This window comes from Rhodococcus sp. MT28, from assembly GCF_058792695.1.
Genome location: NZ_JBXAFD010000005.1, coordinates 337,942 through 449,784 on the forward strand (window position 1 = coordinate 337,942; position 111,843 = coordinate 449,784).

The window sequence follows — 111,843 nt, forward strand, 5'->3', positions numbered from 1 at the left end:
GGCGCCGGTGTCGGCGACCAGCGACGTGACCTGAGAGCAACCGCGATCGTCCTGATAGACGCTGACGACGCGATCCCACGAACCGATCGCGCCGCACAGCGGAATGTTGCGCGCGTATCGCCACACTTCTTCGCCCGTTGCCGGATCGCGGCCGATCACCTCGGAGCCGTCGGCGGTGACGACGGCATTTCCGACGGTGATCGGTGCCGTCGAGTCGGCACTGGGAGATTCCCACGTCTGCTTCAGGATGTCGGGTAACAACACCGACGTCGACAGAGGTGGGAGTGGAGATTCGGCGGTGACCGAGGTGGTTCCGCGCGCATCACTGCGCAACCACACAACGGTCACCGCCACGATTACGGCCAGCGCGATTGCCAGCGCACCGATCACATCTGAGCGAGTACGCCTTTCGGGAGCCAGCACATCGGCAGCTTACTCTGCGGCGCCTGCCGTCGCGGAAGCCGCGGGGCGACGACGCCGACGGCGACGCGGCTTGGCCGCTCCGTCTTCGTCCGAGTTCTCGGCAGCGGTTGCCGCGGGTGCCGAAGGGGGAGCTGTGGTGGCGCCGGCGGTGGTGGACGTCGCAGCGTCGGTCGAAGCGCCGGCGCGGGTGCGGCGACGGGTCCGGTTGCGGCGGGGAGCGGCCTTCTCTTCGTTGCCGTCCGAGTCGGTCGACTTCGGCGCGTCTGCTTTGTCCGTTGCTGCCTTCTCAGGGGCGGCCTTGGCCTTGCGAACAGTGCCCTTGGCATCGGCCGGAATGGACAACTCTTCGTAGAGGTGCGGCGAGCTGGAGTAGGTCTCGACCGGGTCGGGGATTCCGAGGCTCAGTGCCTTGTCGATGAGCTGCCAGCGAGGGATGTCGTCCCAGTCGACCAGCGTGACGGCGATGCCGGTGCGTCCGGCGCGGCCGGTACGACCGATGCGGTGGACGTAGGTCTTCTCGTCCTCGGGGCACTGGTAGTTGATGACGTGGGTGACGTCGTCGATGTCGATACCGCGGGCAGCGACGTCGGTGGCGACCAGAACGTCGACCTTGCCGTTACGGAAGCCCTTCAGCGCCTTTTCACGGGCGATCTGGCCGAGGTCACCGTGGACGGCACCGACGGAGAAGCCGCGTTCCGCGAGATCGTCGGCCACCTTCTGGGCTGTGCGCTTGGTGCGGGTGAAGATCATCGTCGCGCCGCGGCCTTCGGCCTGCAGGACGCGGGCGACCATCTCGGCCTTGTCGAGCGCGTGTGCACGGTAGATGTGCTGGCTGGTGCGATCGTGCACCGCGGAGGATTCGGCCTCTTCGGCGCGGATGTGCGTCGGCTGCGTCAGGAAGGTGCGAGCCAGGGTGATGATCGGGCCGGGCATCGTCGCGGAGAAGAGCATCGTCTGACGCTTGTCGGGGACCATGCCCATGAGGCGTTCGATGTCGGGGAGGAATCCCAGGTCGAGCATTTCGTCGGCCTCGTCGAGGACGAGAACGCCCACCTTGCCCAGGATCAGGTGCGACTGGTTGGCGAGGTCGAGCAGGCGACCCGGGGTGCCGACGACAACGTCGACGCCCTTCTGGAGTGCCGAGATCTGCGCCTCGTACGGACGGCCGCCGTAGATGGGCAGAACCTGGAGACCGCGGTCGCCGACCCGGAGGTACTTGCTGGCGTTCTCGAGGTCGCGGGCGACCTGGATGCACAGCTCGCGGGTGGGAACGATGATCAGAGCGCGGGGCGTGCCGTCGAGAACAGCTGTGCCGTTCTCGGCGGTGACGATGCGATGCAGGAGCGGGACGCCGAAACCGAAGGTCTTGCCCATTCCGGTGCGGGCCTGACCGATGAGGTCGTCACCGGCGAGAGCCAACGGAAGGGTGAGTTCCTGGATGGCGAAGGTGCGCTCGATGCCGATCTCGTTCAGTGCGCGGACGATTTCGTCGCGGACACCGAGTTCGGCGAAGCTCGGGGGTACATGGGTGTCGTCGAGCTGGACGGAAACGGTGTTCTCGGTTGCTTCGTCTTCGTGGTCGACAGTGATCTTGCTCAGGGGACTAGCCTTTCCTCGTGGCGGTACGCACGCACAAGGTAAGGGGCCAGGCCGTAAGTCGGCCGATGTCGATGCCCTCTTTTTCTTCGGTCATGCCTACGCCTCAGCACTGAATTCCACTCGGACGAATTCGAACCGTCCGGAGATCTCGGCGAAGCGGGCGACAACCGTCGATGCAGGTGCGCGCACATTATCGGTGGGGTTCGTGTGAATACAGCCGTCCCGGCTAACCAATTGGCCCGGGGGAACTGGCGAACTCCCAAGACCATTGTAGCTGCACGTTGTCCGTCCCTCGCGATGACATGTCGAAGATCACCGAATCGGACATGCGGTCCTTGCCGGTCGCGTCGGCCGTCGAAGCACTACAGTTCGTAGTCATGGGCGCACACGATCTTGATGCTTCGACGGACGCTGGAACCGGAGGCCGAGTCGCTTCCGATCACCCTGGCGTGATCGATTTGTTTGCCGTTCTCGCGTATGGCGAGATTTCGGCGTTCTACCGCTTGGCGGAGGACGCACAAATGGCACCGGACCTGCGAGGCAAGGTGGCGTTCGCCAGCATGGCCGCCGCCGAGATGGACCACTTCGAGACTCTGGAAACGGCGTTGACGGAACGTGGCCACGAGATCTTCGCCGTCATGGACCCGTTCGTTCGAGCTCTCGACAACTACCACGCGTCGACGACACCGTCGACGTGGCTGGAATCGCTCGTGAAGGCGTACGTCGGCGACGGAATCGCTGCCGACTTCTATCGCGAGATCGGGCACTCCCTCCCGGCGGATGTCGCGGAAATCGTCGAGGACGTGCTGTCCCAGACGGGCCACTCGGAGTTCGTGGTGCTCGAGGTGAAGGCAGCAGTGGAGGCCAGTACTCGCGCAAAGGACCGGTTGATGCTGTGGGGACGCCGTCTTCTGGGCGAAGCAATCACGCAGGCACAGTTCGTGCTGGCGCAGCGTGAAGATCTCACCGATCTGGTGATCTCCGCCTCCGGCGACCTCAACGGAGTTGTCGCGTTGTTCGACGGCATGCAGGCGAAGCATGCCGAGCGGATGGCGATTCTCGGACTCGTCTAGGTGCCTGTTCGCTCTGGGCACAGCGTGCAGAGGAGCGTGGGCGGTCGTTGCTGCATTAGCCTTGCGTCGACAACGGATGTAATTCACGAACAGTTCGGAGGTTGACCGTGGAGGTCAAGATCGGTGTAATCGACAGCCCGCGTGAGCTCATCGTCAACAGCGAACAGACCCCTGACGAGGTCGAGACACTGGTCGCGGCTGTCCTCGGTGGCCGCGAGCCGGTTCTGGCTCTCGTCGACGACAAGGGCCGCAAGTTCCTGGTGCAGGCTTCTCGTGTGGCGTACGTGGAGATCGGTCCGTCCGATATCCGCAAGGTCGGATTCGCGCCTACCGTCTGACGCGTAGCTGTAACAGCAGAATGGGCGGGCAGTCGTGAGACTGCCCGCCCATTCTCGTTCGGGTTCCGGTTACTTCGTTTCGGCTTGCAGCGGCACGTGTGAGAGACCGCCCCACGCGAGGGTCACGGTGATTTCCACGGCTTCTTCCTTCGGGATCGGCCGCGCGGCTTCGAGCCAGTACCGCGCAGTGAACTGGCTGGCACCGACAAGACCGACCGCAAGGATGCGCGCGCGGTACGGATCGAGTCCGGAATCCTGACTCACCAGGTCGAACACGGCGTCGACGCAGGCTTCGGTGGCTTGTTCGACGCGTGTCTGGACCTGAGGTTCGCCCATGATGTCGGACTCGAACACCAGGCGGAAGCCCTGGGAGTCGTTGTCGACGAAGTCGAAGAACGCCTGGACCGCGGCGCGGACACGCTGTTTGTTGTCCGTCGTCGATCGCAGGGCCTGGCGTACACCCGAGATGAGGCTGTCGACGTAACTCTGCAGGACTGCGACGTACAGTTCGAGTTTGCCTGGGAAATGTTGGTACAGAACTGGCTTGCTGACACCGGCACATTCGGCGATCTCGTCCATGCCGGCCGAGTGGTACCCATTCGCAACGAATACCTCACTTGCAGCTGCGAGGAGCTGGAGGCGGCGCGCATCGCGGGGGAGGCGGGTGCTGCGACGTGTTCCGGCAGGCTTGCCAGCCGTTGTACCGCGATCGGAGTCAGTCCGATCCGCGAGTTCTGTCATGTCGCTTCCAATCTGAGCAAAAGTAATTCGGTCGGCGCGCGGATCCGCGAGTCGCGTGTGCGTACCCGCCAGTATCCTCCGTCACACCGGTCGTAGCCGAATGAACGATACCGTGTGTCGCCCGGGCGAGTCGCGCGTGCCTCGGTGAGCGAGACCAGCGGTCTTTCTCGTTACAGGACGGGCTGCCATGACACGCCAGGACCAGCAAGTTTCGGTCAGCCCGGGCGAGCGACTTGCCGTGTGTGAGATTCTGGACGACGTGACTGACCCAGGGGGACCGCGCATGCGTGGACGAACTACGCAGAACCCTGAACGTGAGGAACGTCGAATGCGTAGCGGAACTGGAGCGCCTCGCGACGAACGTCGGCCGGAGGTGCCGGATGATCGTGCCTACGGCGAACGCGACTATCGCGGCATTTCCTCCCATCAGCCTTTGCGCGCCCAATGGGATCCGACCAAACGAGAAGTGGGCCGAACCCCGCGTAATCCGCGACCGGACCGGGCAGCGCGAAAGCAGAGCAAGCTCGGGCGCTTCGTCTCGACCTACGGTTGGCGGGCCTACGCGATTCCGGTTCTCGTGGTGCTCACCATTCTTGTGATCGTCGATGCGGTGCGGCCGGACGCCACAGACTCCGCGAGCGCGACGTCGGCCACCGCCGACCTCGCGCACAGCACTGACGGAACCGACGTCATCGGTGCCCCACCGGCCGGAGACGGAACTTTTGCTTCGTCGATACCGTCCGGTGCCCTTCCCGACGGTGGTCCGTTCACCGTCGCGGGGGGTGGAACGTGGCACGTCGTACCAGGTACGACGGGCAAGGTCGGACAGGGAACCGAACGCGAGTTCACGTACACGGTCGAGATCGAGGACGGCGTCGACACGACCGGCTTCGGCGGAGACGAATCGTACGGACGCATGGTCGACCAGACACTGGCCAATCCGAAGAGTTGGACCAACGATCCCAAGGTCGCGTTCCGGCGCGTCGACGCCGGCGAGCCGGACTTCCGGATCTCCTTGACCTCACAGATGACGATCCGCGAAGGCTGTGGATACGAAATCGAACTCGAAGGATCCTGCTACAACCCGAGCATGGACCGAGTCCTGCTCAACGAACCGCGATGGGTGCGAGGCGCCATTTCGTTCCAGGGCGACATCGGCTCGTATCGGCAGTATCAGATCAATCACGAGGTCGGCCATGCCATCGGATACGCCGCTCATCAGCCGTGCGAGACCGAAGGCGGACTCGCACCGATCATGATGCAGCAGACCTTCGGAACCGCGAACAACGACATCGCTAGGCTTGATCCCGAGGGCGTCGTTCCGATGAACGGACTCACGTGCCGCTTCAATCCGTGGCCGTACCCCCGAGCGTGACCGGATCGAGAATCCCTGATCTCGTCTTGAACTAGGAGTGTTTCGCGGTGTCTGCAACACCCGTCGTATTGCCACCACTGGTGGAGCCGGCAGCCGAGTTGAGCCGGGAGGAAGTTGCCCGATACAGCCGGCACCTGATCATCCCGAACGTAGGCATGACCGGTCAGAAGCGGCTCAAGAATGCACGAGTCCTGTTCATCGGCGCCGGTGGATTGGGTTCACCGGCACTGCTCTACCTCGCGGCCGCAGGAGTGGGCACCATCGGGATCGTCGAGTTCGACGAGGTCGACATGTCGAACCTGCAGCGTCAGGTGATTCACGGACGCTCCGACGTCGGACGCCCGAAGGCGCTCAGCGCGAAGGAGTCGATTCTCGAAATCAACGAGCACGTCGACGTCCGGTTGCACGAGTTCCGCCTGGACAACTCCAACGCGGTCGAACTGTTCTCCGAGTACGACCTGATCCTGGACGGTACGGACAACTTCGCGACGCGGTACCTCGTCAACGATGCTGCCGTCATCGCGGGAAAGCCGTACGTGTGGGGCTCGATCTACCGCTTCGAAGGGCAGGTCTCGGTCTTCTGGGAAGACGCCCCGGACGGCGCGGGACTGAACTATCGCGATCTTTACCCGGAGGCGCCGCCGCCAGGCATGGTCCCCTCGTGCGCCGAGGGTGGTGTGCTCGGAGTCCTGCCTGCGACCGTCGGTTCGATCATGGCGACCGAGGCGGTCAAGCTCATCACGGGGATCGGCGAACCGCTTCTCGGACGCCTGATGATCTACGACGCACTTGCGATGACGTTCCGGACGATCCGCCTTCAGCGTGATCCGACCCGCGTGCCGGTCACCGCCTTGATCGACTACGACGCGTTCTGCGGTGTCGTGTCCGAAGAGGCGAGTGCCGCTGCTGTCGGTTCGACGATCACGGCGCCCGAACTGGAGGCCATGATCGGCGAGGGACGGTCGATCGAGCTGGTCGACGTACGAGAACCGGTTGAATGGGACATCATGCATCTGCCGGGGGCCGTGCTGATCCCGAAGGACCGCATCCTGTCCGGTGAAGCTCTGGCGACGTTGCCGCAGAACAAGCAGATAGTGCTGTACTGCAAAACCGGCATTCGTTCCGCCGAGGCATTGGCATTTCTCAAGAACGCCGGTTTCTCCGACGCGGTCCACGTTCAAGGCGGCGCGATCGCCTGGGCGAACCAGGTGGATGCGAGTCTGCCGGTCTACTAGGCGCGCCTCGCGGGAGGCGGCGCCGCGCACCGGTAGCGTTGGGGTGTGAGCACAGGCCAACCTCCCCAGCACGTGTGCTCCACCTTCGGCCTCCGTGAAGTCGATCCCATCCCACTCGGTGCGGATTGGGACGGCGGGTGGCTGTGTGGAGACGTCGTCCTTTCAGCAGTCGCGGATCATGCCCGCGCAGCGTGGTCGGCGAAGGTGCGAGAGAACCTCGAAGTCGACGGCGTTCGGCTGGCTCGACCGGTGCGTTCGACCGACGGTCGTTACGTCGTCTCGGGCTGGCGTGCCGACACCTTCATCGTCGGATCGCCGGAACCACGTCACGACGAAGTGGTCTCGATGTCCTGCCGACTGCATGCGGCGACGGCCTCGCTCGAGCGCCCGCGCTTCCTTGCGCAACCGCCCGTGCCGCCGTGGGCCGAGGTCGACGTATTCGTCGCCGCTGATCGCGCGGCATGGGAAACGGTTCCGCTGAGGATCGCGAAGGGCGTCGAGCAACTCGAGACGCCCACTCCTGACGGTCGCAAGAGTCTGGAACTGATCGCCGGGCTCGCTACTTTGCGTAAGCCGGTGCAGAGCCCGGACCAGCTCGTGCACGGCGATCTGTTCGGGACAGTGCTGTTCTCGGGCAGTATGGCGCCCGGAATCACCGACATCACGCCGTATTGGCGGCCGGCTGCGTGGGCCGCCGCCGTCGCTGTGGTCGACGCGATCTCGTGGGGCGGTGCCGACGAGGCACTGGTCGGCCGGTGGGAAGATCTCCCCGAGTGGCCGCAGATGCTTCTACGTGCGGTGATGTTCCGCTTGGCGGTTCATGTTCTGCATCCTCGCTCGACGGCGGACGCGTTCCCGGGGTTGGCCCGTACGTCCGACATCGTGCGCTTGCTGCTCTAGATCGGGGCGCCGGTACCGAAGTCCGAGACCAGGCCCTCGAACAGCTCGCGTGCGGCGTTCGAGGCGGCCACGGTGTTCCCGTCGACGACAGCGTTGACGAGGTTCGCGTGCTGCGAGTGGAATCCTTCGCCGGTTGCATCGATGTGCTGTTGGATCGTGGTCTCGATGACCGGGAGCAGGGAGTCGTAGAACTCCAGGTAGACCTCGTTGTGGCTGGCCGCGACGATTGCTCGGTGCAGGGCGACGTCCGCGGTGGTGGCAGCGTCGACGTCCTGACCCTCCCATGACGCGGTGCGAAGCTCGAGTAGCCGCGTCAGTTCGGCGATGTCGTCTTCGGTTCGCCGTGCGGCGGCGAGGGTGGCTGCAGTGATGTCGAGTGCGCGCCGAAGTTCGAGTACATCCCGCTGGTGGGCACCGGCAAAGTAGTTGCCGAGAGTGCCACCGAGGTCGGAGACAGCAACGACGTAGGTGCCCGATCCCTGACGACGTTCCAGCATTCCGGCGTGTACGAGCGCCTGGACCGCCTCGCGCACGGTATTGCGACCGGTCCCGGTCAGCTCCGACAGTTCCGGTTCGGTGGGGATTTTGGAACCGATCGGCCAGGTTCCGCTCCGGATCTCGTTGCGGAGTTGTTCGGTGACCTGCGAGATGAGACTTGCGCGTCGAACGGGTTGCACGTGGTTGTTTCCTCGGGTCCGGGTAAGTGGTGTGAATGTGACGTTAGATTACCGCGCTTGTGCGAGTTCATCCGGTCATCCTATGATTTGCCGGTGACTGCTCAACTGGAGAGAACCGAAACCCGCTCGTTGATACAAGGCCGTGTGCTCGTCTTCGCTGCGATTGCGATGTCTGCGCTCGTACTTCGACTTGCGGTGACCTCGTTCTCGCCTTTGGCGGCCGAGATTCGCGACGAGATCGGCTTCTCCGCCTCGATCGTCGGTGTCTTCGGCATGGTTCCGACCGCAATGTTCGCCATCTTCGGTCTCATCACTCCCGCCATCGCGAAACGTATCGGGCTCGAGCGAACGGCCCTCGTCGCGATGCTCATGGCCGGCGTCGGAATGTTGTTGCGCGCCATGATGTCTCAGACATGGTCGTTGCTGGCCCTCTCGGCTCTGGCACTGGCAGGCATGGGAATCGGCAATGTCGTGATCCCGCCGTTGGTCAAGCGGTACTTCTCGGATCGCCTCGCCACCATGAGTTCGGTCTACATCGTGGCCGTGCAGATCGGCACCATCGTTCCGGCGTTCGTCGCAGTCCCGGTCGCCGACGCCTTCGGGTGGCGGTTCTCGATCGGCTGGTGGTCCGCCTTCGGCTTCGCCGCAGCAGTGCCGTGGTTGATCACCCTCGCTCGCTCGCGCAAGGCTCGCGCGAACGAAGCCGGGTCCGTCGAGAATGCATCGGATTCGGTTGCGGCAGTGGCAGAACAGCCACGCGGTCAGGTCTGGCGTTCTCCCGTGGCCTGGGGGATGGCCGGCATGTTCGGCATGACCTCACTGATCACGTATTCGATGTTCACGTGGATTCCCTCGATCCTTCGTGACGCCGGAGCCAGTGACGCCTTCGGCGGAACGATGGTCGGAATGTTCTCGGTGATCGGGCTCGTCGCAGCTTTCGGTGCACCGACGCTGTGCGCCCGCATGGCCAATCCCTTCCCTGTCGTGATCGCGTGTGCCGTCTGCTACCTGGTCGGCATGGGCGGGCTGTACTTTGCCCCGATGGCGGCGCCGGTCGTGTGGGTTGTCGTCCTGGGCCTCGGTCCGAGCACGTTCCCGATGTCGCTCACACTGATCAACCTGCGTACTCGTTCGCACATCGGTTCCTCGGCACTGTCCGGCTTCACCCAGGGCATCGGCTACTCCGTTGCCTGCCTCGGTCCGCTCCTGTTCGGCGTTTTCCACGACGTGTCCGGTGGATACGCTGCGCCGTTCGGCCTGCTCGTCGTCGCTGTGATCGTGGTGCTCCTGGGCGCCTACCAGGCATGCAAGCCTCGGATGCTCGAGGATTCCTGGCACGCACCTGCGAAAAACTAGCTCACACCCGGTCTTGTTACCGGGTGAGGATCAATTGACTTCGCGGTCATCGCACGCAGCACCGGCGCAATAACCATTTTCTACCTTTGGGTCTCCAACATATTCAGGAGGCCCTGGTGAGTCATTACATCGAGCATTGGGATGCAGAGGACGTCGACGCCTGGGAATCCGGCGGCAAGGACATCGCGAAGCGGAACCTGATCTGGTCAGTGGTAGCCGAACACGTCGGCTTCTCGATCTGGTCGATCTGGTCCGTGATGGTGTTGTTCATGCCGACGGATATCTACGGCATCGACGCGGCCGGAAAGTTCTTCCTCGTCGCAGTGCCCACACTTGTCGGGTCGGTCCTCCGCATTCCCTACACGGTTGCCACCGCACGGTTCGGCGGTCGTAACTGGACCGTCATGAGTGCGCTGTTCCTCTTCGTGCCAACACTTCTCACGCTCTACCTGATGATGAACCCGGGTGCGTCGTACACCACGTTCATGTTGGTAGCGGCCACTGCAGGTATCGGCGGCGGCAACTTCGCGTCGTCGATGACCAACATCAATGCCTTCTACCCGCAACGCCTCAAGGGGTGGGCGCTCGGTCTCAATGCCGGCGGCGGCAACATCGGTGTGCCGATGATTCAGCTGATCGGTCTGCTGGTGATCGCCACCGTCGGTAACCGCGCTCCGTGGATCGTCTGCGCCGTCTATCTCGTGTTCATTGCGGCCGCCGCCGTCGGTGCCGCGCTGTTCATGGACAACCTGGGCAACCAGAAGTCGGACCTGCGCTCCATGGCCAAGGCACTCAAGTTCTCCGAGTCGTGGGTGATCAGCTTCCTGTACATCGGTACGTTCGGTTCCTTCATCGGATTCAGCTTCGCCTTCGGTCAGGTTCTGCAGATCAACTTCCTCGCCGGCGGTGCCACTCCGGCCGCGGCGGCGCTGCATGCAGCACAGATCGCCTTCATCGGACCACTCCTCGGTTCGATCGCCCGGCCGCTCGGTGGCAAACTGGCCGACCGCATCGGCGGCGGCAAGATCACCATGTGGACGTTTGTCGCCATGGCATTCGCGGCATCGATACTCGTGACGGCCGGAACGATGGACGACAACACCGCGGGCGTCGCCAGCGCCGGAATCATGGTGACATTCGTTCTCGGCTTCATCGCCCTGTTCCTGCTCTCGGGCATCGGAAACGGATCCGTCTACAAGATGATCCCGGCGATCTTCGAGGCGAAGGCCCAGAGCTTCGACCACATGGATCGAAGCGAGAAGGCAACGTGGTCGCGCAGTATCTCCGGCGCTCTCATCGGATTTGCCGGTGCGGTAGGCGGTTTGGGCGGCGTCGGCATCAACCTGGTGCTGCGCGCGTCGTACAGCAGCCCCGCGAAGTCGGCGACCATGGCCTTCTGGGTGTTCCTGGCCTTCTACATCGCCTGCATCGCAGTCACCTGGTTCGTCTTCCTGCGCAAGCCGTCGACGCTGACCACAGACGTCGACGAGGCGAAGGTCGCAGTCACGGCGTGAGCGGTCCGCAGAATCTCAGAACTATCTCGTACCTCAGGAAGTAGGCGTCATGAGCAAGTCGGTTGTTGTCATCGGACACGGAATGGTCGGACACCGATTCGTCGAGGCACTGCGTTCGCGCGACGAAGCGAACAACTGGTCGGTGACCGTACTCTGCGACGAGCAGTACGCAGCGTACGACCGAGTCGGGCTGTCCTCGTACGTCGGAGCGTGGGACCCCAAGGAATTGGCACTGGCCGGCAACGATTACGACGGCGACAGCCTGGTCGACCTCCGTGTGGGGGAAGGCGCGCTCTCGATCGACAAAGATGCACGCACGGTCACGACGACAACCGGCGAGACGATCTCCTACGACGCTCTGGTGATGGCGACCGGTTCGTATCCGTTCGTGCCACCCGTGCCGGGGCACGAGGGCGACGGATGTTTTGTCTACCGCACCCTCGACGACCTCGACGGTATCCGGGCCGCCGCCGAGAAGGCTGGTCCTGGCGCTGTCGGCGTCGTGGTGGGCGGTGGTTTGCTTGGACTCGAGGCCGCAAATGCTCTCTCGCTCATGGGAATGACGGCACACGTCGTCGAACACAATGCGCGATTGATGCCGATGCAGGTCGACGAGGGTGGTGGCGCACTGCTCGCTCGCCTCGTCACCGAACTCGGGCTCACTGTCCACACCGGTGTCGGGACGGCGGGAATTTCGCAGGCCGACAATGGAATCGTGGTCGAACTCTCCGACGGCTCCACCATCGACGCGTCGCTGCTCGTCTTCTCCGCCGGAGTACGTCCGCGTGATCAGCTGGCCCGCGACGCCGGCATCGCAGTGGGGGAGCGCGGTGGCATTCTGACCGACCTCGGCTGCGTGACGTCGGACGAGAACATCTATGCCGTCGGCGAATGTGCTGCGGTGGAAGGCCGTTGCTACGGTCTGGTCGCTCCCGGTTACACGACGGCCGAGATCGTGGCCGATCGTCTGCTCGGCGGCGCCGCGGATTTCCCGGGCGCGGACATGTCCACCAAGCTCAAGCTCATGGGCGTCGACGTCGCCAGTTTCGGTGACGCGATGGCGACCTCACCGGGCGCCCTCGAAGTCGTCCTCAGCGACGCGTCCAAGGGGACGTACGCAAAGCTCGTGGTCTCCGACGACGCGAAGATCCTGCTCGGCGGCATTCTTGTCGGTGACGCATCGGCCTACGCGTCGCTGCGCCCGCTGGTCGGTCGCGAACTACCCGGTGACCCGGCGACATTGATCTCGCCTGCGGGGGAGAAGCCGGGTGCAGGCTCGCTGCCCGACGACGCCGAGGTGTGCTCGTGCAACGCCGTGACGAAGGGAGCCATCTGCGGTGCAATCGCAGCCGGCGCATGCGACATCGCTTCGGTGAAGGCGTGCACCAGCGCCGGAACCACTTGTGGCGGTTGCCTTCCCACCGTGAAGCAGCTGCTGGCCGATTCCGGCGTCGTGATGTCGAAGGCACTGTGCGAACATTTCGCGCAGTCGCGGGCCGAGTTGTTCCAGATCGTCCAGTCGACGCAGACCAGAACCTTCTCGGCGCTGATCGCCAAGTACGGCAAGGGCGCCGGTTGCGACATCTGCAAGCCCGTAGTCGCTTCGATTCTGGCATCGACGGACTCCGATCACATCCTGCACCGCCAGCAGGCGTCGTTGCAGGACACCAACGATCACTTCCTCGCGAACATCCAGAAGAACGGTACGTACTCCGTGGTACCTCGGATGCCTGGCGGCGAGGTCACGGGTGAGCAACTCATCGTCATCGGAGAAGTGGCGCGAGACTTCGGCTTGTACACGAAGGTGACCGGCGGTCAGCGCATCGACTTGTTCGGTGCCCGCGTCGAACAGTTGCCCGCGATCTGGAAGCGCCTCGTCGACGCCGGGATGGAATCGGGTCAGGCGTACGGCAAGTCCCTCCGGACGGTCAAGAGTTGCGTCGGTTCGAGTTGGTGCCGCTACGGTGTCCAGGATTCGGTGGGTATGGCCGTCGACCTCGAGAATCGCTACCGCGGTCTGCGTTCGCCGCACAAGATCAAGTTCGGCGTCTCGGGTTGCGCCCGTGAATGTGCCGAAGCGCGAGGCAAGGACGTCGGCGTCATCGCGACGGAGAACGGTTGGAATCTGTATGTGGGCGGTAACGGCGGACAGTCGCCCAAACACGCTCAGTTGCTTGCCGGAGGCCTCGACGACGCGACCTTGGTCAAGTACATCGACCGCTACCTCATGTTCTACATCCGTACTGCCGATCGCCTCCAGCGCACGGCGCCGTGGGTCGAATCACTCGAAGGCGGACTCGATCACCTCAAGGCCGTGATTTGTGAAGACAGCCTGGGTATCGGCGAGGAACTCGAGGCACTGATGGCCAAGCACGTCGAGGGTTACCAGGACGAATGGGCCGGTGTGCTGGGTGATCCGGAGAAATTGTCGAGGTTCGTCTCGTTCGTCAACGCACCGGAAGAAGCCGACCCGACGGTTGTGTTCGACGAGACCGGAGTGCGCAAGGTTCCGGTCCTGATGGGCATGCCGAGCATCCCCACGCGCCGGTAATAGTCGCGTAACCCGTGGGAAACACGGGATCCGTAGAAACGTAGACAAGAACCCGCGCGACGTTGTCGCCGGATCGACAGGAGGACTTCGATGAGTGTCATCGATGCGCAGATCGCCAAGCTGGATTCGGATCGACTCGAATGGACGTCGGCCTGCCCGCTGAGCCATCTGATCCCTGGACGCGGAGTTGCCGTGCTTCTTCGCGGCGGCGAGCAGGTGGCACTGTTCCTACTCGAGGACGGCACACTCCGGGCTGTCAGCAACTTCGATCCGTACGGCCGCGCCGCGGTGATGTCTCGCGGACTCGTCGGCGACCGGGACGGTGAACCGATCGTGGTCTCGCCACTGCTCAAGCAGGCGTTCTCGCTGGTCGACGGCCGGGCGCTGGACGACTTGTCGGTTGCGCTGCCGGTGTACGGCGTTCGCGTGTGGGCTGGAGTCGTTCAGGTACACAGCTTGCAGATGCAGGGCGTTCGCTCGACTGTCTCCGATGCAGTCTCGTGAGTGACGACATGCCGTTGGCTGGATTCACGGTAGGTATCACTGCTTCGCGCCGCGCCGAGGAGTTCGCGACCTTGCTGACTCGTCGGGGAGCGGATGTCGTTCACGCTCCGGCGATTCGAATCATTCCGTTGGCCGACGACCGTGAGCTCGAAAGGGTGACACAGCAGATCATCTCGGATCCTCCCGAGGTGGTTGTCGCCACCACCGGGATCGGATTCCGGGGTTGGCTGGAAGCCGCCGACGGATGGGGCGAAGCCGAAAGTCTCGGTTCTGCGCTCGGTTCGGCTCGTCTACTCGCGCGAGGACCGAAGGCCAAGGGAGCAATCCGCGCGGCCGACCTTCGTGAGGAATGGTCACCGGCATCCGAGTCTTCCGCCGAGGTGCTCGAACATCTTCTGGCAGAAGGTGTCTCGGGAAAGCGGATCGCTGTACAACTGCATGGTGCGACCACCGAGTGGGAGCCGATTCCCGACTTCTGTCAGGTGTTGCGCGAGGCCGGCGCCGAGGTCATCGCGGTGCCCGTCTATCGATGGGAACCGCCGGAGGATCCGACGCTGCTCGACCGGATGATCGACGCCATAGTGTCAGCCGGAATCGACGCCGTCAGTTTCACCAGTGCACCGGCCGTAGCCTCGATGTTGATGCGAGCCGACAAGACCGGGGATCTCGGCGACATTCTCGACGCGATGCGGGGTCCGGTGGCGGCAATGTGCGTCGGCCCGGTCACCTCGGCGCCGCTCGAAGCCTTGAATGTACCGACCACAGCCCCGGCGCGGGCACGTCTGGGCGCGCTCGCGAGACACATCGTCGACGAACTCCCGCAGCGAGCCAACAAGATTCAAGCCGGCGAACACGAAATCAGCATTCGCGGCGGTTGCGTAGTCGTGGACGGTGAAGTGAAGCAATTGCCGCCGGCTGCGATGTCGTTGATCCGCACTCTCGGTGCGAGTCCCGGTCGAGTCGTCTCCCGCGACGAACTTCTGGCTTCTCTTCCCGGCGGCGGCGGGGACACCCACGCCGTCGAGACCGCCGTCGCCCGATTGCGCGCGTGCCTCGGCGCGCCCAAAGCCGTTCAGACGGTGGTCAAGCGGGGCTATCGACTTGCCCTCGACCCCGGCGACTACGTACAGAATCCCGGTGACTATGCAACGCGATGACGATGTCCTCGTCCTGGTAGCTCATGGCACGCGTAGTGCACGTGGCGTGGAAATGGTTGCCGCACTGGCCGACGCCGTCGGCACGCGCGTCGGACGCACGCGCGTTGCCTTTGTCGATGTGCTCGGTCCGTCACCTTCGGAAGTCCTCCGGGACACTCCGGGGCGAGCGATTCTCGTACCGGCGTTCCTGGCGTCCGGCTACCACGTTCACACCGATGTTCGACGCGAAGTGACGCTCAGTGAGCACTCGGCTGTGAGTGTGACGCCCGCACTCGGACCCGATCCGGCGCTTGCACGCGTGTTGCTTCGGCGCTTGACCGAAGCGGGGTGGAATCCGGGTGACGCGACAGTGCTTGCTGCCGCCGGGTCGTCCGATGCGCGGGCGCTGCGAGACGTCGAGCGTGCTGCGCTGATGCTTGCCGAGGCGGCGGGGACTCGTGTCGACATCGGGTACATCGCGACCGGGGAGCCGAAGGTAGCCGATGTTGTTGCAGCAGCACGCGTTCGCGGCGCGAAGCGAGTTTTTGTCGCCTCGTACCTCCTCGCGCACGGGCTGTTCCACGAAAGGTTGCACGCTGCAGGAGCCGATGGTGTGACCGAACCGCTCGGCGTCGATCCGGGAGTGGTGGACCTTGTCGTGAATCGGTATGAGAGTGCGCGAAGGGAACTAGTATCGCTGCATGACGTCTCACTCCGTAACGCCGACGTATGCCGACCTGGTCGCAGCAGTTCGTGAATCCGACGTCAAGGCACAGGCTCTCATCGGTGCACTGACCGAAGAGCAGGCGCGGGAGCCCTCCGGGCTCCTCGGGTGGAGTCGGGGACACGTCGTGACGCACATGTCGCGCAACGCCGACGCGCTGGGCAGATTTGTTGCCGGCGTGCAGGGCGGCGAATCGGGGGAGATGTATCCAGGGGGGCCGGATGCGCGCAATGCTGCAATCGAAGAGGGCGCAGATCGCCCGGCTGAATTGTTGGCCCTCGACTACCGCTTCTCGGGAACGAGGCTGGTCGACGCGTTGTGCGAGATCCCGACAGATCGACTGGACACACCGGTGCCGTGGCGCAAACCTGTGACGGCATTCGATCTACCGATCCTGCGCTGGAACGAGATCGAGATTCACCTGATGGACCTCGACATCGGTTACACCTGCCACGACTGGCCTGCCGAGTTCGTGGAATTCACTCTCGCCAGCCAGTTGGGCGCACTCGAGACGGCGGTCCCGGGTGTACGAGTGCCGTCGCTGTCCGACGCGGAGACCTTGGCCTGGTTGGTCGGGAGGCCGACGAGGGTGGGGCTGCCGACTCTCCCTGCCTGGCCGTTCTGAGATGCAGCCGTTCTGAGATGCAGCCGTTCTGAGAGTTAGAACAGGGTGGGGGCGCTCACGTCGTTGCGTGCTTGGGCCAATCGCGCACTCCACCTTTTCACCAACCACATCTCGACGATCTCGGGTTGGGTGCCGGCGGCATAGGCCCAGCTGTCGAGAAGTTCGCAGTACCGGCGGTAGCGACGCGTCGTGAAGCCGGTGACGGAAGGATCCTCGAGCCAGCCCTCGTGGATGAGCGTCGAGACTCCGTACTGGTCGATCATCTGAGCGCGTCGGCCTTCGTCCTGTACGCCCACTGCCCACATGAAAGCGGCCATCAGCGATACCCCGACACCGGGGGTGAGTGGCCACCCGGACCAGGTGTCGCGCCGGACGACGGGCATCGACTTGTTTTTCGAGCAGTGATCGAGAATGGCTGTGATCTGGGTCAGCGGATCCTCGTCCTCGCGGTGATGGGGATTGAAGACGTTGGGGAACCGCCGTGTGAACCGTCGGCTCTCGTGCGAGCCCTGCCAGGCCGCGCAGAGAAACAGTAGTCCGAGGCCGTCGTGCTGGGCGACAACGAGATCGCTCGACGGGCGAAGGTCGTTGCGTTGAACGATGGCTCGACCTTCGGTGATCACTTTGCCGTCGAGATCACGCCCGCGCAGGCTGATGGTGTGGCCGGCGTCCTTCAGGTGTGCGTTCCACCAATCCAGGTCGACGGTGGCTTCGTCGTCGAGGACGTGCAGTGGAAAGGTGCGGGAGCGGCACCACTCGACCAATGCGTCCGGCGGTTCGAATCCTTCGTCGACACGATTCATGGCGCGATGATCCCACGAGTCGCCGACAGTAATTCGTGCGACGCGCAGTCCACCGGGATGGAACCGGACACTCGCGGTACGCTCCGCTCATGAAATTCGCGTCCTCGCAGGTGCGGTCGGCGCTGTGGACGGTAGCCATCGCTTTGGCGGCCACGAGTCTGAGCGGATGTATCGGTGCCGTTGATCGGATGGATTTCGACAATCAGATGCGCGAACGTGGCGGTGGGATGACGTCGGAGTTGGTGCGAGGCGGGTTCGACAGCCTCGCACATAGATACGGCGTCGACGCGGTATCGGTGACCAGCATCGACATCAGCCCGATCGAGACGCTCGGAGTCACCGTTCGAGACCCCGGGAAGCCGACCCAGCTCGACAGATTCTCTTTCGACGGAGTCATTCTCGGCGAGCCGAGCCCCGTGCAAGTCAGTGTCACCGACGATCTCGATGCACGATCGTTCACGCTGGATCAAGTGCCGGCATTGACGAACCTCGAGAAGTTGGTCGACGACGCGCTGGAGAACAGCGGTGTCGACGACGGCGAAGTCACCGGGATCTCGGTCAGTCGCACCGAGTCGATTCGCGCATCCGTGATGGTGGAATCTCCACGCTCGCGGGCGCTGGTGGTCTTCGAGCCTGACGGAACTCCCTTCCTGGTGCACCCGCTGTGAGCCGCCGTATCGCTCCGTTGCTGATCTCCGTAGTGGTGATCGTGGTCGTGGGAATCTTTGCTGCACTACTGTCTTCGGTGATCTGGCCAGGACAGGTCGCTCATTTGGCGCCGATTTTCTGTGAAGCTCCCACATCGAGCGCGATGGTCGTCTCGGATACCTTTTCCGACGGCGACGGTACGTCCACCAATTTCACGCTGTATTGCGTCGGACCGCGCGGTCAGACCGTTGATGCCGGGTGGCTGCTGCCGTTCTTGGTGCTGTGGGGCGTGTATTCGCTGGTGCTTGCGATAGTGGTCGGCGTGGTCGGGGTCAACCGGCGTAGGCGCCCAAACGACTGACCCGATCAGCGTGGGAGGACAACCACTTCGGCGACGGCATCGTCTTCCGCGTGTGGCGGAACGAGTGCAAACGCGGAGCGCCCGATCAACCCCGCCAGGTGTGCGGTACGTACAGACGGTTCGGCGCGCCAGCGACCGTCGGCGGATTGTGTGACCGGCAGTAGGCGTACCGCATCGGAAGTCACCGCTGCGGCGTTCTCGATGATGCCGAGCAGTCGCGGTGGTGTGTCGCTTCCCGTCAAGGCGGCCACGACGGTGGGCAGCATCGTCAACAGGGTGGTCACTGCGGCGTACGGGTTGCCGGGGAGGCCGAGAACCACCCGACCACTGGGCAGGACAGCCGTTATCTGAGATCCGCCCGGGCGCGAGGCGACTCGCCCGACAATCGTGCGAGCGCCGAGTCGATCGAGCGCACTGCGCATTTCGTCGGCAGCGCCGCCGCCCGTGGCACCAATGACAACAAGCAGGTCCTGTTCAGTCGCATCCGCCAGTACACGCTCGAAACTGTCGGCCGTGTCCCTCAGGTGCGAATCCGCCACGCACCGTACGCCGTTGCTTTCCAGTAGGTAGGGGAGAATCCCACCGACGGAGTCGCGGGTCTGACCTTCACGCAGTGGACCGGTCCGCCGGATCTCGTCGCCGGTGACTGTCACGCGTGCCCGTACCGGACCACGGACGAGGGCGTCGAACACTTCACCGCTGGCAGCTGCGGAGACCACCGCCGGAGTCACCGCGGTACCAGTCGGGGCGATCGTGAATCCGGTGGTCCAATCTTCCCCTCGTGGTCGAGCGTCGTTGCGGTGCGGCGCATCCGGCAGTCTCCGTACCATCCGAGATGGCTCGTCGACGGACAGATACTCGTCACGAATCACCGAGGTGGCGCCGAGGGGCAGGTGTGCTCCCGTGGCAATGCGAATCGCTTCGCCTTCACCGAGTTCGAGTTGCCCGTCGGCGCCCGCGATACGGATCTCGGTGCGGATTCGCCAGGGACCCTCGCCGGAGACGGCGTACCCGTCCATCGCCGAGACATCGGATCGAGGAAGATCACCCAGGGCGACGAGAGGCTGCGCGAGCGTTGCTCCGAGACTGTCGGCGAGGGCGGCCCGGTGTGGTGACAATGCTGTCAGTGAGTTCCTGACGGCGGCGCGGGCTTGCTCGATCGTCAGGCGCGGATGGTTTCGCGCGCGGTCGATGTCCGCCGGTGTGTCGCAGTCAGTGGTGCCAGTGACACGCAGCGTCGAGAACGGTTCGGTGACAATCGCTTTCATAGGTTGATTCTCCAACCCCGAACTCTCCCGCAATGTGGACAGGCGTTGCCGGAGCTCGCGAAATGTCCACGCGGAGAGCAGGAATTGGGTTCGGTTGTTCTCGTCCACGGCACACGTCACCGGACTGTCCGTCGACGTGGCAGCTATCAAAGCGTCGACTGATACGGCCTCGATGTGCGGCAGATCGGACGCCAGGACCACCACCACGGCGTCGTCGGGTAACCGGGTCGCAGACAATCCGGCCCAGATCGCCTCGACAGGGCCGGCTCCGGCCGGAGTTTCCTGAGTTTGAGTGATGCCAGGATCAAGTTCAGGGCGATGTGGACCGACCACGACGACGGCGTCCAGATGCGCCGTCGCTGAAAGCGCGATGTCGAGGAGCCTGCGGCCGTGAACGAGCAGGCCGGGTTTGTCGACACCACCCATTCGGGTCCCGCGACCACCCGCCAGAATGAGGGCGGCGGTCGGCGGCGTGACGGTCATACCTCCATGCTGCCCCATCGCCCGCGTCACGACGACCGGTGACACGTGAATCAGAAGTGATACCGAGCCTTCTTCAGGTCGATCCGACCGTCCTTGATCGGCACGCCTTCGAGTTCGAGCTTGGCGATCTGACGATGAGCCAGGTGCGCCGACGGTTTGCCGGAGGCGCCGAGAACCCGATGCCACGGCAGGTCGGCAGAGTCCGTTCGCATGATCCAACCGACCGTGCGAGCACTGGAAAGTCCTGCAGCATCAGCGATATCGCCGTACGTCGCCACGAAACCGGCCGGAATCGACGCGATGAGGCGCCGTACCTCTTCGATCTGCTCTTCGGTGGTGGCTGCCATGTCGGTTCCTTCAGAGCATGCTGCGAACGAGGGCGGCGACTTCGTCGGCCCGCACGTGCGGGACCATGTGGTCACAGTCGAATTCGACACCGGTCAGATTTTCACCGAGGTGCTCGGTGAGCGCTGCCCGGAACTCGTCGGTGACGTACGGCGGTTGGACCTTCATCGCCTGAACCAGCACGGTGGGCATCGACGACGGGGGCAGCACGATCGGGCGAGCGAGTTCGCCCCACCCGGTCACGATCGCGGGCGTGGACAGGCGCCAGTTGACGCGTCCGTTGTCCAGTTCGATCAGGTGTTCCGCCATCTCGACGTCGAGGTCCTGTGTGGGAACCTCACCCCACGAGCCGTGAATCTTCTCGGAGTAGGCCTCTGCCGCATCGGTGTAATCCGGTGAGCCGATTGTGAGTTCGGCCACTTCCTGCATGAAAGTCGGATCCAACCCGATCGCCGGGTCGAGCAGGACGAGCCCACGAATGCGTTCCGGTGCGGTGGCCGCGAGGTGCAGCGCCAGCATTCCGCCGAAAGAATGCGCGACGATCACCACCGGTCCGGTGGCATGTTCGTCGAGCGTCTCCAGCAGGCTCGCCACGTGGGATTCGATGTTCCACGGAGGAGCCCAGGTGGAACGCCCGTGACCGCGTAGATCCGGCGAGATCCAGCGCGCTTCGGGCAGTTGGTTCTCGGCCATCGACTGCCAACGTCGGCCGTGACCGGTCAGACCGTGCAGCGAAAGGATCTCCGGTGCCCCGACGGGTCCGTAGAGATACGTATGGAGTGCAGACACGAGGTCAATCATGCCGGATGCAGGCGATGTGTGAGTTGTCGGTGCGCTCTGGTGGAATGCCTGGGTGAGTGAGACGGCAACACGCAGCAAGGTCACCATTCCGCGGGCGCGGTTGGTGCACCGAACTGCGCCGTCTCCGATACCCCGAACGTGGGACGAAGGGACGGCCCGGCTGTTCGCGCCGCCGTCCGAGGATCCGTTCCAACTCGCGTTCGGCCCTGTTTCATTCGGCTCGGGGGCCGCCTGGAGTCCCTGGCAGGTACTCGGCAGCCCCGGAACCGGCAAGACGTCCCTTCTGGTGGATCTGGCAGTGCAGAAGATCTCCGGTGGCGAAGATCCTGAATCGGTCCTGGTGCTCACCCAGTCGCGCCGGGCAGCGACGCAGGTCCGCGAGCAGATCACGGCCGGGTTGCTCGGGTACGAACAAGAACGCGGACCGCAGGCAACTCGTGAGCCGTTGGTCCGCACCGTTCACTCGTACGCCTTTGCCGTACTCCGGCTTCAAGCCGCAGCGCACGGCAACGCGCCGCCACGCCTGATCACCGGCGCCGAGCAGGACTCGGTGCTCCGAGAGATGTTGCGCGGCGACATAGAAGACGGTGCGCTCCGGTGGCCGGAGCGCCTGCGACCCGCATTGGGTTTGAACGGCTTTGCCGTCGAACTTCGAGATCTGATGTTGCGAGCGAACGAGCGCGGACTCGGCCCCGAAGATCTGGTCAAGCTCGGCAAGAAGCGTGGACGTCCGGAGTGGGTGGCGGCCGGGCGGTTCGCCGAGGCCTACGAGCAAGGCGTGCTGCTGCGCGGCAGTGTCGGTGTCGAGGCTCCGGAGGCGACGGCGCCGGCGCTCGACGCGGCCGAGTTGATCGGTGCGGCATTGACCGCGTTCGCCACCGATCCCGAATTGCTTCGCTCCGAGCGCGCTCGGATCCGGCACCTACTCGTCGACGACGCACAACATCTGGATCCGCAGGCGGCGCAACTGGTTCGGCTGATCGGAACCGCAACTGCGGGCACGGTCATCGCCGGTGATCCCGATCAGTCGGTCTTCGGGTTCCGCGGTGCGGATTCGGCGTTCCTACTCGGACTCGCCGAGCGCGGAGACGAGCGCCAGATCGTCCTGCCCACCACGTTTCGCAACAACGCCGACGTCGCGTCGATCGCGGCGAAGATCGCTGCGCGGCTGCCCGGCAACCTCGCTCATCGCATCGCGGTTCCATCCGATCTCACCGATGAGGACCCGGGGCGGGCGTCGGTGCGGGTTCTCGGTACGACGGCCAAAGAAGCGGCAGTCGTCGCAGATACCTTGCGCCGGGCCCATCTGCTGGACGGGATTGCTTGGTCCGACATGGCCGTCATCGTTCGGTCGGTCCCGCGCACTCTCGCCCCTCTCCGGCGAGCCCTGCTCGCGGCCGGGGTACCCGTCACGACCGCTGCCACCGAATTGCCGCTGGCCAGGCAACACGGAGTGTCCGGCCTGCTGCTGGTCCTTCGGGCGCTCGGCGGCGATCAGTTCACCGGCGACGACGCGCTTGCCCTGATGGCCGGTCCCATCGGCGGCGCCGAGCCGGTCACCCTGCGCCGGTTGCGTCGTGGCCTGCGCCGGGTCGAGTTGGCATCGGGAAGTGATCGGGACTCCTCGGAGTTGTTGCGGCTCATTCTGATCGACGAGGATCGTGCGCAGTCCAAGCGCCTCATGGGCAAGTTGACAGACGTCGAAGCTGCGGCACTCAATCGCGTGCTGTCGGTCCTTCGCAAGGCCCGAGTGCCTCTCGAGCGAGGTCTCGGGGTCGAAGAAGTTCTGTGGGCAGCATGGCAGGCGACGGGGCTGGAACGACGCTGGGCGGCTGCGTCGGCGCGCGGCGGACCTATCGGCTCACAGGCCGATCGAGACCTCGACGCAGTCGTCGCACTTTTCGACGCGGCCGCCAACTACGTCGACCGGTTGCCGCGTTCGCAACTCGCCGGTTTCGTCGACTACTTGACCAGCCAGGAGATACCGACCGACTCGCGGAGCCGGTCGGTCATCACTCCCGACGCCGTCACCGTGGTCAGCGCTCACGCCGCGGCGGGTCGCGAATGGGCGGTCGTGGCGGTGGCGGGTGTGCAGGAGGGGCTCTGGCCGAGTTTGCGGGCACGCGGATCGCTACTGCGTACCGAAGCGCTGATCGACCTGGTCAACGGAGTCTCCGACGGCAGTGACTCGGCTGCCGAACGACTCTCGCGAACCGCACCGCTTCTGGCCGAAGAACGCAGGTTGTTCCTGGTTGCCTGTAGCCGTGCTCGTCGCCGTCTGCTGATCACCGCAGTCGAATCGGCTTCGGGGGACACCGACTTGGTGCCTTCGCGGTTCGTGGACGAATTGATCCGTGGTGACGCGTACTCGGACGATCCGTCCTCCGATCTCGACGTCGTTGCACCCGAGACCGGGGATACCCGGGTTCTGTCGCTGCCTGCACTGGTCGCACAGCTTCGCAGCGTCGTGTGTGATCCCGACATCGCGCATTTCGACCCCGAGAAGCATTCCCGGGCCGCTCGCCAGTTGGCACGTCTGGCTGCTGCCGGGGTACGGGGCGCGCACCCGGATCAGTGGTACGGCACAGCCGAGCCGAGTACCGCTGCTCCCATGTGGCAGCCCGAGGACGGACCGGTTTCACTATCGCCGTCCACCATCGAGCTTCTCGAAACATGCCCTCTCCGATGGGTGTTCGAGCGTCATGGCGGCAGCGACGGAGACAACACTCATGCGATCGCCGGTACGCTGGTCCATACCTTGGTGCAGGCATTGGCCGGCCGGATTCCACCGGATCAGGTCGAGAAGGCACTCGAAAATGCCTGGGAATCCATCGATCTGGGATCGCAGTGGTACTCGCGCCGCGAACTCAATCGAACTCGGGAGATGCTGGCGACGTTCACCGCCTGGATGAACGCAACTCGCGGTGAACTGACCGAAGTCGGCGTCGAGGTCGCGGTCGAGGGGGTCCTCGAACCACGTGAGGAGGGAGCGCCTGCGGTCAAGCTTCGTGGCCGGATCGACCGGCTCGAGCGCGACACCGAAGGCCGTCCGGTGGTTGTCGACGTCAAGACTGCGCGAAACCCTGTCAGCAACGAGGCCGCGCAATCTCACGCGCAGTTGGCGGCGTACCAGGTCGCAGCGGCCGAAGGTGCGATTGCCGGCGAACCGGCCACACAACCCGGCGGTGCACGCCTGGTATTCGTGGCCAAGTCCAACAAGAAAGACGGTGCGGCGCAGCGAGTTCAGCCGCCGCTGACGGCCGAAGCCGTCGAGATGTGGCGAGACGTCATCCACAACGCAGCGGCAGCGACCCAAGGGCCGCAGTATCTGGCCAGGGTCAACGACGGATGTAGACATTGCCCGGTGCGCTCGAGTTGCCCGGCACACGACGAGGGACGACAGGTGAGTAACTAAGTGGCTGCCGCGACGCAGAAGGCACGCCGACCGAAGATCGATCCTGTCGACCTGGCGGTCGCGCTCGGTCAACACCCGCCGACGCCGGAACAGGCGGCTGTCATCGCCGCACCGCTCGGTCCGACATTGGTCGTCGCCGGTGCCGGTGCCGGTAAGACCGAGACGATGGCTGCTCGCGTCGTGTGGCTGGTGGCCAACGGCTTCGTCGATCCCGAGGCCGTTCTCGGATTGACCTTCACGCGCAAAGCGGCACAACAGCTCACGTCGCGAATCCGCAAGCGCTTGGCGCGACTGGCGGGTTCGGACGTTCTGCGGGCACTCGACCCGACCGGCGGAGTGCGTTCCCGGATTCTGGCCGGGGAACCCGAAGTCAGTACCTACCATGCTTACGCGGGACGGTTGCTGTCCGAGCACGGACTGCTGTTGCCGATCGAACCCTCGGCGACGCTGTTGTCCGAGACCGAACTGTGGCAGGTTGCGCACCGCGTCGTGAGCGGCTGGGACAGTGATCTGGACACCGACAAGAATCCGGGGTCCATCACCGAAACCGTTCTGGCCCTTGCCGGTCAGTTGGCGGAGCACCTGGTCGACCCCGAGCAGTTGCTCGAGGCTCACACCGAGTTGGACAAGCTGATTCACACTCTGCCCGCCGGTCCGAAACAGCGGGGTGGGCCGAGCAAAGAGCTGTTGAATTACCTTGATGTGCAACACAAACGCATCGAGCTACTGCCCCTCGTTGCCCGGCTGGGTGAGACGCTGCGGCGTGAAGGCGCATTGGATTTCGGCAGCCAGATGTCGCTGTCGGCCCGTGTCGCCTCCGAACATCCCGAGGTCGGGCAAACCGAGCGTGAGCGCTTTCGGGTAGTTCTTCTCGACGAGTACCAGGACACCGGTCACGCTCAGCGAGTGTTGTTGTCCTCGTTGTTCGGTGGGGGAGCCGACGGCCGGTTGGCGCTGACAGCCGTCGGCGATCCGATGCAGTCGATCTACGGTTGGCGAGGCGCGTCGGCGGCCAACCTGCCACGGTTTGCAACCGACTTCCCGCTTGCCAACGGAAAGCCGGCTCCGACACTCGAACTGCTCACCAGTTGGCGTAACCCGCCGGAGGCTCTCGAATTGGCAAACCTGTCGTCGGCACCGTTGCGCCGACGCGGTGTGGCCGTCAGCACACTTCGTGCGCGGCCGGGAGCCGTCGCCGGAGACGTTCGACTGGCGCTGCTGGGAGACGTCGAACAGGAACGTCAGTGGGTTGCGGAGAAGATCGCCGAAGAGTACGAGGCGGCACGTGCCGAAGACCGCCCGACGCCCACGGCAGCGGTGTTGATCCGCCGCAACGCCGATGCTGCCCCGCTGGCCGAGGCTTTGCGGTCCAAAGGTCTGCCGGTCGAAGTGGTCGGACTCGGTGGGCTCTTGCACACACCCGAGGTGGCGGACGTGATCGCCATGCTCCGAGTGGTCGCCGATCCGCTGGCGGGTAGCGCCGCCGTTCGGCTGCTCACCGGAGCGAGATGGCAGATCGGCGCGAAGGACCTCGCCGCACTCTCGCAACGCTCTCGCGAACTTGCCATCTCCGCCGGATACGGAACAGCGGGTGCGGTCACCGACGCCGAGGCGCTCACCTCGGCAGTTCAGGACGCGCTGCCGGGGGAGAACGCCGAGCAAGCAGGATTGGTCGATTCGATCTCCGATCCAGGCCCGGCAGAACGTTATTCAGCTCTCGGGTACACACGCATCAACGCGATAGCGGCAGAGTTGGCGTCGTTGCGCGAACGTATCGGCCAGCCGCTCACCGAACTGGTGGCGGAGGTCGAGCGGGTGCTCGGTATCGGAATCGAGGCAGGCGCGCGAACCCGAGTCGGTGTCGTCGGGACCGCGGGCCGCGAGCATCTCGACGCATTTGCCGACGTCGTCGCCAATTACGCGACGCGTCCAACAGCCAATCTGCCCGGGATGCTCGCATTCTTCGCGGCCGCCGAACAGATCGAAAAGGGCCTCACTCCGGGCGAAGTGGAGGTGGCGCCGGATCGCGTGCAGATCTTGACCGTGCACTCGGCGAAGGGGCTCGAATGGGAAGTAGTGGCGATCCCGCATGTCAGCGACGGGGTGTTCCCCTCGTCCACCGCGTCCGGATCGTGGCTCGGGGCGCTCGCCGAACTGCCACCGTCGTTGCGTGGTGACCGGGCGGTCGACGCGGATTCGGCCGACGGAGTTCCGGTGCTCGACCTCGAGGAGCTCTACAACCGCAAGGACCTCGAGAACGCGATCACGGCGCACAAGAAGGCCTTGTCCAACCGTCGACTGGACGAGGACCGGCGACTGTTCTACGTCGCGCTGACCAGAACCGAACGGGCGCTGTTCATCTCGGCGCATCACTGGGCGGAATCCGGTTCGGAACCGAAGGGGCCTTCGGAGTTCCTGGACGAGCTGCATCAGATGGTCACGGCCGAAAACGATGCCGGTGAAGAAGACTCACGCGGTGCGATCGGCGTCGTGGAGGAATGGGCGCCTGCACCGGAACCCGACACCGAGAACCCGTTGGCCTCCACACCCCGTACGGCGCAGTGGCCGCCCGACCCGCTGGGTGCGCGTCGCGGCGCGGTCGAGGCCGGAGCCGCGAGCGTCCTGTCCGCACTTGCATCGCTGCCGCAAGACAGCAAAGAGACGGAAGAACCGGAGGACGATCCGGAGAACTGGGCCTCGGACGTCGACGTTCTCCTGGCCGAGCGCGAAGCCCGGGCAAACGCGCGTGCCGAAGTGATTCTCCCGGCGCAGCTTTCGGTGACTCAGCTCGTCGACCTCAAGGCAGATCCGGATGAACTCGCGGCACGGCTGCGTAGACCACTGCCGTACCCACCGAACCCGCTCGCTCGGCGCGGCACGGCTTTTCACGCCTGGATCGAGCGAAGGTTCGGTGCGACCCGACTGTTGGATCTCGACGAACTACCCGGCGCCGCGGATACCGGCGCGGGTCCCGAGACCGATCTGGTGAAACTTCAGGATGCGTTCCTGCGGTCCCCGTGGGCCAATCGCAGCCCGATCGAAGTGGAAGTTCCTTTCGAAACATCCATTGCCGGAACGGTTTTACGGGGTCGCATCGACGCTGTGTTCGCCGATCCCGACGGCGGATGGACGGTGATCGACTGGAAGACCGGTGCCGAACCGTCGGCCGCCAACGAGGACGCTGTTGTGATGCAGTTGGCCGCGTATCGGGTGGCCTGGGCCGAATTGATGTCAGCCAGAGCCCGTTCGGCGGGGCGCAACGAACAGTTTCCGGCCGACAAGGTCCGGGCGGCGTTTCACTACGTTCGATCGGGTCGCACCATCGCACCCGAGAACCTGCCGGACGGTGAGGCTCTCGCTCGCCTCATCCGAACGGCAGGCGCGCAAGATTAGCTTGCGTTTCGACGAGCCTTGAGTGCTTCGGTCACCAGCGGAACCTGCAGGGGAAGACGTGCGATCGAACCGATCTTCTGCGGTGTGGACGTCTTCGGGCTTCGGCACCAGTCGATCGCCATCTGGATGTTGGCGGGGAACACGGCAACAAAGAGCGCGGCGGCAAAGCCCGCGCCGAGCTTGCGGGTCTTCGGCACGGCCAAGGCAGCGCCGATCGCCAGTTCCGCGACGCCGGACACCTGGGTGTAGGTGCGGGCCTGTCCGGGAAGTTGGCGGGGAACGGTGCTGTCGAAGAAGGAAGGCGCCACGAAATGCATGGTGCCGGCGCCGAGAAGGAGGGCCGACAAACGAAGAGCGGCCGCTTGGCTGGGAGTGGACGTCGAACCGGTGAAAGGCATTTGCCCAGCCTGCCTCACGGTGGACCTTCTTGCCACTACCGGCGCCACGACCCGCGCGCTATTCGGCGCCCGAGTTCCGAAGTCGATCTTCGAGGGTTACGCTGCCTGCCGATGTCCGTGTAGGTATTTCGTAAGTTCGAGTGAGAGAGTCGATGTATGGCCGGTAAGCTCCGGGCGCGTTTGACCAGGTCGGAAGCATTGACCGATCAGCCTGACTTCGCCCTTGTCGGGGTGCTGCGCATTCCCCAGCTACAGACAAGTCCGGCGCGGGCCATCTACAAGCGAGTTCTCATCGCGTTGGGTGCTCTCGGCGCCGCCGTGTTGATCGTGTACATCGATCGCGCGGGATACCGGGACGCACAGGACAACGAGCTGTCGCTGCTCGACTGCATTTACTATGCGACGGTTTCGCTCTCGACCACCGGCTACGGCGATATCACTCCGTTCACGCCGTCGGCGCGCCTGGTCAACGTCCTGTTGATCACGCCACTTCGGATCTTCTTCTTGATCGTGTTGGTCGGAACCACACTTTCAGCTCTGACCGAGAGTTCGCGTCAGGCGTTCAAAATTCAGCGTTGGAGGCAGCACGTGCGTAATCACACCGTCGTCGTCGGATACGGGACCAAGGGGCGGACGGCAATCGAAGCAATGCTCGGTGACGGTGTACCGGCGTCGGAGATCGTGGTCGTGGACACCGATCAGACCGTCCTCGATTCGGCGGCGAGCAAAGGCCTGGTGACGGTATTCGGTTCGGCGACGAAATCGGACGTACTTCGGTTGGCAGGTGCGCAGAATGCGTCGTCGATCATCGTGGCAACCAACCGTGACGACACCGCAGTGCTCGTGACGCTGACAGCCCGCGAAATCGCGCCGAAAGCCAAGATCGCCGCAGCCATCCGTGAAGCCGACAACGCGCATCTTCTGCGTCAGTCCGGCGCAGACTCCGTCGTCGTGTCCTCGGAGACGGCGGGTCGACTCCTCGGCATCGCGACCACGACGCCGACCGTCGTGGAGATGATCGAAGACCTGCTGACTCCGGAGGCCGGATTCGCGATTGCCGAGCGTGCCGTCGAGCGCGACGAGGTCGGCGGCTCTCCGCGTCATCTCTCCGACATCGTGCTCGGGGTCGTTCGTGACGGCCGTCTGGTTCGCGTCGGTTCACCCGAGGTGGACGCCGTCGAAGAGAACGATCGACTGCTCTACATTCGCCGCGTCACGAACTGAGTGTTACCGAGCTTCGTGCGCGCAGTAATGTCGTGAGCGTGAACGACTTCCAGCTGACCGAAACACCTCTGCTCTCACGCTCGAGCGTCGGCCGCGCCGAGGAATTGCGGTCGGACGCCGCTGCACTGACGACGGGTTGGGCGGACGCACTGCTCCTCCGTGTGAATTCACGGGGTCAGGTCAAGGTGTCGCCGGAAGGTCAATTGGTCTTCGCCGAGGCAACCGAGTTGGGGCCCGAACCGGTGCGCGGCGCGGTCTTCCTGGGAATTCGGGAGAATCGCCACGTCTGGGCGGTGCGGGTGTCGCTGCTGGCGGGCACTTTGTCTGAATTGCGGATGCTCGGCGGAACACTCGACGACGCGGACGCCGGTTTGTTGACCGGTGCCGTCGCGATTCTCAACTGGCACGACAGTGCCGGATTCAGCGCTATCGACGGCGCACCGAGTGAACCCACGATGTCCGGCTGGTCACGCATTTCCACGTCCACCGGCCACGAGGAGTTTCCCCGAACGGATCCGGCGGTCATCTGCCTGGTGCACGACGGCGGCGATCGAGTTCTACTCGCGCGTCAGCCGACCTGGCCGCAGCGCCGTTTCTCGATTCTCGCGGGATTCGTCGAGGCCGGGGAGTCACTCGAAACGTGTGTTGTCCGCGAGATCAAGGAAGAAGTCGGTATCGACGTGCACAGCGTTCGATACCTCGGGAGCCAGCCCTGGCCGTTCCCTCGCTCGGTGATGTTGGGCTTCGCCGCAATCGGCGACCCCGCCGCTCCGCTGCTGTTCGCGGACGGCGAGATCGCCGAGGGCACCTGGTTCACGAAGGACGAGGTGCGCGCCGCTCTCGAACTCGGCGACTGGGGTTCGGAAGCGGACGCGCCACTGCTGCTGCCCGGGTCGATCTCCATCGCTCGCGGAATGCTCGAGAGCTGGGTCAAGTAGCAGCCGGAGAAGGTCTACAGACCCAGAGCCTGCTTGACCTGGTTGAGCGACGGGTTGGTCGCAACGCTGCCGTCGCCGTACTTCACGGTCGGAACGACGTGATTGCCACCGTTGACGCTGCCGACGAAATCGGCTGCTGCCGGATCGTTCTCGATGTCGATCTCGGTGTACTCGATCCCCGACGCGTTGAGCTGCGTCTTGAGGCGACGGCAGTAGCCGCACCACGTGGTCGAGTAGATGGTCAGGGCAGGCGCATTTTCGGTAGAAGTCACGGCCGATATAACACCACGACCGAGAGCGTTGTTCCGTATCGGCCCGTGTTCTCTTGCCCACATACCGTCGGGCGCGGCGAATGGAGTGTCGGAACGTCCTGCCATGATGGTCCCCATGCCTGCGGACACCGGACTGGATCCAGAACAATCGGCCGCCGTGCTCGCGCCACGCGGCCCGGTATGTGTCCTCGCGGGCGCTGGAACAGGCAAAACCCGCACCATCACGCGCCGGATCGCTCATCTGGTTGCCGACGGTCACGTGTCGGCCGGTCAGGTGCTTGCCGTGACGTTCACCGCTCGTGCGGCCGGGGAAATGCGTGGACGTCTCCGTGAGCTGGGCGTCGGCGGGAGTGGGCCGCAGGTGCAGGCTCGAACTTTTCACGCTGCTGCTCTCCGTCAACTGAAGTACTTCTGGCCGCAGGTTGTCGGCGACACGCCGTGGCGTCTGCTGGACCGAAAGTTCGCGGTTGTCAGCAGTGCCGCAGCCCGGGTGGGATTGTCCACCAGCACGGAAAGCGTCCGCGACCTCGCCAGTGAAATCGAGTGGTCGAAGGCGTCGCTGATCGCGCCGGAGGATTACCCACGCGCGATCGCCAAGATTCGCCGTGAGGCACCGGTCGATGCCACCAAGGTGGCCCAGGTGTATGCCGCATACGAAGAGCTGAAAGCACGCGGCCAGGACGGCATGCTGCTTGATTTCGACGATCTCCTACTGCACACGGCGGCAGCTCTCGAAGAGCATTCGACAGTCGCCGACGAGTTCCGCGAGCGGTATCGCTGCTTCGTCGTGGACGAGTATCAGGACGTCACCCCACTGCAGCAGCGTGTGCTCGACGCCTGGCTGGGCGACCGAGACGATCTGACCGTGGTGGGCGATGCGAATCAGACCATCTACTCCTTCACCGGAGCCACCCCCAACTATCTGTTGGACTTCTCCCGGAAATTCCCCGAAGCGACCGTCGTTCGGCTCGAACGGGATTACCGCTCCACCCCTGAGGTCGTGTCGTTGGCGAACCGCGTGATCGGTGCCGCGCGCGGGCGGATCGCCGGGACGCGTCTGCAGCTGATCGGGCAGCGCGCTCCGGGGCCTGAGCCGGAGTTCATGGAGTTCGACGACGAGCCGGCCGAAGCACTCGGCGTTGCGCGGGCGATCAAACGGCTGATCGCGGCAGGCACCCCTGCGGCCGAGATCGCTGTTCTGTACCGGATCAATGCTCAGTCGGAGGCGCACGAGCAGGCCCTGACGAAGCTGGGCATTCCGTTCCAGGTGCGCGGTGGAGAGGGCTTCTTCACTCGCACCGAGGTACGTCAGGCGGTGGCAGCGCTGCGTCAGGCAGCTGGACGCGACGACCTCCCCGAAGGTGCAGACAACGGCGAAGCGCTGGTCTCACTCGTCCGCGCTGTGCTCGCGCCGCTCGGCCTGACCAACGAAGAGCCTTCGGGTACTCAGGCACGCGAGCGCTGGGCGTCGCTCTCGGCTCTCGTGGCGCTCACCGAAGAACAACTTGTCCACGAACCTGAACTGACGCTCACCGGGCTTCTACAGGAGCTCACGGCCCGAGCCGAGGCGCGGCACCCACCGACCGTGCAAGGTGTGACGCTGGCCTCCCTCCACGCGGCCAAGGGACTCGAATGGGATGCGGTGTTCCTGGTCGGCCTCAACGACGGCACCCTGCCTATCCAACACGTTCTCGGCGACGCCAATTCGGGCGCCGACGACGTCGCGGTGGAGGAGGAGCGTCGGCTTCTCTACGTGGGGGTTACTCGCGCTCGCGAGCATCTGCAGCTGTCGTGGGCATTGGCCCGCAATGAGGGTGGACGCAAGTCCCGTCGCCGGTCGAGATTTCTCAACGGACTCATCCCGGAGGACTCGCCGGCCTCGCGCGTCGCCGCGCCGTCGTCGGGAAACAAGAAGCGTCCGCGCTGCCGCGTTTGCGGCAAACCGTTGATCGGGACGTCGGCGACCATGCTCGGGCGCTGCGAAAAATGCCCGTCCAATGTCGACCTGGAATTGCTCGAGCACCTCAAGGCCTGGCGTCTGGACAAGTCCAGAGAACTCAAAGTTCCGGCCTATGTCGTCTTCAGTGACAACACACTGATGGCTATTGCCGAACAACGACCACAAGATAATCGTGGACTGGTTTCGATCCCTGGAATCGGGCCGAAGAAACTCGACAACTTCGGGGAAGACGTACTAGCTGTCATTCGCGGTGAACTGCGAGCGGCAACACTCGATATCTGACAACACATCCGAATCGACAACGGTGAGTTACATAACCGCAGGTCAAAAATAGGTTGTGCAGATTCGGCAGATTCTCTACTCTGGTTTTCAGTGTTACGGGGCAACCTGTGCGCAGAAACTATCCGGACCGACACGAAATGGAGGTGGCAAAAAAATGACGAACTTGATCTCTTACGAAGCGTGCGCAAGCGCAAAGTTCGCTGTTGCCGCCCCCATGCTGCCGCGTGCAGCGGGATGGGCGCAGCATGCGCTCCGCCTGCGCCCTCAAGCAGCAGCAAAGAAAGCAGCTGTCGAGTCCGTGTTCTTAAGCCATCGAGGTATTTCTCGGTAGGACACATCCGTTCACTTACGGCCACGGACCCGCAGCCCCTGCGGACCGTGGCCTTTGTGTTGGATAGCCCTCTTCATCTGGTTTCCGACTCGGCTCAGGTTCGCACCCATCGAACCCATATCGTGCGACACAGTTTCGCATCCGAGCACTAGGAGACCGAGTTGTCTGCCCAGACAATCCGCGTGGAATCCGAAAACTCCACCACTGCAGTAACTTCCACCGACGTCACTTCGGCTGCAGTCACGTTCATCGAGGTCGCGTCCACCCGCCGCGACCTGCCGTGCCGGGCATCCAACCCCGATCTCTGGTTCGCCGAAGCTCCGGCCGAACTCGAGCAGGCCAAGGCACTGTGCGCGCAGTGCCCCATCCGTTCCCGTTGTCTCAGTGCGGCTCTCGACCGCGCCGAGCCATGGGGGGTGTGGGGAGGCGAGATCCTCGATCAGGGGGCCGTCATAGCGCGCAAGAGACCGAGAGGGCGCCCACGCAAGCAACTCGTGTGCGCGTGAGAGCCCTATTCGGCGGAGCCGGTGTCTTAGTCGGCGGAGCCGGTGTCTTAGTCGGCGGAGCCGGTGTCATCCAGAACCGGCTCCGCGAACCCTGGCAACCAACGAGTCAGGATTTCCATGTACGGGGCATATGCGTCCAACTGGGCGCATATGCCGACCGAACCGAGAAGAACACGGAAGATCATCAAATACTCGGCCGGAAGGTTGAGTGCACGGGCCGTTCGGAACTGCGCACTGTTGAAGTCAGTGGCGGTTCCGGCGGCCTTTTGCAGCCATGCCCGAGTGAAGTGAAATGACTCGGTCTGGATCGGGTCGGTGAAGGGTCGCAGGTAATCCGCGATCTCCTTGTCGGTCACCGTGCGTCCGGGGATCACGAAACCGTTGGCGCGCAACAACTCCGTCAACTCGTCGAATTGTTCCTCGACAGCCAAGCGCACCATAGTGCCGAGAACCCGTGGCAGTCCGTTCGGGAACGGCGCAGCAGCACCGAAGTCGATGACGCCGAGTCGGCCGTCCTCGAGAAGCATGAAATTGCCGGGGTGCGGGTCACAGTGGAGCAATCCGACACGGGCCGGAGACGCGAAGTGGAATTCGGCGAGTAGTGCACCGGCCGCGTTGCGCTGCTCCGGCGTTCCACTCTCGATGATTCTGGTCAACGGGGTTGCCGTCATCCATTCGGTCACGACCACTTTCGGCGCGCTCGCCACGACGTGCGGGATCACGAATTGGGGATCTCCGTCGAACTCTTTGGCAAAAGCTCGCTGATTGTTCGCCTCGATCCGATAGTCGAGTTCTTCCTCCGTGCGCGCGGTGAACTCCTCGATCACGGGCCGTACGTCGACACCGGGCATGACCGAACCGAAGAGACCGGCAAATCTGCCCAGGGTCTTGAGATCGGCGCGTAGAGCTTCGTCGGCGCCGGGGTACTGAACTTTCACGGCTACGTCGCGGCCGTCCGCCCAGACGGCTCGGTGAACCTGCCCGATGCTTGCCGACGCGGTCGGTTCATCGTCGAACGACTGGAATCGGTCGCGCCACTTGGTTCCGAGTTGCTGGTCGAGCATCTTGTGTACTTGCTTGGTCGGCAGCGGCGGGGCGGCGGCCTGGAGCTTGTTCAGCGACTCGCGGTACGGCTCGGCGAATTCCTCCGGAATTGCCGCCTCCATGACGCTGAGCGCTTGGCCCAGCTTCATCGCGCCGCCCTTGAGTTCGCCCAGCACCGCGAACAGTTGCTCGGCGGCCTTCGCGCTCAACTGCGCGTCGATCTCGCCTTTGTCGCCGCCGGCGAGCTTGCGTCCGAAGCCCATGGCGGCGCGACCGGCCATCCCCAGGGGGATGCTCGCGAGTTTGGCAGTACGGGCAGAACTCTTGCGTGGGATCTCGGACACCACACCATCATGTCTGACTGGGGCGTCCTTTGCCCGAAACAGGTGCCAGGTATTGGCAACTGCAGGATATTTGCCGAGGCCAGCGCCTGGTTGTGATCCGATACGGACGGAGCGCGATCTCGAGCGTCGACGACAGACTGGCCGCATGCGTCGCCGCTGTCTCGGATAATGCGGAGTCGATCTCGGCCAGGGCCAGCGCGACACTTGCATGGATCATCGCCGATTCCGCGTGGCCGGCGCTGCCGAGTAGCTGCGCGGACAGATGAAGCCAATGAGGGTCGAGTTCGGATCGGAGGATGTCGGCGCACCGCAGGCAACTCGACTGACCAGGCAGGACAAGAGGACCGACCACACCGTTGCCGTCGCGGATGCGGACGGAAAGGTGGGGGAGTCCACAGCGAACGAGATCGCTGACCAGACGAGGATCAGTCACGACGTCGTCGGCCAGGACCACCAGTTGTTCGTTCCACGTGCGCACGACGTCGGTGTTGCGATACCCGCGCGAGCGACGCGTGCTGACCCCGCCGGTGACCAGTGCGCGCTCGATGGCATCAGAGAGCGGACCGACACCGTGAATCCGGACCGTCGCGGTGCTTCTGCGGGCAGTGTGGGCGAAACCGGAATCGGCGAGTTGCTCGAGCAACTCCTCCGTCACGGATGTGGGAATCCCGAGCCTCGACGCTTCCCAGAGGATGTTTGCGCGGGATCTCGAGCCGTCCATTTTGCGCAGGATCGACTTCACCGCGCGATCGTCGACCCCGACAGGCAGAGTCAGTAGGACGGCACGTCCGGGGGTCCATCCCAGCTGCAGTCGACCGTCCGGGCGCGACAGAACAGCGATCCGCGGGTCCCATCGAGGTCCCGCGGATCGCTGTGAAGTGCTGTCTTGTCTGGTGTCGTCGTGTGTGTGACCGGTCATCATTCGATGCTGGCACGACGGGCCCTCGGCGAGTCCCCGTCAGCGGCAGTTATCCACAGGCGGTCATCGCGGCTGATATGCGAAAATCGGTCGAGAAGGGATTACTTCTCTTCGTCGTCCTCGCGGGTCTTGTCCATCGCTTCCTCGGCCGCACGCTCTTTTGCCACGACGGCTTCGAGCTGGGCTATCGGGTCGTCGAAATTACCGGCTTCGCCGGCGCCGAGGACACGGGCGACAAATCCGTCCGGTGCGTCGAGATCGCTCGAATCGGGCATCAGGTCGGGATGCGACCAGACGCCGTCGCGAACGTCCATACCGGCTTCCGCAGTGAGCTTCTGCCACAAACCAGCCGCTTCACGGACCTTGCGAGGACGAAGTTCGAGTCCGACCAGCGTCGCAAAGGTCTGCTCGGCGGGGCCGCCGGTAGCGCGGCGACGCCGCAACGTCTCACTCATCGCGGCAACACCAGGCAGTCGCTCGCCGAGTGCGGCGGTGACGACCGTCTCCACCCAGCCCTCGACCAGCGCAAGCAGAGTCTCGAGACGTTCGAGAGCGGCTTTCTGCTCCGGTGTGTTCTGCGGCTCGAACGTGCCCTGCTGCATCAGCGCTTCGAGCTTGCTCGGATCGGTGAGAGCGGATGGATCGAGGTCCTTGGCGAATTCTTCCATCGCCGAGAAGTCCATGGTGATTCCGCGGGCGTATTCCTCCACTGTCGCGAGAACACGCTGGCGCAGCCACGGAACGTGACTGTAAAGGCGCTGATGAGCGGCTTCCCGCGCGGCGAGGAAGACCAGAACTTCCTGATGCGGCTGTTCGAGACCCTCACTGAAAGCCTGAACCGCAGCCGGGAGAAGGGCCGCGGTGCCTTCGGGGCCGAGGGGCAGGCCGATGTCAGTGGAGGAGAGCACCTCGGTGGACAGTTGGCCGAGTGCCTGGCCCAATTGCGAGCCGAACGCGAGTCCGCCCATCTGGCCGAGCATGCCCAGCATCGGGCCAGCCATCTGCTGTGCTTCGGCCGGAAGACCCTGGACCCACATGCCCGCTACCTTCTCGGCCACCGGATCACAGAGTCGCTTCCAGGTGTCGATCGTGTTGTCGAGCCAGTCGTTCGGAGTCCACGCAAGAGTGCGGCTCGCTCCGGCAGGGAGCGTTGTCGCGGCGTCCAGCCACATCTCGGCCAGGTGCGCGGCGTCGGCGATCGCCTTGACGTTGCCCTCGGTGATCGGTGTGACCGATCCGATCTGTTGGCGTGCCAGCTTCTTGGCGATGTCGTAGTTGACCGGGCCGGACGTACCGCCCTGGCCCATCGACGAGCCCATTCCGCTCAGCATCTGCCCGAACTGGGTGAGCATCTGGCCGAGCTGAGCCGGATCGAATCCCTCACCGCCCGCGCCGAACCCGAACGGCATGTCACCACCCCCGAACGGATTGCCACCCGCCGCGTTCTTGTCGCGATCGGGATCGTCGTCGGAGTTGGAGAAGCCGAACGGCATATTGCTCATACCTCAACGGTACAAGGCTCGAGCGGTCGGAGTCGCCCTCCGAGTCACGCTGACGGCGAACACGCACGGCGCTCAGGCGGTGCGATCGGTGCTCCGGAGCCTTCGCGCTTTACTCTGGATCAGGTGAATCGACGGATAGTGACGCTCTTGGCCGCACTCGCACCCATCGTCGTGTTGGGAGTCGTCGGAACAATGGTCACTGTTCCTTATGTCGCACTCGGTCCGGGCCCCACCTTCAACACGCTCGGCGACGTCGACGGTAAGCCCGTCGTGGACATCCAGGGGACCGAGGTCGATCCCACCGACGGCAACCTCAACATGACAACGGTGTCGGTTCGCGACGGCCTCAACATCTTCGAAGCGTTCGGACTGTGGGCGAGTGGCAGCAACGGACTCGTCCCTCGCTCGGAGATCTATCCGCCCGAGAAGTCGAAGGAAGAGATTCAGCAGGCCAACACCGCCGACTTCCAGCAGTCCGAGGACAGTGCCGAGTTGGCGGCACTGCACTTTCTCGGCAAGCCGGTGGCACTGACTGTTTCGAAGGTGACTCCGGACGGTCCCGCTGCGGGTGCCCTGCAAGAAGGCGACGTCCTGGTCAAGATCGGCGACACTCCGGTAACCACCATCACCGGCGTTCAGGACACGGTCGGTGCGATCGCGCCCGGCACCGCGATCGACGTCACCGTCCTACGTGAGGGTGTGGAGACCGTGGTGCCGGTCACCGTCGGGGCGCGGCCCAACAAGCCCGAATCGGGTTACCTCGGCGTCACACCCAACGAGGTCCCGGACGTTCCCTTCACCGTGCAGTTCAATCTCGCCGACATCGGCGGTCCTTCTGCCGGACTGATGTTCACACTGGCCTTGGTCGACAAGCTGACTCCGGGGGAGCTCAACGGTGGAAAGTTCGTGGCCGGAACGGGCACCATCGACTCCGACGGCGAGGTCGGTCCGATCGGCGGCATCAGGTACAAGTTGATCGCCGCGTCCGAAGCCGGTGCTGAGACCTTCCTCGTGCCGGCCCAGAACTGTGACGAGGCGAAACAGAATGCGCCGGACGGGCTTCGACTCGTCAAGGTCGACAACCTGCCCGGCGCAGTGGACTCACTCGAGAGCCTCAACACGGGCGGCGACGCACCCCGCTGCTGAAAGCTGCCTGGCCGCCGACGACTCTGTCAGTCTTCTTCGACCTCGTCGAGCGTCGCGTACAGGGCGTGCACGAGGTGAGGTGCAAGACCGTCGTAGGTGAGCAGTTCCAAGTCACCGTACGGATCCGCATCCTCGTCGGGACGCATCTGTAGGAGCGACAGCGAGGGACCGTCACGGAGCACGCCGACGAACAGTCGAGCCTCGCGTCGATCGGGATGCGCGTCGGCCGTCAGTCGAGCGACTTCGTCCGCCGCGTGCTGATCGGTCAACACCGGCGCCGTGGCGTGGTCGAGATCCGATTCCGCCTCGGGCGGCAGGACGACGATCTCCTGCACCAGGATGCAACCCTGCACGGACTCGGGCCAATGCGTCGTCGCCAGGAACTCGTCGAGTGCCCGTGAACCGCCGATGATGTCCTCGGGAAGCGATTCCTGTTCGATCGGTGTGTATTCGGCGCCCTCGGCGAGTTGGTCGAGCAGTCCGGGTTCGGCCGCGGCGAGCATCTCGGTGGGTACCAACGCGTACAGCTTCGGCGGCTGATCCCAGCCTTCGGCGTCGATGTGGTCGACAACTTCATGAACGCACCGGGCGAGGGCACTCGGTGATCTGCTCATATTCTCTTCACTCACACGTTCATCCTCCCACCTTCTGTCCGGCTCCCCGCTCTCCGTGTTGTCAACCCGTGACCGTTGTTACGTAGAGTGGTCGGAAACGGCCAAGTCCACTCGGGCGTGGCCGCAGTGATCGATGCAATCGGTTGCGACGCCACGGCGTCGCCAAATCTTGGAGCGTGGCACGTGGGCATGCGGCCCCCCGCAGGTTTACCCTCTCTGTCCAGACGCAGTCGAATCTTGTTGGTGGTGGCTGTCGTAGTGGCGGCCTTGCTGCTCGTGGGGCCGCGACTGATCGGCATGTACACGGACTGGTTGTGGTTCGGCGAAGTCGGCTTCCGCGGTGTCTTCACCAAGGTTCTGCTGACGCGATTCGTGCTCTTCCTGGTCGTCGGAATTGTCGTCGGCGCCATCGTGTGGCTCGCGATGCTTCTCGCGTACCGCGCACGCCCGGTGTTCGTCCCGGTCTCCGGACCCAATGATCCGATCGCGCGCTACCGCACCACCGTCATGTCGCGTCTTCGTCTTTTCGGCGTGATCATTCCGGTAGCGATCGGCATCCTGTCCGGTCTCATCGCACAGGCCAACTGGGTCACTATCCAGTTGTTCCTCAACGGCCAGGCTTTCGGGATCACCGATCCTCAGTTCAACTTGGACGTCGGCTTCTACACGTTCGATCTGCCGTTCTACCGTTTCGTTCTGAACTGGTTGTTCGTCTCGATCCTGCTGGCTTTCGTGGCAAACCTGGTCACCCACTACGTTTTCGGTGGAATCAAGTTGGCCGGGCGAAATGGGACGTTCACCACGGCCGCTCGTATTCAGCTGGCTGTCATCGCCGGCACCTTTGTGCTTCTCAAGGCGGTGGCGTACTGGTTTGATCGGTACTCGTTGATGTCGAGTAGTCGTAAGGAACCGACGTTCACCGGCCCGGGCTTCACCGACATCAATGCGGTTCTGCCGGCGAAGCTCATTCTGTTGTCCATTGCGGTCATCTGCGCCTTGGCGTTCTTCGCCTCGATCTTCACGCGGGATCTTCGGATACCGGCCATGGCAGTCGCTCTACTGGTTCTTTCGTCGGTTCTCGTCGGTGCCGTCTACCCGATGATCGTCGAGCAGTTCTCCGTCAAGCCCAATGCGGCGCAGAAGGAGAGCACGTACATCGAACGAAACATCGAAGCGACCCGTCAGGCGTACGGGATCACGGAAGAAAACGTCGACTACGTCGACTATCCGGGAATTGGCACCAAGCAGCCCCAGGACGTTCCGGCAGACCGGACCACGATCGCGAACACACGCCTGTTGGATCCGACCATTCTGTCGCCGACGTTCACCGCTCAGCGTCAGCTCAAGAACTTCTACGGGTTCCCGCAGACGCTCAACGTCGACCGTTACGAACAAGACGGCCAGTTGCGTGACTTCGTTGTCGCCGCGCGTGAGCTGTCGCCGAACAACCTTTCCGGCAACCAGACGGACTGGATCAACAAGCACACGGTCTACACGCACGGCAACGGTTTCGTCGCCGCCCAGGCCAACGAAGTCACGGCCGTGCAGGGCGACAGTCAGAACAACACCGGTGGCTACCCGATCTACTCGGTGAGCGACCTGACGACCACGCCCGAGAACGAGAATCTCAAGGTGGACAATCCTCGTTCGTACTACGGCGAGGTGATCAGTCAGTCGGACGCCGATTACTCGATCGTCGGTTCCGTCGACGGTGAGGGACCGCGGGAGTACGACACCGACACCTCGAAGTACACCTACACAGGTTCGGGCGGCGTTTCGATCGGCAACTGGTTCAACCGTCTTGCATTCGCGGCGAAGTACACCGAGCGCAACATCTTGTTCTCGAGTGCTATCGGCTCGAATTCGAAGATCATCTTCAAGCGTGATCCGAAGGAAAGGGTCGAGGAGGTCGCGCCTTGGCTGACGACCGACGGCGCTGCTTACCCCGCAGTGGTCGACGGCAAGATGCAGTGGATCATCGACGGCTACACCACCGCCCAGGACTACCCGTACGCGCAGCGCAGTTCGCTCGACGGGTTGGTCGAGGACAGTATCGACCAGACGACCGGGCGCCTCATTCCGCGTCAGGAGTTCTCCTACATCCGTAACTCCGTGAAGGCCACGGTCGACGCCTACGACGGCACGGTCACGCTGTACCAGGTCGACGAGCAGGATCCGGTTCTGAAGGCATGGATGGGAGTCTTCCCGAACACGGTGAAGCCGAAGAGCGAAATCTCGGACGACCTGCAGGCGCACTTCCGGTACCCAGAGGACATGTTCAAGGTCCAGCGAGAGATGCTGGCGAAGTACCACGTCGACGATCCGAGTGAGTTCTTCACCAACAATGCGTTCTGGTCGGTTCCGAGCGATCCGACGATCGACACGTCGGCCAACCAGCCGCCGTACTACGTGCTGGTGGGCGACAAGGACACCGCGAAGGCGGATTTCCGTCTGACCAGTCCGATGGTCGGGTTCAGTCGTGAGTTGCTGTCGGCCTACATCTCGGTGGCGAACGACAAGGAGAACTACGGCAAGTTCACGGTGCTGCAGTTGCCGACCGATACGCAGACTCAGGGTCCACAGCAGGCTCAGTCTGCGATGACGTCGGATTCGCGTGTTGCTTCGGAAGTGTCACTGCTCAAGCAGTCGAACAAGATTCAGTACGGAAACCTGCTGACTCTGCCGATTGCCGAGGGCGGAATCCTCTATGTCGAGCCTTTGTACTCGCAGCGAAACTCGCAGAACGCGTTCCCTCAGTTGGCGCGTGTATTGGTGAGCTTCAGCGACACCAACGGCATTCGGATCGGTTATGCACCGACCGTCTCCGAGGCGATCAGTCAGATTTGGCCGGGCGCAGGTTCGGCAGCGACGGTCACCCAGCCGGCACCCGATCCGGATACCGGAGCGCAACCGGAAACGCCGACAACTCCGACGGCACCGGCCCCGCCGGCTTCTTCGGATGACGTCACGAAGGCGCTGGCCGAGGTCAATTCGGCAATGGCGGCATTGAAGTCGGCGCAACAGAGCGGTGACTTCACCAGCTACGGTGCTGCGCTCGACCGCCTGCAGAAGGCTGTTGACGCGTACCAGGCGCTGCCGAGGTAAGCGGCGTCAGTTCATGAATAGCAGAAGGCCCACCATCCGATCGGATGGTGGGCCTTCTTGTGTGCTCAGGTGAAGCTGTACGAGCTGAATCAGCGCAGTGCTGCAACGATCGGTGCGTTGGCATCGGAGAGCTGCTGGAACTGTGCGGCGAAGCCGTACTGGCCGGCGAGGTCACGAGCGGTGTCGTAAGCCTGCTGTGCGGCGGGCTTGAGCTCGGCCGGGATCTCGATGGCGGGAGCAACTGCGGGTGCCTCGGCGACGGGAGCCGGCGCTGCGGCGGGAGCTTCTTCGACTGCAGGCTCGCTCGCGACGGTCAGACGCTGGCCGCAGACGGGCCATGCGCCGGGGCCCTGGCTCTGCAGGGTGTTCTCGGCGACGCGGATCTGCTCTTCCTTGGAAGCGTTGGCGGGCGAGCCGGTGCCACCGTTGGCGGTCCAGGTGCTCTGCGAGAACTGCAGGCCGCCGTAGTAGCCGTTTCCGGTGTTGATGTTCCAGTCGCCACCGCTCTCGCACTGTGCGACGCCGTCCCAGTTGTGGGTGGCTGCGGAAGCGGTGCCGGTGCTCATGGTGAGGGGCACTGCGACAAGTGCGCCGGCTACTGCCAATGTGCCGAATGCACGCTTGCTGATGCTGGTGTACGTCATGTCGGGGTAAATCCTCTCCGCGCTTGCTGACATCGGCGGGCCTGCGGGTCGGCGATGATGCTGACTTTCCCGGGCGCTTGTCTCTCCGTGTCTCTGCCCCTCGAAGGTTTCGGGGGTTCCGATCCCGCGGGGCAGAGTGGAGCAGCGGCGGGTCGGCGTTCGCCCGGTTGATTCGGGCCGGGACCGACCGTACGGGAGCGTCGAACGAGGGTCGATTCGCAATTTTCCGGACTGTCTGGTCTGCTCTCGACCCAAAATCTTAGCGTTTGTGCTGGTAGAGCCTTTTCGATGCCGTTTCGACGTACGTTCGTTACATGCTTGTTATGTGTTGATGCTCACGGGCATTTTGTGAACCCAGTCACCCGATTCTTCGACTTTCGGGCGTGTATTTCGCTCCAGCGCAGGCGATTTGCGTTCCGTTCACCTGCTCGTGTAACTTTGTCCATGCATCGCGGGGTGGAGCAGCTCGGTAGCTCGCTGGGCTCATAACCCAGAGGTCGCAGGTTCAAATCCTGTCCCCGCTACTAGAAAAGGACCGCCGCACTGGAATCCAGTGTGGCGGTCCTTTTTTGTGCGCAGCCGTCGTAGGGTGGCGACGTGCGACTCTCGAAGATTCTCTTGGCGATGGCGGTGACTACTTCGCTGGTGACCACCGCTCTGGCGTTCTCGGCAGGAAGCGCTGCCGCCGGTGGGCGGATCACCGATGCGAAGCGCGTGGTCTTCATCGTTCCGGGGCAGCAGCTCTACAACTCGGGAGAAACGCACCAGGCGACCTACCGTGCCCTCGACAAGGCACTGAGCGCTGCGGGCTACGAGACACACTTCGTCGACGCACCCGGCAAGATGATTGCGGCCGACGCCGAGCTGATTGCCGATTCGATTCGCTCCTACGCTACCGGCGCTGACTCCGTCGGGGTGATCGCGCACAGTGCGGGTGGACTGAGCTCCCGGTACTACGCGAAGTTCCTCGGTGGCTCCGAAGTAGTGGATTCATTCGTCGCCATCGGTGCTCCGCAGTACGGTAGCCCCGGTGGCTGCGTACAAGGCCCTGCCGACGGTTACGACACCTGCATGTTCTCCGAAGTTCTCACCAAGCTCAATGCCGGTGAGGACACTCCTGGATCTGCCTACTATTCGGTGGTGCAGAGTTCGGGCGAGTGGGCGGACGGTCGGTTGGACGGGGGCCAGTGCCGGGTGTACGTCGATGGCGTTCCCGGGGCCGGAACCGGAGGAGACCATCTCACCGAGCTCGAGCATCCAGAGGTCATCTCGGGAGCGATCAGCGCTTTGGAGCGCGACTGTGTCGGTACGTTCGTGGACGAGAACGACGGCGACATCACCTGGCCTGACACGCTGTTTCCGTCATTTCGGTAAAGCTTCAGGTCCGGGTTGTTCGGACGAGTAGCCCGGCTACGTGTGCGCTCGCGGCAGTCCTCGCCCCCAAGGCGTCACCCGATTCGATGGCCGCGACTATACGTGCGTGCTCGGTGACAGCGATCCGCCGATTGAGCTCGAGGCTCCACATGTCCGAACGGTAGAGATGTGACTGGCCGTCCAGACGATGCAGGGCTTCGCTGAGCGGGTGATTGCATGCAGTCTCACGAATCAAGGTGTGGAACTCGAGGTCGAGCTTCGAATCCCGACGCTGATCCGGCGGGCTCTCGAGAAGTTCGCGTTGCACCTGCACCATCTTGTTCAGCTGTGACACGGTTTCGTGCGTGGCATTGGCCGTCGCGTTGAACGCCGCGAGACCGTCGAGTACCTCACGCACCTCGAAGACCGCGCGCAGAGACTCCGCGTCCAGCGAATCGACTTTTGCACCCGCATTCCGTATGTGGACGGCGATGCCCTCGTAGATCAACTGCTGCACGGCCTCGCGGACCGGCGTTCGACTGACATTGAGCTTGCTCGCCAGCGCGGGAACACTCAGTGGTGTCCCCGGCGCCAGCTCGCCCGAAAAGATCAGTTCGCGAAGCGTCTCGTGCACGGACTCGGTGAGTAAAGCTCGTTCGGTGGTGGTCATCTTGTCCTCACTTCGATCCTGCACGATGTCGACGGTACCCGGGAGCGCTATCCAGCGGCGCGCACCCGGTCAGCGCTGCGACTGTCGACCTCGGGCGCCGTCGCGCCTTTCAGTCCGGCCACTTTGGCCGCGATGTTCTCAGCGATCGTGATCGGCGGGTATCCCACTTCGCCCGGTGTGAGAGTCCCTGGCAGTGCTTCGATGACGGCGTCGTAGTTCCCGTCGAAAAAGAATGCGGCAGAGCGACGTCGGATGATCTGACCATCGACGATAGGTGGGTCGACTCGGTGCACTGTCGAGCGCCATCGGTCGTTCGTCCAGCGTGCCATCGCGTCGCCGAGGTTGATCAAGAGTGCGCCGTCGGCAGGTTGGACGTCGTGCCATACGCCGTCGGCACTCAGAACTTGAAGGCCCGGAACTTGATCTGCCCACAGGATGGTCAAGATTCCGAAGTCGGTGTGAGCGCCCATTCCCGTCATGTCGCCGGAGATGCGGATCTCGCCCTCGGGCAGTGCGTAGTTGTTCATCTTCATCGCGTCGATCGAATGGTCGAGCATCGAATCGAAGTACCCGGGCTGCAATCCGAGAGCGTCGGTAAAGGCGCACATCAGGATTCGTGCCAAGCCCTGGGCATGACGGAAATACTCTTCGATTGCCGGTCGGAATCCGGGCGCGGCCACGGGCCAGGTGTTGGCGGCGTAGCTGGACTCGGGTAGGTCGACGCCCGGATAGTCGCTCACCTCTGTGCCCACGACTATTGCTTCGTAGAAATCGTTCATCTGGTTCGCAGCGGCGACGCCCAGGCTCATGCTGAGTGATTCCGATTTCGGTGGTGAGTAGCCGCGGTTCTCGGACGAGGGACGGCGATAGTTGTTCTTCACCGTCAGTGGGAGAGCAAAGAACTCGTCGAGAGCGTCGGCCAGTCCTTCGGTCGCCGATCGTGGAATGCTGTGTCCGACAATCTGTATGAATCCGACCTCCCGGCACGCGCGATCGAGTTGAGCTGCCACTTCCGCACAGGCAGTGCTGTTGGTGGCGTTTGCAACCGCTGCCTCGCCGCGGAGGTACGGGCTGATATCGATCGTAGGGATTTCGAAGACAGGAGTTTCGTGGGTCATTTAAAGTCCTTGCGGCCGGACGTGTGCCACTTACCGACGAGCACACGTGAGAGGAATCCAAAGGCAGAGAAGACGAGGACACCGAACACCGACGCGATCACGATCGCGGCGATCAGATCCTCGGACTGAAGGCGGCTTCGGTAGACGTCGAGCAGCGTTCCGATCCCGGGTTGTCCTTTGGCGAAGAACATGTCGCCGATGATGGCACCGACGACAACAAGGCCGGAGGCGGTGCGGATGCCGGTGAGAATAGCCGGCATTGCCGCTCGCAGTTCGAGTTTCACCAATCGATCCCAACGTGACGCGCGGCCGAGGGTGAAGAGTTCGTGCAGTCCGCGATCGACCGATTGCAATCCGAAGTGTGTGTTGGTGATGATCGGGAAGGCTGCGATGAGAACGCACACCAGGGTGCGCGCGGTCATGCCGTAGCCGAACCAGAGCCCGATGAGGGGGACGATGGCGAGGATGGGAATGACCTGCAGCACAACGGCATAGGGATAGACGATCCGCTCGATCCACTTGGCCTGGCTCATCAGCACGCCGGTTCCGACGCCGACTGCCACCGCGACCACGAAGCCGACCAGTGCTACCTGTGCCGTCACTGCGAGGGCTTCGAGCATGGGAGAGAGGTGTTTCCAGTCGAGTAGCGACTTTGTCAGTACTTGACTCGGCGGCGGAAGGAGAAATCGACGTTCCGGGGAGAGAACGAGGTAGCTGACGATCGACCACGCTGCGACCGCGCCGGCAAGTGAGAGCAGCGGATAGAGCAGGAAGGTGCCGAGCGCTCTCATTCGCGAGGGCCGTCCGGGCTGTGACTGTGCTCGCGCGGCGGTCGCAGAATCAGTGCGAACGGCGGAATTGCGTGCGGTGGTGCCCTGTTGCACTGCAAGGACTTCGGTCATCGTGAGCTCCCATGGAGACTGGCCGAGATCTCGGCGACGTGTTCGGTGTATCGGGCGTCGTAGCGCAGTTCCGGGCTACGCGGGTAGGGGAAATCGATGTCCACGACCGAATGGATTCGTCCGGGCCGGGCGGTCATGACGACCACCTTGTTTGCGAGGTACACGGCCTCGGATACCGAGTGCGTGATGAACATCGAGGTGAACCCCTTGTCGGTGTAGAGCCTTTGCAGCTCTACCTGCATCTCCAGTCGTGTCATCTCGTCGAGAGCACCGAAAGGTTCGTCGAGCAGCATCACAGCAGGTGCGAGGGTGAGCGCACGCGCCAACGAGACGCGCATCTTCATTCCACCCGACAACGCGTTGGGTAGTTGTTTCGCGAAGTCCGCCAGTCCCACTGCGCGAATTGCCTCGTCGGCGCGCAATTTTCGGGCTGCTTTGTCGCCGCCACCGAGTTCGGCGGACAATTCGACGTTGGCCTGCACGGTTCGCCAGGGGAGGAGAGTCGGCTCCTGGAAGATGAAGCCAACTGATTCGGTGTCGAGGGCAACCGCGCCGCTGGTCGGTCGCTCGAGGCCGGCCGCCATGCGCAACAAAGTCGACTTGCCGCAGCCGGAGGGTCCGACCACGGCGACGAAGTCTCCTCGCTCCACGTTCAGATCGATGCCGTCCAGCGCGACAGTGCCGGTATCGAACTTCTTGACGACATCGGAAAAGACCATCTGCATCGGTGCGGTGAGCTTGCGAGCGTCGGCATCCTGCATCGTGTTCGCGAGTTCCATCTGAGCCTCCGGTTCGATAATGCATGCAAAAGTTCTTCAAGATGTATGAACCATCTTGAATTGCATGTATGTCGCCTAGATTGCTGAATGTAAATGTGAGGTGACATTGCAGGTGAAGCGAGAATCCTGGCGCGCGTTACCTGATGGAAACAACTAGTCGATTGCATGTAATCCATGTGCTGCAGAGTGTGCACATCGGATCACCCTTCCTGGTTCGCCCACATCCCAATTGTTTTCACGAAGGAGACGCTGTGTATTCAAATCGCAAGGTGCATTCCAATCGCAGAAGTGTGGGAGCGGCCGGCGCGGCACTGGCCATGTGTGCAGCCATCGGATTGACTGCGTGCAGCTCCAGTGAGGCTGAGACGGCCAAGGCTGAATCTCTCGAACCAGCTGCCGAGGCTCAGAACCTAGCGGGTCTCTGTCCGGAAAACGTTGTGGTTCAACTCCAATGGCAGCCACAGTCGGATATGGGAGCGCTCTTCGAGATGCTTGGTCCCGGCTATTCGGTCGACACCGACGACAAGTCCGTCAGCGGGACTCTTGTCGCCGGAGGGAAGGACACCGGAGTCGACATGACCTTGCGGGCCGGGGGACCGGCAATCGGGTTCCAATCCGTCAGCTCCCAGATGTACGTCGACGATTCGATCACTCTCGGCTTGGTGCACGGCGATCAGGTGATCGCGGCAGCGGCAAGTCAGCCCGTTGTGGCCGTCACGCCATTGCTCAAGTACAGCCCGGCAATCCTCATGTGGGACAAAGAGTCTCATCCGGAATGGGCGAGTGTTGCCGATATCGGCAAGTCCGACGCGAGTGTCGTCGTTTCCAAGGAGCAACTGTTTCCGCAGTGGCTCGTGGCGAAAGGCCTACTGAAGCAGTCTCAGCTCGACACGAGCTACGACGGAGCTCCCTCGCGATTTGTCGGTGACCCGACCATCGCTCAGCAAGGATTCGCGAATTCGGAACCGTACACGTACGAGAAGGAGACGCCGGCGTGGGACAAGCCGGTTTCCTATGACCTGCTGAAAGATTCGGGTTTCGACATCTACGCGTCCAATGTTTCCGTTCGTGCCGACAAGGTCGAGACACTCTCCCCGTGTTTGAGCAAGCTGGTTCCGATCATTCAGCAGGCCACCGCGGACTACATCACTGCGCCGGATACGGCGAATGCTGCCATTGTCGACGTCGTCTCGCAGGACGTGTCGTTCTCTCCCTACACCGAGGGTGAAGCAGCGTTCAGTGCCCAACTCTTGAAAGAGAAGGGCCTGATCGCGAACGAGGCGGACGGATCCGTCGGCACGTTCGACATGACGCGAGTCGCTCACACCGTCGAAGAACTGAAGCCCATCCTGAACGCCGGGGGTGCGGCGATACCGCAGTCATTGACTGCAGAAGAGATCTACACCGACAAGTTCACCGATCGGTCCATCGGAATCCGCTGAAGGAGCTGACAGCAAATGACGTACGACATGACAGAACTCAACCGCGAGACCCGCATGGGTGGCCTGGGCACGGAGACCACCGACCGCGAGGTCCGAAGAATCGATCTCTCGGATTTCGAGAACCGGCGCAGCGAGATCGCCGAGGAGTTGTGGTCGGCAGCGACCGACATCGGATTCTTCCAAATCGTCAATCACGGGATCGATCTGGAGCAGGTCCGCGAGGCTTTCGCGGCGGCCGAGCGATTCTTTGCACTGCCCACCGAGGTCAAAGCGCAGTATCCGCTCAAGAAGGGTTTCAACTCCGGCTGGGAGAGCATGACGCAGGTGCGTCCGTCCATCGGAACACCTGATCAGAAAGAGTCCTACCAGGTGACCCGCCCGCATATGGGTGATCTGTGGCCCACTGCAGACGAATTGGGCGGATTCCGCGAAACGATCCTGGACTTCGAAGCCAAGTGCTGGGGCATTGCGATGGACCTGTTGTCGTGCTTCGCCGAGAAGCTGGGATTCGAACGAGACTTCTTCACCAGGGCACATGACCCGTCGGTGAACACCTACCAGAGCACACTGCGACTACTCCACTACTTCCCCCTTGCCGCCGACGCAGATGTCGAAGGGATGTGGCGTGCCGGAGCACACACCGATTTCGATTGCCTGACATTGCTTTTCCAGCGTGACGGTCAGGGCGGTTTGCAACTGTGCCCGGGCAAGGAGATGGACACCCAGGAATGGACGTCGGTGGTGCCGGCTGAGGAAGCGATCACCTGCAACATCGGCGACATGCTGATGAGATGGAGTGATGACGTCCTGCCGTCGAATTTTCATCGGGTCAAGAGTCCCGGAGTCACCGACTATCGGGGAGCCCGCTACAGCCTCGCGTTCTTCGCTCAGGCGAACCGCGACGTGACCATCGAGGGGCCGGCGGGCAAGTACCCGCCGATCACTGCCGAGGACTACATCGACCAGCGAGTACGCGCGAACTTCGCGCGTTGATCCGTATCCGTTCCGTCACACACTTTCAGGAGAACTGGCGATGACTACCGCGCCCAAGAACATGACCGACGCGATCATCCGGGACGTGACGTTGTACAGCGGCGGGCAATGGCTGACCGGCCACGACGTCGTCGTCTCGAATGGGGTGGTCGAATCGATCGAGAAGTCGACCGGCACCGCCACACCTGGAAGTGTGGACGGATCGGGGGCGTATCTGATCCCTGGCTTCGTCAACACCCATACGCACCTTCAGCAGTCACTGATGCGTGGGATCGCCGAAGGGACACCGCTTCTCGAATGGCTACTCGCGGTCGCAGAAGAGTCGGTTCAGATCACGCCGGAGCGCGCATACACGGCCACTGTCGCAGCCTCGCTGGAGGCATTGCGCAGCGGTACGACCACCCTGGTCGAACACATGTGGCCGCACCCGTCCAGCGAGGTTCACGACGCTGTGATCCGGGCGTTGCACGACACCGGGATTCGTGCCGTACTGGGACGCGGAACCGCAGACCGGGCGGACAAGACGAGGAAGTGGGGCTTCGATCCGCGGCTCATGCAACCACTCGGAGACGTTCTCGCACATACGGATCAGATGATGCGCGACGTCGCAGGTTCCCGCGTCGACGTGGCAGTCGCGGTACCGAACCCACGTTCGCTGACCCCGGATGGGATGTCGGAAGTGCGTGAGTTCGCGCAGGCTCGCGACCTGACGGTCTCGATTCACCTGCTCGAGACGCAGACCGACAACACGATGTGTACCGAACACGCGGGCATGAACGCGGTCGACTACCTGGATTCCCATGGGTTCTTGTGGGACCGGGTGCTGGCGGTCCACTGCGTCGAACTCGACGACCGTGGTCAGAAGGTGCTGGCGGAGCGCGGCGTCGGAGTGTCGTACAACCCCGTCAGCAACATGCGGCTCGGTAGCGGAATCGCGCCCGTCCCGAGTTTCCTCGACGCGGGGATCGCGGTGGGGTTGGGTGTGGACGGCGCAGCCAGCAACGATACTCAGGACATGCTCGAGACGCTGCGCACCGGCGCCTATGTGCAGCGAGCCGCGCGCGGCCGTGCCGACCTGCTCGGCTTCGAAGCCATGATCGACATCGCATCCGGCGGTGCAAACGCAGCACTCGGTCTGCCGGCCAGGTCCGGCGGGATCTCCGTGGGCGATCCCGCCGACCTCACCATGATTCGGTTCGAACGCGACTTCGGTTGCCTCCCGGTGCGAGATCCGGGTGCGTCCATTCTCACGACGGGCAGTCGTCAGATAGTGGACACGGTGTTGGTTGCGGGCGAGGTCGTACTCCGCGACGGGCACTCCACTCGCGTCGACGAGGCGGAATTGATCCGCACGCTCAGCGCTTTGTGACTGTGCTCAGTCTTCGCTGATCTCCATCTCGATCAGGACGCGGCGCAACAGCTTTCCGGTGGCGTTGCGGGGAAGTTCGTCGATGAAGACGATCTCGCGGGGAACCTTGTAGCGCGCGAGATTCGACCGGACGTGATCCTTCAGCTCGTCGGAGTTCTGGTCGGCGCCGTGGGCGACGACGACAAAAGCTCGCAGGCGGTGCCCGAAGTCGGCGTCCTCGACTCCGATGACTGCCGCTTCCAAGACGTCCTCTCGATCGGCGAGCAGGTTCTCGACTTCGAGCGGGTAGACGTTCTCGCCACCGGAGACGATCATGTCGTCGTCGCGGCCGTCGACGAAGAGGAGGCCGTTGGCGTCGAAGTGTCCGACGTCGCCGGTCGAGAGAAGTCCGTCGATACGTTCCTTGTCGCGCCCGTCGGTGTATCCCTCGAAGCTCAGCCCGCTGGCGACGAAGATCCTGCCGATCGTGTGTGGGGTGGTGATCTTCTTGTTGTTCTCGTCGAACAGTTCGACGTGACAGGTCACCGGAGCGCGGCCCGCGGTTCCCGGCGCAATGGTCAGATCCTCGGGAGTCGCGACCGTGGCCACTGCGACCTCGGTGGATCCGTACAGGTTGTAGAGGACGTACCCGAACGAGGCCGTGACTCGCTTGCACAGGTCGGGCGAGAGTGACGAACCTGCCGAGAAGATGATCTTCAGGTTCGACGTGTCGTACTTGGACAGCACGTCGGGACCGAGGTCGATGATGCGAGTGAGCATCGTCGGGACCACGACCAGACTGTCGCACTTGTACTGGGCGACAAGCTTGATCGTGTTCTCCGGATCGAACTTTCGATGCATGACGACGGTCTGGCCGAGCGCCAACGCGAGAGCGAACTGCGAGACACCGGTTCCGTGGAAGGCGGGGGCCGCCATCATCATGGTCTGTCCGCGGCGCAACGGCACGCGGTCGAGGAACTGTGCCGACGCGAGAGGGGAGGTGTGGCCACGCGGCGCACCCTTGGGAGTTCCCGTTGTGCCGCTGGTGAGGAGGACGAAGCCACCGTTCTTCTCGGGTGCCGGCACCGACGACGTGGTGCGTCCGGCGATGGCCTCGTCGAGAGTGGCTGCCGTGGAACCGTCAGCGGCTGTGCCCTCTGGCCAGGAACGATAGACGACGACGTCGTCCGGCAAGGCATCGGCGATGTCCGCGAACTCGTCGTCGTAGACGAAGGCGACCACCTTCTCACGCGCTGCGACGTCCACGAGTTGGGGCCGAGCGAAGCCCGTGTTCATGAGAACGAGCTTCGTTCCGTTCTTTGCTGCCGCCAGCATGGTCAGGACCAAGCCTCGATGGTTACGGCACATCGCGCCCATGACGGAGTCGGAGGTGATGCCGTCGGCCTGCCACGCCCGGACCAACGCGTTGCTCTGACGCTCGAGCTCGGCATAGGTGATGGGGCCGCGCTCGTCGATGATCGCCACCGCGTCGTAGCCGTTCTCGGCGTGTGCATGGACCGGCCCGGCAAAGGGTCCGTACTTGTCCACGGCTGCAATGGATTTGAGTCCGCGATCGAGGCGAGGGAACGGGACGAGTCCGGCTCGGAACATGACCCCCGCCGCGCCGATGGTGTCAGTGACCTTGGTGACCAATCCGGGCATACGTGAACCTCTTCCGAGCGTCGTTGTAGGACTGATTACACACTAATGCGCAATCAGGTTTCGGTGGTGAAGTTTCACGATGGCGACCGAGCACTCCGCCCCGCCACCTCGAAAGGTGGCGGGGCGGAGTGTTTCGGGATCTGGTCCGTGCGACCGTCACTTCAGTTCGGCGGACGACTTTCCGAGCAGGCGGCGTGCGACGATCAGCTGCTGGATCTGCTGGGTGCCCTCGAAGATGTCGAGAATCTTCGAGTCGCGGCCCCACTTCTCGAGCAACGGGCGCTGCGAGTAGCCGTAAGTGCCGGCCAACTCGACTGCCTTGAGCGTCACGTCGGTGCCGGTGCGGCCGGCCTTCGCCTTGGACATGGACGCTTCGAGCGAGTTCGGCTTCTTGTTGTCGGCCATCCACGCCGCGCGCAGAGACAGCAGGTACGCGGCCTCCCAGTCGGCTTCCAAACGGATGAACTCGGCTGCAGCTGCATGCTGGTTGTAGACCGGTGTGTCGTAGGAGATCTCGACACCGGCTTCGGTCAGGATGCCGCGCAGTTCTTCGAGAGCTGCGCGTCCGACGCCGACGGCCATGGCTGCAACGAGGGGCCGGGTGTTGTCGAACGTCTGCATGACGCCGGCAAAGCCCTGCTCCACGTTGACCTCCGGGCTGCCGAGGATGTTGTCCGCGGGAATGCGGCAATCCTGGAGCAGGAGTACTGCGGTGTCGGAGGCCTTGATGCCCAGCTTGTGCTCGAGGCGAGCAACGCTCAGGCCCGGTGCGTCACGCGGAACGACGAACGACTTGATGGCCGCTCGGCCCTTCGACTTGTCGACCGATGCCCACACGACGATGTGCGTCGAACGCTCACCGGCGGTGACGAAGATCTTCTCGCCGTTGAGAACCCACTCGTCGCCGTCGAGAACGGCGGTGGTGGTCACTGCGGCGGAGTCGGAACCGAAGCTCGGTTCGGTGATGGCCATCGAGGCCCACACCTTGCCGAAACGTTCGAGCTGTTCGTCGGTGGACACTGCGGCGATCGCGGCGTTGCCGAGCCCTTGGTAGGGGATCGAGAGCATGAGTCCGACGTCGCCCCAAGACGTTTCGAGCGAGTTGAGGAGCGCAGACATGTTGCCGCCGTTGGCGTTGCCGCCCTTGGCGCTGGCGTCGGACCGTCCGCCGCTGGCGCCGCCGATGTCTCCACCGGAATCGGAGAGGCCTTCCACCATGGCGGCCATGGTGTCGAGCTCGACGGGGTACTCGTGCTCAGCGAGATCGTACTTACGTGAAATGGGTCGGAAGATCTGCGCCGCGACCTGATGTGCCTGGTTCGCTGATGCTTTGAGCTTCTTGGGAAGTTCGAGGTTGATCATCGTGGTTCTCCTGGAAGTTCAGCGGCGTCAGATGAGGACGATGCCCTCGGCAACGCCGATGGCACGGAGGTCGCGGTACCAGCGCTCGACCGGGTGTTCCTTGGTGAACCCGTGTCCACCGAGGAGTTGCACACCGTCGAGGCCGATCTGCATGCCCTTCTCGGAAGCCAGCTTCCGGGCCAGAGCGGATTCGCGAGCGAAGGACAAGCCCTGCTCGGCGCGTGAAGCGCCCCGAAGCGTGACCAGGCGCAGTCCGTCGAGTTCGATGCCGATGTTGGCGACCATGAAGGCAACCGCCTGGCGGTGGCTGATCGGCTCGCCGAACGCTTCGCGCTCGTTGACGTACGGAATCACGTAGTCGAGAACTGCCTGGCTGGTGCCGACGGCCATGGACGCCCAACCGAGGCGAGCCAGGCGAATCGCGTCGGCGTATTCGGCCTTGCGCTGCTCGGCGTCACCGTCGCCGAGCAGTGCGGACTCCGGCACAGCGACATCGGTGAGGATCAGGCGACCCAGGCCTGCGGCGCGCAGTCCCATGCTGGGATCTGCTTCGACGACGAGTCCCTTGGTGTCGGATTCGACGATGAAGAAGGACGGCTTGCCGTCGAGTTCTGCGGCGATGACGAAGAGCTCGGACGTAGCCGCGGCGGGCACCAAGCTCTTGACGCCGTTGAGCTTGTAGCCGCTGGGGGAGCGAACTGCCTTGGTCTGCAGGGCGAACGGATCGAACAGTGCGCGTGGTTCGTTGACCACCACTGCTGCGCCGGGGACCTGCTCGCCGGTGAAGGCCGGAAGGTAGGTCTTCTGCTGCGCGTCGGTGCCCCACTGCGTCAGTGCGACTGCAACACCGCTGGGTGCGAGGATCGGAAGTGCAAGCCCCATGTCTCCGTGCGCAAGTGCCTCGGCAACAAGAGAATTGGTGACTGCGCCGCGATCGGCAGCTGCTCCGTCGAGTTCTTCGGGAACATTGATCAGCGTGATGCCGAGCTCGGCTGCGCGCTTGGAGAGATCGGCGGGTGCCTGCGCTGCGCCGTCGGCGTCGTGCGCTGCGGGACGCAGGATCTCGGCCGCGAACTCGCGCACGGTCTCGACGATCATCTTCTGGTCGTCGTCGGGGGTCAGATCGAAGTAGTCGGCGTTCTTGCTCGGGTTGTCGGGCAGGCGCTTGGGTGCGCCGTTGCCCGAGACCTTCTGGAATCCTCGAGTGGCGGCACCCAGGGTTTTGAAGCCCGTCTTGGTGCCCTCGTAGGTCACGCGATCGATGGTCTGACGCAGATTGAACTTCTCGGCCAGTTCCGAACCGGTGATCTTGGTAAGCACACGCATGGCTGCGCCCATGGCGTCGCGTTTGATCGGGTTCAGGCCGACGGCGGACGTGTCGCGGGGCGCACCCTTGGCGCCGCCGCGCTGCGCGCCCGATTCGCTGCGCTGAGCGCTCCTGTCGGGGGCAACACTGTCTTGCTTGGTCATGATCACCAGCTGTTTCTCGGTGTTGGGGCGTTGGACGATCCTTATCTTACTCATCAGTAAGGTCTGTTGTCGAGAAACCGCGAAATGATGCGCGTCATAGGCTCGAGGGGTGAACCGGACAGAGGTGCCAGATCGGATACAGCGGTACGTGCGCTACACGCCGTTGGTGGTGGTCCCGTGCCTGTTGATCGCCAGCACGTATCCGGGGGAGTATCGAGTTCCCCTCACCTACTGGATTCTGTCGATGCTGTCGGCGCTCGCCTTCGCCGTCGGCCGTCGATGGCCGGTCTTCGCGTCCCTGGTCATCTCGGCGCTCGCCGTTCCGATGTTCGTCGCCGACGCCTGGGGGCTGTCCGAGCTTGTTCCGTATCTCGGGGCGGTCGCCGTCGTCGACGTCACGATGCGGGCCGAGCGTAGAGAAATGGTTGCCGTATCGGCAGCAGGATGGTGCGGTTCGGTGCTCGCGGGTATCTGGTTCGAATCTCACGAAGCGTTCTGGTCTGTCACGACGGCTGTGAAAGTGCTTGCGTACGTGGGGTTGCCACTGCTGCTCGGGCTGTATCTACGCTCGCAGCGTGAATTGGCCGCGAACAATCTTGCGCAGACCCGCGCTGCGGAGCGCAGTGCGCTCGCCCGCGAACTGCACGACCTGGTTGCGCACCACATGGCATCGATCGTCCTGAGAATCGGCGTGGCTCAACATGTCTTGGCGCCCCAGGACGAGGCCGTGCGTGAGGTCCTCGCGGATGTGCGTGGGACTGCGTCCGATGCGCTGGCCGATATCCGTCGCCTCCTGGTCGCACTTCGTGATCCTTCGCTCGGTGAGGTCGCTCTGGTCGAGCCGGATGCCGTCGAGGCGGAAATCGAGGCGGCGATAGATCGTGTGCGTGCGGCGGGTTTCGAGGTGCAGGCAGTCTTCGATGCCCAGGAGAATGTCGAGTCAGGCGCAGCCGATCTCGACGCGATCGGGAGGCTGACGTTGTTGCGGGTGATTCAGGAATCACTGACCAACGTCATGAAGCACGGCGACAAGAAGGGGCTGGTATCGGTCTCGGTCGGTCGCGAAGACAACCGGGTGCATGTCAGGGTTGTCAACGACGTCGAGGGATCGCCTCGGAGTGCAGGTCATGGCCTGGTGGGAATGCAGGAGCGTGCGGAGTTGGTCGGCGGCGAGATGACCGCGGGCACCAACAGTGACGGGAAATGGGAAGTGCACGTGAGTATTCCACTCGTTGTCTCGGGCGATGTCTCGTGATCAGCGTGCTGATCGTCGACGACCAGCGACTTGTGCGCGCCGGTTTGCGGATGCTGTGCGCGGCAGCCGAGGACATGACCGTGGCCGGTGAGGCGTCGAACGGCGTCGAGGCGGTAGCGCTCGCTGCAGAATTGGATCCCGACGTGATTCTGATGGACTTGAGAATGCCCGGGCTGGACGGGATCGGCGCCACGCAGCAGATCGTCAAGGCCGGTCGTCGAGCGCGCATTCTCGTGCTGACCACCTTCGACGACGACGATCATCTGTATCCCGCACTCGCCGCGGGGGCTTCGGGATTCTTCGTCAAGGACACCGAACCCGCCGAGTTGCTCGGTGCCATTCGGCGGATCGCCGAGGGCGAGATGGTGTTCACTCCGGAACTTCTCCGCCGCGTTGTGGATCGAGCGGTGATCGGTGGTATCGCAGACACTGCTGTGACGGACAAGGTTCCGTTGACCGATCGCGAATCGCAGGTCCTCGCACTGGTGGCAGAAGGGAAGAGCAATCAGGAGATCGCGGACACGCTGCATCTCGGTGTGACCACGGTGAAGACGCACGTGGCGAACCTGATGTCGAAGACCGGTTGCGACAATCGGGTTCGCCTCGCCGTGTACCACTTGCAGAACTTTCAGTGACCGGAGTGCGAACCAGGCATCGGCATGTCCATCGGCATGTCCATCTGCATCGGAGCCGCCTTCTGTCCCGGTTCGAGGACGAGGAATTGGCCCATCATCCCTTGGTCCTCGTGCATCAGCAGGTGGCAGTGGAACATGTACGGGAAGGTGGGATCGGTGTACTCGGACCACTGCAGTGCGACGCGAACCCTGCTGCCCGGCGGTGTGTAGACGGTGTCCTTGAGTCCGCGCAAGTGCGGCGGGGGAGTGCGACCGTCGACGTCGAGGATCTGGAACTGGACGTCGTGGACATGGAAATTGTGTGGCCAGTTGTCCTTGTTGGTGATCGTCCACACCTCGGTCGCGCCGACCTCGGCCTCGAAGTCGATGCGGTTCATGTCCATTCGTTGCCCGTTGATCATGTACCACTGCAGATCGAAGGTTCGGGAAACGCTTGCCTTCGACGGATCCAGACGCGGCAGTACGGCCAACTGCGCCGGGAGAGTCGACCGTGACGCGCGGCTGGCAACGCCCCGCAGTTCGAGGATGTCGAAGCGGTCGTTCATGCCGAAGTTCTCGGCGTCGGAGGAACTCACGCCACCGCCGTCCTCGATCGGGAACGACACCAGTGTGGTCGTCGCACCGGGGTCGACGCGAACCACGATCTCGGCTCGTTCGCCGGGGCTGAGCTGAATCCGCTTGATCGCAATAGGTGATTCGAGCAGTCCGCCGTCGGTGGCAATCAGATCGAACGTGCGGTCGTCGGGGAACCCCAGGTTGTAGAGACGGCCGGAAGAGCCGTTCAGAATGCGTAACCGGACGACCCCGGTGGTGACGTCGAGGTAGGCGTCGGAGATGCCGTTGGTGACGATCGTGTCGCCGAGCAGGCCTATGTCGGTCGGATCCGATTCGTCGAAGCTGCCGTCGGCGAGGAATCGACGATCCTGGATGATCAGCGGAACATCGTCGACACCATAGGTTTTGGGGATGTCCAACGCCCGCGTGTCGGCGTCGTCGATCAGGAACAGTCCGGCGAGACCGCGCTGCACGTGCCGTTCGGTGGATCCGTGCGGGTGTGGGTGATACCAGAGCGTCGACGCCGACTGGCCGATCGTCCACGCCGGTTCCCAGCGTCCGCCGGCTTCGATGGTCTGGTGCGGGCCGCCGTCGTATCGGGCGGGCAGATGCATGCCGTGCCAATGGACGGTCGTGGGCTCTGCCAGTGTGTTGTCGATCGTGAATGCGACAGATTCTCCGCGTTCGGCGCGGACGGTCGGCCCCAGAATGGATCCGTTGAAACCCCAAGTGTCGGTGAGTTTTCCCGCGACGATCTCGGTGGTCCCGGCACCGGCACGAAGTGTGAAGTGGCGAACACCGGCGTCGTCGACGGTGGATTCGGCAAGCGGCGGAATCGGTAGCGGACGCGAAGTTCCGGCCACCGCCAACGTGGCGCTCTTCGCTGCCGGGTCGGCGCCGCAGCCCACCGCGAGCCCGAGGGGCGCTGCGGCCAGACCGAACAGAATCGTGCGCCTGGAAATCCGGTTCATCGTTCTCCTGGAAGTAGTGCGTGATCAACTACTTCCAGTCAACGGGCCGAGATGTCGTGCCGAATCCTGCCGACGGGCCTGTCGGAACTCCTCCCTCGGACCCTTGCGGCGGGTGGGATGTTCTGGTAATCGGGTGTTACCGCAGGCGGGCCAGAACGTCTTCGTGCAGCAGTCCGTTGGTGGCGACCGCGCTGCCGCCGTGCGGACCTGCGCCGCCGTCCAGATCGGTGAACGCGCCGCCGGCCTCACGGACCAATACGTCGAGCGCTGCCAGATCCCACAGGGAAACCTCGGGTTCGGCAGCAATGTCGACGGCGCCTTCGGCCACGAGGCAGTAGGAGAAGAAGTCCCCGTAACCGCGCACGCGCCAGACGTGGTCGGTGAGTTCGACGAACTGATCGCGAATTCCGCGGTCCTTCCACCCCGAGAGGCTCGAGAAGCTCAGGCTCGCTGACTCGCTGCGATCGACGGCGGATACCTGGATCGCCCGCGCATCACTGTCCCCGAAGGACGTATGTGCACCCAAACCTGTTGCAGCCCACCATCGCCGATTCAGTGCAGGTGCGCTCACGACGCCGATGACCGGGACGCCGTCCTCGAGCAAGCTGATCAGCGTGGCCCACACCGGTACGTTGCGGACGAAGTTCTTGGTCCCGTCGATGGGGTCGACCACCCACTGTCTGCCCTCGAAGACTGCGTCGCCGCCGAATTCTTCGCCGAGTACGGAATCCGCAGGACGATGCTCACCGAGCGTCGCGCGCACTGCTCGCTCGACAGCCAGATCGGCGTCGGAGACGGGGGTGAGGTCCGGCTTGTCGTCCACTCGAAGGTCGAGGGCGCCGAAGCGGGCGCGAGTGATCGCGTCAGCCTCGTCGGCGATACGGAGGGCGAGTGCGAGGTCGGATGCGCGATCGGTCACGGGTACACAACCTACCGGCTCAATCGGGGAGGACCTCGTTCAGCTTTCCGGTTGCGACGTCGAAGACGAATCCGCGTAGGGAGGTCGTCGCGGTGACGAACGGACTGTTCTCGATGCGCTTCAACGACTGACGGACGTCCTCGTCGATGTCGGGAAACGATTCGGCAGCCCAATTTGGTTTGATGCCGATCTCGTCCTGGATGGATCGCTTGAAGTCGTCGTCGGTGAACGTCAGCATTCCGCAGTCGGTGTGGTGGATGAGGATGATCTCGGTAGTTCCCAGCAGACGCTGGCTGATGGCCAGGGATCGGATCTCGTCGTCGGTGACGACTCCACCCGCATTGCGGATGACGTGCGATTCACCTTCCTTGATTCCGAGCACCCGATAGACGTCGATGCGGGCGTCCATGCAGGCGAGTACGGCGACGTGTTTGCTGGGTGGGAGGGGGAGCGGTCCGGTGAACTGCTCGGCGTAGGCGGCGTTGTTCTGCAGGTATTCGTCGGTGACAGTCATCGTTCCAGTAGGTTCCCTCGGAGCGAGGTTGGCAAGGCTTCCAGTCCCGGTGATCCCAATACGTGACGGGCGGCAGGGCCGAGGTCGGCACCCGGTAGCCTTGAAAACCGTGCATCCCGACGTAATTGCAGACCTGAACGCCCTCGACACCACCCTTCGCACCTGCGAATCGGTTGTGGACGTCGAGGAGCTGCGCCGACGCATCGACGAGCTCGAGCACCAGGCAGCCGACCCGGGTCTGTGGAACGACCAGGAACACGCCCAGCAGGTCACCAGCCAGCTCTCCCACGCGCAGGCCGAGCTACGCCGGATCGTGGCACTACGCGAGCGACTCGACGAGATGCCGATCCTCTACGAACTGGCAGAAGACGAAGGCCCCGACGCGGTGGCCGACGCCGACGCCGAGCGCGCGAGCCTGCGAGACGACATCGCGGCGATGGAAGTCAAGACCATGCTCTCGGGCGAGTACGACGAGCGCGACGCGCTCATCAACATCCGCTCCGGTGCCGGCGGTATCGACGCTGCAGACTGGGCCGAGATGCTCATGCGTATGTACATCCGCTGGGCGGAGAAGCACGACTACGGCGTCGAGGTCTACGACACGTCGTACGCCGAAGAAGCCGGACTCAAGAGCGCGACGTTCGCGATCAAAGGCCCGTACACGTACGGCACGTTGTCCGTCGAGATGGGCACCCACCGGCTCGTTCGCATCAGCCCCTTCGACAACCAGGGGCGTCGTCAGACGTCGTTCGCCGAGGTCGAGGTACTGCCGGTCGTCGAGACGACCGACCACATCGAGATCAACGAGAACGACATCCGCGTCGACGTCTACCGCTCGTCCGGTCCCGGCGGCCAGTCGGTCAACACGACGGACTCCGCCGTTCGACTCACGCACATCCCGACGGGAATCGTCGTCACCTGTCAGAACGAGAAGTCGCAGCTCCAGAACAAGGTGTCGGCGATGCGCGTCCTGCAGGCCAAGCTGCTCGCGGTCAAGCGTCAGGAAGAGCGCGCCGAGATGGATGCGCTCAAGGGCGACAGCGGCAGCTCGTGGGGCAACCAGATGCGCTCCTATGTTCTGCATCCGTACCAGATGGTCAAGGACCTGCGTACCGAGTACGAGGTCAACAACCCGTCGGCAGTGCTCGACGGCGACATCGACGGGTTCCTCGAGGCCGGCATCCGCTGGCGCATGAGCGAGAACCAGTCCGCATAGCGTTCGGATACCGAAAGGCACGATGACTTTACTTCGACCTGGGCAGAACCTGCTCGATTGGCTTCAAACCACCGGTTTGTCCGTCCTCATGACCGTGCTCGGGGCGATGATTCTCGCCCGGTTGGTCAGTTGGGGCGGCAACAAGGTCACCGACCAGATCGACTCCAACTATCAGTTGGGCGATGCGCTGGTTCGTTCCGAGGCGACCAAGCATCGTCACTCGGTCGCGCAGGTCATCACCTGGGTGGTCATCACGTTCATCTACGTGATCGCGACGCTGAAGGTTCTCGACCAACTGAACCTGCCGATCGGCAGTCTCGTCGCGCCGGCGACCGTTCTCGGTGCGGCGCTCGGTTTCGGTGCACAGCGCGTCGTGCAGGACATTCTTGCCGGTTTCTTCATCATCACCGAACGTCAGTACGGCTTCGGTGACACCGTCCGGCTTGCGATCACCGGCTCCTCCGACGACGCCGAGGGTGTCATCGAGGACGTGACCCTGCGCGTGACGCGGATGCGGAACTCCGACGGCGAGGTCATCACCGTTCCCAACGGCCAGATCGTGAAAGCGACCAACCTGTCCAAGGATTGGGCACGCGCCGTCATCGACGTTCCGGTTCCGGCGACCGCCGATCTCACCCGGGTCAACGAGGTGCTTCGCCAGGTCGGAGTCGACGCGATGGCCGACCGCGGACTCAAGAAACTGCTGCTCGACGAGCCCACGGTCATGGGCGTCGAAAGCCTGGAGGTCGATCAGGTCAACGTGCGGATGGTCGCGCGCACACTCCCTGGCAAACAGTTCCAGGTCGGACGCGCTCTTCGCGTCCGCGTCGCCGCAGCACTGCGACGTCAGGGGATCACGGTGTCACCGGATCTGCACACCGTACGGACCGAGGAGGCGAGCGAATGACCGATCAGGAACCGCGCCGCGGACTCGACCGACTGTTTCACCTGGACTGGCTCCCGTCCCGGATTTTCGGCGGCCGGATGCGAACCTCTACCTTCATTCTCATCGTGGCGTGGATATTGACGTATCTGTTGCATACGTATCTTAATCCTGAGGACCCGACCGCAGTGACACCACCGCCCAGCGTGGACACGTCGCAGACCGAGCCTTACGTCGCGCCCTCGGTCAAACCGTCGACGACGACCCCCGTGCCGTCCTCGACCGAGCCGACGACTACGTCCGAGACCCAGTCTCCGGAATCGAGCACGGGCATCTCAGGTTCTCCGACGCCGACTTCGGGTCCCGCGCCTGCGCCGGGCAACGCCGAACAGTCCGCGACCACGGTGCCGACCACTCCGGCGACGACGACCGTTCCCCAACCTGGCGCGGCGATGCAGGCACCGACGTCTGTGCCGCAGTCACCCGCGACCACCGGTACCGGATAAGGACGAGGGTGCTCGCGCGTGGCGCCAAGGTCACCGTTAGATAACGGCTAGACTGGCTAGTTGTGATCAGCATGAAGAATGTGTCGAAGTCCTACAAGGCCTCCACCAGGCCGGCGCTCGACAAGGTCAGTGTGGAGGTGGAGAAGGGGGAGTTCGTCTTCCTCATCGGCCCCTCCGGCTCCGGCAAGTCGACGTTCATGCGGTTGCTGCTCAAGATGGAGTCGCCCACGTCCGGTGACATCGAGGTCGCGGATTTCCACGTCAACAAGTTGGCGGCCCGCCGCGTGCCGAAGCTTCGCCAGAGCATGGGCTGTGTGTTCCAGGACTTCCGCTTGCTTCAGCAGAAGACGGTCTCCGAGAACGTGGCCTTTGCGTTGGAAGTCATCGGCAAGCCCCGCAACGTCATCGCGCGCACTGTGCCCGAGGTTCTCGACATGGTCGGTCTGGCCGGCAAAGCCGATCGACTGCCCACCGAACTTTCCGGCGGTGAGCAGCAGCGCGTCGCCATCGCCCGCGCATTCGTGAACCGCCCTCTCGTGCTGCTCGCCGACGAGCCCACCGGCAACCTGGACCCCGAAACGAGCCAGGACATCATGCTGCTGCTCGAGCGGATCAACCGCACCGGCACCACCGTCGTGATGGCGACCCACGATCACCACATCGTCGACTCCATGCGTCGACGCGTCATCGAACTCGATCTCGGCAAGGTGACCAGAGACGAAGCGCGGGGTGTGTACGGCGTCGGCAGGTAGCGCCGACTACGACCACACGTCCCGTACGCCCACCGGTTGTCGTGAAACAACCGGCCTCTCGAAAAGGAATCGGATTCCCCGATGCGCGCCAGCTTTATTTTCAGCGAAGTCCTGACCGGCCTACGCCGCAACATCACGATGACCATCGCCATGATCTTGACGACGGCGATCTCCCTCGGACTCTTCGGCGGTGGTCTGCTGGTCGTGCAGATGGCAGGCAAGACCCAGCAGATCTTCCTCGAACGAGTCGAGGTGCAGATCTTCCTGACCGACGACATCTCTTCGGCCGATCCCGGTTGCGAGCAGGAGATCTGCAGTTCGTTGCGCAAGGAACTCGAGCAGACTCCGTCCGTCGTCGCGGTTCAGTACCTCAACCGCGAAGACGCCGTGAAGGACGCCACCGAGCGCGTGTTCAAGGACCAGCCCGAACTGGCAGCCCTGGTGAGCCCGGACAGCTTCCCGGCGTCGTTCAAGGTCAAGCTCAGTGACCCGGAGCGGTTCGGCGTCATCAACGACACCTTCGGTTCGAGGCCCGGCGTCGAGAGTGTGCTCAATCAGCGCGAGTTGGTGGACCGACTGTTCAGCGTGCTCGGTGGAGTGCGCAACGCAGCGTTCGCGATCGCGATCGTCCAGGCGATAGCGGCCATCCTGCTCATCGCCAACATGGTCCAGATCGCCGCGTTCACGCGTCGTACCGAGGTCAACATCATGCGGTTGGTCGGCGCGACGCGGTGGTACACCCAGCTTCCGTTCCTCCTCGAAGCCGTCGTGGCGGCCTTGATCGGTGCGGTGCTCGCCATTGCCGGACTGTTCACGGCGAAGAACGTCTTCATCGACGGGGTCCTGTCCGACGTCTACGAAGCAAACATCGTGGCGCGGATATCCAACAGTGACGTGCTGTTCGTCTCGCCGATCCTCGTACTTGCCGGTGTCGGAATGGCCGCGGTGACGGCGTACGTGACGCTGCGTCTGTACGTCCGCGAATAATCGGTTTGCACGAGCTTCTATGCTGGAACAGCAAGAACCATTCGACAGCAAGACAGCGGACTGAGAGGCCCGGACAGTGAAGGAAAAGGGCCGCAAGGTCATTGCGACCAATCGCAAAGCACGCCACAACTACACGATCATCGACACCTACGAGGCCGGCATCGCTCTCGTCGGGACCGAGGTCAAGAGTCTGCGTGAAGGCAAGGCGTCGCTCGTCGACGCGTTCGCCACGGTGGACAACGGCGAAGTGTGGTTGCGCTCGTTGCACATTCCGGAGTACACGCAAGGCACGTGGAACAACCATTCGCCACGTCGTACCCGAAAGCTCCTGCTGCACAAGCGTGAAATCGAGCACCTCGTCGGCAAGACCCGCGAGGGAAACCAGACGCTGGTCCCGCTGTCGATGTACTTCAACGACGGCAAGGTCAAGGTCGAACTCGCACTGGCAAAGGGTAAGCAGGACTACGACAAGCGCCAGGACATGGCCAAGCGCACCGCCGAGCGCGAGGTGACCCGCGAGCTCGGTCGTCGTATCAAGGGCATGCGCTGACCTCCATCCTGCTTGCCCTCGTGGCGGCAGTTGCCTACGGAGTCAGCGACTTCGTCGGGGGAGTTGCGTCACGACGAGTTGCCGCACTGCGTGTGGTGATCGTCTCGTATCCACTCTCGCTCGTCATCGTTCTGATCGCAGCACCTTTCGTATCCGGGACGCTGACGCCGAACGGTCTGATCTGGGGCGCGATCGCGGGCGTCACGAGTGGTCTGGCGGTCTGGTGGTTCTATCTCGCGCTGGCAACCGGCCCCATGTCGGTGGTCTCGCCGCTGACAGCTGTTCTGGTGGCGGGCATTCCGGTGCTCGTCGGATTCGCATTCGGTGAGCGGCCGGGGTTGATCGCGTACCTGGGTATTGCCGTCGCGCTGGTCGCCGTCGTCCTGGTCAGCCGCGAGTCGCCTGACGACACCGCGGGTGAGGTCGCCGGCGGAATCACCCTCCGCTTCACCAGACAAGTGGCTCTTCTGACCGTCGGAAGCGGTGGCGCATTTGCACTCTCGTTCATCGCACTTCACCAGATCGGCGAGGGCAGCGGACTGTGGGCGTTGGCCGTATCTCGAGGTGCCGCGACCGTCGTGGTGTGGTTGGTCGCGCTGGCGGCCGGTCACTTCGTTCTCCCACGAGGCGAGCCACTCAAGCTCGCGGTGTACGTCAGCGTCCTCGACGTCGTCGCGAACGGGACGATGATCTACGCCTTCCAAGGCGGAATGCTCTCACTGGTCAGCGTGATCGGTTCGCTGTATCCGGCTGCGACGGTTCTGCTCGCCATGGTGATGCTGGGCGAGCGGGTAAGCCGCGTGCAACAAGCGGGAATGCTGTTGGCGCTGGCGGCAGTCGGCATGATTGCCGTCGCTGGGGCGTAGTTCCTTTTCAGCGGCTGTGACCCGTACACCCATCGTAGGAACGCGCTGTTTCATTCCTCGACGAGTACCTGGGCTACTTGCACGCCGGATACCCCGATCCGCCACCATCCTGTCAAAAGAGTCCCGCGTGGTTTGAACTGGTCTCCGATTGGCGGAGTGGCCAAATTGGAAACGCGGCGGCGGTGCGAGTTTGGTATCGCACCAAACTCAGGGCCTCGGAATAGCTCATGACGGCTCGACAATGCCCGCGGGCGAACCAAATTCAGTACTCCGCAGGAACATCCGAGTGGCCGCGGAAAGGTGGGCCACGGTTTCCTCCGGATCTCCGATATCAGCGGTGAACACCTCGACTCCCAACACGACGTCGGGAGCCACGACCCCCAACGCCCGCACAATCTCCGCGATCGGCGCCGTTCCCTCGCCAGGAGCCAGGCGGCCGGTCATCGGTACATAGGGATCGTGGCGGCCAGGCTGGACACGATCGCTGATCTGCACTTCGAATACCTGACCATGGGTAACCTCTGCAAGCTGGGTCGGCGTACCACCCGAGCGCAGAAAGTGCCAAGTATCGAACAGGATTCCAACGCCGGGGTGGTCGGCTCGCCGGACGATGTCCAACGCCGCACCGAGATCCGGTATTCCTGTGCCGGGGATGAACTCCAGACTGACACGAACTCCGACCTCGGCTGCGCGGTCGGCGACTTGTCGCACCGCCGACGCCAGCGCGTTTCTCTTCACTGTCGGATCACCCAAGAAATGGGCGACGTTGAGAGTGCGAGCGTGAAGCGCCTCAGCGGCTTCGAGACACTCGTCGAGATCTACCATGAGCTTGCGCCAGTGTGGAGGTACCTCATCCAGTCGAGCAGAGCCGGGTAGGTAGGTCATGAGCGCATCGATCACGCCAACAGTCACACCTAGATCGTCCAGGCGCTCCCGCACTCGGGAGTCGGCACTCTTCACAATCGAATATTGCGAGGGATGAACAGTGATCTCTGGAAAGCCGCCCCTACGGGCCAACTCGGCGAGCTGTATCAAATCAGCGTGTGGGATGCATCCCCAGCAGAGGGCAGTGCCCTCGATTGGCTGCACAGCCTGGTAGGTCATCGATGGCCACTTCTCTTCGTCACTCACACACACTCGGAGGTGATGTGCTGGTCCTGTCGTTGCGACTGCCGGCGGAACGAATACGGTCGACGCGGCTTACAGGTTGGAGTCCAACATTGGACTGCCAAAGCGAGCTACCAGTGCGCGGGCCGTTTGTTTTCTATCTGGCTGCTCAGTAGTCAAATCAGCAAAAGGAGTTGAACCGCAGACTTTCAGGGGCGCGAAGGCAGCGCCGCAAGAACGTCGTCGTCGAGCTTCCACTCCGCGGCGGCAACATTTGATCGCACTTGTTCGGGGTTCATCGCACCGATGATCACAGAGGGAACGCTCTCCTGCGCGCACAGCCACGCTATGGCGAGTTCGAGTATCGAGTGTCCGTGCGCTTGTGCGAACGCTGACAGTTTCTCCACGTACTCGAAGTTCTCTTCCGTTGCCAGTGTGGCGAAGTACGGCGCACTGGCTAGTCGGCTGCCGGTCGGAAGCGGCCGTCGCATCGTGTACTTACCGGTGAGCATTCCGGAAGCAAGCGGAAAGAAAGGGATGATTGACATTCCGACCTCGTGTGCGGCGGGAACAATGTCTGCCTCGATCGCGCGGTTGAGCAAATTCCATTCGACCTGGTTCGCCAATAAATGCGATGCGCCAGTACCGGTGGCGATGCCCTCGGCCTGCCTCATCTGATCCGCGGAGTAGTTCGAGCAAGCTACGTGGCGGGCTTTCCCTTTGGCTACCAGCCCATTCAACGCCTCGATGGCCTCCTCCAGTGGAGCATCGGGGTCAGGGACATGCTGGTAGTACAAGTCGATTCGATCGGTGCTGAGTCGCCGCAAGCTTGCCTCACAGCTATCCTCGATGCTTCGTGCGAGTACTCCGGGCTTGTAATCGACCTCACGCGGGCGTGGAATCGCTTTGGTGGCGATTACCACCTGGTCTCGTTGACCTGCGAGCGCCTTGCCGAGGATTTCCTCCGAGCGCCCGTTTCCGTACATCGTCGCTGTGTCAAAGTGGGTGACGCCCTCATCGAGAGCAGTACGGACGACCTCCGTACTCCCCTCAGGGTCCAGTCGGGTACCAAAGTTGTTACACCCTAAGCCAATACGCGAGACTTGAAGATCGCGCGCGAGTTGTCGTAATTCCATGTCATTCCCCTTGTTTTCGCCACTTACGTGAATTCGTCGCCCCGCGAACTCGACGAATGATTGGACGCAAGATCAATTACCCTGCAAGAGCTCTGAGCGGTCGGCAGGCCCTGTGGGACGAACGAACATCTACATTCCATACATCGACAAGGTGGGTCCGCCGAACCACTTCATCGGAGCGATTCAAATCGTGCACGAGCCCGGACCGCAGTAGGAAGTGGTTTTTCCACTCATCGGGATTCCTCTTCTCGGTCATGATGATTCATCGGGCTAGCTATCTCGCGCGGAGACAGGCGGCGCGGTACAACAGGTGGAATTGGTTTGGCCGGATTCTCAGTCATCTCTCAACGATGTGCACCCGCTCCACCGAGTCACCCGCTTGTAGATGTCCTCGCTTCTCGGAGAATTTTCCTCAGCCGCGTCTGTCGGCCGGCGCTGCGCGTAGGTGAACCCGCTCGCCCTGTTTTCCGAAGAGGCTGATCGCCTCGGCCGGCCGTCCGTCGGCAGCACTGATGCGGTGCGGGATGTGCGTGTCGAACTCGGCGGCCTCGCCTGCCCCCATGATGAAATCCCGGTCGCCGAGTTGGAGTCGGATGCGCCCGGACAGAACGTAGACCCACTCGTAGCCCTCGTGGGATCCCGGTTCGCGATCGTCGTCGGTGGGCGAGATGATCATCTTGTAGGCCTGCAGATTGCCGGGTTGACTCGTCAACGGAATGACCGTCATACATCCGACCGTCCGAGGTTCTTCGCGCACGCGCGGATCTTTGATCTTGCTGTTCACGAGGTCGTCCAAGGGGACGCCGTGTGCCTTGGCAATCGGCAGCAGAAGCTCCAAGTTGGCTCGGCGAGTACCGGATTCGAGTCTCGACAGTGTGCTGACGCTGATGTCGGTGGTCTCCGACAAATCGGCCAGGGTCATGTCGGACTGTTGGCGCAACGCACGTAGGCGAGGGCCGATGCCGGCTAGTACGGCTTCGAACGATGTTTCGGTCATGCACTCATTTTGCCAAAGTGGCAACAGCGTTTGTCAAGACTGCGTTCTCTTGTCATTCTGGATTCATGACGCAGAACTCATTCGACGTAGCAGTAATCGGAGCCGGTGCGGCAGGCCTCAACGCCGCACTCATTCTCGGTCAGGCACGCAGATCCGTGATCGTCTTCGACAACGGATCGCCACGGAACGCGGCCGCCGACCACATGAACGGATTCCTCTCCCGTGACGGCATGAACCCGGCAGAATTGTTGACCATCGGCCGAGGTGAGGTCCGCAAATTCGGCGGCGAGTTCCATGACGGCACCGTTGTCTCCGTGACACGGGACGGCGAGAAATTCTCGGTAGAACTGGCTGACGGCATCAAGATTCAGGTGCGCAAGGTGCTTGTTTCGACGGGTCTGACGGACCGCCTACCGGTAGAACTCGAAGTCTTCGGCGAGCGTTGGGGACGCGATGTGTTGCACTGCCCGTACTGCCACGGGTACGGCGTGCGTGATCAGCCGCTCGGCGTGATCGCCAAGAGCGCGGAATTTGCGATGCACCAGGCGCTCATGGTTCGCCAGTGGTCCGATGACGTGGTTCTCTTCCTTCATCGCATCACCGAACTGAGTTCCGAAGATCGGGAAAAGCTTGCGGCTCGCGGTATTTCGATCGTCGAGGGTGAGGTTGCCGGTCCCGTCGTCGAGGATGATCGGTTGGTGGGCGTGCGGTTGGCCGACGGCAGTGTGGTCGCGCGTTCGGCGGTCTTTGTCGGTGGCGCCCTCACGATGGACCCCAACGATGCGATCTTGCGCGCATTCGGTGCGCAGCGCGCCGAGACGATGATGGGCGATTTCGTCACAGTCGACATGATGGGGGCCACAAGCGTGCCCGGCGTGTTCGCCGCGGGCAATGTCGTGGACCCGGGTGCCCAGGTCATCATGGCCGCAGCCGCCGGGGCGAAGGCCGGAGCGGGGATCAACATGATGTTGACCAACGACGACCTCGGGGTTGCACTCGCGCTTCGCAGTTGAATTGTGCGTAGCGTGGGGTGATGGACGCAGTGAGAGTGTTGATCACGGGTGCGACCGGATACATCGGCGGACGTCTTGCCCCTCGCCTGGTCGAAGAGGGTCATCGAGTTCGAGTGGTGGTGCGCAGCCCGGAGAAACTACGCGATGTTCCCTGGCACGATTCCGTGGAGATCAAGCGCGGGGATCTGACCGACAGTGCCACCCTCTCAGGTGTTTTCGATGATATCGACGTGGTCTACTACCTCGTTCACGCCATGGGTGGGGGAGGGTCGTTCTCGGATATCGACAAGCGAAGCGCGGAGAACGTCGCCGCCGCTGCCCGCGATGCGGGGGTGCGACGGATCGTCTACCTGGGCGGGCTTCATCCCTCCGACCGAGAGTTGTCGACTCACTTGCAGTCCCGGCTCGAAGTCGGTCGGATCCTGCTCGACTCCGAGGTTCCGGCGGTTGTGTTCCAAGCTGGAGTGGTGATCGGATCGGGTTCGGCGTCCTTCGAAATGGTGCGCCACTTGACCAATCGGCTTCCGGTGATGACCACACCCAAGTGGGTGCACAACAACATTCAGCCGATCGCGGTGCGTGACGTACTCCACTATTTGATTGCAGCCGCGGCGACGACGCCGGAGGTCAACCGCGCCTTCGACATCGGTGGGCCGGATGTCATGCAGTACGGCGAAATGATGAACACCTACGCCGACGTCGCTGGATTGGTACGCCGACGCATCCTCGTCCTGCCCGTCCTCACCCCGCGTCTGGCAGGTCACTGGGTGGGATTGGTCACGCCGATCCCACGAGGTTTGGCGATGCCCCTGATCGAATCCCTGCAGAACGACGCGGTGATGCACAATCACGACATCGACGGCTTCATCCCGCCTCCCGCCGAGGGCCTCACGCCGTATCGAGAAGCGGTGCGACTGGCACTTCGAAAGATCGACACCGGTGAGGTGGAGACGGCGTGGTCCGGTGCAACGATTGCGGGCGCTCCATCCGATCCTCTTCCATCCGACCCGGATTGGGCCGGCGAAGCGGTCTACGTCGATCATCGCGAACGTGACTGCGCGGCGGATCCGAAAACCCTCTGGTCGGTGGTCGAGTCGATCGGCGGCGAGAACGGTTGGTATTCATTCCCTTTGGCGTGGGCCATTCGGGGGTGGATGGACCGCGCGGTCGGTGGTGTCGGACTGCGCCGGGGCAGGCGGGATCCACGCCGGCTCAACACGGGCGAAGCCCTGGACTTTTGGAGGGTCGAAGAAATCGATCGAGGCAAGTTGCTCCGATTGCGCGCCGAGATGAAGGTCCCGGGCGGAGCATGGTTGGAGTTGCGAGTATCAGAAGGCCCAGCCGGTGCCGACGGACGGCCGGTGGGTTCCCACCTCGATCAACGCGCGGTCTTCTTCCCTCGCGGGCTCGCGGGTCGGGCGTACTGGTATTCGATCCTGCCTTTCCACGGAGTCGTCTTCCAGGGGATGATCACCAACATCACCGGTGCCGCCGAGCGTGAGATGGCTGCGGTGCAGGAAACGGGTGCAGTGCAGGAAGCGGGTGCAGTGCAGGAAGCGGGTGCAGTGCAGGAAGCGGGTGCAGTGCAGGAAACGGCTGGGCCGAAGGACACGGAAAGTGCCGCCGATTAATTGGTATGACTTCCGAACTTCGGCGCGTTATAGTGAATAGCCCCACGAAAGACGCGGGGCACACACGGGGCTGAACGGTTTCGACTGCGTGTGTTGAGTTAGGGGAAGCGTGTCGGTGCAGGCAAGAGACCACCGTAAGCGTCGCTGCAAACCTATAAGCGCCGATTCCAATCAGCGCGACTACGCTCTCGCTGCCTAAGTAGCGAAGCGTGTCTGTCAGCCCGGGGTTGCCCTCGACCCGGTTCCTGGCATCAGCTAGAGGGCTTTACTGTTCGGCTCGGTCACGGAGTCGAATGGGACATCAAACAGTGACTGGGATCGTCATCCTGGCTTGTTCGCGAGACTGGGAGATCCAAGTAGAGACTTAGCGAACTGCACACGGAGAAGCCCTAGCGATTCAACGTAGGACCCGGGTTCAATTCCCGGCAGCTCCACAACAGGTCGGGCCGGAGAGCACACGCTCTCCGGCCCGACCTTTTTGCTGCCTTTTTGCTGCTGTCTTGCTGCGGCACTCTGCTGTGTGGCCCGGGCCTTCTTGCGATCAGGAGCCGAAGAATCCCAGGTCGACCGAGCCGACGAAGCCGGGAGCTTCCTTGGCCAGCGGCTTGCCGTCCAGATCGGCAGGCAATGCAACGCCCAGGCTCTTGAGGATTGTCGGGGTGATGTCGGCGATCGTGTACGAGTCTGTGTTCTTACCGGCCGCGTATCCCGCGCCGCGTGCTATGACGAATGTCGTTGCTTCCGCGGGTGTCTGACCGCCGTGCCCACCGGCGGGCTTGTGCCCGTGATCCGCAGTGACCAGTACAGTCCACTTCTCGCCGGTCTTTGCTGCGCGCTGATCGACGGCATCGACAATCTTGCCCACCTGAGCATCGACCGAGGCGATGGACTCTTCGTACGCAGCGCCGTTGGTGCCGCCGCTATGTCCCGCGCCGTCCACCTGATCGAGTTGGGTGAAGATCAGGTCAGGTCCCTTGTCTGTGATGTCGCGGGCGACGGCGTCTGCCGTCGCAGCGTCGGTGGCCGCTCCGGAACCTGCATCGGCCGTGGTGACGACAACGTCGGCTTTCGGTGTCCCACTGGAGGCGATGTTGTCGATGCCGCCCCAGGTGGAGATCGATTCGGTGAGGAGGGAGGGCTTTGCTGTTTCCAGTCGGGTGAAGACGCTCGGGTAGAGGTCGAAGCGGGCGCCCGCGTACGTGTTGTCCTTGACTCCGTGCTTGGTATCCCAGACTCCGGTCAGGATGGTCGACCACGACGGTCCGGAGATGGCGGTGTGGCCGAGGATGGAAGATTCTCCGCTGGTTCCTTCGGCGATCAGCTTCTGGAGACGGGGAGCGTCGGCGGTCTTGATGTGGCTGAGCATAGTGCCGTCGAGGCCGATGACAACTGTCTTCTCGGCGGCCGACGGATTGAGGTCGGACGATCCGGGAATTGCTGCAGCAGTTGCAGTTCCGGCAGCAACAGCGCCGGCGAGGAGGAGTGTGATAGCGGCTGAGGTGCGTGCGATTTTCTTGGTCACGCTAAGCATCTTGCGATAGGACTAGACCAATTGCACTACCTGGATGTGAGGGTTGTCCTGTTGTTCACGGCAGATTCAGATTGGACTAGACCAATGTTTCCTCAGGCGGCCCAACCGTCGAGGATGACGCTGACCGCGTGATCGAGGTGAAGGTGCTCGCCGTCCCATCTTGGGATGATCGCGTCGTCGGGTATGTCTCCGCGCAGTAGGCCATCAGCGAATCCCTCGGTCGGTGGTGCTGGGTCGATGACGTCACCATTGGCGTAAAGGAACTCGAACTTCTGCTCGCCGAGAGCAGTGATCGTGAACTGGCCGTCATGCAGCGCGCGGTGGCAGGTGCCGCACAGCATGATCAGATTGTCCAAGTCCGTATTTCCGCCGCGTCCCCAGAATTTCACGTGATGTGCGTGTAAGAAGCGAGTCCGCCCGCAACCCGGTGTGCGGCAACATCCGTCGCGGTAATTCAATGCCAGCATTTGTTTGGCGCTGACGACGCGGGTCCTTCGGCCCAGATTCAAAACGCATCCCTCCTTTGTCGTTCCCAGGCGAAGTTTCGCGTTGCAGAGCACTTCCTCGGCGGCACTTTGGGGGAGCGCGGGTCCACTCGGTACACGGACGGTGTTCGCTTCGTGGAAGAACACAACTTCGTTCGCGGCGGCCTTGGACGTGCGGTCTGTGACTGCGGCGGTGGCGAGCTCTGCCATCGCGACGAGTCCTGGTCCGATATTTCCGGCCGGGTTCTTTGTGGCCTTCTCGTCGACAGGGCGGATGGCAGCGGTTCGGGTGCGTTCACGTTCCGCCGCCGCCAATGCTGCGAGGATTCGGGCGCCGTCCTGCGCGGGCAGGCGTCCTTTGATGACAAACTCGCCCGTATCCGAGTCCCAATGCCAGCGGACCTGAAGATGTTCGGGCGCTTTGCTTTTGCCGGATTCATTGTCGGTTGCATTACGCAGACCTGCGGCGAGACGATCGATCTGGGCTGCGGGCGCCTCGCATCCGAACCGAACCATCTGCTGTTCGTTTGACGGCGTGGTGACCCGGGTGAGTGCGCGAACCTTCGAGTAGGACAGCCGGCCTTGCTCGAAGGCCTTCCGCATCTCGGGCAAAGGTCGGAGCGCTTTGGCGACGCGAACATATTCCCTGCCGGTGTGCAGGCTCATTCCACATTTCCACGACAGCCAGTGGGCGCATGAATGCAGTCCAGGGCCGGTCCAGCCGCGGTCTTCGTCGAACTTCGACAGGAGGGTGAGGAATCGAGCCGTGGCCGCCGCGATCTGGCCGGCGAGAGCGCAGATTTCGGAGCCGAGTTGCTCTACGTCGCTTCGGGTGGAACCCTGCGTTTCTTCATTGATCAGTGCTGCGGTATCGGTCAGTTCTGCGGTATCGGTCAGTTCTGCGTTCATTGTTGCCCCCCGGCGCGTGTCCGACAATGTTTCGAATGTACGTTCGATGATAGATGCCAGTACCGACACACATCCGTGGATGAGGACGGAAAGCGTCCCCGCGGGGACGTCTAACCGCTGCCGATCGAGTACTCGGCGTAGGTACCGACATCCTCGAAGCCGACGTTTCGATAGAGCTGTGCGCCGTCGCTGGACGCCTGAAGTACAGCGGTTCGGGCACCTCGCTCGCGGGCGATGTCGAGTGCGGCAAGGGTGACCGCCGAGCCGAATCCGCGTCGGCGCGCCGTTTCGAGTGTGACGACCCCATACAGTCCGGCGACGTCGGCGGCAAAATGGACCTCGGCTCCGGCGACAGGCTGGGAGTTCGCGTATCCCACGACAAACGAACTCCGCGAGCGCTCATCGAGGATGTCATCGGCGGTGTCTTCGAAGAAACGTATTACTGCGGTTGAGAGCGGCGACCAATTGGCGGCCATCACGGCGGCGTAGTCGGCGAGCTGCGAACGAGTCGTCACTCGCTGAACGCACAGTTCTGAGACAGGCGTTGGGCGTGGGACGACGTTCAAGTCTGCCGTCATCGCTCTTTCTTCCTCGGAGCGCACGCAGCCGACGGCTGACAAGCGAGCGCCGAGGTCAGAGGGCTTGTCGCGCGGACCTGTCCACCAGGAGAACGGACGACCGGTTGCTCGAAGCCACGCGAGTACGTCGAGTAGTCGTCGGTCTTCTTCCGGGCCTTCAGCAGCAGGTACAGCGAAGCGCGCACCAGCGATGATGTTGAAAGTGTCGTCGGTGAGGCCGCTGTCTGCGACGACAACATCTGCAGAGACCGTGACCGATCCCGTCGGCAAGTGTTCATGCAGGTGGCAGGCATGGGATACCAAGTTGGCGTCCATGGCGTCGAGGACATCGCCGACGAGTGCTTCACGATTCACAAAAGAAATTCTACGAACCCCATCCAAATGGTTTTCGGCTCCGAATGCCGTGTATGACGCCCAACCGACGGCAACAGCAGGACGGTGACCAGCACCTGGTGGTGCTAGTGCTGCCTGGAGGAAAGGTATCGAGCCATCGCCCGGCTCGCGCCTGGCATCTGTCCAACCTTCGGATGTGCCCGTTCACCGCTCAGCTTCGCCTCTCCGGTGTCAAAGCGGTGCAGGCTCGCTATCGAGTTCGAGGTTGGAACGGTGCCGAGCGCAGTCCGGTCGCCGACGCCCGCGCCGCACTCGACGCGATAACGAAACGTAATTCACAAGCTCAGGTGATCCTGCTGGGGCACTCGATGGGCGGACGGGTCGCCGCCGAACTATGTGGCGATCCGGCGGTGGTCGGTGTGGTCGCGCTGGCGCCGTGGTGGCCCGATGGAACGTCGGTGAATCTGCGTTCGGACACACCACTGTCAGTCCTTCACGGCACGGCTGACTCCTGGACCGATCCGGAGGTGTCGCGGCGAAAGGTCGACGAACTGCAGGCGTCGGGTAAGAGCGCTGAATGGATCGGCATCGACGGCGCAGGCCACTTCATGCTCCGTCGGGCGGCGACTTGGCATCGCCTCGTCGCGGATGCAATCGCAGGAATGAGTCGCGGGGTAGCCGCAACAAAGATGGGAGAACGACGATGAGTTCCGACAAGCGCAAGGTGGCCGTCGTCGGTAGTGGTGTCGCAGGTCTGACAGCGGCGTGGGTGCTCAGTAAGGACAGTGACGTCACCCTCTACGAAGCGGATTCACGGCTCGGCGGGCACGCGGACACCCATTCGGTCACCGACCCGGAAGGGCGAAGCCTCGCCATCGACACGGGGTTCATCGTCCACAACGATCGCACCTATCCGACATTGTTGCGATTGTTCGCAGAACTAGATGTGCCTACGCAGGAATCCGATATGAGCATGTCGGTCAGGTGTGGGGGGTGCGGGCTCGAGTACTCGGGAGGCCAAGGGTTGCGCGGCGTTCTCCCGACGCCGGGGCTGCTGGTGAACGGCAGTTTTCTGTCGATGTTGATGGAGGTCAAGCGCTTCCACCGCCGTGCCCGCGCATTGCTCGACAACACGGATCCGTCGGCACCTGACCAGACACTTGGGGTGTTTCTGCGCAGCGGCCGGTTCTCCGACTACTTCACCGCTCACTTCATGACTCCGCTCGTGTCGGCAGTCTGGTCGTGTGATCCCGGCTCGGCGCTGAAATATCCCGCGCGGTACCTGTTCTCGTTCCTCGATCACCACGGAATGCTGAGCGTCACTGGATCGCCGACCTGGCGAACAGTCACCGGTGGATCGGGCGAATACGTTCGTCTCGTCGCCAAAAGTATCGGGGATATCCGCCTCAACACGCCGGTGCGCGTAATCCACCGGTTCGACGATCGCGTCGACATTCGTGACGGCGACGACCAGATCCAGGCCTTCGACGCAGCCGTGGTCGCAACGCATCCGCAGCAAGCGCTGAAGATTTTGGCGGATCCGACGCCTGTCGAATCCCAGGTCCTCGGTGCAATGCCGTACTCCGTCAACCACACCCAACTTCACACGGACGAAAATGTGCTGCCCGGCAACACCAATGCGCGCGCGTCGTGGAACTACTACATCCCTGAATGCAACGCGAAGCCGGATCACGTTCTGGTCAGCTACGACATGACGAGGTTGCAGCGGCTGCCGGAGACCGGCCGGCGCTACCTGGTGACGTTGGGGGGAGACGAAATGGTGGCCCCGGAGTCGGTGATCGATCAGATGACCTACGAGCATCCGCAGTACACACCCACCTCCGTCGCCGCTCAAGCGCGGCTTCCTGAGCTGGACTCGGACGTACTCGCGTTTGCCGGCGCATACCACGGATGGGGCTTCCACGAGGACGGTGCACTCTCTGGCCTGCGCGCCGCCGAACGCGTCGGAGGTCGGTGGCCGTGACTACTCCCATCACGCCGTCCATCGTTCATACGAGCATCCGGCACGTACGAACGGAGCCGCTGCACAACGAGTTCGAGTACCGAAGCTACAGCTGGCTCGTCGACGTCGACGATTTGCCCGAGCTTCCGAAGGCTTTGCGGCCCTTGGCGAAGTTCGACGCCGGGGATCACCTCGGCGACCCCACTCGATCGATTCGTGCCAACGTCGAGACTTTTCTGTCAACCAACGGATTGGAGTTCGCCGGCGGTCGCATCCTCATGCTTGCGAACGCGCGTGTGTTCGGCCATGTGTTCAACCCGCTGAGTGTGTTCTGGTGTCTGAACGACGACGGCAGTCAGCGGTGCGTCGTTGCCGAGGTTCACAACACCTACGGCGAGCGGCACTGCTACCTGCTCGAAACCGACGAACGTGGCGCGGTTCGCACGTCCAAAGAGTTCTACGTATCTCCGTTCAACGATCTGGACGGCGAGTACCGGATGCGACTTCCGCTACCCGACACCGCGCTCGCGCTCTCGATAGTTCTGGCCCGTGACGGCAAGGCGCCCTTCGTGGCCACGGTGTCCGGTCGTTGTGTGCCGGCGACGACGCGCGAGATCGTGCGCAGTGCGCTCGCCATCCCGCTGGCTCCGCTCCGAATCGCCGCGCAGATCCGATTTCAAGGAATCCGGCTGTGGGCCAGGCGCTTACCCATCGTTCCCCGACCGCAACATCACCCGCAGGAGGCAGTGCAATGACCACAACCACTCTCGGCACCGAACCTTCCGCTCACGCGATCGAAACCGAGCGGTGGCCGGGCGTCGCCACCGTGCCGAGTGGGCTCAAAGTGCGGGTTGCATCACCGGTTGCCCGCGCCCTGTTCCACAAGGCGGTCGCACGTTTGCCGCTGCGCGTCCAGATGCCCAACGGTGAGTTCTCCGGTGGCGGTAGCCCCGATTCGCCGTTGATGGTCATTCACCGCCCAGACGACTTCGCTGCTCGTGTGGGTGACAGTGGTTTGATCGGATTCGGGGAGTCGTACATGGCGGGCGATTGGGAAGCATCCGACCTCACTGCGGTCCTGGAAGTCTTCGCCTCCCGCGTGGCGACGCTCATTCCCGACTTCCTGCAGCGGCTACGAGGCCTCTACATTCCGAAGCAGCCTCGCAGTGAGCGGAATTCGACGCAGAACACGCGCTCGAACATCTCCCGGCACTACGACCTCTCGAACGAGATGTTCGAACTGTTCCTCGACGACTCCATGACGTATTCCAGTGCCCTCTTCGAGGATCTGTCGGTAGGGGCGACCCCGTCGTGGGACGTGTTCGCAGCGGCGCAGCATCGGAAGATCGATCGACTGCTGGATGGCGCAGGTGTCGGACCCGGTTCGCGAGTGCTCGAAATCGGCACAGGCTGGGGAGAATTGGCGATCCGAGCTGCCCAACGGGGAGCGACGGTGCGCTCGGTGACACTTTCGGTCGAACAACAGGAATTGGCAGCGAAGCGGATAAGCGCTGCGGGACTGGCAGATCGCGTTCAGGTCGACCTTCTCGACTATCGGCAGGTACAGGGGGAGTACGACGCCGTTGTGTCGGTCGAGATGATCGAGGCCGTCGGCCACCAGTACTGGGGAAGCTACTTCCAGACGATCGACGCCCTGCTGGCGCCGGGTGGGCGCGCGGCGATCCAAGCCATCACGATGCCGCACGATCGAATGCTCGCGACCCGCAACACCTACACCTGGGTGCACAAGTACATCTTCCCCGGCGGATTTCTCCCGTCGGTGCGGGCGATCGAGGACGTCACCGAGCGCATGACAACCCTGCGGGTGCGTGAGCGGATGTCGATGGGCGATCACTACGCGCAGACGTTGCGACTGTGGGACGAGCGATTCAGCGCTCGCACCGACGAGGCGTCCGCGCTCGGGTTCGACGCAGTGTTCGCGCGCATGTGGCATTTCTACCTCTGCTACTCCGAGGCGGGGTTTCGGTCGGGGTATCTCGACGTCCAGCAAATTGTTCTCGATCGGAGGAACCAGCGATGACTGCCACAATGGATCGAACGACACAAGGTACCGGCGTTGCGGGTCGTCTCTCGGACATCCTCAGTCCACTTGTCGGCGGCGAACTTCCGGTGCGGTTGACTGCATGGGACGGCAGCACAGCAGGTCCGGAAGATGCTCCGAAGGTGACGCTTTACAGCCCGAACGTTTTGCGACGCTTGCTCTGGAATCCCGGCGAGTTGGGGGCTGCGCAGGCGTATGTTCTCGGTGAACTCGACGTCGAGGGCGATCTAGGCGATGCACTCACACACGTGTGGAAGGTGTCTGCCGAGCGGGGGCTCGGGTCGATTACCCCGACACCGTCGCTCGTCTTGGCCGCGGTCAAGGCTGCGCGATCCTTCGGTGCTTTCGGGAGACCTTTGGCTCCGCCGGCGTCGCAGGCTCAGGTGAAGGGGCGCCTGCACAGCCTCGCCCGCGACCGCGAGGCGATCGGGCACCACTACGATTTGTCGAACGATTTCTACCAATTGATCCTCGATGAGAACATGGCGTACTCCTCGGGCTATTGGACTTCCGATGCACCGGACTACACGCTCGAAGACTCACAGACAGACAAGCTGGACCTGGTGTGCCGCAAGGTCGGTCTCGATCGAGCGCGAGGCTTGCGGTTTCTCGATGTCGGCTGTGGTTGGGGCTCGCTCAGCCTGCATGCAGCGCGGGAGTACGGCGCCAGGGTTGTCGGAATCACGATCTCGGCGGAGCAGAAGGCTTTTGTCGACGCGAAGGTCCGCGCGCTCGGTTTGGAAGACTGGGTCGAGATTCGCCTCCAAGATTATCGAGAGATTCCAGACGGTCCCTTCGATGCGGTCGCTTCCATCGAGATGGGTGAGCATGTCGGTGAGGACAACTATCCGACCTACGTGAAAGCGCTCCACGACAATGTTATTGCCGGTGGCCGTGTGCTGATTCAGCAGATGTCCCGCACTGGCCCGCACCCCGGGGGAGGTCCGTTCATCGAGTCGTTCATCGCGCCGGACATGTACATGCGGCCCGTCGGTCGCACTGTTGCGATGATCGAGGAAGGTGGACTCGAAGTGCGGGACGTCCACGCCCTGCGTGAGCACTACGTGCGGACCGTCGACGCGTGGATCGAGACCTTCGAATCGAACTGGGATAGCGTCGTGGAACTCGTAGGTGTCGAAGTCGCTCGGGTGTGGCGTCTCTACCTCGTCGGCGGAGGAATGGCATTTCGGGACGGCAGGATGGGCGTCGATCAGATTCTGTCGGTCCGGCCGCACGGTGATGGTCGATCGGGTATGGAACCGGTACGGCCGCAGTGGGTGTCGCGGCGATGAACGGATTCGACTGGGGCGCGTTCGGAGTGGTCACACTCACGAGTCTGCTGGCGATCGCCGTCGGAATGGCGGTGACAGCCACGATCGGTGTACGGATCGGGCGTCACAACGTTGTCGACGTGTCGTGGGGCGCGGGCTTCGTTCTGATCGCGCTCGTGTCCGCGATCGTGGGAACCGGCGACCTCTGGCGCCGGTTGCTGATGCTTGCGCTCGTGGCGATCTGGGGTCTGCGGTTGGCGACGCACATGGCGATTCGATCGCGTGGCAAAGGTGAAGACCCGCGGTACGAAGAAATGCTCGGACGAGCGACGGGTAATCGAACGCTGTATGCGATCCGCAAGATCTATCTCACGCAGGGGATTTCGTTGTGGTTCGTCTCCCTGCCGATCCAGGTCGCAGCAGTATCGAACGGCAGCTTCGGACTTCTTGTCGTACTCGGAATCGCGCTGTGGATTGTCGGCGTCACGTTCGAGACGGTCGGCGACCGACAGATGGAGGAGTTCAAATCCGATCCGGGCAGCCGTGGCCACATCATGGATCAAGGTTTGTGGGCATGGACGCGGCATCCCAACTATTTCGGCGACGCGTGTGTCTGGTGGGGGATCTTCCTCGTCTCGGCGTCCGTGTGGCCGGGGGTGTTGACCGTCCTCTCACCGATCGCCATGACGTACTTCCTGGTCTTCGCCACCGGAGCGCGGTTGCTCGAGCGACACATGGAACAGCGTCCGGGCTATCGCGAGTATCAGCAGCGGACAAGTTACTTCATTCCTCGCCCGCCGAAAGCCCGCTCCGGGACGTAGGCTCTTTCGGGTGAGGCCAGAGCATGGGTGATCTGAAACTGCCGGCTGCGGTATGCGCGGTTGCCGTCGGCGGAGGGTTGGGCGCGCTCAGCCGCTACGGTCTGGGGGAGCTCTTTCCCCACATCTGGACGACTCTGGTCATCAACGTCGTCGGCTCGTTCGTTCTCGGTGTTCTCGCGGCCCTGCTCGTGCACAACAAGGTTGGGTACCTCTTTCTCGGCACGGGCTTCTGCGGCGGCTTCACCACCTTCTCGTCCTTCGCGCTTCACGCCGTGACGGAGAGTCCGTGGCGATCGATTCTCTATGTTCTCGGGACGTTGATTCCCGCGATCCTCGCTGCAGCACTGGGCAAAGGGCTCGGTGAACGCTGGATCCGCGCGCGGGACGGAGCGTCGGCATGACAGTTCTCCTGGTGGCGCTCGGCGGCGGCGCTGGTGCGAGTGGCCGGTACCTGTTGGCGCGGTATGTGCCCGCGTACAAGGGATTTCCGGCTGCGACGTTCGCCGCGAACGTGATCGGCTGCTTCCTCCTTGGATTGTTCACCGGGGCAGCTCTTTCCACCGAGATGGCCGCACTTCTGGCGACCGGCTTCTGCGGCGGCTTGTCCACCTATTCGACCTTCGCGACCGAGAACGTCGGGATGATCGAGAGGCGCCAGACGGCGCTTTCTCTGATCTACATCGTCCTCAGTCTGATCGTGGGACTGTCCGCTGCGTGGTTGGGAATCCAGATCACGGATTGACGGATCCGGCGCCGCGCGTGCACGCCACGCGGCCAGGGTAGACAATTGTCCACAGTCGCGTCGACACAGTGGTCGACCACCGGGCCGAGGGGGATTCGTGGCGCACGAACGAGCAGGACAAGTGGCTCTGCCAGAGGATCTGATCAATGTTCCTCATCTGGTCACCGCGTATTACACGCGCACTCCGGATCCCGAGAACCCGATGCAGCAGGTACTTTTCGGCACTTCAGGACATCGCGGTTCCAGTCTCGACTCGGCGTTCAACGAAGCTCATATCCTGGCGACAACCCAGGCGATCGTCGAGTACCGCGCTTCGCAGGGAATCGACGGCCCGCTGTTCATCGGCCGGGACACACATGCGCTCTCGGAGCCTGCCTGGCTGTCGGCCTTGGAGGTCCTGGTCGCCAACGACGTCGTCGTCCTCGTCGATTCACGCGACGCCTACACTCCCACCCCGGCTGTCAGTCACGCGATCTTGCGATACAACTCGACGGGTCCGGAGGCCAAAGCCGACGGCATCGTCGTGACACCGTCACACAATCCGCCTCGTGACGGTGGCTTCAAATACAACCCGCCGCACGGCGGGCCCGCGGACACGGATGCGACGTCGGTTATCGCCGATCGAGCGAACGAGCTACTGCGCAAGGGGCTTTCCGGGGTACGGCGTGTGACGGCGGCACAAGCGCTGGACCGCGTCGAACGCTACGACTTCCTCCGCTACTACGTCGAAGACCTCCCCAGTGTCCTCAACCTCGACGCGATCCGCGATGCCGGAATCACGATCGGTGCAGACCCCCTCGGCGGGGCAAGCGTCGACTACTGGGGCGCGATTGCCGAAACTCACCGACTCGACCTCGAAGTGGTGAATCCTCTCGTCGATCCGACCTGGCGGTTCATGACGCTCGATACGGACGGCAAGATCCGCATGGATTGCTCGTCGCCCGACGCGATGGCGTCGCTGATCGGGATTCGGGATCGCTACGACATCGCGACCGGAAACGATGCGGACTCCGACCGCCACGGCATCGTCACTCCCGACGGCGGTTTGATGAACCCGAATCACTATCTGGCCGTTGCCATCGAGTACCTGTTCGCGAACCGGCCAGGTTGGGGCGCAGATACCAAGGTCGGCAAGACCCTCGTGAGTTCCTCGATGATCGACCGTGTCGTGAGCAGCCTGGGCCGCGAATTGCTCGAGGTTCCGGTCGGGTTCAAGTGGTTCGTTCCCGGATTGCTCGACGGGTCTGTGGGATTCGGCGGCGAGGAAAGCGCCGGCGCGTCCTTCCTCCGACACGACGGTTCCGTCTGGACGACGGACAAGGACGGCATCATCCTTGCGTTGCTCGCGTCGGAAATCACCGCGGTGACGGGAAAGTCTCCGTCAGCGCACTACGCCGCGTTGGCCGAGAAGTTCGGGAGCCCGGCGTACGCACGTATCGATGCGCCCGCGACACGCGCACAGAAGGCAGTCTTGGCAAAACTGTCTCCCGACCAGGTGAGTGCAACCGAGCTGGCGGGTGAACCGATCACCGCGACACTGACTGCCGCGCCCGGAAACGGCGCGGCGATCGGTGGTCTCAAGGTGACGACGGAGAACGCATGGTTTGCAGCGAGGCCGTCCGGCACGGAGGACGTGTACAAGATCTATGCCGAGTCGATGAAGGGCGCCGATCATCTGGCTCAGGTTCAGGCAGCGGCCAAGGACTTGGTGTCCAGCGTCTTGAAGGCGAACTAGCCCGCGGACCGCTCATGTCGCCCGGCTAGAATTCCGGGCGACATGAAAACTCGTGCAGCCAAGCTGCCACAGGAAATTTGGGTACTGGTCGCCGCCAGCTTCGTCATCGCCCTCGGATTCGGGTTGGTCGCCCCGGCACTACCTCAGTTCGCACGCAGCTTCGATGTATCGGTCACCGCCGCCACGATCGTGATCTCGTCTTTCGCTTTCATGCGGTTGGTGTTCGCGCCGATGAGCGGCACTTTGGTACAGAAACTCGGTGAGCGTCCGGTCTACATCGTCGGCCTTTTGATCGTCGCGGTCTCGACCGGTGCGTGCGCTTTCGCGGGGGAGTACTGGCAACTTCTGCTGTTCCGGTCGTTGGGCGGCATCGGGTCGACCATGTTCACGGTGTCGGCTCTCGGGCTGATCATTCGCATGTCACCGCCGGACAGTCGCGGCCGCGTGTCGGGTCTGTACGCGACAAGCTTTCTCATGGGATCGATCGGCGGCCCGCTGGTCGGCGGAGCGCTGTTGCAGTTCGGTCTGCGGATGCCGTTCATCATCTACGCAATTGCGTTGGTGATCGCCGCGCTCGTTGTCTTCGTGAGCCTGCGTGGATCTCATTTGGCGTCACCGGACAAGGCTGTCGATGTGAAGTCGATGACTCTCACAGAAGGCCTCCAGTCTCCGGTGTACCGGGCAGCGCTCGGATCGAATCTCGCCTTCGGCGGCGTGATCTTCGGAGTTCGCGTTGCCATGGTTCCCCTGTTCGTCGTCGAGTTCCTCGGCCGAGACCCCTCGATTGCGGCCTACGCCCTGACGATCTTCGCCGTCGGCAATGCGTTGGTGTTGATCGTCTCCGGACGACTCTCCGACCGCTTCGGACGCAAGCCCTTTGTCGTGAGCGGTCTGCTCATCTGTGGTCTGGGAACCATCGCAATGGGATTCACCGACAACCTCGTGGTGTTCTTCGCCATCGCCGCAGTGACTGGTGTCGGCTCCGGGCTCATGAGTCCGGCCCAGCAGGCCGCGGTTGCCGATGTTGTCGGATCGACGGCCCGAGGCGGACCCGTTCTGGCGGTATTCCAGATGATGTCCGACATCGGTGGGGTAGTGGCGCCGATTTGTGCCGGGCTGATCGCCCAACATGTTTCGTACTCGGCGGCCTTCGCAGTGATGGGAGCCGTCGTTGTCGTGTCGGCGACGGGGTGGCTGTTCGTCCCGTCGCGAACGAAGCCTGTCGAATCCGTTGTAGAAGATCTGACTGATGTGACGGTGCTAACGGATACTCCTGCGCGGACAAACCTGGACTGACCGGGCATTCTGTACTCTCGATCGGGTGGCAATTCGCATCGTGAGTCTTGTGGCCCGATTGGGTTTGGCGGCCGTCTGGCTGATTTCCGGGGGACTCAAGTTCTTTGATCCCGTTCAGACGAAGATCGCGGTGCGCGCCTATCAACTATTGCCCGAGTCACTGGTGGGTCCGGTGGCGACGGCTCTTCCCCTGGTCGAAATAGTCCTGGGCCTGCTGATCCTCGTCGGGTTGGCGGTGCGAGCATCCGCTGCAGTCTCGGTGGTCATCCTCACGGTTCTCATTGCGGTGATCATTTCGGTGTGGGCCAGGGGATTGTCCATCGACTGCGGATGTTTCGGCGGCGGAGGTGCAGCCGACGTCGGCGCTTGGGACTATTCGAAGGAGATTCTCCGCGACCTGGGCTTCTTGGCACTTGCCGTCTGGCTGCTCGTGTTCCCGCGTTCGCCACTCGCATTGGGGCCCGGATCACGCGCGGCGTTCTCAGTGGATACTCAGTCTTCAGTGGCAAGGTAAGCAATCGGTAAATCGTTTCGACGCACGAAGGACTGCATCAGCGTGAGCACCAAGAGCAGCAAGAACAAATACTCGCCGGAACCGGTCTCGAGCCGCTCCACCTACATCATCGGTGGCCTCGCGGTGCTCGTGATCGCGGCCCTCGTCATCGGCGGTGTCTTGTGGACGAACAGCAAGAACAAGCCCCAGAACGACGGCTACGGCTCCGTGCAGAGTTCCGAAGTTGCCGTCACGGTGCAGGACAACGGAGTGGTGCTGCTCGGCAAGCCCTCCGCCGCGACAACCATTGATCTCTTCGAGGATCCGCTGTGCCCCGCCTGTGCCGCTCTCGAACACCTCAGTGGCCAGGCTCTCGCGGCCGCTGTCGACAACGGTGACGTCGCCGTGCGATACCACATGCTGAACTTCCTCAACCGGGCGTCGGGCAGCGGTGACTACTCCACACGGGCCGGCGCTGCGCTCCTGTGCGTTGCTCAGGGCGGCGACGCGATCGCGTACTCCGCATTCCACAACAAGCTTTTCGCGACCGACACGCAGCCGGCCGAGGGCGGCAGCAGCGACCACACCAACGACGACCTCGCCCAGATCGCTCGTGATGCGGGCGCATCCGAGGACGTGGCAACCTGCATCTCTTCCGGTACCAACGTCGAAGCCGCCGCGGCCAACGCCGCAGCCGCCAGCCAGGCGCTCAAGGATGTCGGGTCGAACGGGACGCCCACGGTTGTGGCGAACGGCAAGATCGTTGACACAGGCAGCAGCGACTGGGTTTCCAAGCTCTCCTCTTGAGCTGGAGCGGCCGCTTCGACAAGGAGCGGCCGCTTCGCTCTGACCAGGCGATTTGTTGCCCACGAGTCAAGTGGTGTAACTTTCTTCCAGCAAGCGGAAAGCAGAACAGCCGCTGCGAGTTCGACTGTTAGAGCGAACTGAATACGGGGCTATGGCGCAGCTGGTAGCGCACCACACTGGCAGTGTGGGGGTCAGGGGTTCGAGTCCCCTTAGCTCCACCATATCGATGCAGGTCAGAGACCTGCAAGGTGAGAAAAATGTTGACGGTCAACACGCCACGTCAACACATGTCACACAACGACGATACGATGACCTCCCTAACCGGGAGGTTTTTTTCGTTTCATGGCATCCATTCGACCACGAACCACCAAAGCGGGCACGCCCTACTACCAGGTTCTGTACCGGCACAACGGCACGCAATCCTCGGACAGTTTCGACGATCCGAAAGAAGCCACCAAGTACAAGAAGCTGTTGGAGCAGATCGGTCCCGACGCAGCGCAAGAACTGATGTTCGGCGCCGAAGCATTGCCCGAAGAGATCCCCTCCCTGACGGTGACAGAGTGGTGCACCGAGTACATCGACCATCTCACTGGCGTCGAAGAAGCAACGAAGAACAAGTACCGCGCATACCTCCGTCGCGACATCGATCCGATCCTCGGTTCTCTGCCGCTATCTGTGGTGAACGAGAAGGCGATTTCGAAGTGGGTCCAAGCGCAGGAGGGTTCCTCGAAGACAATCGCCAACAAGCATGGATTCTTGTCGGGTGCGTTCAACGGTGCTGTGCGAGCGAATCACATTGAAGTGAACCCGTGTGACGGTCGTAGGTTGCCGGCGCGGCACAAGGAAGATGAGCCGGTGTTCTTGACACCGGCTGAGTTCGTTCGGGTGCGGGATGTCGTTGTGGAGCAGTGGCGTCCGTTGACAGTATTTCTGGTGTCGACGGGAATGCGGTTCTCGGAGGCAACTGCGTTCCAAGTTGGTGATCTGAATGTTGATGAGAAGACGGGCCGGATCGTGCGGGCCTGGAAGTACACAGGCGAGGCGAAGCGGAAACTAGGTCCGCCGAAGTCCCGGAAGTCTGTGCGGACGATCAACCTGTCAGATCAGGCGATCGAGGCGTGTGGTGATCTGAAGGATCGCGCACCAGATGAGTTCGTGTTCACGAATCGGCTCGGGCGTCCGGTCACTGCGCAACTGTTCCACAACAAGGCGTGGCGGCCGATGATAGCGGAGCTGTCCGACAGATTAGGGAAGAAGCCGCGGCCACATGATCTTCGGCATTCGTGTGCCAGTTGGATGATCGCGGCCGGGGTACCGCTGCCAGTCATTCAGCAGCACCTCGGCCACGAGTCGATCACGACGACGATCAACATCTACGGGCATCTGGATCGTCGTGCCTCACAAGCCGCTTCGGCTGCCCTCACCGCAGCCCTCGAAGGACTTTAGGCCAGCGGCTGCTGGATGAGGTCAGCGATGATCAGTTTCATTCACTTGGATCCGGTGACGGTGACGATGTTGACCTGAACTTTGGGCGCGGTAGTACTGCCGCCGCGCTGCGTATCGTACGACTGCGATCCGAGGACCTCGACGTGAAGGGTCACGAAATCGTCCTCGACGACATCTGCAATCAGAGTGGGATCAATGGCCGTGACAATCGTGTTCTGGTCGTAGTCGTAGGACGCGTCCTGTGGAGATCCGGCTGTGCGGGCAAGGAACATCTTGTTCCCTGTCGCAGCGTCAGCCTGGAAAACGACACCGTAAAGGGTTAGCTTCCGACCCTTGTATGCATCTGGATTCTTGGCAAATAGTGCGAAGTCGCGATCCGAGATGGACTCATACGTATTCGGATCGAGTTTTGCAGCTTCCGCTTGTCGTTTTGCTTCAGCGGCGGCTTCGGACGCGGCGCGAGCAGAAGTGGCCGCGGCGGCACTTGCCGATACTTCCGCGGCGGACTTTGTTGTCGTGGCCGGGGTAGTGGTTTGCGTCTGCGTTGTTGTCGATTCGGCGGCGACGGTTTCAGGGGCTTTGTCTTTTCCGCCATTCACAGCGGCGATGCCGATGATGATGACCAAGACTCCGGCCGCAATCGCGCCGATTACGAATTTGTTGGACTTCTTCTTCGGTGCGTTACTGGAGGTATCAGTTATTCCGAGTGGCGGGATTTCTCCGGCTGATTGGGCTGTTGGTTCTGCGTGCTTGGGCTGAGCTGCGGGAGCCGTGGGTTGTGTTCGGGGTGTGGCCTGAGTGGCGCTGGTCCACTGCCGACCGTCCCACCAGCGCAGTTGATTTGGTGTGCCCTCGGGGTCGGGGAACCAACCTGAGCCGGGAGGCTGAGTCATTGTCGTGCCTTTCAATTTGTCCACGGCGATCTTCGCCGCAGCTCTGTTTCTATGTATTCACGTTCTTTTGGGGTGAGGCGGGCAACGCGTGTTTTGAGTATCTCGAATTCCACCCAAAGTGTTTCTGCTGTTCCGTCGTGGATTTGCGATTGATCCCAAATGACAGCATCCAACAGGTCGTCTAATTCCACGAGGGTTTGAGCTGTTAGATACTCCACAGTCTTTTCCTCGCGCATTGCGAGGTAGGGGTCATCGGGTAGCGGGCCGCGTTCGTGGTGGTGCGTTTCGTGGGTGAGCGTGTTGCGTCGTTCCGTTTGGCTGGACGTTTTGTCGATCTCGATGACGCCTGGCTTCAGCCTGCCCATGCATCCGGCTTCACCGCAGCTCTCAGTGAATTCGACGGTGACGTCTGGGTGTTTGTCCCGGAGGTGTCGCCATGGGTGGTAGTGGGCCATGTGGGGAGTGTGAGGTAACCCACCGACAATGACAAGGTTGGGATTCGGTCAAGCGCCGAACTCAGGACCTTCGTCCTGGGGGTGGTCTTCGAAGTCGCCTTCGAGTCGTCGGCGCCGACGTTCCTGGGTTTCGCCTTTGCGTGCGGCCAGGATGTAGTCGTCTTGGCTTGCGTCAACTGCTGTGGGTTGATTTGCCGTTGTCAACGTCTCGTCTTTGACTGGCCGTTTTTTGCTGGCGGCCATGACTCGGATGATTTCGTCGAGGGCGTCGCGTTCTCGTTGGTCGAGAAGGTCGGCTTCGGAGGGCGGAGTGTAGGGCTTCGCAACTTCGCGGGTCTGGCCGATCCAGCGGGACAGTTCGCGTACGTCGATGCGGAGGGCGTCGGCGATTTTGGCGACTGTGGCTGGTTTTGGTTTGGCGTTGCCGGCGCGGATGTTGGTGATGGTGGATGTGCCGATTCCGAGGTGTTCGGCTAGTGCGCGGTGTGAGGGGGATTCGCCGTCGCGCTTGTCCACGAAGCCAGCTTTGACGAGCGCTGCGTCCCACAGGTCGTCTGTGGTGGGTTCGGTGTTCATGTGTAGGGAGGTTTCCTCACGGCGGCGGTGTTCGAATAACCAAAGTGTAGACGTTTTGTCTACAAATTCCGTCACTGTCATTCACATCTACTGAGGTCTGGTCGGAAAACTTTTGTAATCCGTGTAGACAAAGCTGTCTACACCGTCTAACGTCTTGTAGGACACAAGACGCAACGTCTACAGTGACTACGGAAGGAAATAAGCAGTGAAGACCAAGCAACTCGAATGGAGACTCGACGTGATTGTCAACGCCGAACTGCTGAGCCATTACATGACTCACCGCGGCGAAACCTGCCGCTCGCTCGCACTGAAAGCCGGCTGCTCACACCAGCTGATCGGCTTCTACAAGAAGGGCACTCGCAAGCACTGCCCGTCTGCTCGCGCCAAGAAGATCGCTCAGATCCTGGACGCCCCCGAGAAGATCGTTTTCACGCCCGAACCGTCTCGTGTCACGCGAGACGGACGATTGAAAGCTTCGGCATGAAGGCACGAAAAAGCCCGCCCTCTTGCAGGAGGACGGGCGAGGCAATCACCAATCGGAAGGAAAAGCGAATGCTCACACAGGATATCACTCCTGAGTTGCAGGAAGCAGTGGACAGATTTGATGATGTGTTCGACTTCCATTACCCGCATCTACGGGTACCGGGGACGGTCGGTGTGGTCCGCGAGGACTGCACGGTTAAGGCCCTCGACGCTGCGACCGACTTGTTCATCGACTCACTGCCTGTGTCGGTGATCCTATGACCGCCATTGCTGCCCCCTACATCGAGTTGCCTGCGGTCGAAGACAACAGCATCGAATGGTTACAGCTTCGGCGCCAAGGGATTGGCGGCTCAGAGGTCTCCACGCTCCTCGGAATGCAGAACCCCGACTGGGACGACCCGTACACAATCTGGCTCGACAAGACCGGACAAACCCCACTCGACCTGAACCCACCATCGGAGGCTGCGTTCTGGGGCCACGTCCTCGAACCTGTTGTCCGGGCACGCGCCGCCGACATCCTCGGCGTCACCATCTCGAAGCCGCCGATGCTCCGCAGCGTCACTCATCCGTTCATGCAGTACAGCGCAGACGGATTCATGTCCGACGAACGACTCTACGAGGGCAAGACCGCGAACGCGTTCAAGGCGTCCGAGTGGAAAGGGCAGATCCCCGACCACGCCGAACTGCAAGTCCAGGCCGGCATGTTCGTCACTGGCAAAGAACAGGCTGTTGTCGCCGGCCTGATCGGCGGGCAGAAGCTTGAACTGTTCGAAGTCGACCGCGACGACCGCATCATCACGGTAATCCTCGACACCTGCGAACCGTTCTGGGTCGACAACGTCCTCGCAGGCATAGCGCCACCAGTCGGCGCCGGTGATGCCTCAAAGGATGCGCTGAAGCAGCTGTACGGACGCAAGGGTGGAGTTCGGAAGCTCCCAGTATCGGAGTTCGAAGAGATCCACGCTCGGGCGCTAGCTCATGCAGCAGCAGAGAAGCGCGAAAAGCTCGCGAAGCAGCAGGCACAGAACGAACTTCGCAAACTCCTCGCAGGCAAGGATGCACTAGTCGGTGACGACGACAAGGTGTGGGCCGCATTGAAGAACGGAGTATTCGCGTCTGCGAAATTCCGGGACAAGCACCCCGACCTGTATCGCGAGTTCCTGGTCGACGCTCCGAAGCTCGACACCACAGCCCTGAAGGCAGCTCACCCGACTGAGTACGCCGAATTCGTATCCACCTCCGTAGACGTAAAGAAGGTCTGATCATGGGAAGCAATCTCGCAGAACGCGTCACCTCGAACGCAGCAGCCACGAGTGGGGCCGCGCCTGCCGTTCAGCAGCGCCAGGAACCGTCATTGACGGACAAGATCCGTGGGATGGAGAAGCAATTCCAACTGGCGATGCCGAAAGGCGCAGAAGCTCAGCAGTTGATCCGGGATGCGCTGACCTGCCTCCGTCAGACACCGAAGCTTCAGGACTGCGAATCGAACTCCGTTCTGGGTGCTTTGATGACGTGCTCACAGCTTGGTCTGCGGCCCGGTGTTCTGGGCCATGCGTGGGTTCTACCGTTCTGGGACAACAAGTCCCGTGGGTACAAGGCCCAGTTGGTCATCGGCTATCAGGGATTGGTGGAGCTGTCATACCGTTCCAATCAGATCGCATCGTTGAGTGCTCGCACGATCTTCGCGAACGATGTGTACGAGGTTGAGTACGGACTCGAAGAGAAGTTGCTGCACAAGCCGCTCATGACTGGTGACCGCGGCGAACCCGTCGCGTACTACGCGGTGGTCCGGTTCGCGAACGGCGGATCCACGTATGTCGTCATCTCTCACGTCGAGATGTTGAAGTACAAGCAGAAGTACGCGACAGCGAAGAGCAAAGAAGGAAATGTCTTCGGCCCATGGAAAGACGAGTTCGAAGGCATGGCGCACAAGACGTGCCTACGGCAGTTGTCGAAGTGGATGCCGAAGTCCACTGAACTCGCGCTCGCTGTCGAGAACGACGGCGCCGTTCGAGTTGACCTCACTCCGGCCGCAGTCGAGACGCCGCAGCACATCGAAGGCGAGATCGTGGACGAGGCGCAGTCCGATCCGGCGGTTGCGTGATGTGGGGTGGTGCGCCGTTGGCGGCGTTCGATCTTGAAACTACGGGCCCTGATCCGTTGGAAGCTCGCATCGTGACAGCGTGCATCGCAACAATTGATGGCGCAGAGGTGACATCGCGTAATTGGTTGGTTGACCCCGAGATTCCTATTCCGGATGGTGCCGCCGAGGTGCACGGAATCACCACTGACAAGGCCCGCTCTGAAGGCATGGTCTATGCCAAGGGCTACGACGAGATCCGGTCTTCTCTCGAAACAGCTTGGGCTGCTGGGCGAATCGTGTGCGCCTACAACGCGTCGTTCGACTTCACTGTCATGGATCGAGAGGGGGAGCGGTTGGGGTATCCACCGCTCCCGTTCGGGGCGATCTTCGATCCGTTTGTCGTCGATCGAGCTGTCGACAAGTACCGGCGCGGGAAGCGCACGCTGTCGGTGACTTGCGAACACTACGGCATCGCGGTGGGCAACGCTCACACCGCGGATGCTGACGCGTTAGCTGCCGCCCGTTTGGCGTGGAAGCTTGGGCATCACAATCCAGGACTCGCGGAGATGTCCGTCGACGAGCTGATGTCGCAACAAGCGGCGTGGCATCGGGAACGGCAGTTGGATTACGCGGCGTATCTCGATGAGCAGGGCAAAGACTCGTCAGGTGTGTGCGCCGACTGGCCGCTACGGAAGGTCGCCGCATGAGCCTCTACTACCACGAGCGATGCACGTGTTCAGGCCCTGTCGAAGGCTGGCCTCAGCACGAAGCGTTCTGCGGCCAACCTGATCCAGGCGGCCCGTACTACATCGACCCATCAATCCTCGAAACTCAGAAGGATGCAGCATGACTTCTGCTGGTGAGCAGCTCAGGTTGGACGGGCAAGACGCAGCCCTCGCAGCCGCGACAGTCGGACACCACGACCACCCCAACCGCATCGAAACCGCCCTCACAGAACTCATCCGATCCGGCCGCGAGTTCAGTGCTGACCACGTCCGCGACGCAGTCCCACCCGAAACACGGGACTGGCTCCGCGCAGGCAACGGAAACGTCCTCTCATCCATCATCGGCAACGCATCACGCCGCGGCCACATCGCCCAAACCGGATGGTGCCAACCTGCACGAAAAGAACGCCACTCCAACCCGAACCGAGTCTGGAAAGGCGCCGCATGATCCGCGAAGCCTCACTACGAGTGCCCGTCACCCACCCCAACATCGGCACCTACAGCGCCCTCAGCGAAGTCACCATCGTCCACAAAGACAAACACGGATACACCATCTGCCTCGACAACGGACACCCACGCGGCGGCCTCTGCCACTGCATCGTCGTCCAACGCGACCACCTGTACATCCCACACGAGAAACGAGAAGCAGCATGACCACCACCGAACAACGCCGGCACGTACCACCCGACGAAGTGTTCACCATTGACGAAGCGGCACCACGCCTCCGATGCAGCCCCAACTATTACCGGGAGCAGTTGCGCCTGAAGAGGTGGCCAGGCAGGAAGATCGCCAACAAGTGGCGGGTCACCGAAGCTGACATCAAAGAAACCCTGAAGATCGTGTACTCCGATCCGATCTTCCGGCCGCGACCGGATCCGGTGTCAGCCCGCCCTGGCACTCGACGCCGCTACGAACGACACAACCGCCGTAAGTAAGGACAGCCCCACCGTGCCCAAAGACAAGCGGATCTATATCAATCTGGCGGTGGATATGGACCGCAATCCGAAGTACATCAACCTCACGGACGGGCAGAAGTGGTTGATCGTGAAAGCCATCATGCACTGCCGTGAGTACCCCAACGACGGCAATCTACCCCTGCCTGTGTGGGTGAAGATGGGAACAAAGCGCAACAGAATTTCGGTGGAATCTTGCGGAGCGATCACGATTGTTGCATCAAAAAATGTCGCGATTGTTCACGACTATGCCGAACATAATCAGACCATTGCGGAGATCGAAAAGTCTCGAAATGAGAAGATTGCCGCAGGTCAGAAGGGAGGCAAGGCCAGGGCAGCGAACCGGGCTCATGCCAACGAAACGCAAGCAGACGGGCTAGCAGCTGCTAAGCAGGACCTCAAGCAGAATCAAGCAGAGATAGAGATAGAGATAGAGAAAGAGAAAGAACTACTTACTTACGTAAGTAGTTCACCTCACCTAAGAGACGCGCAGGCGAGACCACGGGGAGTGCGAGACATCGCCGAACATCTCAATGGGACAGCGCACTCCGCTGAGGCGCATCTGATCGCCAGGGCCTACTCGGAGTCCTGCCCGTCGCCAGTCCCGGGCGATTTGATTTCGAAGATCGCTCAAGCTGTCGACGGATGCCTCAAGTCAGGGGTGAGTCGGGAGCAGATCGAAGCAGGGATCCAGGACTGGGCAGCGTCGCCGATGACAGCCCCATCGATGATTCCCGGATTCGTTCACAAGTCCGCGAACCGGGCAGCGACCCCAGCGACCACACCGACATCGAAGTCCGACGAGAAAGTCCAAGGCTTCCTCGCCTTCGCCAACCCGAACACCAGGAAGGAACTCGCATGAACGAGTGGATCGAAACGTCAGCGTTGGTGCTGGCGAAGTGCGCCGCGAACGATCCGTGGTTCCCGAACCCCGGCGAAGCTCTCGTCAAGGCGTGGGCCGAAGTCTTCGCCGGTTCGCATCTGAGCCGCGAGGACTTGCTCGCTGGTGTGGCACGGGCGTACAGGATCGAAGATGAAGGGTTCCGGCCGTTGCCGGCGTCGATCGTCAACCATGCGCGTGCCGCGTACTTCGAGGCTCTGGGTGCGCTCGACGATGAGCAGCGGGATCAGATGTTGACGATGGCGTACGAGCTGGAGGACATGGGGTTTCCGCCGCCGCTGGCGCAGAAGCATGTTCGTCGGGTGGCGTTGGGTCGTTCCCCGGCGATCGATTTGTCCGAGCAGCAGCGTGCGGAGTTGTTCTCTCGTGTGCAGGTTCGGTTGGCGTTGCAGCCTCGGGTTGGTGTGGCTGAGGCCGTTGAGCGGATGGCAGCGGCGAAGAAATGATCAGATTTGCGGAAAGTGGGGCTGAAACGAATTTTGGCGATCCGAAGGTGCTCGTCGGGGTGGATGTGCCGGATCATGCTCGTTCGCCCGCTGGCGGCTTACTGAGAGCGGGCAACTGTCACGTAGGACGCAAGACGCCAGGCGGTAAATCCTTTTACCGTGTGAGTCATGCGTCTTGCGTGACGCATGATGATTGTCTACAGTTGGAGCATCCCGTTGCAGCGGGACCAAAAATCGGAAGGAATGTCATGACTGTTCTCACTTTTCGTTCGCGTGGCCGGCACCGGACTGGTGTGCCCGCGCTTGAACTCATCGCCTCTGCCCGCGCTGTGAATGCTCCGGTGTGCGGCAACTGCACCTCCATCAACCTCAGTGCGTACACGGATCCCGGATTCGGTGACTATTTCGTGTGCGAGGACTGCCTGACGCAGCTCGACACCAATGGGGGCCGACTGTGAGATCCCTTGCCTCGCATTGCGACCGGCTCGAATCCCTCGCACTCATGGACGACTACACCGGCCGGCACGAACGGTTGGAACGCCGCAAGTTGTGGCGCGGACGAACCTACGTCGCCGTCACCCTCACCGGACTATGCATCACCTTCGCCTACACCCTCACCGGATACCTGAACGGATACGCAGCATGAGCATCAACGTCAACCTCGACCTCGTGACACGAGCGCTCGACGAAATCCGCACCGCCTCCGACGAACAACTCGACAAGATCGAAGAACTCGAAGCGCAGGTTTCCGATCTCGACGAAGCACTGTTCGACTGCCAGCAGGAACGCGATAGTGCTGAAGCTCGCGTGTACGAGCTGGAGGAAGAACTCGAAATCGCAAAGGCGGCCATCGCATGAGCACTTACCTCGAAGAACTCGCCACGCTCGCCGCGAAGATCGGCGACGACAACGCGAAAGCCGCCCTCGATTTGGGTTGGATTGGGCCGCAGGAACGGGACGCCCTCGTCGACGCCGCACAGCAGGCGCGGAAGCAGTTGGCGAAAGCCCGCACCGACCTGCAACAGGCGCAGATGACCGCGAACACCAGCAACATCAGCCAACGGGACTTCAGCAAGCTCGTAGGTGAGTTCTGATGGCGCACTTCGACAACGACGACGGACTAGACGACCCCGTCACCCTCGACCGCTGGGAAGACAACGACGCATGGGACCGAGCCCACGAACAGGCGGCAGGGAAATGATCGCAACCAGCCTCTCCACCCAATCCTGCCCCACAGGCTTGTGCGGCCAATGCGGGCCCTGCCGACGCGAAATGCGCGAAGCCGACCGCCTCATGATCCCGAAAGCCCTACCACCCATAGAACTCTCACCCACCGTCCAACAACTCCTCGCCGAAGACCGCAAACGCGAACGCCGCACCCGACGCCCCGCGCCAAAAGTCGCGAACCGGCGCACCACACCACCACGACGACCCACACCACTACCCCCAACAACACCCACCCCACCCCACATCGAACCCTGCACCGAATGCCACCAACCCCGCGGACTCACCCGCGGCCGCATCGACGGCGTAGGAACCCTCTGCACCGTCTGCTACGACCGACCGAACCTCCAACAGATCATCGACACCATCACCGCCACACCCGTACGCACCAAAGCACAAAACACCGCAATATCCCGCGCCCGCCTCCGCATCCAACGCATCACCTACAACGGGCGCCCCTACCACCCCAACGCACCACACGGCACCGACAACAGCTACATCTGCTACCAATGCCGCTGCGAAGCCTGCACCCAAGCGCACGCCGAACTCGACAAGGCACGCCGATGACCCACACCCTCACCATCATCGACACCCACCACCCCGGCCGGCCACCGCTCACCATGAACGAATACGAGCGCGCCCACTACCGCAAACAAACAGCCGCGAAACGCCGCATCCAATGGCAAATCAAAGCCGCACTCCAAACCACACCCATACCCACCCTCAACCAGGCGACAGTCAGCATCATCCAATACGCGCCCAACAAGATTCGCCGCGACGTAGACGGACTCGGAGCCTTCCGCAAAGCCATGCTCGACGCCCTCGTCATGAACAAAGTGTTCCCAGATGACAACACCCATCACGTCATCGACGGCGGAAACACCATCCTCCTGGACCGCGAAAACCCGCGCATCGAGATTCGAATCGAGCCCACACCATGAGCAACAACGGCGAAGACATCATCCGCGAAACCTTCGAGAAGCTCGGCGCCGCCATTGGCGTCCAGATGCAGATGCCCGACGCCATGATCGCAAACCTCGGAGCCGTGCTTCAAGCTCAGATCGACCTTCTTGCTGAACTCCAGTCCACTGGCCGTCTCATCCCTGCCGGCGGGATGTCGCTCACCGCCGAGGAGTGGGCGGACGTCCAAACGGTGTCGAACTGTGCCATGCAGTACGGCAACATTGCGAGCCGGGAGGCTGCGTACAGGCTCGCTGTCCGCTTCCCGGCAACCGAACCCGCCGAGGAAGCCCCGAATCTCGCTGCTGTCGCGCAGGAGCCACGACGCTTCGACCCTGCCGACGAATGCCAGAACGACAACCACGACCCTGGCTGCGTGTGCGGCGCTCAACATTGGATGACCACTCCCGCCCCTGCCGAACCCGCCGAGGAGGAGACGAAAGCGGAGGGACGAGACCCCGACGAACTCGCCAAGCGCATGGCACTGATTTGGGAAGGCGGATGGGATGAATTCGACGAGAAGGAACGCGATTACCTACGTTGCGCGGCGGAAATAGCCCGCGCTTACTACGCCTCCTCGCCGGTTGTCCCTGCCCCCACCGAAACCGGACCGCAGACGCTCGAAGGGCCGTGGGATCGCATCGAAGACGTACCGAAAACCGTTGGCCGACTCACCGATCGCGATGGCGACATATGGGAATGGGATGGCGACAACTGGGTCACCCCCGAAACGGCGATCCTCCCGACCACGTACATCAACCGGAAGTACGCCCCGTTCGTTGCAGCCGAGGAGGGGTGAGCATGAGCCTCTGCGAAGACTGCCTGCCCGCATGGGAGCAATGGCATGACTACCGGCACAACGGGCCACTTGGAAGGTGGAGGGTATGGCCGCTTGGCAATCCTGGATCGGATGGTATCGCTGCGGCTGCTCGTGCATCTGCCGACAATTTGCGGTCGGCGCGTGAAGAGCGGAAGTCGCTGTCGGAGTGGCAATGCGCGCTGGTGATGCGACTGTGCGCCGAGCAGCACTCGAATGACGAGGTGACCTCGTGACTGGGGTGGATGTTGAGCACACGAAAGCGCTGGAGGCAGCAGCAACACCAGCACCGTGGTTCTGGGACGACGACAACTGGCTGGACGCGGCATCATCGGCACCGTATGTGATCGAGCCTGACGACGAGAGCGCTGTCCGTGGACCACAGAAGCTGATCGTCCGTCCTGCCGATGCGGAGTTCATTGCTCACGCCCGGACTGCACTACCGGCCCTGGTTGCGGCTGTCGAGCGAGTCCAAGCACTGCACACGAAATCCAACCAGGGCTACGGCGAAGACGACTACTGCGATTGCTGCGGAACGAACTGGCCCTGCCCGACCATCGAAGCATTGGAGACACCATGACCGAGAAGACATTCCGCAAGAAGCCCGTCGAGGTCCAGGCAATGCAGTGGGACGGCGGATATGAGACCGCCGACGCACTGTGGGAGTGGACGGAGTTCGTCGTCTCCCGCAAGGAAGATGGCACACCACACATGGTCGCCACCGACTTCATGGTCCTCGGCGAAGATGACTCCTACGAGGTATTCAACTGCTACGACGAGGATTTAGAGCCGATTCCCGGCAACGAGGTCGACCAGCGTCGCAAGGAAGGCTACAGCGCCGTCATCCGCGATCGGCTGCACGACACCTGGGTGAACGTCCGCGAGGGTGACTGGATCATTAAGGGCGTCCAGGGCGAGTTTTACCCCTGCAGACCCGACGTGTTCGCCGCGACGTATGACGAGGTGTCGTCGTGACCGCGCCTGATCCGGGGTTGACCGACCTCATCGCAGCGCACCGACCGAATGGCGTTGTGCCGATGAGCCTCAAGCTTGAGTGCAGCGATCACATCGCATGCTCGTGCGGCTCGTGGGTGAGTTACAAGTGCGGCAAGGGTGTTGATCCGTATGTGGAGTTCGACGCGCATGTCGCATCGGTCCGCGCAGCTTTGGAAGGGGAACAGCAATGAGCGAGACCGTGTGTATCGACCCGGATAAAACCTGGGGCTGCATATCCGAGCAGTGCAGGTTCGGGATTCCACTGTGCGTGACGAGGGACATCACACCCAAGCCTTCTGAGGAGTCGTTGTGAGTGAGATCCGATCACAGGCCACACCCGCGAGGGACGAACTGGAACGGAGCGCAATCGGCTGGCAGCAGTACATCAGCCGCGCACTCGGATGCAAGCCCGGACAACTGACCTACCAACTGGAAGAGTGCATCGAGAAGATTGAGGCACTGAAGCCTCGCACGGTGAACAGCGCCGCCGAGTTGGATGCGCTGCCTCACGAATCGGTGATACGGGACTCACTGGGTGACGTTTACGAGAAGTGGTCACCGCCGGATGAATCTATGACGGAATGGATGACACCCGGCACAAGTTGGACGCCCGCACCCACCCTCCCCGCGACCGTCCTCTTCGCTCCGGGGGAGGCGGGATGAGCCTCGAAACCCAACTGCGCGAAGCACTGCAAACCGCGGCCCGCAACGAAATCCTCCGCAACCCAAACAGCGCAACACAATTCAAAACACAAACCAAAACCAACCAAGACCGCATCATCCAGGCCTACAGCGCATGGGTCCTACCCACCATCCTCCCCATCATCAAGGAACACGCCGGTGACCACTGACCTCCTCGAATGGACTCCCGCAGACTCCAAAGCCCTCGACGCCTACGCCCGATCCATCCCCGGCCGGCCACCACTCAAACGAGACCCACACCTCGCCGAACTCCTCGCAACACTCCCCGGGGCAGGCGGACGCATCGGAATCGACATCGGACAACCCTGCCTAGAATGCGGAACCCCCATGGCGCCCCGAACCCGACGCATCGAAGGCCACACCCCACACGGCGCACGAGGACGCTGCCGACCCTGCCACGACCGCGCACGCCACCGCATCGGAGGACACCGTGACTGAACACTGGTTCATCCCAAAACAGGAGCAAGTCGAACTCGACGACGCGTTAGCAGATGCCCCCGACATCTGCGACGACCTCCACGAAGCAATGAAACCCCGCATCGCCACCGCCAACTGGAACCCCAAAGTATCTACAGGGGATCGCCCCCAACCCTTGCCGTTCAACGTCGCAGCCCTCGACGCCGCCGACCGACTCGCCATCTGCCTCGAAGGCTGGGCCTACTGGCTCGCCAACACCCGAAACATCAACCCACCCAACGGCGGCATCAAAACCCCAGCAGCATTCCTTCGCCGACACCTACTTCTCCTCGCAGCCACCGAAGGCAGCGAAAGCGCACACCACGACATCACTTCGGAAATCCGGCACGCACGCAACGCATCCGGACGAAGCCACCTCCAACCCATCCCCAAACCCAACCCACAACGCCTCGCCCAAGCACACGCCGAACAACTCAACGCCCGAGGCATCGCCACCCTCGCCAAACACATCGGCGCCCAAGGCCTCACCATCCGACGCATCAACCACCTCGCCGAAAAGCACAAAATCGTGCCGGTCCGCTACGCGGACAAGAAAACCCCTATCTACACACTCGGCGACATCCTCAACGCCCACTACGCAACACCCCAACGAAACAGGATCGCAGGATGACATCAATCAGCATCACCGTGAAGTCCGCCCAACTCGGAGACATCACCATCGAACTCGAACCATTCACCCGAGAAATCGGAGACAGCGAAGCCGACACCATCGACACACTCATCTCAAACGCAACAGCATCCATCCGACGCGCATACAAGATTGCATAGTTATGCACGCTTACGGATGAACATCTGATACGCTATGCGCGTACGCGACACCTGACAATCACAACTCGGGTGTCGCGTTTCGTGTACTTGCTGCACACCGCGCCGGACCTGAGACAACGGCGCCCCCTTGTGAGGGACGTGCAGCAACCCCCGGATGGAGCAACCCGCAATCACCACTCGGCATGGGTGCACGTCCGGGGACCAACTTCAGGAGGCCCGATGCAAACAATCCTGGACCTGATCGAAGCCATCCGCATCGCGTGGGCGCTCATCAACTTCTGGGTCATCTAATGCCCAGCCGCGACCTACTCATCTGGGCAATCACCGGAATCTGGCGCATGTGGAGGTGGCACTAATGCAATCACTCCAAGACCAACTCGACCAAAACGAATGGGACCTCGAACAAGCACGACGCGCAGGCAACCCAAACGCCATCGACACCCTCCTCGACCAACGCAACCGAATCCTGACAGACATCCACAACACACGCACATAACCACCCCAAACGAGGTGAACAATGCCCCGATGGGAATGGACACCCGAACAAGACTCCACACTCCGAGAACACCACGCACTCGGAAAAACCCAACAACAAGCAGCCGACCAAATCGGATGCACCAGACCAGACATCAGCCGAAGAGCAAAACGACTCGGAATACTCTGGCAAGAACCAAGCCCCGCCATCGAAGCAATGCGCCAGAAAAATGCTGACAGGTCCGCGCAGGCGCGTGCGCAACTCGCAGCCGCAGTCCTAGCCGACGCCATAAACATCCGCGAACGCATCTGGGACCAGTACACCGTCATCGTCTCCACACCACACGGGCCAGTGACCGAGATCCTCGACCTGCCAGACGCGAAAGCCGTCGCTGAATTCACCGCCGCAGTCGAACGCCTCATCAAGTCCCACGAAAACCTGACCCGCATGGGTGCCGGCCAAGACGCTGACGTCGCGAAGTCGATGCTCAACGAACTGTTCGAGCAGGTGAAGAAACTAGCCGACGAAAAGGAATAACTGATGGCGCTCAACGGTCTGCGGATGTCTCAGAAGCAACTGGAGTCTTTCGCTCACGCTGATGCTGATGCCTCGAAAGGCCGAGTCAACATCTGGCATGGCGCTGTCCGATCCGGGAAAACAGTCGGATCCCTGTTGGCTTTTCTCGTCGGAGTCGCGAACGCCCCCGAGCAGGGTGAGATCGTGGTCATCGGACGGACACGCGACACCATCTTCCGGAACCTGATCGGACCGTTGCAGGACAACAACATGTACGGCGTGATGGCGCAGCATGTGCGTTACAACCGTGGCGCACCGACAGCGGACATCTTCGGCCGCACAGTGCACGTCATCGGCGCATCCGATGTTCGAGCTGAAGCAGCTATCCGCGGTATGACCATCTGCCTCGCATACGTCGACGAAACAACGCTGGTGGCCGAAGAGTTCTTCAACCAGCTCGTCGCCCGCATGTCTGTGCCAGGCGCACGGATCTTCACAACCACCAACCCTGATGGGCCAAGGAACTGGCTCAAGACCGGATACATCGACCGCGCAGACGAACGCGGACACAAGGTGTTCCACTTCGAACTCGAAGACAACCGGGCATACCTTCCAGACGGATACATCGAAGGTTTGCAGGCGCAGTACACAGGCATGTGGCACGACCGATTCATCAAAGGCTTGTGGACGATGGCGGATGGTGTCATCTACGAATCGTTCGATCCCGCACGTCATGTCGTCGACCGACTACCTGAGATGCAACGCATCCTCGGTGTCGGCATCGACTACGGCACCACCAACCCAACCCGAGGAATCAAACTCGGCCTGGGTGTCGACAACAAGCTGTACGCAATGGCCGAATGGGCGCCAGGCTCAGGCACCACCACCGATCACTCGCGCAGCCTCCGTCAGTTCATCAGCACCGATGCCCCCGAATACTTGTACATCGACCCCGCTGCCGCTGTCTTCAAAGTGCAGTTGCAGCGCGACGGATTCGACAACTACTTCAACGCATCGAACAAGGTCGGCGCCGGCATCGGACTCGTCGCATCCTTGTTCTCCACCGAGCAGCTACTCATCCACGCATCGTGCACCGAACTGCTCGGCGAAATACCCGGCTACGTGTGGGATGCCAAGGCTGCAGAGAAAGGGGAGGACTCGCCGGTGAAACTCAACGACCATGCTGTCGATGCCCTCCGCTACGCAGTCTCAACGTCCCGCCCGATGTGGCAGGCACATATTCCAACGCTCGATGCAGCAGCGCGCCTGCCTGATGAACGAATCGAATAGGGGTGGCCGCATGATCGAAGCGAACATGGCGTGGCCGCCGACCGCGCTGGCGAAAGTCTCCGCACGAGTCCGCGAATCACAAGTGTGGTGGGAAGGCGACGTACTCAAACTCGACGACTTCTACCGCACCAACCCCAACCGTCGTTCATTCGCACAAGCCGGCGTCGTCGGTAAGGTCTCCGACTTCCTGTACGGGAAACCCGAGTCCGCGTCGAAGCCGTCGCGTAAGCTGCACGTCCCGATCCCCGCTGACATCGCGAAACTGTCAGCATCGGAACTAGGTTCGGAACCGCTCACCATCATCGATCCCACTGGCAACAAGGCGTTGCAAGACCGCGTGGACCTGATCTTCAACACCCCCACCTTCCACGGTGACCTGTTCACCGCGTTCGAATCGTGCTCGGCGTTGGGTGGCTGCTATCAACGGGTCGTATGGGACGACACGGTCGCCGACAATGCGTGGATCGATTTCGTGGATGTCGACAAGGCAATCCCCGAGTTCGCCTGGGGCCGTTTGAAAGCTGTCACATTCTGGTCGGAGCTCGCTGGGTCGGATGAGCGGGACGTGTGGCGGCACCTGGAACGGTACGAGAAGGGCCGCATCCTGCACTCCCTCTACAAGGGGACACCGACGAACCTCGGGACAGCGATGGACCTTCAAGCGCACCCCGACACCGCGGGAATCGAACTCGACAGCTTCGATGACACGGCCGGCGGATACGTCAGCCTCGGCGTCGACGAACTCGCTGCCCGATACGTCCCGAACGTGCTCCCGAACCCGGAGTGGCGCAACGACCCCACACTGCGACACCTCGGACTGGCAGACATCCGACAGGACCTGTTCCCACTCTTCCAAGGCCTCGACCTGATCTATTCGTCGCTGCCTCGTGAGTTCCGGATCGGTCAGGCACGCATGTTCGCCTCCGAACAACTGCTCACCAACCACGGCCCTGGCCGGGGTGTGTCACTCCCTGAGGACCAGGAGATATTCCAACAGGTCGGGCAGGGCATCGGCGGCGACGGCAACCTCGAATCGAAGTTCGAGTTCCATCAACCGGCGCTGCGGGTACTTGAGCATGATCAGGGCGCGGAACTGTTGTTGCGTCGTGTCTTGTCGACGACCGGATACAGCCCGGTGTCGTTCGGCATGTCCGACGAGGTCGCTCAGACCGCGACAGAGGCTACGGGCAAGAAAGAACTGACGGTCAAGACCACGAAGGGCAAGGCCCGCTATTGGGGTGCTGCTCTCGGTCCGTTGGCGACGATTTGCATGCAGATAGATGCCGCCAAGTTCCCCGGTAAGGGTGTTGCACCTTCGGAGGAGTTGGAGATCGAGTGGCCGAAGTTCGCTCGTGAATCGGATGAGGCGAAGTCTCGGACGGTTCAGGGTTGGGAAGCCGGTCGTGCTGCGTCGACTCACACGAAAGTCTCGTTTCTGCATGAGGACTGGGATGAGGAGCGGATCGAGGAGGAAGTGAAGCGGATCGACGAAAAGGACCAGGTTCCTTCGCCGTTCGGGTCGCTTCCTCCGGATCAGAATCCTGACCCGAACATCCCGCCTGAACCGCCTGAACCTCCGGTCGATGAGGTCAAACCCGCTGAGGAGTAGGCGATGGCGCTCGACCCGTCCGAAGCAGCAGGCCTCCCCGACGAACTCATCAACCTCTACACCGAAGCCGAGTTGGCTCTGATGTCGATGCTCGCCGAAGCGATCGTGGCGGGCATCGACACGCCAGAGTGGGAAGCACGGCAGCCGGCGGAGATGTTGCGGTTTCGGCAGCAGGCTCAGTTGTTGGCGTTGCAGTTGCAATCCCAGATGCCTGCACTGGTTGAGGGTGCGGTTGCGGGTGCTGCGGAGCGGGGCAGGGAGGCTGCGGACGAGGACTTGAAGGCGTTGCCGAAGGTGCCGCCGGTTCCGCCTGTGACACCTGCTCGGGATCGGAAGACTCGGGCCGCTATCTACGCGGGGCAGCAGGTGCTCTCTTCTGTGACTGCTCGGATTCCGGGTGCTGCGGGGGAGTTGCATTCGCAGGTGACAACGCAGATCATCGCCCGCCATTCGGGTCAGACTGGTACACGCCTGGATGCAGCACAACAAGCCCTCGACATCCTCACCAAACGTGGCGTGACCGGATTCCGAGATGCTGCCGGCCGCAACTGGTCCCTCGCCTCGTATATCGAGATGAAGTCGCGGACCATCGTCAACCAAGAGTTGATTGATGGGCATACGGATCGGATGTTGGAGCGCGGTCAAACCCTGATCGTCGTGTCCTCGCACAGCAATCCGGCACCGCAATGCCAACCCTACGAAGGGCAAGTCCTCTCGTTGGATGGCGAGGCAGGAACGGTGATCCGGCCCAATGCGACCGGCGGGCGTGCAGTGAAGGTGAAGATCAAAGCCACACTGCGAGAAGCCCGCTCGAAAGGCTTCCAGCACCCGAATTGCTTCCCGGCAGGCGTCCTGGTTTCAGTTCCCAGCGGGATACGTGCTGGCGACAGTCGGTGGTACGAGGGCGAGATGGTCGTCATCCACACTGCCAGCGGAGTAGAACTCTCCGTCACCCCAAATCACCCGGTACTGACGCCGGAAGGTTGGGTCGCGGCGGGACTGCTCAACGTAGGCAGCAATGTCATGCGCCACGGCAGCCTGGTCGAAGGACTTCCAGTTGAGGTCCCAGACGATCAGCATGTTCCAGCCCGCATTGGCGATGTCTTCGATGCGCTGAGGCATACGAGCGGCGTGACGGCCGTAAGCATGCCAGCCGCCGCCGAACAGTTCCACGGCGACGGGGGAGGCTCCGATGTCCAGGTTGTATTTGCTGACCGCTTGTTGCAGCACAGTGTCGATGCCGAGATTGTTGAGGGCGGACGCAAGGTGCCGCTCTTGTTCGGTGGCGTGAGACTGAGCGAGTTGCTTCCCGAGCGCACGCCGTTCGAGGTCGTCAAGCGTTCGAGTCTTGCCACGGACAGCGTGGTGAGCGGCTTGGGTTTGCAGTCGCCGTTCGATCGGGGACAGCTTGGCCCACTGAAGTCTTCCAGCTTCACTGGCGTCTCTGGTCTCGGCGTACTTGCGGAGGACGGTGGAGACGGTGGCTTGATGCTTGCCGACGACAGCGCCGATCTCGGCTTGGGACATGCCGGATTCGTAGAGTCGGATCGCCTCGGTGGTCCAGTCGGGCCCGATTGCGTTGGCACTTCGGAGGGCGTCGGCTTCGGCTCTGGTGCGAGCAATGCCTCGCTTGGACATCTGGTTTCGGATGTACGAGGGACTGAGGTCGAACATGCTCGTGAGACTCTTCATGCTCTCGCCGGCTTGGTAGCGGCCGATCAGGTCGTCCATGTCGAACGGAGGGAGTTTGCGGGGCATGTGTACAACCTCGAATCTGGAAGTGGTTGGTATGTAGCCGATTCCATAATTGTACACAACTGCGGACACGCTGTCAGCGCGTTCATCCCTGGTGGGTCGCGGACGTTCGAAACCAAGCCAGACCCGGCAGGGTACGCAGCTTCTCAGAAGCAGCGGGCGATGGAGCGGGACATCCGTGACACCCGTAAGCAGCAGGCCGTCGCAGTCACCCCAGCGAGGAAGCGCGAGTTGGCTGCCCGGTTGAAGGCGCAGCGAGCCGCGATCGCCGCTCACACCGCGCAACACGACCTGAAGCGCCGGCTCAACCGAGAACGACTCGGCGCACGCTGATCTATCGGGTTTTCCCAATACACGCTGATAGATCCCCAGAGTTTCCCGCCGCATGGCGGAACCAATCCCGTTGACCGCGATGGTCTCCGGGCGATCGATGCTGCGCGACGCAGCACAACCAAGGAGAACACGATGCCCGAAGAGAACACCACCGAAACTTCCACCGAAACCACCGCACCAGCGACCACGGAAACGGCAGCCGCGACGGCAACCGAAACCGGCAAGCCCGAAGAACTCGGAGAAGGCGGCAAAAAGGCACTCGACGCCGAACGCGCCGCCCGCAAGGAAGCGGAAAAGAAACTCTCGGACATCGAAAAGGCGCAGGAGAAGGACCGCCTCGCCAAACTCGAAGGCACCCAGCGCGCCGAAGCGGAACGCGACGCCGAAAAGACACGCGCCGAAGCAGCGGAAGCGAAAGCCGCCGTCTACGAGGCCGCGATGGAACACGGCATCACCGACAAGAAGGACCTCGCGCTCCTGTCGAAGCTTCCCGCCGACCAGGTAGCTGAGGTCGCGAAGCGTCTCGCTGAAGCCAAACCCGCTGCTGCCGGCAAGTCCGGCAACCCAGTCGGGGGAGCCCCCGCGGCCGCGCCGATCGAACAGCAGATCAAGGAAGCGCAGGCGCGAGGTGACTTCACCACGGTGATCGCTCTCAAGCAGCGCCAGCACGCCACCAACTAACCCCCACAGGAGAACACCATGGCCGGATTGACCGGTATCGGAACCACTTTCAACCTTCCCAACTACCACGGTGAACTGTTTCAGCTCACCCCGACTGACACCCCTCTGCTTTCGGCTGTGGGTGGCCTCACTGGCGGCAAGCAGACCGGGGCCACCGAGTTCGAGTGGCAGACCGCGGATCTGCGTGCCCCCGAGTCTCGTCCGCGTCTGGAAGGTGGCGACGCCCCGAACCCCGAGGCACGTGTCCGTGCGAACGTGAAGAACGTCGTGCAGATCTTCCACGAGGCTGTCGGCACGACTTACACGAAGTCTGCGACAGCAGCTCAGGTCGCGACCGCACAGAGCGCACCGTTCAACTCCAGCGATGGTCTCGGTGTCGGGAACCCAGTAGCGAACGAGCATGCGTGGCAGGTGCAGCAGGCACTCACCCAGATCGCAATGGACGCCAACTACTCGTTCTGGCACAGCAAGAAGTTCGTTCCGACCGACAACACGCAGGCCCGCCGCATGGGTGGTCTGCTGTCGTCGATCCAGACGAACAAGTCGTACGCCGTCGCTGAGGTCACCGCCGCTACCGCAACCGACACGGTCACTGTGACCGCTCACGGTCTCGCAGAGGGCGACCAGATCGCTTTCACCGAGGTGGATGCGGCGACTGGCGTTCGTGCGGATCGTTCGTACTTCGTGACCGGCACTCCGACCGCGAACACGTTCAAGGTGTCAGCTTCTCGCGGTGGTGCAGCGATCACGCTCGGCACCGCTGCACCGAAGTTCGTGCGCGTGTCCGGCGCCGGCTCGGCTGGTGTGAGCATCGACGGGATCAACGCTTTCGTACAGGGCATCTTCGACAACGGCGGGCTGACTCAGGGCGCGACTCGCACCCTGTTCGTGCCGTCGATTCAGAAGACGCGCATCACGAAGGCGTACGCCACTGCGTACGGATCGAACGTGAACGGCTCGATCGGCACTTCGACGGGCCACACCATTGGTGGTGTCGCGGTCGATCGGATCGTCACTGACTTCGGTGACCTGAACATCGTCGTCGACCGCGCTCTCCCGAAGGACGCGATCGTGGCCCTGTCGTTGGAGCAGATCGAACCTGTGTTCCTATCCGTCCCCGGCAAGGGCGTCCTCTTCGAGGAAGAGCTCGCTAAGACGGGTGCGACGGACAAGACGCAGATCTACGGCGAGATCGGGTTGAAGTACGGCAACGAGCGCGCCCACGGTGTGCTTCGTGGCCTCGCTGTCGCGTAGCACCTGATGCCCACCCCCCGAGTCGCCTCACTGTGCGGCTCGGGGCAGGTGGGACCAACGCTTGATGGTTGGTGCGTTTCTACGTGCCCGGCAACGGCTCATAGACCCACGTTAAGACCGCTTGAGGGGTTCACCGCCGGGTTCCTTTCCCCCTTGCAGCAGCGCGATCTGCGCACCAACCATCAACACCCCGAGGAGTTTTCGTGTCTGATCTACCCACCACATTCAAGCGGCGGGACTTGATGGCCGCACTTGAACACCTCGGCATCCCCACTTCGGGTACACGCCGTGTCCAGATCTTTCCGGATTGCATCATCGTGGAGCAGTTGCGGCGCGACGCGTCCGGTTCCCTGTTCTCGGCTGGGGCCGATGTCGCGACCGTCAAGACGGTCATCGGCTTGGAGAAGGAGTAACCGTGCTCGTCTATGCCGATGCTGACAACCTGGCCGCATGGCTCGGTGAGCCCGCACCCGACAACGCAACCTCACTTCTACGCCACGCATCGTCGCGGGTCGCGAACGCGTGTCGCTGCGACATCTACGACACCCAGCCGAGCGGTCTCCCTGTCGATGACGACATTCGGGAGGCGTTGCGCGATGCGACGTGCGCGCAGGCTGAACGGTGGTCGGCGTTGAAGGTGGATCCGGCTGCTGGTGCCGGTGGCTTCGACGTGCAGATCACATCATCCAGCATTGATGGTTCGTCGTTGTCGACGACAGCTGCGACGGTGGACGCTGCCCGCGCCGAAGCGTTGAACGGGCTCTGCGAACTGTCGGTGTCGATCCTGCGGAATGCAGGTCTCGCTAGTTCGTTGGTGAGGTCGTCGTGAACCCGATGGATGCGGCGTTGGCCGCTATCGACGCTGAGATCACGGCGTCTCGTGGCGATCG

117 protein-coding genes, 2 tRNA genes, 1 other RNA gene and 1 pseudogene (1 of these 121 only partly in view) are annotated in these 111,843 nt (G+C 62.6%); 86 read left to right on the forward strand and 35 right to left on the reverse strand.

What is annotated here, in order from left to right; all coding sequences use genetic code 11:
• Together AC1Q6C_RS21390 and AC1Q6C_RS21395 are read right to left on the reverse strand one after the other, a co-directional pair.
• Positions 1-423 carry the beginning of an Rv3212 family protein gene (locus tag AC1Q6C_RS21390; protein ID WP_047271684.1) on the reverse strand. The gene continues 780 nt to the left of window position 1, outside the view, so the window shows 423 of its 1,203 coding nt (coding positions 1-423); it begins with the start codon at positions 421-423; the stop codon falls past the left edge of the window.
• A 9-nt stretch (positions 424-432) separates the two neighbouring features.
• Positions 433-2,022, reverse strand: a complete 1,590-nt coding sequence (locus AC1Q6C_RS21395) for a DEAD/DEAH box helicase (RefSeq protein ID WP_054187625.1) — start codon at positions 2,020-2,022, stop codon at positions 433-435.
• A 377-nt stretch (positions 2,023-2,399) separates the two neighbouring features.
• On the opposite strand from AC1Q6C_RS21395, the gene AC1Q6C_RS21400 reads away from it, so the two are divergent.
• Complete coding sequence (locus AC1Q6C_RS21400; RefSeq protein ID WP_029255047.1) at positions 2,400-3,095, forward strand: ferritin-like fold-containing protein; 696 nt, start codon at positions 2,400-2,402, stop codon at positions 3,093-3,095.
• Between the two features lie 107 nt (positions 3,096-3,202).
• Positions 3,203-3,433, forward strand: coding sequence for a DUF3107 domain-containing protein (locus AC1Q6C_RS21405; RefSeq protein WP_003942312.1), 231 nt, complete (start codon positions 3,203-3,205; stop codon positions 3,431-3,433).
• A gap of 69 nt (positions 3,434-3,502) precedes the next feature.
• Here the strand turns inward: AC1Q6C_RS21405 and fasR are convergent, their stop codons facing one another.
• The gene (fasR, locus tag AC1Q6C_RS21410) at positions 3,503-4,174 is read right to left on the reverse strand and encodes an HTH-type transcriptional activator FasR (RefSeq protein WP_003942309.1); all 672 of its coding nucleotides are present in this window, start codon (positions 4,172-4,174) and stop codon (positions 3,503-3,505) included.
• A gap of 328 nt (positions 4,175-4,502) precedes the next feature.
• Between fasR and AC1Q6C_RS21415 the strand changes: the two genes are divergently transcribed.
• Genes AC1Q6C_RS21415 through AC1Q6C_RS21425 form a run of 3 tightly spaced genes read left to right on the forward strand, consistent with a single transcriptional unit; the run spans position 4,503 to position 7,684 of the window.
• Positions 4,503-5,549 carry a DUF3152 domain-containing protein gene (locus AC1Q6C_RS21415; protein WP_492666817.1) on the forward strand — a complete coding sequence of 349 codons (1,047 nt, stop codon included), beginning with the start codon at positions 4,503-4,505 and terminating at the stop codon, positions 5,547-5,549.
• 47 nt (positions 5,550-5,596) lie between these two features.
• Positions 5,597-6,784 carry an adenylyltransferase/sulfurtransferase MoeZ gene (gene moeZ, locus AC1Q6C_RS21420; protein ID WP_003942292.1) on the forward strand — a complete coding sequence of 396 codons (1,188 nt, stop codon included), beginning with the start codon at positions 5,597-5,599 and terminating at the stop codon, positions 6,782-6,784.
• Between the two features lie 45 nt (positions 6,785-6,829).
• Complete coding sequence (locus AC1Q6C_RS21425) at positions 6,830-7,684, forward strand: TIGR02569 family protein (protein ID WP_007731227.1); 855 nt, start codon at positions 6,830-6,832, stop codon at positions 7,682-7,684.
• Here AC1Q6C_RS21425 and AC1Q6C_RS21430 read toward each other — a convergent pair.
• Positions 7,681-8,361: a FadR/GntR family transcriptional regulator gene (locus tag AC1Q6C_RS21430; protein WP_003942319.1), complete on the reverse strand. Its 681-nt coding sequence runs from the start codon at positions 8,359-8,361 to the stop codon at positions 7,681-7,683. The genes AC1Q6C_RS21425 and AC1Q6C_RS21430 overlap by 4 nt on opposite strands.
• 93 nt (positions 8,362-8,454) lie before the next feature.
• Here AC1Q6C_RS21430 and AC1Q6C_RS21435 point away from each other — a divergent pair, with 93 nt between their 5' ends.
• The 7 genes from AC1Q6C_RS21435 to AC1Q6C_RS21465 all read left to right on the forward strand — a co-directional run bounded on the left by AC1Q6C_RS21435 (position 8,455) and on the right by AC1Q6C_RS21465 (position 16,771).
• Complete coding sequence (locus AC1Q6C_RS21435) at positions 8,455-9,717, forward strand: MFS transporter (RefSeq protein WP_019747810.1); 1,263 nt, start codon at positions 8,455-8,457, stop codon at positions 9,715-9,717.
• Positions 9,718-9,830: 113 nt separating this feature from the next.
• Positions 9,831-11,231, forward strand: coding sequence for an MFS transporter (locus AC1Q6C_RS21440; protein WP_085989607.1), 1,401 nt, complete (start codon positions 9,831-9,833; stop codon positions 11,229-11,231).
• Positions 11,232-11,280: 49 nt separating this feature from the next.
• Entirely contained in the window at positions 11,281-13,782 is a 2,502-nt protein-coding gene (nirB, locus tag AC1Q6C_RS21445) for a nitrite reductase large subunit NirB (RefSeq protein WP_050654902.1), read from the forward strand.
• Between the two features lie 90 nt (positions 13,783-13,872).
• Positions 13,873-14,286 carry a nitrite reductase small subunit NirD gene (nirD, locus tag AC1Q6C_RS21450; RefSeq protein WP_007731236.1) on the forward strand — a complete coding sequence of 138 codons (414 nt, stop codon included), beginning with the start codon at positions 13,873-13,875 and terminating at the stop codon, positions 14,284-14,286.
• Positions 14,283-15,443, forward strand: a complete 1,161-nt coding sequence (locus AC1Q6C_RS21455; RefSeq protein ID WP_192712542.1) for a uroporphyrinogen-III synthase — start codon at positions 14,283-14,285, stop codon at positions 15,441-15,443. Before nirD ends, AC1Q6C_RS21455 begins: the two co-directional genes overlap by 4 nt.
• The gene (locus tag AC1Q6C_RS21460; protein ID WP_166502929.1) at positions 15,430-16,179 is read left to right on the forward strand and encodes a sirohydrochlorin chelatase; all 750 of its coding nucleotides are present in this window, start codon (positions 15,430-15,432) and stop codon (positions 16,177-16,179) included. The genes AC1Q6C_RS21455 and AC1Q6C_RS21460 overlap by 14 nt, the downstream gene beginning before the upstream one ends.
• The gene (locus AC1Q6C_RS21465; protein ID WP_192712541.1) at positions 16,124-16,771 is read left to right on the forward strand and encodes a maleylpyruvate isomerase family mycothiol-dependent enzyme; all 648 of its coding nucleotides are present in this window, start codon (positions 16,124-16,126) and stop codon (positions 16,769-16,771) included. The genes AC1Q6C_RS21460 and AC1Q6C_RS21465 overlap by 56 nt, the downstream gene beginning before the upstream one ends.
• Positions 16,772-16,806: 35 nt before the next feature.
• On the opposite strand, the gene AC1Q6C_RS21470 is transcribed toward AC1Q6C_RS21465, so the two are convergent.
• Positions 16,807-17,574, reverse strand: coding sequence for an 8-oxoguanine DNA glycosylase OGG fold protein (locus tag AC1Q6C_RS21470; RefSeq protein ID WP_003942311.1), 768 nt, complete (start codon positions 17,572-17,574; stop codon positions 16,807-16,809).
• Positions 17,575-17,663: 89 nt separating this feature from the next.
• Between AC1Q6C_RS21470 and AC1Q6C_RS21475 the strand changes: the two genes are divergently transcribed.
• Positions 17,664-18,242, forward strand: a complete 579-nt coding sequence (locus AC1Q6C_RS21475; protein ID WP_166502052.1) for a hypothetical protein — start codon at positions 17,664-17,666, stop codon at positions 18,240-18,242.
• Positions 18,239-18,583 (forward strand): hypothetical protein, encoded by a 345-nt coding sequence (locus AC1Q6C_RS21480; protein WP_007731243.1) that lies wholly within the window; start codon positions 18,239-18,241, stop codon positions 18,581-18,583. Before AC1Q6C_RS21475 ends, AC1Q6C_RS21480 begins: the two co-directional genes overlap by 4 nt.
• 5 nt (positions 18,584-18,588) lie before the next feature.
• Here the strand turns inward: AC1Q6C_RS21480 and AC1Q6C_RS21485 are convergent, their stop codons facing one another.
• From AC1Q6C_RS21485 to AC1Q6C_RS21495, 3 genes are read right to left on the reverse strand one after another with little or no spacing between them, the layout of a single operon-like run.
• Positions 18,589-20,334, reverse strand: a complete 1,746-nt coding sequence (locus AC1Q6C_RS21485) for an NTP transferase domain-containing protein (RefSeq protein ID WP_007731244.1) — start codon at positions 20,332-20,334, stop codon at positions 18,589-18,591.
• Positions 20,335-20,384: 50 nt separating this feature from the next.
• The gene (locus AC1Q6C_RS21490; protein ID WP_003942322.1) at positions 20,385-20,681 is read right to left on the reverse strand and encodes an MGMT family protein; all 297 of its coding nucleotides are present in this window, start codon (positions 20,679-20,681) and stop codon (positions 20,385-20,387) included.
• Positions 20,682-20,691: 10 nt separating this feature from the next.
• Complete coding sequence (locus AC1Q6C_RS21495) at positions 20,692-21,480, reverse strand: alpha/beta hydrolase (protein ID WP_054187621.1); 789 nt, start codon at positions 21,478-21,480, stop codon at positions 20,692-20,694.
• Between the two features lie 52 nt (positions 21,481-21,532).
• Here AC1Q6C_RS21495 and AC1Q6C_RS21500 point away from each other — a divergent pair, with 52 nt between their 5' ends.
• Entirely contained in the window at positions 21,533-24,895 is a 3,363-nt protein-coding gene (locus AC1Q6C_RS21500) for an ATP-dependent helicase (RefSeq protein ID WP_050654904.1), read from the forward strand.
• Entirely contained in the window at positions 24,896-28,288 is a 3,393-nt protein-coding gene (locus AC1Q6C_RS21505; protein ID WP_073512807.1) for an ATP-dependent helicase, read from the forward strand.
• Here AC1Q6C_RS21505 and AC1Q6C_RS21510 read toward each other — a convergent pair.
• Positions 28,285-28,686, reverse strand: coding sequence for a DoxX family protein (locus tag AC1Q6C_RS21510; protein ID WP_492666769.1), 402 nt, complete (start codon positions 28,684-28,686; stop codon positions 28,285-28,287). The two genes, AC1Q6C_RS21505 and AC1Q6C_RS21510, sit on opposite strands and share 4 nt — an antisense overlap.
• A 156-nt stretch (positions 28,687-28,842) precedes the next feature.
• Between AC1Q6C_RS21510 and AC1Q6C_RS21515 the strand changes: the two genes are divergently transcribed.
• The gene (locus AC1Q6C_RS21515) at positions 28,843-29,910 is read left to right on the forward strand and encodes a potassium channel family protein (protein WP_003942296.1); all 1,068 of its coding nucleotides are present in this window, start codon (positions 28,843-28,845) and stop codon (positions 29,908-29,910) included.
• Between the two features lie 38 nt (positions 29,911-29,948).
• Positions 29,949-30,848, forward strand: a complete 900-nt coding sequence (gene nudC / locus AC1Q6C_RS21520) for an NAD(+) diphosphatase (protein ID WP_007731249.1) — start codon at positions 29,949-29,951, stop codon at positions 30,846-30,848.
• A 14-nt stretch (positions 30,849-30,862) separates the two neighbouring features.
• On the opposite strand, the gene AC1Q6C_RS21525 is transcribed toward nudC, so the two are convergent.
• A complete protein-coding gene (locus AC1Q6C_RS21525) occupies positions 30,863-31,120 on the reverse strand; it encodes a mycoredoxin (RefSeq protein WP_003942350.1) in 258 nt (85 codons plus the stop codon).
• A gap of 103 nt (positions 31,121-31,223) precedes the next feature.
• On the opposite strand from AC1Q6C_RS21525, the gene AC1Q6C_RS21530 reads away from it, so the two are divergent.
• Both AC1Q6C_RS21530 and AC1Q6C_RS21535 read left to right on the forward strand, forming a co-directional pair.
• A complete protein-coding gene (locus AC1Q6C_RS21530) occupies positions 31,224-33,362 on the forward strand; it encodes an ATP-dependent DNA helicase UvrD2 (RefSeq protein ID WP_003942300.1) in 2,139 nt (712 codons plus the stop codon).
• Between the two features lie 513 nt (positions 33,363-33,875).
• A complete protein-coding gene (locus AC1Q6C_RS21535; RefSeq protein ID WP_003942321.1) occupies positions 33,876-34,199 on the forward strand; it encodes a WhiB family transcriptional regulator in 324 nt (107 codons plus the stop codon).
• Positions 34,200-34,246: 47 nt separating this feature from the next.
• Here AC1Q6C_RS21535 and AC1Q6C_RS21540 read toward each other — a convergent pair whose 3' ends face one another.
• The 3 genes from AC1Q6C_RS21540 to AC1Q6C_RS21550 form a co-directional block, all read right to left on the reverse strand.
• The gene (locus AC1Q6C_RS21540) at positions 34,247-35,590 is read right to left on the reverse strand and encodes an ABC1 kinase family protein (RefSeq protein WP_172403528.1); all 1,344 of its coding nucleotides are present in this window, start codon (positions 35,588-35,590) and stop codon (positions 34,247-34,249) included.
• Positions 35,591-35,594: 4 nt separating this feature from the next.
• Entirely contained in the window at positions 35,595-36,509 is a 915-nt protein-coding gene (locus AC1Q6C_RS21545) for a hypothetical protein (RefSeq protein ID WP_065455530.1), read from the reverse strand.
• Between the two features lie 98 nt (positions 36,510-36,607).
• A complete protein-coding gene (locus tag AC1Q6C_RS21550) occupies positions 36,608-38,008 on the reverse strand; it encodes a zinc-dependent metalloprotease (RefSeq protein ID WP_003942352.1) in 1,401 nt (466 codons plus the stop codon).
• Between the two features lie 123 nt (positions 38,009-38,131).
• Between AC1Q6C_RS21550 and AC1Q6C_RS21555 the strand changes: the two genes are divergently transcribed.
• Complete coding sequence (locus AC1Q6C_RS21555) at positions 38,132-39,154, forward strand: YlbL family protein (RefSeq protein ID WP_020907134.1); 1,023 nt, start codon at positions 38,132-38,134, stop codon at positions 39,152-39,154.
• A 26-nt stretch (positions 39,155-39,180) separates the two neighbouring features.
• Here AC1Q6C_RS21555 and AC1Q6C_RS21560 read toward each other — a convergent pair whose 3' ends face one another.
• Positions 39,181-39,783: a PPA1309 family protein gene (locus AC1Q6C_RS21560; RefSeq protein WP_003942343.1), complete on the reverse strand. Its 603-nt coding sequence runs from the start codon at positions 39,781-39,783 to the stop codon at positions 39,181-39,183.
• Positions 39,784-39,957: 174 nt separating this feature from the next.
• Between AC1Q6C_RS21560 and AC1Q6C_RS21565 the strand changes: the two genes are divergently transcribed.
• The gene (locus tag AC1Q6C_RS21565; RefSeq protein WP_207623849.1) at positions 39,958-42,873 is read left to right on the forward strand and encodes a UPF0182 family protein; all 2,916 of its coding nucleotides are present in this window, start codon (positions 39,958-39,960) and stop codon (positions 42,871-42,873) included.
• A gap of 89 nt (positions 42,874-42,962) precedes the next feature.
• Here the strand turns inward: AC1Q6C_RS21565 and AC1Q6C_RS21570 are convergent, their stop codons facing one another.
• Entirely contained in the window at positions 42,963-43,517 is a 555-nt protein-coding gene (locus tag AC1Q6C_RS21570; RefSeq protein ID WP_003942299.1) for a transglycosylase family protein, read from the reverse strand.
• A gap of 450 nt (positions 43,518-43,967) precedes the next feature.
• Here AC1Q6C_RS21570 and AC1Q6C_RS21575 point away from each other — a divergent pair.
• Both AC1Q6C_RS21575 and AC1Q6C_RS21580 read left to right on the forward strand, forming a co-directional pair.
• Positions 43,968-44,041 (forward strand) — tRNA-Met (locus AC1Q6C_RS21575).
• 73 nt (positions 44,042-44,114) lie between these two features.
• On the forward strand, positions 44,115-44,891 hold the full coding sequence (locus AC1Q6C_RS21580) for an esterase/lipase family protein (RefSeq protein WP_047271665.1): 777 nt from the start codon (positions 44,115-44,117) through the stop codon (positions 44,889-44,891).
• A 4-nt stretch (positions 44,892-44,895) separates the two neighbouring features.
• Here AC1Q6C_RS21580 and AC1Q6C_RS21585 read toward each other — a convergent pair whose 3' ends face one another.
• The 4 genes from AC1Q6C_RS21585 to AC1Q6C_RS21600 are packed head-to-tail and all read right to left on the reverse strand — an operon-like array spanning position 44,896 to position 48,339.
• A complete protein-coding gene (locus AC1Q6C_RS21585; protein WP_065455785.1) occupies positions 44,896-45,540 on the reverse strand; it encodes a GntR family transcriptional regulator in 645 nt (214 codons plus the stop codon).
• Between the two features lie 47 nt (positions 45,541-45,587).
• Positions 45,588-46,658, reverse strand: a complete 1,071-nt coding sequence (locus AC1Q6C_RS21590) for an isopenicillin N synthase family dioxygenase (protein ID WP_166502054.1) — start codon at positions 46,656-46,658, stop codon at positions 45,588-45,590.
• Positions 46,655-47,560 (reverse strand): ABC transporter permease, encoded by a 906-nt coding sequence (locus AC1Q6C_RS21595; RefSeq protein ID WP_007731277.1) that lies wholly within the window; start codon positions 47,558-47,560, stop codon positions 46,655-46,657. The genes AC1Q6C_RS21590 and AC1Q6C_RS21595 overlap by 4 nt, the downstream gene beginning before the upstream one ends.
• The gene (locus AC1Q6C_RS21600) at positions 47,557-48,339 is read right to left on the reverse strand and encodes an ABC transporter ATP-binding protein (protein WP_003942349.1); all 783 of its coding nucleotides are present in this window, start codon (positions 48,337-48,339) and stop codon (positions 47,557-47,559) included. The genes AC1Q6C_RS21595 and AC1Q6C_RS21600 overlap by 4 nt, the downstream gene beginning before the upstream one ends.
• A gap of 251 nt (positions 48,340-48,590) precedes the next feature.
• Between AC1Q6C_RS21600 and AC1Q6C_RS21605 the strand changes: the two genes are divergently transcribed.
• From AC1Q6C_RS21605 to AC1Q6C_RS21615, 3 genes are read left to right on the forward strand one after another with little or no spacing between them, the layout of a single operon-like run.
• On the forward strand, positions 48,591-49,781 hold the full coding sequence (locus tag AC1Q6C_RS21605; protein ID WP_230359726.1) for a nitrate ABC transporter substrate-binding protein: 1,191 nt from the start codon (positions 48,591-48,593) through the stop codon (positions 49,779-49,781).
• Positions 49,782-49,796: 15 nt separating this feature from the next.
• A complete protein-coding gene (locus AC1Q6C_RS21610; protein WP_230359727.1) occupies positions 49,797-50,774 on the forward strand; it encodes an isopenicillin N synthase family dioxygenase in 978 nt (325 codons plus the stop codon).
• A gap of 40 nt (positions 50,775-50,814) precedes the next feature.
• Positions 50,815-52,143, forward strand: a complete 1,329-nt coding sequence (locus tag AC1Q6C_RS21615) for an amidohydrolase family protein (protein ID WP_064075173.1) — start codon at positions 50,815-50,817, stop codon at positions 52,141-52,143.
• A gap of 6 nt (positions 52,144-52,149) precedes the next feature.
• Here AC1Q6C_RS21615 and AC1Q6C_RS21620 read toward each other — a convergent pair whose 3' ends face one another.
• The 3 genes from AC1Q6C_RS21620 to AC1Q6C_RS21630 form a co-directional block, all read right to left on the reverse strand.
• A complete protein-coding gene (locus tag AC1Q6C_RS21620; protein WP_003942348.1) occupies positions 52,150-53,784 on the reverse strand; it encodes an acyl-CoA synthetase in 1,635 nt (544 codons plus the stop codon).
• Between the two features lie 156 nt (positions 53,785-53,940).
• Positions 53,941-55,146 (reverse strand): acyl-CoA dehydrogenase family protein, encoded by a 1,206-nt coding sequence (locus AC1Q6C_RS21625; protein ID WP_003942363.1) that lies wholly within the window; start codon positions 55,144-55,146, stop codon positions 53,941-53,943.
• Positions 55,147-55,173: 27 nt separating this feature from the next.
• Positions 55,174-56,622, reverse strand: coding sequence for an acyl-CoA dehydrogenase family protein (locus AC1Q6C_RS21630; protein WP_073512822.1), 1,449 nt, complete (start codon positions 56,620-56,622; stop codon positions 55,174-55,176).
• A gap of 103 nt (positions 56,623-56,725) precedes the next feature.
• Here AC1Q6C_RS21630 and AC1Q6C_RS21635 point away from each other — a divergent pair, with 103 nt between their 5' ends.
• Positions 56,726-57,871 (forward strand): sensor histidine kinase, encoded by a 1,146-nt coding sequence (locus AC1Q6C_RS21635; protein ID WP_047271658.1) that lies wholly within the window; start codon positions 56,726-56,728, stop codon positions 57,869-57,871.
• Complete coding sequence (locus AC1Q6C_RS21640; protein WP_030534984.1) at positions 57,868-58,506, forward strand: response regulator; 639 nt, start codon at positions 57,868-57,870, stop codon at positions 58,504-58,506. The genes AC1Q6C_RS21635 and AC1Q6C_RS21640 overlap by 4 nt, the downstream gene beginning before the upstream one ends.
• Here the strand turns inward: AC1Q6C_RS21640 and AC1Q6C_RS21645 are convergent.
• The 3 genes from AC1Q6C_RS21645 to AC1Q6C_RS21655 form a co-directional block, all read right to left on the reverse strand.
• Positions 58,500-60,032 carry a multicopper oxidase family protein gene (locus AC1Q6C_RS21645; RefSeq protein WP_081557683.1) on the reverse strand — a complete coding sequence of 511 codons (1,533 nt, stop codon included), beginning with the start codon at positions 60,030-60,032 and terminating at the stop codon, positions 58,500-58,502. The genes AC1Q6C_RS21640 and AC1Q6C_RS21645 overlap by 7 nt on opposite strands.
• Before the next feature lie 136 nt (positions 60,033-60,168).
• The gene (gene hisN, locus AC1Q6C_RS21650) at positions 60,169-60,951 is read right to left on the reverse strand and encodes a histidinol-phosphatase (protein WP_007731284.1); all 783 of its coding nucleotides are present in this window, start codon (positions 60,949-60,951) and stop codon (positions 60,169-60,171) included.
• A gap of 19 nt (positions 60,952-60,970) precedes the next feature.
• Positions 60,971-61,465: a beta-class carbonic anhydrase gene (locus AC1Q6C_RS21655; RefSeq protein WP_007731285.1), complete on the reverse strand. Its 495-nt coding sequence runs from the start codon at positions 61,463-61,465 to the stop codon at positions 60,971-60,973.
• Between the two features lie 109 nt (positions 61,466-61,574).
• Here AC1Q6C_RS21655 and prfB point away from each other — a divergent pair, with 109 nt between their 5' ends.
• The 3 genes and pseudogenes from prfB to AC1Q6C_RS21670 all read left to right on the forward strand — a co-directional run.
• Positions 61,575-62,681 carry a peptide chain release factor 2 gene (prfB, locus tag AC1Q6C_RS21660; RefSeq protein WP_003942364.1) on the forward strand — a complete coding sequence of 369 codons (1,107 nt, stop codon included), beginning with the start codon at positions 61,575-61,577 and terminating at the stop codon, positions 62,679-62,681.
• A 22-nt stretch (positions 62,682-62,703) separates the two neighbouring features.
• On the forward strand, positions 62,704-63,588 hold the full coding sequence (locus tag AC1Q6C_RS21665; protein WP_003942304.1) for a mechanosensitive ion channel family protein: 885 nt from the start codon (positions 62,704-62,706) through the stop codon (positions 63,586-63,588).
• 77 nt (positions 63,589-63,665) lie between these two features.
• A pseudogene (locus AC1Q6C_RS21670) lies at positions 63,666-63,725 on the forward strand (Rv3103c transmembrane domain-containing protein); the annotation flags it as partial.
• A gap of 68 nt (positions 63,726-63,793) precedes the next feature.
• Here AC1Q6C_RS21670 and AC1Q6C_RS21675 read toward each other — a convergent pair.
• The gene (locus AC1Q6C_RS21675; protein ID WP_492666820.1) at positions 63,794-64,057 is read right to left on the reverse strand and encodes a hypothetical protein; all 264 of its coding nucleotides are present in this window, start codon (positions 64,055-64,057) and stop codon (positions 63,794-63,796) included.
• A gap of 84 nt (positions 64,058-64,141) precedes the next feature.
• Here AC1Q6C_RS21675 and ftsE point away from each other — a divergent pair, with 84 nt between their 5' ends.
• The 4 genes from ftsE (at position 64,142) to AC1Q6C_RS21695 (ending at position 67,225) form a co-directional block, all read left to right on the forward strand.
• Complete coding sequence (gene ftsE, locus AC1Q6C_RS21680; protein WP_020969258.1) at positions 64,142-64,822, forward strand: cell division ATP-binding protein FtsE; 681 nt, start codon at positions 64,142-64,144, stop codon at positions 64,820-64,822.
• 81 nt (positions 64,823-64,903) lie between these two features.
• Positions 64,904-65,809: a permease-like cell division protein FtsX gene (gene ftsX / locus AC1Q6C_RS21685; protein WP_003942367.1), complete on the forward strand. Its 906-nt coding sequence runs from the start codon at positions 64,904-64,906 to the stop codon at positions 65,807-65,809.
• Between the two features lie 76 nt (positions 65,810-65,885).
• The gene (gene smpB / locus AC1Q6C_RS21690) at positions 65,886-66,359 is read left to right on the forward strand and encodes an SsrA-binding protein SmpB (protein ID WP_003942330.1); all 474 of its coding nucleotides are present in this window, start codon (positions 65,886-65,888) and stop codon (positions 66,357-66,359) included.
• The gene (locus AC1Q6C_RS21695) at positions 66,356-67,225 is read left to right on the forward strand and encodes an EamA family transporter (protein WP_482628527.1); all 870 of its coding nucleotides are present in this window, start codon (positions 66,356-66,358) and stop codon (positions 67,223-67,225) included. The genes smpB and AC1Q6C_RS21695 overlap by 4 nt, the downstream gene beginning before the upstream one ends.
• A 225-nt stretch (positions 67,226-67,450) precedes the next feature.
• Here the strand turns inward: AC1Q6C_RS21695 and AC1Q6C_RS21700 are convergent, their stop codons facing one another.
• From AC1Q6C_RS21700 to AC1Q6C_RS21710, 3 genes are all read right to left on the reverse strand, one after another.
• Positions 67,451-68,329, reverse strand: coding sequence for a sugar phosphate isomerase/epimerase family protein (locus AC1Q6C_RS21700; protein ID WP_081305372.1), 879 nt, complete (start codon positions 68,327-68,329; stop codon positions 67,451-67,453).
• Positions 68,330-68,541: 212 nt separating this feature from the next.
• On the reverse strand, positions 68,542-69,468 hold the full coding sequence (locus tag AC1Q6C_RS21705) for an aldo/keto reductase (protein WP_218748851.1): 927 nt from the start codon (positions 69,466-69,468) through the stop codon (positions 68,542-68,544).
• 412 nt (positions 69,469-69,880) lie between these two features.
• Complete coding sequence (locus AC1Q6C_RS21710; RefSeq protein WP_007731290.1) at positions 69,881-70,465, reverse strand: helix-turn-helix domain-containing protein; 585 nt, start codon at positions 70,463-70,465, stop codon at positions 69,881-69,883.
• A 65-nt stretch (positions 70,466-70,530) separates the two neighbouring features.
• Between AC1Q6C_RS21710 and AC1Q6C_RS21715 the strand changes: the two genes are divergently transcribed.
• The 3 genes from AC1Q6C_RS21715 (at position 70,531) to ssrA (ending at position 73,546) form a co-directional block, all read left to right on the forward strand.
• A complete protein-coding gene (locus tag AC1Q6C_RS21715) occupies positions 70,531-71,478 on the forward strand; it encodes an NAD(P)/FAD-dependent oxidoreductase (RefSeq protein ID WP_047271826.1) in 948 nt (315 codons plus the stop codon).
• A gap of 20 nt (positions 71,479-71,498) precedes the next feature.
• Positions 71,499-73,109, forward strand: coding sequence for an SDR family oxidoreductase (locus tag AC1Q6C_RS21720; RefSeq protein ID WP_230359730.1), 1,611 nt, complete (start codon positions 71,499-71,501; stop codon positions 73,107-73,109).
• Between the two features lie 66 nt (positions 73,110-73,175).
• Positions 73,176-73,546, forward strand: a transfer-messenger RNA (tmRNA) gene (gene ssrA / locus AC1Q6C_RS21725).
• A 104-nt stretch (positions 73,547-73,650) separates the two neighbouring features.
• Here ssrA and AC1Q6C_RS21730 read toward each other — a convergent pair.
• The 3 genes from AC1Q6C_RS21730 to AC1Q6C_RS21740 all read right to left on the reverse strand — a co-directional run bounded on the left by AC1Q6C_RS21730 (position 73,651) and on the right by AC1Q6C_RS21740 (position 76,966).
• Positions 73,651-74,640, reverse strand: a complete 990-nt coding sequence (locus tag AC1Q6C_RS21730) for an alkaline phosphatase family protein (protein ID WP_412770927.1) — start codon at positions 74,638-74,640, stop codon at positions 73,651-73,653.
• A gap of 92 nt (positions 74,641-74,732) precedes the next feature.
• The gene (locus tag AC1Q6C_RS21735; protein WP_230359732.1) at positions 74,733-76,034 is read right to left on the reverse strand and encodes an HNH endonuclease signature motif containing protein; all 1,302 of its coding nucleotides are present in this window, start codon (positions 76,032-76,034) and stop codon (positions 74,733-74,735) included.
• Between the two features lie 110 nt (positions 76,035-76,144).
• Positions 76,145-76,966: a GNAT family N-acetyltransferase gene (locus AC1Q6C_RS21740; protein ID WP_230359733.1), complete on the reverse strand. Its 822-nt coding sequence runs from the start codon at positions 76,964-76,966 to the stop codon at positions 76,145-76,147.
• Positions 76,967-77,019: 53 nt separating this feature from the next.
• On the opposite strand from AC1Q6C_RS21740, the gene AC1Q6C_RS21745 reads away from it, so the two are divergent.
• From AC1Q6C_RS21745 to AC1Q6C_RS21810, 14 genes are all read left to right on the forward strand, one after another.
• Positions 77,020-77,652 (forward strand): dienelactone hydrolase family protein, encoded by a 633-nt coding sequence (locus AC1Q6C_RS21745; protein WP_063316608.1) that lies wholly within the window; start codon positions 77,020-77,022, stop codon positions 77,650-77,652.
• Positions 77,649-78,929 (forward strand): NAD(P)/FAD-dependent oxidoreductase, encoded by a 1,281-nt coding sequence (locus AC1Q6C_RS21750; RefSeq protein WP_230359734.1) that lies wholly within the window; start codon positions 77,649-77,651, stop codon positions 78,927-78,929. The genes AC1Q6C_RS21745 and AC1Q6C_RS21750 overlap by 4 nt, the downstream gene beginning before the upstream one ends.
• A complete protein-coding gene (locus AC1Q6C_RS21755; RefSeq protein WP_230359735.1) occupies positions 78,920-79,663 on the forward strand; it encodes a DUF1365 domain-containing protein in 744 nt (247 codons plus the stop codon). Before AC1Q6C_RS21750 ends, AC1Q6C_RS21755 begins: the two co-directional genes overlap by 10 nt.
• Entirely contained in the window at positions 79,660-80,949 is a 1,290-nt protein-coding gene (locus tag AC1Q6C_RS21760) for an SAM-dependent methyltransferase (RefSeq protein ID WP_230359736.1), read from the forward strand. Before AC1Q6C_RS21755 ends, AC1Q6C_RS21760 begins: the two co-directional genes overlap by 4 nt.
• On the forward strand, positions 80,946-82,262 hold the full coding sequence (locus AC1Q6C_RS21765) for a class I SAM-dependent methyltransferase (RefSeq protein WP_492666770.1): 1,317 nt from the start codon (positions 80,946-80,948) through the stop codon (positions 82,260-82,262). The genes AC1Q6C_RS21760 and AC1Q6C_RS21765 overlap by 4 nt, the downstream gene beginning before the upstream one ends.
• Positions 82,259-83,062, forward strand: a complete 804-nt coding sequence (locus AC1Q6C_RS21770; protein ID WP_037130102.1) for a DUF1295 domain-containing protein — start codon at positions 82,259-82,261, stop codon at positions 83,060-83,062. Before AC1Q6C_RS21765 ends, AC1Q6C_RS21770 begins: the two co-directional genes overlap by 4 nt.
• A gap of 23 nt (positions 83,063-83,085) precedes the next feature.
• Positions 83,086-83,463, forward strand: a complete 378-nt coding sequence (locus AC1Q6C_RS21775) for a fluoride efflux transporter FluC (RefSeq protein ID WP_230359738.1) — start codon at positions 83,086-83,088, stop codon at positions 83,461-83,463.
• Complete coding sequence (gene crcB, locus AC1Q6C_RS21780) at positions 83,460-83,804, forward strand: fluoride efflux transporter CrcB (protein WP_003942344.1); 345 nt, start codon at positions 83,460-83,462, stop codon at positions 83,802-83,804. The genes AC1Q6C_RS21775 and crcB overlap by 4 nt, the downstream gene beginning before the upstream one ends.
• 97 nt (positions 83,805-83,901) lie before the next feature.
• On the forward strand, positions 83,902-85,539 hold the full coding sequence (pgm, locus tag AC1Q6C_RS21785; protein WP_042924497.1) for a phosphoglucomutase (alpha-D-glucose-1,6-bisphosphate-dependent): 1,638 nt from the start codon (positions 83,902-83,904) through the stop codon (positions 85,537-85,539).
• Positions 85,540-85,581: 42 nt separating this feature from the next.
• Positions 85,582-86,835, forward strand: coding sequence for an MFS transporter (locus tag AC1Q6C_RS21790; protein WP_030534968.1), 1,254 nt, complete (start codon positions 85,582-85,584; stop codon positions 86,833-86,835).
• Between the two features lie 25 nt (positions 86,836-86,860).
• Complete coding sequence (locus AC1Q6C_RS21795; RefSeq protein ID WP_003942318.1) at positions 86,861-87,349, forward strand: MauE/DoxX family redox-associated membrane protein; 489 nt, start codon at positions 86,861-86,863, stop codon at positions 87,347-87,349.
• Positions 87,350-87,391: 42 nt separating this feature from the next.
• On the forward strand, positions 87,392-88,135 hold the full coding sequence (locus AC1Q6C_RS21800; RefSeq protein ID WP_007731305.1) for a DsbA family protein: 744 nt from the start codon (positions 87,392-87,394) through the stop codon (positions 88,133-88,135).
• Positions 88,136-88,280: 145 nt separating this feature from the next.
• Positions 88,281-88,356, forward strand: a tRNA-Ala gene (locus AC1Q6C_RS21805).
• Positions 88,357-88,477: 121 nt separating this feature from the next.
• Positions 88,478-89,581: a tyrosine-type recombinase/integrase gene (locus AC1Q6C_RS21810; RefSeq protein ID WP_492666771.1), complete on the forward strand. Its 1,104-nt coding sequence runs from the start codon at positions 88,478-88,480 to the stop codon at positions 89,579-89,581.
• A gap of 41 nt (positions 89,582-89,622) precedes the next feature.
• Here AC1Q6C_RS21810 and AC1Q6C_RS21815 read toward each other — a convergent pair whose 3' ends face one another.
• From AC1Q6C_RS21815 to AC1Q6C_RS21825, 3 genes are read right to left on the reverse strand one after another with little or no spacing between them, the layout of a single operon-like run.
• Positions 89,623-90,474: a DUF2510 domain-containing protein gene (locus tag AC1Q6C_RS21815; protein ID WP_492666772.1), complete on the reverse strand. Its 852-nt coding sequence runs from the start codon at positions 90,472-90,474 to the stop codon at positions 89,623-89,625.
• An 11-nt stretch (positions 90,475-90,485) separates the two neighbouring features.
• Complete coding sequence (locus AC1Q6C_RS21820; protein ID WP_492666773.1) at positions 90,486-90,929, reverse strand: hypothetical protein; 444 nt, start codon at positions 90,927-90,929, stop codon at positions 90,486-90,488.
• A gap of 48 nt (positions 90,930-90,977) precedes the next feature.
• A complete protein-coding gene (locus AC1Q6C_RS21825) occupies positions 90,978-91,505 on the reverse strand; it encodes a helix-turn-helix domain-containing protein (RefSeq protein WP_492666774.1) in 528 nt (175 codons plus the stop codon).
• A gap of 205 nt (positions 91,506-91,710) precedes the next feature.
• Between AC1Q6C_RS21825 and AC1Q6C_RS21830 the strand changes: the two genes are divergently transcribed.
• From AC1Q6C_RS21830 to AC1Q6C_RS21990, 33 genes are all read left to right on the forward strand, one after another.
• Positions 91,711-91,989: a hypothetical protein gene (locus tag AC1Q6C_RS21830; RefSeq protein WP_099697365.1), complete on the forward strand. Its 279-nt coding sequence runs from the start codon at positions 91,711-91,713 to the stop codon at positions 91,987-91,989.
• A gap of 68 nt (positions 91,990-92,057) precedes the next feature.
• The gene (locus AC1Q6C_RS21835) at positions 92,058-92,249 is read left to right on the forward strand and encodes a hypothetical protein (protein WP_492666775.1); all 192 of its coding nucleotides are present in this window, start codon (positions 92,058-92,060) and stop codon (positions 92,247-92,249) included.
• Complete coding sequence (locus tag AC1Q6C_RS21840; RefSeq protein ID WP_492666776.1) at positions 92,246-93,250, forward strand: YqaJ viral recombinase family nuclease; 1,005 nt, start codon at positions 92,246-92,248, stop codon at positions 93,248-93,250. The genes AC1Q6C_RS21835 and AC1Q6C_RS21840 overlap by 4 nt, the downstream gene beginning before the upstream one ends.
• A 2-nt stretch (positions 93,251-93,252) precedes the next feature.
• Positions 93,253-94,092, forward strand: coding sequence for a recombination protein RecT (gene recT / locus AC1Q6C_RS21845; RefSeq protein WP_492666777.1), 840 nt, complete (start codon positions 93,253-93,255; stop codon positions 94,090-94,092).
• Positions 94,092-94,778 carry an exonuclease domain-containing protein gene (locus tag AC1Q6C_RS21850; RefSeq protein WP_492666818.1) on the forward strand — a complete coding sequence of 229 codons (687 nt, stop codon included), beginning with the start codon at positions 94,092-94,094 and terminating at the stop codon, positions 94,776-94,778. Before recT ends, AC1Q6C_RS21850 begins: the two co-directional genes overlap by 1 nt.
• A 139-nt stretch (positions 94,779-94,917) precedes the next feature.
• A complete protein-coding gene (locus AC1Q6C_RS21855) occupies positions 94,918-95,244 on the forward strand; it encodes a hypothetical protein (protein ID WP_492666778.1) in 327 nt (108 codons plus the stop codon).
• The gene (locus tag AC1Q6C_RS21860) at positions 95,241-95,450 is read left to right on the forward strand and encodes a hypothetical protein (RefSeq protein WP_492666779.1); all 210 of its coding nucleotides are present in this window, start codon (positions 95,241-95,243) and stop codon (positions 95,448-95,450) included. The genes AC1Q6C_RS21855 and AC1Q6C_RS21860 overlap by 4 nt, the downstream gene beginning before the upstream one ends.
• The gene (locus tag AC1Q6C_RS21865) at positions 95,447-95,731 is read left to right on the forward strand and encodes a hypothetical protein (protein WP_492666780.1); all 285 of its coding nucleotides are present in this window, start codon (positions 95,447-95,449) and stop codon (positions 95,729-95,731) included. Before AC1Q6C_RS21860 ends, AC1Q6C_RS21865 begins: the two co-directional genes overlap by 4 nt.
• A 13-nt stretch (positions 95,732-95,744) precedes the next feature.
• Entirely contained in the window at positions 95,745-96,611 is an 867-nt protein-coding gene (locus AC1Q6C_RS21870) for a hypothetical protein (RefSeq protein ID WP_492666781.1), read from the forward strand.
• A complete protein-coding gene (locus tag AC1Q6C_RS21875) occupies positions 96,608-97,096 on the forward strand; it encodes a hypothetical protein (protein ID WP_492666782.1) in 489 nt (162 codons plus the stop codon). Before AC1Q6C_RS21870 ends, AC1Q6C_RS21875 begins: the two co-directional genes overlap by 4 nt.
• A gap of 248 nt (positions 97,097-97,344) precedes the next feature.
• Positions 97,345-97,554 carry a hypothetical protein gene (locus AC1Q6C_RS21880; protein ID WP_492666783.1) on the forward strand — a complete coding sequence of 70 codons (210 nt, stop codon included), beginning with the start codon at positions 97,345-97,347 and terminating at the stop codon, positions 97,552-97,554.
• A complete protein-coding gene (locus tag AC1Q6C_RS21885; protein WP_492666784.1) occupies positions 97,551-97,742 on the forward strand; it encodes a hypothetical protein in 192 nt (63 codons plus the stop codon). Before AC1Q6C_RS21880 ends, AC1Q6C_RS21885 begins: the two co-directional genes overlap by 4 nt.
• Positions 97,739-97,954: a hypothetical protein gene (locus AC1Q6C_RS21890; RefSeq protein WP_492666785.1), complete on the forward strand. Its 216-nt coding sequence runs from the start codon at positions 97,739-97,741 to the stop codon at positions 97,952-97,954. The genes AC1Q6C_RS21885 and AC1Q6C_RS21890 overlap by 4 nt, the downstream gene beginning before the upstream one ends.
• Positions 97,951-98,190 carry a hypothetical protein gene (locus AC1Q6C_RS21895; protein ID WP_209908209.1) on the forward strand — a complete coding sequence of 80 codons (240 nt, stop codon included), beginning with the start codon at positions 97,951-97,953 and terminating at the stop codon, positions 98,188-98,190. The genes AC1Q6C_RS21890 and AC1Q6C_RS21895 overlap by 4 nt, the downstream gene beginning before the upstream one ends.
• A 178-nt stretch (positions 98,191-98,368) precedes the next feature.
• Positions 98,369-98,887: a hypothetical protein gene (locus AC1Q6C_RS21900; protein ID WP_492666786.1), complete on the forward strand. Its 519-nt coding sequence runs from the start codon at positions 98,369-98,371 to the stop codon at positions 98,885-98,887.
• Entirely contained in the window at positions 98,884-99,261 is a 378-nt protein-coding gene (locus AC1Q6C_RS21905) for a RusA family crossover junction endodeoxyribonuclease (protein ID WP_336874435.1), read from the forward strand. The genes AC1Q6C_RS21900 and AC1Q6C_RS21905 overlap by 4 nt, the downstream gene beginning before the upstream one ends.
• On the forward strand, positions 99,258-100,079 hold the full coding sequence (locus AC1Q6C_RS21910; protein WP_492666787.1) for a hypothetical protein: 822 nt from the start codon (positions 99,258-99,260) through the stop codon (positions 100,077-100,079). Before AC1Q6C_RS21905 ends, AC1Q6C_RS21910 begins: the two co-directional genes overlap by 4 nt.
• A gap of 250 nt (positions 100,080-100,329) precedes the next feature.
• Positions 100,330-100,677 (forward strand): hypothetical protein, encoded by a 348-nt coding sequence (locus AC1Q6C_RS21915; RefSeq protein WP_492666788.1) that lies wholly within the window; start codon positions 100,330-100,332, stop codon positions 100,675-100,677.
• Complete coding sequence (locus AC1Q6C_RS21920; RefSeq protein ID WP_492666789.1) at positions 100,674-101,072, forward strand: hypothetical protein; 399 nt, start codon at positions 100,674-100,676, stop codon at positions 101,070-101,072. The genes AC1Q6C_RS21915 and AC1Q6C_RS21920 overlap by 4 nt, the downstream gene beginning before the upstream one ends.
• Positions 101,069-101,284: a hypothetical protein gene (locus tag AC1Q6C_RS21925; RefSeq protein WP_166502085.1), complete on the forward strand. Its 216-nt coding sequence runs from the start codon at positions 101,069-101,071 to the stop codon at positions 101,282-101,284. The genes AC1Q6C_RS21920 and AC1Q6C_RS21925 overlap by 4 nt, the downstream gene beginning before the upstream one ends.
• 118 nt (positions 101,285-101,402) lie before the next feature.
• Entirely contained in the window at positions 101,403-101,756 is a 354-nt protein-coding gene (locus AC1Q6C_RS21930) for a hypothetical protein (RefSeq protein WP_492666790.1), read from the forward strand.
• On the forward strand, positions 101,753-101,944 hold the full coding sequence (locus tag AC1Q6C_RS21935; RefSeq protein WP_492666791.1) for a hypothetical protein: 192 nt from the start codon (positions 101,753-101,755) through the stop codon (positions 101,942-101,944). Before AC1Q6C_RS21930 ends, AC1Q6C_RS21935 begins: the two co-directional genes overlap by 4 nt.
• Positions 101,934-102,233 (forward strand): hypothetical protein, encoded by a 300-nt coding sequence (locus tag AC1Q6C_RS21940; protein ID WP_336874445.1) that lies wholly within the window; start codon positions 101,934-101,936, stop codon positions 102,231-102,233. The genes AC1Q6C_RS21935 and AC1Q6C_RS21940 overlap by 11 nt, the downstream gene beginning before the upstream one ends.
• Complete coding sequence (locus AC1Q6C_RS21945; protein WP_492666792.1) at positions 102,226-102,882, forward strand: hypothetical protein; 657 nt, start codon at positions 102,226-102,228, stop codon at positions 102,880-102,882. The genes AC1Q6C_RS21940 and AC1Q6C_RS21945 overlap by 8 nt, the downstream gene beginning before the upstream one ends.
• Positions 102,879-103,040 carry a hypothetical protein gene (locus AC1Q6C_RS21950; RefSeq protein WP_158656582.1) on the forward strand — a complete coding sequence of 54 codons (162 nt, stop codon included), beginning with the start codon at positions 102,879-102,881 and terminating at the stop codon, positions 103,038-103,040. The genes AC1Q6C_RS21945 and AC1Q6C_RS21950 overlap by 4 nt, the downstream gene beginning before the upstream one ends.
• Before the next feature lie 691 nt (positions 103,041-103,731).
• Positions 103,732-104,052, forward strand: coding sequence for a hypothetical protein (locus AC1Q6C_RS21955; RefSeq protein ID WP_492666793.1), 321 nt, complete (start codon positions 103,732-103,734; stop codon positions 104,050-104,052).
• A gap of 3 nt (positions 104,053-104,055) precedes the next feature.
• Positions 104,056-105,321, forward strand: a complete 1,266-nt coding sequence (locus AC1Q6C_RS21960; RefSeq protein WP_492666794.1) for a PBSX family phage terminase large subunit — start codon at positions 104,056-104,058, stop codon at positions 105,319-105,321.
• Positions 105,322-105,331: 10 nt separating this feature from the next.
• Positions 105,332-106,930, forward strand: coding sequence for a hypothetical protein (locus tag AC1Q6C_RS21965; RefSeq protein ID WP_492666795.1), 1,599 nt, complete (start codon positions 105,332-105,334; stop codon positions 106,928-106,930).
• A 3-nt stretch (positions 106,931-106,933) separates the two neighbouring features.
• Positions 106,934-109,018, forward strand: coding sequence for a phage minor capsid protein (locus tag AC1Q6C_RS21970; protein WP_492666796.1), 2,085 nt, complete (start codon positions 106,934-106,936; stop codon positions 109,016-109,018).
• 132 nt (positions 109,019-109,150) lie between these two features.
• Positions 109,151-109,699 carry a hypothetical protein gene (locus AC1Q6C_RS21975; protein ID WP_492666797.1) on the forward strand — a complete coding sequence of 183 codons (549 nt, stop codon included), beginning with the start codon at positions 109,151-109,153 and terminating at the stop codon, positions 109,697-109,699.
• 18 nt (positions 109,700-109,717) lie between these two features.
• Complete coding sequence (locus AC1Q6C_RS21980) at positions 109,718-110,953, forward strand: SU10 major capsid protein (RefSeq protein ID WP_492666798.1); 1,236 nt, start codon at positions 109,718-109,720, stop codon at positions 110,951-110,953.
• 203 nt (positions 110,954-111,156) lie between these two features.
• Positions 111,157-111,366, forward strand: a complete 210-nt coding sequence (locus AC1Q6C_RS21985) for a hypothetical protein (protein WP_143542664.1) — start codon at positions 111,157-111,159, stop codon at positions 111,364-111,366.
• Positions 111,367-111,368: 2 nt separating this feature from the next.
• Positions 111,369-111,782 carry a hypothetical protein gene (locus tag AC1Q6C_RS21990; RefSeq protein WP_492666799.1) on the forward strand — a complete coding sequence of 138 codons (414 nt, stop codon included), beginning with the start codon at positions 111,369-111,371 and terminating at the stop codon, positions 111,780-111,782.
• The last annotated feature ends 61 nt before the right edge of the window (positions 111,783-111,843 follow it).

Bases quoted from the DNA above. Each gene is read 5' to 3' on its own strand.
- AC1Q6C_RS21400 (WP_029255047.1), top strand. From the start codon at position 2,400: ATGGGCGCACACGATCTTGATGCTTCGACGGACGCTGGAACCGGAGGC.
- fasR (WP_003942309.1), bottom strand. From the start codon at position 4,174: ATGACAGAACTCGCGGATCGGACTGACTCCGATCGCGGTACAACGGCT.
- AC1Q6C_RS21415 (WP_492666817.1), top strand. From the start codon at position 4,503: ATGCGTAGCGGAACTGGAGCGCCTCGCGACGAACGTCGGCCGGAGGTG.
- nirB (WP_050654902.1), top strand. From the start codon at position 11,281: ATGAGCAAGTCGGTTGTTGTCATCGGACACGGAATGGTCGGACACCGA.
- nirD (WP_007731236.1), top strand. From the start codon at position 13,873: ATGAGTGTCATCGATGCGCAGATCGCCAAGCTGGATTCGGATCGACTC.
- AC1Q6C_RS21460 (WP_166502929.1), top strand. From the start codon at position 15,430: ATGCAACGCGATGACGATGTCCTCGTCCTGGTAGCTCATGGCACGCGT.
- AC1Q6C_RS21465 (WP_192712541.1), top strand. From the start codon at position 16,124: ATGACGTCTCACTCCGTAACGCCGACGTATGCCGACCTGGTCGCAGCA.
- AC1Q6C_RS21470 (WP_003942311.1), bottom strand. From the start codon at position 17,574: ATGAATCGTGTCGACGAAGGATTCGAACCGCCGGACGCATTGGTCGAG.
- AC1Q6C_RS21475 (WP_166502052.1), top strand. From the start codon at position 17,664: ATGAAATTCGCGTCCTCGCAGGTGCGGTCGGCGCTGTGGACGGTAGCC.
- AC1Q6C_RS21485 (WP_007731244.1), bottom strand. From the start codon at position 20,334: ATGACCGTCACGCCGCCGACCGCCGCCCTCATTCTGGCGGGTGGTCGC.
- AC1Q6C_RS21490 (WP_003942322.1), bottom strand. From the start codon at position 20,681: ATGGCAGCCACCACCGAAGAGCAGATCGAAGAGGTACGGCGCCTCATC.
- AC1Q6C_RS21495 (WP_054187621.1), bottom strand. From the start codon at position 21,480: ATGATTGACCTCGTGTCTGCACTCCATACGTATCTCTACGGACCCGTC.
- AC1Q6C_RS21510 (WP_492666769.1), bottom strand. From the start codon at position 28,686: ATGCCTTTCACCGGTTCGACGTCCACTCCCAGCCAAGCGGCCGCTCTT.
- AC1Q6C_RS21515 (WP_003942296.1), top strand. From the start codon at position 28,843: ATGGCCGGTAAGCTCCGGGCGCGTTTGACCAGGTCGGAAGCATTGACC.
- AC1Q6C_RS21530 (WP_003942300.1), top strand. From the start codon at position 31,224: ATGATGGTCCCCATGCCTGCGGACACCGGACTGGATCCAGAACAATCG.
- AC1Q6C_RS21545 (WP_065455530.1), bottom strand. From the start codon at position 36,509: ATGATGACCGGTCACACACACGACGACACCAGACAAGACAGCACTTCA.
- AC1Q6C_RS21550 (WP_003942352.1), bottom strand. From the start codon at position 38,008: ATGAGCAATATGCCGTTCGGCTTCTCCAACTCCGACGACGATCCCGAT.
- AC1Q6C_RS21565 (WP_207623849.1), top strand. From the start codon at position 39,958: ATGCGGCCCCCCGCAGGTTTACCCTCTCTGTCCAGACGCAGTCGAATC.
- AC1Q6C_RS21570 (WP_003942299.1), bottom strand. From the start codon at position 43,517: ATGACGTACACCAGCATCAGCAAGCGTGCATTCGGCACATTGGCAGTA.
- AC1Q6C_RS21585 (WP_065455785.1), bottom strand. From the start codon at position 45,540: ATGACCACCACCGAACGAGCTTTACTCACCGAGTCCGTGCACGAGACG.
- AC1Q6C_RS21590 (WP_166502054.1), bottom strand. From the start codon at position 46,658: ATGACCCACGAAACTCCTGTCTTCGAAATCCCTACGATCGATATCAGC.
- AC1Q6C_RS21595 (WP_007731277.1), bottom strand. From the start codon at position 47,560: ATGACCGAAGTCCTTGCAGTGCAACAGGGCACCACCGCACGCAATTCC.
- AC1Q6C_RS21600 (WP_003942349.1), bottom strand. From the start codon at position 48,339: ATGGAACTCGCGAACACGATGCAGGATGCCGACGCTCGCAAGCTCACC.
- AC1Q6C_RS21610 (WP_230359727.1), top strand. From the start codon at position 49,797: ATGACGTACGACATGACAGAACTCAACCGCGAGACCCGCATGGGTGGC.
- AC1Q6C_RS21615 (WP_064075173.1), top strand. From the start codon at position 50,815: ATGACTACCGCGCCCAAGAACATGACCGACGCGATCATCCGGGACGTG.
- AC1Q6C_RS21620 (WP_003942348.1), bottom strand. From the start codon at position 53,784: ATGCCCGGATTGGTCACCAAGGTCACTGACACCATCGGCGCGGCGGGG.
- AC1Q6C_RS21625 (WP_003942363.1), bottom strand. From the start codon at position 55,146: ATGATCAACCTCGAACTTCCCAAGAAGCTCAAAGCATCAGCGAACCAG.
- AC1Q6C_RS21645 (WP_081557683.1), bottom strand. From the start codon at position 60,032: ATGAACCGGATTTCCAGGCGCACGATTCTGTTCGGTCTGGCCGCAGCG.
- AC1Q6C_RS21655 (WP_007731285.1), bottom strand. From the start codon at position 61,465: ATGACTGTCACCGACGAATACCTGCAGAACAACGCCGCCTACGCCGAG.
- AC1Q6C_RS21665 (WP_003942304.1), top strand. From the start codon at position 62,704: ATGACTTTACTTCGACCTGGGCAGAACCTGCTCGATTGGCTTCAAACC.
- ftsE (WP_020969258.1), top strand. From the start codon at position 64,142: ATGAAGAATGTGTCGAAGTCCTACAAGGCCTCCACCAGGCCGGCGCTC.
- ftsX (WP_003942367.1), top strand. From the start codon at position 64,904: ATGCGCGCCAGCTTTATTTTCAGCGAAGTCCTGACCGGCCTACGCCGC.
- AC1Q6C_RS21700 (WP_081305372.1), bottom strand. From the start codon at position 68,329: ATGACCTACCAGGCTGTGCAGCCAATCGAGGGCACTGCCCTCTGCTGG.
- AC1Q6C_RS21705 (WP_218748851.1), bottom strand. From the start codon at position 69,468: ATGGAATTACGACAACTCGCGCGCGATCTTCAAGTCTCGCGTATTGGC.
- AC1Q6C_RS21710 (WP_007731290.1), bottom strand. From the start codon at position 70,465: ATGACCGAAACATCGTTCGAAGCCGTACTAGCCGGCATCGGCCCTCGC.
- AC1Q6C_RS21715 (WP_047271826.1), top strand. From the start codon at position 70,531: ATGACGCAGAACTCATTCGACGTAGCAGTAATCGGAGCCGGTGCGGCA.
- AC1Q6C_RS21720 (WP_230359730.1), top strand. From the start codon at position 71,499: ATGGACGCAGTGAGAGTGTTGATCACGGGTGCGACCGGATACATCGGC.
- AC1Q6C_RS21730 (WP_412770927.1), bottom strand. From the start codon at position 74,640: ATGCTTAGCGTGACCAAGAAAATCGCACGCACCTCAGCCGCTATCACA.
- AC1Q6C_RS21735 (WP_230359732.1), bottom strand. From the start codon at position 76,034: ATGAACGCAGAACTGACCGATACCGCAGAACTGACCGATACCGCAGCA.
- AC1Q6C_RS21745 (WP_063316608.1), top strand. From the start codon at position 77,020: ATGACGCCCAACCGACGGCAACAGCAGGACGGTGACCAGCACCTGGTG.
- AC1Q6C_RS21750 (WP_230359734.1), top strand. From the start codon at position 77,649: ATGAGTTCCGACAAGCGCAAGGTGGCCGTCGTCGGTAGTGGTGTCGCA.
- AC1Q6C_RS21760 (WP_230359736.1), top strand. From the start codon at position 79,660: ATGACCACAACCACTCTCGGCACCGAACCTTCCGCTCACGCGATCGAA.
- AC1Q6C_RS21765 (WP_492666770.1), top strand. From the start codon at position 80,946: ATGACTGCCACAATGGATCGAACGACACAAGGTACCGGCGTTGCGGGT.
- AC1Q6C_RS21770 (WP_037130102.1), top strand. From the start codon at position 82,259: ATGAACGGATTCGACTGGGGCGCGTTCGGAGTGGTCACACTCACGAGT.
- AC1Q6C_RS21775 (WP_230359738.1), top strand. From the start codon at position 83,086: ATGGGTGATCTGAAACTGCCGGCTGCGGTATGCGCGGTTGCCGTCGGC.
- crcB (WP_003942344.1), top strand. From the start codon at position 83,460: ATGACAGTTCTCCTGGTGGCGCTCGGCGGCGGCGCTGGTGCGAGTGGC.
- AC1Q6C_RS21790 (WP_030534968.1), top strand. From the start codon at position 85,582: ATGAAAACTCGTGCAGCCAAGCTGCCACAGGAAATTTGGGTACTGGTC.
- AC1Q6C_RS21810 (WP_492666771.1), top strand. From the start codon at position 88,478: ATGGCATCCATTCGACCACGAACCACCAAAGCGGGCACGCCCTACTAC.
- AC1Q6C_RS21815 (WP_492666772.1), bottom strand. From the start codon at position 90,474: ATGACTCAGCCTCCCGGCTCAGGTTGGTTCCCCGACCCCGAGGGCACA.
- AC1Q6C_RS21820 (WP_492666773.1), bottom strand. From the start codon at position 90,929: ATGGCCCACTACCACCCATGGCGACACCTCCGGGACAAACACCCAGAC.
- AC1Q6C_RS21825 (WP_492666774.1), bottom strand. From the start codon at position 91,505: ATGAACACCGAACCCACCACAGACGACCTGTGGGACGCAGCGCTCGTC.
- AC1Q6C_RS21835 (WP_492666775.1), top strand. From the start codon at position 92,058: ATGCTCACACAGGATATCACTCCTGAGTTGCAGGAAGCAGTGGACAGA.
- AC1Q6C_RS21840 (WP_492666776.1), top strand. From the start codon at position 92,246: ATGACCGCCATTGCTGCCCCCTACATCGAGTTGCCTGCGGTCGAAGAC.
- recT (WP_492666777.1), top strand. From the start codon at position 93,253: ATGGGAAGCAATCTCGCAGAACGCGTCACCTCGAACGCAGCAGCCACG.
- AC1Q6C_RS21850 (WP_492666818.1), top strand. From the start codon at position 94,092: ATGTGGGGTGGTGCGCCGTTGGCGGCGTTCGATCTTGAAACTACGGGC.
- AC1Q6C_RS21855 (WP_492666778.1), top strand. From the start codon at position 94,918: ATGACTTCTGCTGGTGAGCAGCTCAGGTTGGACGGGCAAGACGCAGCC.
- AC1Q6C_RS21860 (WP_492666779.1), top strand. From the start codon at position 95,241: ATGATCCGCGAAGCCTCACTACGAGTGCCCGTCACCCACCCCAACATC.
- AC1Q6C_RS21865 (WP_492666780.1), top strand. From the start codon at position 95,447: ATGACCACCACCGAACAACGCCGGCACGTACCACCCGACGAAGTGTTC.
- AC1Q6C_RS21875 (WP_492666782.1), top strand. From the start codon at position 96,608: ATGAACGAGTGGATCGAAACGTCAGCGTTGGTGCTGGCGAAGTGCGCC.
- AC1Q6C_RS21880 (WP_492666783.1), top strand. From the start codon at position 97,345: ATGACTGTTCTCACTTTTCGTTCGCGTGGCCGGCACCGGACTGGTGTG.
- AC1Q6C_RS21890 (WP_492666785.1), top strand. From the start codon at position 97,739: ATGAGCATCAACGTCAACCTCGACCTCGTGACACGAGCGCTCGACGAA.
- AC1Q6C_RS21895 (WP_209908209.1), top strand. From the start codon at position 97,951: ATGAGCACTTACCTCGAAGAACTCGCCACGCTCGCCGCGAAGATCGGC.
- AC1Q6C_RS21900 (WP_492666786.1), top strand. From the start codon at position 98,369: ATGCGCGAAGCCGACCGCCTCATGATCCCGAAAGCCCTACCACCCATA.
- AC1Q6C_RS21905 (WP_336874435.1), top strand. From the start codon at position 98,884: ATGACCCACACCCTCACCATCATCGACACCCACCACCCCGGCCGGCCA.
- AC1Q6C_RS21910 (WP_492666787.1), top strand. From the start codon at position 99,258: ATGAGCAACAACGGCGAAGACATCATCCGCGAAACCTTCGAGAAGCTC.
- AC1Q6C_RS21920 (WP_492666789.1), top strand. From the start codon at position 100,674: ATGACCGAGAAGACATTCCGCAAGAAGCCCGTCGAGGTCCAGGCAATG.
- AC1Q6C_RS21935 (WP_492666791.1), top strand. From the start codon at position 101,753: ATGAGCCTCGAAACCCAACTGCGCGAAGCACTGCAAACCGCGGCCCGC.
- AC1Q6C_RS21950 (WP_158656582.1), top strand. From the start codon at position 102,879: ATGACATCAATCAGCATCACCGTGAAGTCCGCCCAACTCGGAGACATC.
- AC1Q6C_RS21955 (WP_492666793.1), top strand. From the start codon at position 103,732: ATGCGCCAGAAAAATGCTGACAGGTCCGCGCAGGCGCGTGCGCAACTC.
- AC1Q6C_RS21960 (WP_492666794.1), top strand. From the start codon at position 104,056: ATGGCGCTCAACGGTCTGCGGATGTCTCAGAAGCAACTGGAGTCTTTC.
- AC1Q6C_RS21965 (WP_492666795.1), top strand. From the start codon at position 105,332: ATGATCGAAGCGAACATGGCGTGGCCGCCGACCGCGCTGGCGAAAGTC.
- AC1Q6C_RS21970 (WP_492666796.1), top strand. From the start codon at position 106,934: ATGGCGCTCGACCCGTCCGAAGCAGCAGGCCTCCCCGACGAACTCATC.
- AC1Q6C_RS21975 (WP_492666797.1), top strand. From the start codon at position 109,151: ATGCCCGAAGAGAACACCACCGAAACTTCCACCGAAACCACCGCACCA.
- AC1Q6C_RS21980 (WP_492666798.1), top strand. From the start codon at position 109,718: ATGGCCGGATTGACCGGTATCGGAACCACTTTCAACCTTCCCAACTAC.